The following is a 95537-nucleotide window of genomic DNA, read 5'->3' on the forward strand; positions in this document are numbered from 1 at the left end:
CGCTCATTCATCGAATGAGCGAAACCGCAAAAGTTCAAGCGCAAACCCAAAATCAATGGGGCAGAGACGGCGCATACAATTCAATCAGTCTCTCATGTACCACACATCTATATACGGATGGCCGGGGAACAGTCTGAGCATTTGGGTGATATGGTTCGCTGAGAATGTAGATTTCGAAACCAAAGGTGCGCTTGCGCGATCCTTGTCCTTTATCATGTCGATATCTGGCCTCGTTGGTATGGGAGCATTACTGACGCGTCTAGATGTTAACAAAGCTGTCGCCGTATCGCTGTTGGTCTTCGTGGCCTTATGGGCGCCTTTTGTCGTTTTCTCATACCAAATTCACCCTGAAGCGTTCGGGCTTTTTTTTTGCTACTGTCGCTCTGATTGCATGCGCCAGATATGAGCAGTCAAGTAGTCATCTGTCCTTATTGATTGGTTGGGCGATGGCGTTGCTTGCTTTTTTATCCAAGCAGCCTTTCCTGATATATCTGATCATTCCCCTGTATCTCGGCTTCTAAACCCTAATGGGGTCCGAGAGGAAAATACACGCATTCATACTGCATGCGGTTACGTTTACATGTGTTGGTCTGGCGACCGTTTTCTTGTCTGATCCATACATCATATTGGATTTTCAAGGTTTTTTTAGTAAACAGGTAGCAATTCATACTCATCATCTTCATATAAGCAGTTCTCTGTTATACTCATCCGGTCAATGGGCAAGAATACTGGTATTTTCGGATCCTTGGTTTCTTCTTGCGCTTGTCGCTTCTGTAGTGGTTTTTGTCAAATCTCGTTCGCAATTCCTAAAAGCTTGCGCCTTGGCAAACTTTGGGTTTCTTTTTGTTCTGATATTTATGCTTAAGTTCTTTTTTCTTAGGTCGTATCTGTATCCAGCATTGCCGACTAGTCTGGTGGTCATTGCCGCGCTTCCTACGCTTGTGCCCAGAAAAGTGAAGCTGCCAACTACCTTGGTCATGGTCTTTGGGTTAATTGGGCTCGCAGGATACAATAGCGTCACTACGCTCGGTTCTGTCGCGTCTTCGTCGTCATTTTCGCAAACTGCCGCTGTTGATACGATGAATGAAATCAGTTCACATGCAACTAGGGATATTACGGCGGTATATTCTGCGAATTTGCCTCTCAACAGCGCGCCGTTTGGGAAAGCATACAATAGTTTTCAGTTCACGCCTGACAATACGGTTGAGACAGTTGTATCTCTCACCCCTGATATAATCATTGTCGATAAGTTTTGGCCTTACAGCGATCCAAAATTATACGAGGCGGCTGCACGGCGACTTGGTCTTGTTAAATTTACTGTAACTGGGAAGCTCCAGAAAGCGCTCTGCGATTACCAGGGGTCGTCTAGTCTAGCGGACTGCATGTCGGCATCTTTTGGCGAGCATGGTTCCGCTCCGCTTCCAGTCTACGAAATCTATGTTGGTAAGCACGGTAGAAAGCTAATCAGCTCTGTAACGGCTGATATTTAGGAAAATGGATTGGCCTATTAAGACAGATCTTAGATTCCTTTATTGTTGGCGCAATTTCATGGGGGTATTTGTTTGACCGCATCAGATAGATGCTTGGCTTGATCACGGGGTTTGATCCCCCGCACAGACAGCTAACTTGTTGCTCCTAGCCCGCCGCAAAAGAGTAATGGGTATAATTGCAGGATGAACGGCCCCCGTTTCGGATGCGAAATATGAGCTTGACTTGGCGGCTTGGCATGACAGAAGGTCTGGGTCTGGGTCTGGGTCTGGGTCTGGGTCTGGGTCTGGGTCTGGGTCTGGGTCTGGGTCTGGGTCTGGGTCTGCGCGTTTGCATGGGAAGGCAATGTTAATATGAGAACTCACCAATCGGAGTACTGGGACCAATTCTACACAAACGTCGACACAAGTTCACCGATCTACCCATCTCAATTTGCTGCGTTCGCGCTCGGTGAAGCGTCTTTCGCAACGAAGGTTATAGAGTTTGGTTGCGGGAACGGACGAGATGCAGAGTTTTTTGCATCGCAGGGAAAAGACGTTCTTGCGTTTGACGCCTCAGAAGTGGCGATAAATCTTTGTCAATCCCGCAACTGCCGAGACAATATTTTGTTTAGAAAATTTGCGATAGGCGATCCGCTGGAGGAAGGGTTGTTTGGCTCCACTGAAACAAAAACTCTTTTGTATGCTCGGTTTTTTCTCCATGCTATTACCGATGAACAAGAGCGTCAGTTTGTGTCGCTTGCCTCTGATATACTGAAGGAAGGTTCGGTATTAGCATTAGAGTACCGATGCTCCGGTGATGAAGAAAATAACAAGATATTCGGCAATCACTACCGAAGATATATTCGACATGAAGACCTCTGTCAGTATATATCTGAAAATGGTTTTGAAATTTTGTATGAAATAATAGGTAAGGGTCTCGCTAAGTATAAATCGGAAGACGCTCTTGTCGGAAGATGTATTGCGGCAAAAAGGTAGTGCGGCAATGACGACAAGCACTGCAGAAAAGATATCAAAATTTTTCCGGGTTAATTACCAGAAATGTAGAAATAAATACCTGTTAAAGCGGTTCGAGATGATTATGGACCGGATTAATGCTACTGGCGAGGTGAATGGAGTTAGACTCTGTTTCCTAGATCTATTCCCGTCGCATCACCAGTTCTCTGGAGAGCTTATCAAGCAAGTGGCATTGAGGCGCCCAGTTTGTCTGCTCGTATCGGATCGTTCGCACCCGGCCTACCGCAAACGAAACCAGATGAAGAATGTGCACGTCTTCCTTCTGGACAAAAGATGGTTGTCGTTTTGCTTGAACTGGTTGCGTATACCGTATCTTGTCACACCGGCCTCCCACCTGCACCCAAGCTCTGTTCGGCCAGAACTCTTAACAGTACATTTGTATCACTCGCTCGTAAGTATGCATGCGGTTTATGGTGACGACGCATTCGACACATACACGCATTTTTTTGCGTGCGGCCCGCACCATGAGAGAGAGGTGAAGGCTATCAAATTGGCACGAGGCTTGCGTCCGGCTACTGTTTTTCAAATCGGCTATCCGAAACTCGATGAACTTGCATTTAATTTCGAGGGAAGAAAGAGCACCTCAGAGAACCGTAAAACGATACTCTTGGCGCCGTCGTGGCACCCTGAGAACCTTTTGAAGATGCATGGCGATACTATATGCCACGCGATCATGCAGCTTGGCTACAAACTTATAATCCGGCCGCATCCTCATCTTTTCGACAGGGACAAGGTTACGATGGCCAAGCTGCGAGCAATCGCGCGCTCTTCTAATGGCATGATGACAATTGAAAACCCTAACCGGGAGTTTAAGTCTTTTTGGATGGCCGATTTGATGGTTTCTGATTGGTCCGGCGTCGCTCTGGAGTACGCGTTTTGTACTGAACGTCCTGTCGTATTCATTGATGCACCTAGGAAGGTGAGTTCAGTCGACTTGCTTAAGCTCAACCTGCCTGCTGTCGAAGAAAGCTTGCGGTCCGAAGTGGGTGTTATTGTGGATGTTAATGGCCTTCAAGCGGGGATTAATCAAACTCTGTCGTTGCCCACACATCATTGGCAACAGCGCATCCAAGCGGTTCGCAATAAAAACATTTACAATTTCAAGAATAGTGCAAAAATTGGTACCGAGACGTTAATCAAAATCTCAGAAAGATCGGATATGCTCTCGGAATACGATATGCCAAGAGAACGAATTCTTGAATTTATTGATCATTATTTCAATTGATGGTATTGGTAAGATATTTATTGATGTGCACCGCGAATTTGGACCACGGAGAACTGGAATTTTCCGGGTTTTTGCACTGAGCCCCAAGATTGGACCGCCGGGAATTAGAATTTTCCGGCTCCTATGCCAATGGCGGGCTGATGACGCCATCGGGATTATGCAAGGCAATCGGCACGTTATATCCGATTGCCGAGTGAGGACGATCCTTATTATAGTGTCGACGCCAATTCTCCAACTTTTCGCGCGCATCTTCAAGCGTTAAGAACCAGTGTGCGTTCAGGCACTCGGCGCGAAGCTTACTGTTGAAGGCTTCGATGAACCCGTTATCCGTCGGCTTTCCGGGTCGGGAGAAGTCCAGTGTGACCTTGTTGGCATAGGCCCACAGATCGAGGTCACGCGAAACAAACTCACTTCCATTATCAACCCTTATTGTCTTCGGATAACCAGCACGACGACACACTTTCTCAAGTGTCTGAACGACATCCTCACCACGATAACTGAAGCGCGGATCGGTTGCCGGCGAGTAGCGTGAATGCGTATCGACAATAGTCAGAATCCGGAGTTTCTTTCCTGTTGCCAGCTGATCATGCACAAAGTCCATCGCCCAAACATCATTCGGCCCGATCGCTGGTTGACGATCCTCACGCAGCTTGGCCTTGACACGACGTTTCGGATGTTTATTCCTGAGCTGAAGTCCTAACTCATTGTATATTCGACGTGTTTTCTTCATGTTGATGGTCCAGCCTTCGCGACGAAGCAGGACGTGTACGCGACGGTAACCGTATCGCACACGGGTCTCACCAATCTCTTTGATCCGCTTCTCAACAGCGGCCTGCACGGTGCGGCGGGACTTGTAATTGATAGTCGATCTTTCGAAGCTTAGTGCTGCACAAGCCCGTCGGATGGATATTCCCCAATCAACAAGCATTCCCGCCACCAGCTCATGTTTCCGCGCAGGCCTTAAAGTTTTCGGCGGATCACATCCTGCAACATCTCCCGATCAAGCGTGAGGTCTGCAACAATCCTCTTCAGCCGCGTATTTTCCTCATCCAAGGCGCGCAGCCGCCGTATCTCATCAGGCAGCAGACCTGCATACTTTTTCTTCCAGTTGAAATAAGTTGCCTGGCTGATCCCGCTCTTGCGACAGATTTCCGCGACCGGAACGCCGTCATCTCCCTGCTTGAGAATAAACACCTTCTGAGCGTCCGAAAACTTCGATGCTTTCATGCCTTCCACTCCTTCTTCCAGCCAGGAAAATAGCGCGGAAAACTGTCATTATAAACGGTCCAGTTTTAAGGGAGCAGAGCAGTATCTCCTGTTCCGGGCATCTAGCCGAAGTCAGGCTGAAATTACGCTTATCCCCCTGTTCAAATTTCCGAACCAGCTGTTTTTGCTTTGCGCAAATATGTTCCTTGTCTTATGCCTTAAACACTGACTGAACTGTTAGTGCACAATCACCCCAAACGATAACGCTTTTCGGGTGTGATAGTGCGGTTTAGGTTCAGTGAAAGCATGCGGTGTGGAGCGCCGCGCACAACATCGGTGAGGAGCATTATACCGTGAGCAGCAATGAAACTTTCGCTTCGGGAACTTTTGTCGGGCGTGCATGGAGCCCGACGGCCAAAGGGCCGGTTCTGGTGACTTTGCGCGCAGGGCGCGTCATCGACATTACCACCAAAACTGCACCGACAATGCGCGACCTGCTTGAACTGGACGATGCGCTGGCTCATGTGCGTGCAACCGCCGGACAGGATATCGGTTCGCTGGAGACATTGTTTGCGGGCAAGCCCGGTGATGAAAACACCCTCCACCTTTTGGCGCCGAACGATCTGCAATCGATCAAGGCTTGCGGCGTCACCTTCGCCCGCTCCATGGTTGAGCGCGTGATCGAGGAACGTGCGGCTGGTAATCCCGAACTGGCGCTGAAAATCCGTGAGCGCGTCGGCGCAATCATCGGCGATAGCCTGCGCAACCTCAAGGCAGGCTCGGAAGAAGCGGCCCGCGTCAAGGCGGCGCTGATTGAAGAGGGCGTCTGGTCGCAATATCTTGAAGTGGGTATTGGTCCCGATGCTGAAGTCTTCACCAAGAGCCAGCCCATGTCGGCGGTCGGTCATGGTGCGGAAGTGGGCCTGCATCCGATTTCCACCTGGAACAACCCGGAGCCGGAAGTGGTACTTGCGGTCAACAGTCAGGGGCAGGTTAAGGGCGCGACGCTTGGCAACGACGTGAACCTGCGTGACGTTGAAGGCCGTTCGGCCCTGCTGCTCGGCAAGGCCAAGGATAACAATGCGTCCTGTTCGGTTGGCCCGTTCATTCGCCTGTTCGACGAAACCTATTCGATGGACGATGTGCGCTCGGCGGAACTGGCGCTGAAGGTCGAAGGACCGGATGGCTATGTTCTCAACGGTCGCAGCACCATGAAGGAAATCAGCCGTGATCCTTTGGATCTGGTTGCCCAGACCATCGGCAAGCACCATCAGTATCCCGATGGTTTCGTGCTGTTCATGGGAACGTTGTTTGCGCCGGTCGAAGACCGCGACACGCCGGGGCAGGGCTTTACACACAAGATCGGCGATGTGGTGACCATCTCCAATCCGCAGCTTGGTGCGCTGACCAACACCGTGCGCCTGTCGACGGAATGCAGCCCGTGGCGGTTCGGCTCGTCGCATCTGATGCGTAATCTCGCATCGCGTGGCCTGATCTGATTTTATCGATTTGCGCGGCGGGTAAGCCACCGCGCACGTTACCTGAATGCTCAATAAGGGCTGTCGACTTTGCCCATCTCGACATAGACGGTCTTGATCTGGCTGTAATGGGCAAGGGCTGCAACGCCGTTTTCGCGCCCGATACCGGACTGCTTGTAACCGCCGAACGGCACTTCCACGGGCGTCAGGTTATAGGCGTTGATCCAGCAGGTGCCTGCCTTGATCTGGCCGATCACGCGGTGACCGCGCGCGATATCGGCGGTGAAAACACCCGCCGCCAGACCGAATTCGGTATCGTTAGCCCGTGCGATGACTTCATCTTCATCCGAAAATTCCAGAACGCTCATGACCGGTCCGAAGATTTCTTCGCGCGCGATGGTCATGGTGTCGGTCACGTCGGTAAAGACGGTCGGTTCGATGAAGTAACCCTTATCGAAGCCCTGTAGCTTGGGAATGCCGCCGCCGCAGGCAAGCGTTGCGCCTTCGGCTTTGCCTTTTTCGATATAGGAGAGAACCTTGTCGCGCTGGGCGCTGTTGACGAGCGGCCCCATCTGGGTGGCTTCATCCAGCGGGTCGCCGATGCGAATCTTGCGCGTGCGCTCGACCAGCCGCTCGACAAAACGCTCGCGAACCTTCTTATGCACGAAGACGCGGGTGCCGTTGGAGCAGACCTGTCCGGTCGAGTAGAAATTGCCCAGCATCGCACCGCCGATGGCGCTTTCGAGATCGGCATCGTCGAACACGATCAGGGGCGACTTTCCGCCCAGTTCCATCGTGACGTGTTTCAGATGTTCGCCTGCCTGCGCCATGATGCGTTTGCCGGTCGGAACCGAGCCGGTCAGCGAGACCTTGGCCGTCTGGCGATGATTGACGAGCGCCGCGCCCACATCGCCGTAGCCCTGAACGACATTGAAGAGGCCATCGGGCAGCCCAGCTTCCTGATAGGCTTCCGCCAAAGCAAGGGCCGAAAGGGGCGTGTTTTCCGATGGTTTGAAGATGAAGGCGTTGCCCATGGCGAGTGCGGGAGCGGATTTCCACGCGGCGATCTGGATCGGATAGTTCCACGCGCCGATACCGACGCAAATGCCCAGCGCTTCGCGCCGCGTATAAGCGAAGGAACCGCCGAGTTCCACGAATTCACCGTTGAAGCCGGAAATGATGCCGCCGAAAAATTCCAGCGCATCGGCAGCCGAAGCCGCGTCCGCAACCAGCGTTTCTTGAAGCGCTTTGCCGGTATCGAGCGTTTCGAGCTTGGAGAGTTTCTTGTTCTTCTCGCGCAGAATTTCCGCCGTCCGTCGCAGGATGCGACCGCGTTCGACGGGCTTCAACGCCGCCCATGCTTCCTGCGCTTTCATCGCCGCCGCATAGGCGCTTTCGATCACGCTTGGCGTGGCGGAATAAAGCTTGGCGATCTGTTCGCCGGTCGCCGGATAAATCACGGGAAGCGGCTTGCCGTTTTTGTCTTCCACGTATGACCCGCCGATGAAGTGCGAGGCCTTGGGTTGTGCTTTCATGGTGTGTTCCTTCGAAAAGAAGGGAATAGGGCAGTAGGGGAATAAGGGAGTATGTTTTGGCTGCGAACAACATACTCCCTTATTCCCCTATTCCCTTACTCCCCTAACTAGCGGTCCGACACCTGCCAGCGCGGATTGATCCACGGTTCCTGATTGGAGCGTGCCAGCGGTGTGCGGCCAAGGATATGATCGGAGGCTTTTTCGCCGACCATGATCGATGGCCCGTTGAGATTGCCATTGGTGATGCGCGGGAAGATGGATGAATCCGCCACGCGCAAACCTTCAACGCCGATCACGCGGCATTCAGGATCGACCACCGCAAACGGATCGTCAACCGCTCCCATCTTGACCGTGCCGCACGGGTGGAATGCACTTTCGACATGCTCGCGGATGAAATTGTCGATTTCATCATCGGTCTGCACTTGCGCGCCGGGCTGGATTTCCGCGCCGCGATAGGGGTCGAAGGCCGCTTGCCCGAAAATCTCGCGTGTCAGTCGCACGCAGTGGCGGAAATCGGCCCAGTCATCTTCGTGCGACATATAATTGAATTGAATGACAGGCTTTTCACGCGGGTTGGCGGAACGCAACGTTACGCTGCCGCGCGACTTGGAGCGCATGGGCCCGACATGGGCTTGGAAACCGTGCGATTGCGCTGCGGCCTTGCCGTCATAGCGGATCGCCACCGGCAGGAAGTGATACTGAATATCGGGATATTCCACGCCCGCTTTGGAGCGCACGAAGGCGGCGGATTCAAAATGGTTGGTCGCGCCGTCACCGGTTTTGAAGAACAGCCATTCGGCACCGATCTTCGCTTTAGAGAACAGGTTCAGCTTGGAATAAAGCGTGATGGGTTGGGTGCATTCCTGCTGGATATAGACTTCCAGATGGTCTTGCAGGTTCTGCCCGACGCCGGGGCGGTCCGCTACTACCTCGATGCCGTGTTCTTTCAGATGCGCCGCCGGACCGATGCCGGACAACATCAAAAGCTTCGGCGAGTTGATGGAGGAAGCGGCGATGATCACCTCGCGCCGCGCGCGGATGGTCGAGAAACTGCGTCCCGCCTCGATCTCCACGCCAACGGCGCGCTTGCCTTCAAGCACGATCTTGCGCGCAAGCCCCTTGACCAGCTTGACATTGGGGCGCTTCAGCGCCGGTTTCAGATAGGCATTGGCCGCAGACCAGCGACGACCATTATAGATCGTCTGCTCCATGGGGCCGAAACCCTCCTGCTTCTGGCCGTTATAATCTTCCGTCACTTCAAAACCGGCCTGATGTCCCGCTTCGACAAAGGCGTGAAACAACGGATTGTCGCGCTTGCCGCGTTGGACATGCAACGGCCCGTCGGTTCCGCGCCAGCCCTCTTGCCCACCATGCGCATTTTCCATGCGCTTGAAATAGGGGAGCACATCGGCATAGGCCCAGCCCTGCGCGCCGCTTTCCGACCAGAAGTCGTAATCGCGGGCATGGCCGCGCACATAAACCATACCGTTGATCGAGGACGAACCGCCCAGCACCTTGCCGCGCGGCGTGACAAGGCTGCGCCCGCCAATATGCGGTTCCGGCTCGGTGGAAAAACCCCAGTCATAGGTTTCCATATTCATCGGAAAGGAGAGGGCGGCGGGCATCTGGATCAGAGGCCCGACATCCGGGACGCCATATTCAATAACGATTACCGAATAGCGCCCGTCTTCCGACAGGCGATAGGCCATGGCCGAACCGGCGGAGCCGGAGCCGATGATGACGAAATCCGCTTCCATGCTCATGTTCTCACCGAAAGCTGAACTGCAATATAATCTTCCACCAATGCAATGGCGGATTGGGCGTCGGGCGCGTCGGCGCCGAGCGCATGACGAATGTAAAGCCCGTCGATCATCGCGCCCGCACCTTCAGCAATGCGTTGCGCCCGCTCGCGGCCCGTGAGTTGCTCCAGCGCGAAGACCAGATTGGAGTGCAGGCGGCGCGCATAAATGCGCAAAAGCCGCCGCGTGTCTTCCGACTGCTGGGCGTGCACATAGAATGTCAACCAGGCGGCGATGGTTTCCTGCGTGAACTGCGCAGCGGAAAAATTGACGGCGATGATGGCTGCAATGCGTTCGCGCGGCGTTTCCGTCAGCTTCACAGCCTCATTCAGATCGCGGCCCAGTTCGCGCAGCAAATGGCGCATCGTGGCGAGGATGAGCTTGTCCTTACCGCCGAAATAATGATGCGCGAGCGCAGGCGAGACGCCCGCTTCATGGGCGATCTGCGCAACGGTCACATCCAGCGAACCGCGTTGTCCGATGGTGCGTATGGCGGCGTCGATCAGTTCACGCCGCCGCAGGGGTTCCATCCCGATCTTCGGCATCGTCTCAATCCTTGTCCGATTTTCAGACCTGTTGAGCTATTTTATCTTTGATTGACTCATCAATCAATAAAAACTGTGCCTTGGTTTGGATGGCGCGGACCGAGCGGGGAGAAGGCTTGCCGGGGCGCTACGCGCCGCCTACATTCATGGAATGAGCAGAGCGTTTACAAAAGAACAGGATGATGCGCCGACCGATCTCGGCGAGCGTCCGATCAGTCCGCATCGCAATCTTGTCACGCCGACCGGCCTGAAGATGATGGATGACGAGATTGCGCGTCTCCAGCGTGAACTTGCAGAAGCCAATGTCGCCGGTGAGCGCTCGGCCATCGCGCGCATATCGCGTGACCTGCGCTATTGGACGGTGCGGCGTGAAACGGCGGAATTGTCCGTGCCGGATACCGACAGCGATGTGGTGCGGTTCGGCATGACCGTGGAGCTGGAAAATCTGGACGATGGCAACAGCCGGACATGGACCATCGTGGGCGAAGATGAGGCCGATCCGTCAAGCGGAAAGATCTCGCATGTCGCGCCGGTCGCCATCATGCTGTTCGGTAAGCCTGCTGGCGATGTGCTGAAGATCAACGGCAAGGATTGGGAAATCGTGTCGATCAAGGCTTAAATTTAGTCTTCCACCACCACGCTGTGATCGCGGAAGAAGGCGGCAGCACCATTTTCGTCGATTTCACCGGATGCTATACCCATTGTAAAACTGTAGAGCAGACCGTCATCGGCGGTGAGCATATAACCGTTGATCGCCAGAAAGGTGACCGCGGTAACAATTGCCGTGCGCTTGTTGCCATCCACGAAAGCATGGTTGCGACCCAGTCCGAAGACATAGGCCGCAGCGATGTCGGCATGATCGGGATCGCCGTAGACAACTTTGTTCTGCGCCCGCCCCAGCTCGGATTCGAGCGCGTTTTCATCGCGCAGCCCCTGCGCGCCTCCATGCCGCTGCAACTGCTCGACATGGATGGCTTCAACAACGCGACGTGACAGAAAATGCCAGCTCATTCGGCGAGCTTCTGCAAGGCGACCTTATATTTGTCCATGACTCTGCGAGCCGCTTCCATCTGCTGCTCGAAACTGTCGTCTACGGGTTCCAGCGAAAGACCGCTCTGCGTCTCGACGAGTTGCAGCTTGTCGCCGGTTTTCAAATTTAGCCGTTCGAGCACTTCCTTGGGCAGGATCACGCCTTCGGAATTGCCGATCTTGCGCAAAGTGACGTTCATGACTTTTCTCCTATGTTATAACCGATGATATAACATAGTTGCGCCCTTGTCGAGAAGGAGCTCAGAGCCAGCCCTTGCGGCGGAAATAATAGAGCGGCAACAGGGCCGAGGCGACCATCAATCCGAGCGCCATCGGATAGCCCCAGGGCGATGTTAGTTCCGGCATGAAGGAAAAGTTCATGCCGTAGATGGACGCGACCAGCGTTGGCGGCATGAAGCCCACGGCGGCGACGGAGAATATCTTGATGATGGCATTCTGCTCGACCGAAATTAGTCCGACGATGGTGTCGAGCAGGAAGGTGACCTTGTTGGACAGAAAATCCACATAGGCAGTCAGCGATTGCATGTCGCGTTCCAGGGACTTGATCCAGGAGCGGGTTTCCTTTTTTCCCGTCGCCGGATTGCTGGTTGCTGAAAGATAGACCAGCATGCGGCTTATGCCTGCAAGACTTTCACGCATGCGCGACAGAAAGGTTCCCTGACCGCCGATCTGGGTCAATATGTGCCGGAAATCCTGCGTCGTCATTGGTCGCGCCTTCGGCTGGCGGCGATAGATGGAGTGCGAAGCGGCGTCAATCTTGCCCGCCACACCTTCCAGAATATCCGCCAGGCGATTGGTGGTGGCTTCGGTGATGCCGAGCATGATCGAAAGCCCGGTGCATTTGGCGGAAATCAGCCCGTTACCCGGCTTGGTGGAGCGCAGAATATAGGTGGTGAAGGATTTGGGGTCGGCATAGCGCACGGTAATCAGGCGCGAGCCGTGCAATATGAAGGTCACCGGCGCGAGTTCGCGATGATCGAGATCGACGGCATGGAGGATGGGCACGGTGAGATATTGTGCGCCGTTTTCCATGTAAAAGCGGCTCGATTCCTCGATCTCGGTCATGTCTTCGCGGGTGGGGATGGCAATGCCGGTCCACGCTTCGACAATATGATCTTCATTGACGCCGGGTGTGGAAAGATCGATCCAGATCACGCTGTCCGGTAATGGTGTGCCCGGTTCGACTTCCGTTTTCTCAAGGTGATCTCCGGAAAGGCTGTAGAGCGTGATCATGCTGGCACCTGCTGGCTGCGAATGAAAATACAATCTGCGCGAAAATTGTTAGAGCATTTTGAAGCCAAATGAAAATATTCGGGCGCACGCAAGTGCGGGATTAGCCCGGACTGTGACAAGATAATCGCGCCTGTTGACAGGTTTAGCGCGCTCCGCTAATTCATCAAGTCATCCGATGAATTTGGCAAGCTCTATGAAGACGGTTTCACGCAAAAGCCTGACGGAAGCGGCGACGCAATCCATTCGTTCCGAAATCACGTCGGGGCGCTGGGCTGTGGGCGAGCAACTGCCGAATGAAGCCCAGCTTTCGGCGCGGCTTGGTGTCAGTCGTGGCACGGTGCGCGAGGCCGTCCGGGCGCTTGTGGCACAGGGCATGCTGGAGACACGTCAGGGCTCGGGCACCTATGTTCGTTCTAGGGCCGACACGGCGCGCAGTCTGAACCGCATACGCCATACAAGCTTGCGCGACCGGCTTGAAATGCGTGCGGCGCTGGAAGTGGAGGCTGCGCGCCTGGCCGCGCAACGCATAACGCCGCAGACGATTGCGCATCTGGAATCTATGCTGGCTTCACGCGGTCTGCGCGAGGAGACCGACCGGGCGACGTTCGTTGAGCGCGATTTTGCATTCCATGAAGCCATCGCCGCAGCTTCCGGCAATGATGCGCTGATCGAAGTTTATGGCTTCTTTTCCGCATCGATCCGCGAATCGATAGAAGCCACGCTGGATGGCGAACTGCCGGAACCGGATTATGAGGCGCATCGCCAGATCGTTGAAGCGATCGCGACCGGCGACCCGGACAAGGCCAGCGCGACGGTTCGTCGTTTTATGGCCCCCCTGATTGAAGAACTGGAAAGGTTGCTCGCATCATGAGCCGCATCAATGCCGTGCCCCCCGCAGCACGGGAGGAGTACACCATGCCATCGCAGCCGGAACAGCTTGTTGATGCTGAAGCGGACAGCGTTCCGCCGCCCTCTGCGCCGCAAATGCCGAGCAAGGCTTCACGCATCCTGCTGGGGCTGAGCCTCGTGCTGATTGCCGCCAATTTGCGTCCGGTTTTTTCCAGTGTTTCGGTGCTTTTGCCGGAAATCATCGATGGAACCGGCATGTCGTCGCTGGCTGCCGGCGTGTTGACCACCTTGCCGGTCGTTTGCCTTGGCGCATTCGCGCCCTTCGCGCCGCGTCTCGCCCAGCGTTTTGGTGCCGAGCGCGTGCTGCTGGCCGTGCTGGTTGTGTTGACCATCGGCACCGGGCTGCGCGGTATCGGGTCTTTCTGGTCGCTCTATATGGGCGCAACACTTGCCGGGGCGGCGATTGCCATGGGCAATGTGCTGCTGCCGGGGGTGGTGAAGCGCGATTTTCCGAAGACCGCCGCGATCATGACCGGTCTTTACACCATGGCGCTTTGCGGTGGTGCAGCTTCGGCGGCGGGCTTCACGATCCCGATCAAGAACATGCTTGGCGGCTCGTGGAATCTCGCTCTGGCGTTCTGGGCCATTCCGGCGGCGCTGGTTCTGGTATTGTGGCTGCCGCAGGCGCTGCGCAGCAAGCACAATGTCGCGCATTCGGGCTTCCGCGTCGTGGGCCTTTGGAAAGACCCGCTTGCCTGGCAGGTGACGCTTTTCATGGGGCTGCAATCGTCGACGGCCTATATCGTGTTCGGCTGGCTGGCGCCGATCCTGCGCGAGCGGGGTATGAGCCCGGCTGCGGCGGGCGGTCTGGTGTCGTTTTCGATCATGGCGCAGGTCGTGACATGCCTGCTGATCCCGTCCATTGCGGTGCGTCAGAAAAGCCAGAGCTTTATCAACGTCTTTCTCTGCGCCTGTGCATCGCTGGCACTGATCGGCTTTCTCTATCTGCCGCAATGGAGCTTCTGGATACTGGCAATCATTCAGGGCATCGGGCAGGGCGGATTGATTGCCGCTGCAATGATGGTGATCGTGCTGCGCTCGCCGGATTCGCACACGGCGGCGCATCTGTCCGGCATGGCGCAATGCGTCGGCTACATTCTCGCGGCCATCGGCCCGCTGGTCGTCGGCATGATTCACAGCGCGACGGGAAGCTTTGCCGCAAGTGGCCTTTTCTTTGTGATTCTGTGGGTCGGGGCCAGTATCAATGGCTGGCTGTCAGGACGCGCCCGCCATGTGGGGGCGAGAACGATAAACAAAGAAGCATAAACAAAAACCCCGGCATTGCCGGGGTTTTTTCATTACAGAGTGTTCGTTCTCAGACGAACTGGCCGAGACCCGGGATCGAGCCGATCACCGCATCGACCGGCGCATCGCCAGCCTTTTCCTTGGCGAAGCGAATGGTTTCCTTGGCAACGCCGGAAATTTCACCCATGCCGAGACCAGCGCCCATGAGCTGCGAGCCGAGGCCCATCACGCCACCCATCAGGTTGGACAGAAAGCCGCCGCCCTTGACCTGCGCAACGGCTTCTTCCGCACCCGGAATAGCGGCCAGAAGCTGCTGAACCTGATCCGCCGGGCCTTCCTTCTGAAGGAATGCGAGGATCATGCCGACAGACTTTTCTGCCGTCGCGGCATCGATGCCGACATTCGAGGTGATGCGTGCGATCAGTTCTTCCATGGAAACTCTCCCAAAAATCTTACGTTTACGTAATATGCATTCTCGCTATCGCTTTGCAAGCTTGTCCGGATCAAAAATATAGGGAAATTTTTCAGCTGTTGTGACAGCAAAACCGGTTCTCTCTGTGGAGCATGGGCTTTATCGTTGTCGCATGACGATGCGGCAGTTATATCTGAAAAAACTGCGCTGTGGATGTGCCGGTCGAAATGAGGAGCAAATCGCCTGATGACTGCTGACGATGCAATTTTCCTTGGCGCAAGCCGCAAGCCCGACGATTCCTACCAGCAGCCGGAATATCTGGCGCTGAAATATGGCAACAGGCACGGTCTGGTCACCGGCGCGACGGGTACGGGTAAGACCGTGACCTTGCAGGTGTTGGCGGAAAGCTTTTCCGCCGCCGGGGTGCCGGTCTTCTGTGCCGATATCAAGGGCGATCTGTCGGGCATTGCCGCTATCGGCGTTGCAAATGACGGCCTGAACAAGCGGGCCGAGGAAATCAAGCTCAAGCCTTACGAGCTGCGCGCATCGCCGGTCATTTTCTGGGATATTTTCGGCGAGCAGGGACACCCGGTTCGCGCCACCATTTCCGAAATGGGGCCGCTGCTGCTGTCGCGCCTGATGAATCTCACGGAAGCGCAGGAAGGCGTGTTGAATATCGCTTTCCGCCTCTCGGACGAAGAAGGCCTTCTGCTGCTTGATCTGAAGGATTTGCAAGCCATCCTCAAGGAAATGGCGGAGCGTTCCGCCGAGCTTTCCGGCAAATATGGCAACGTCAACAAGGCGTCGGTCGGCGCGGTGCAGCGTTCGCTGCTGGTGCTTGAACAGCAGGGTGGGGCCAAATTCTTCGGCGAACCGGCTTTGACCATTGCCGACCTGATGCGCACGACGACGGACGGGCGCGGCGTGGTCAGCGTGCTTGCCGCCGACAAGCTGATGATGAGCCCGCGCCTTTATTCGACGTTTCTACTCTGGCTGATGTCGGAACTGTTTGAAGCGCTGCCGGAAGTGGGCGACCCGGACAAGCCAAGGCTGGTCTTTTTCTTCGACGAGGCGCATCTTCTGTTCGATGAAGCGCCGAAAGCGCTGGTCGACCGTGTCGAACAGGTCGTGCGTCTGATCCGTTCCAAGGGCGTCGGCGTCTATTTCGTGACGCAGAACCCGCTCGACGTGCCGGAAACGGTTCTGGCGCAGCTCGGCAACCGTGTGCAGCATGCGTTGCGCGCCTATACGCCGCGCGAGACCAATGCGGTGAAAACCGCCGCCGATACGTTCCGTCCCAATCCGGATTTCAAGACGTTCGACGCGATCACCAATCTGGCGACCGGTGAAGCGCTGGTCTCCACCTTGCAGGCCAAGGGCGTGCCGTCCATGGTGCAGCGCACCCTCATTCGCCCGCCTTCGTCGCGCATCGGCCCGCTGACGCCGGAAGAACGCGCCAGGATCATCGCCGCAAGCCCCGTCTCGGGTCAGTACGATACGGTTGTTGATCGCGATTCAGCATTCGAGATGCTGGCGCGCAAGGCGCAGAACGCGACGGTCGAGCAACAGAAAGCCAAGCAGGAGGAAGAAGGCGGCGGCGGAATACTTGGCGACCTCCTCGGCACGGCATTGGGCACGGGCAAGCGCTCAGGTCGTCAGACCGTTGCGGAAACAGCCATGAAGTCCGTTGTGCGTACGGTCGGCAATTCGCTGGGTCGCGCATTGGTGCGCGGCATTCTCGGCAGCTTTAAGAAGTAAGGCAGTAAGGCAGTAAGGCAGTAAGGCAGTAAGTGAATAGGGCAGTAAGTTTTCAGTCAAGCAAAACATATTGCCCTACTGCCTTACTGCCCTATTGCCCTAAACTTACATTACCAGGATCTGAGACTTCGGCGGCACACGATCATAAAGATCGATGATATCCTGGTTGAGGAAGCGCACGCAGCCCGACGAAACCGCCTTGCCGATGGACCACCATTCCGGATTGCCGTGCAGGCGATAGAGCGTGTCCTTGCCATCCTGGAAGATGTAGAGCGCACGCGCACCAAGCGGGTTCTTGAGGCCCGGAGCCATGCCGCCATTGGCAGCGCTGTACTGGACCAGTTCCGGCTGACGGGCGACCATTTCATCCGGTGGCGTCCAGCGCGGCCACTGGCGCTTGTACTGGATCACAGCGCGACCGGACCAGGCAAAGCCTTCTCGACCGATGCCGACGCCATAGCGCAGCGCCTGACCATTATCGAGCACGAGATAGCAGAAGCGGTTGGAGGTATCGATGACCAGAGTGCCCGGCATTTCACCGGTAGGGTCTTGTACGACCTGACGCAGATAGCGCTTGTCCATCTTCTGGATCGGGATCGCCGGAAGCTGGAAGCCGCCATCGTTGACGGAAGCATACATCTGCTCCCAGCCGCCAAAGGACGAATCCACATTGGCCTGCGGCGTTCTGTTGATCGGGTTGCCGGACGCATCGACATCGATGATAGGAACATTCTGTCCCAACTGGGCGCAACCGGCGAGACCGGCAGCCGCAGTGGCAGTCATTGCCGTCAGGAAAGAGCGGCGGGTGAGGGTCGTTTGCATAAGAAAACCAGACTAGTGACGGGAGGGTTATGAATACAACAATCAGGGTTAACGAAGTGCGACCAAACCAGATATGGTAGAGGCGCCGTGGGTGGAAGGCATGGGCTCGGGCAAGTGTTACCCGAAGCCTGAAGAATTAACTGACCGGAAAACGCCCTAGAATTGTGGCGCGGAGCCGGTGTGAATAGGGCCTAAAAGTGGCGAAAAGCCCCCCGTTGCACGCGTGTTGCGCTCACGACACAATTTTGCGGGCAATCAGCCTATTTGGAAGAAGCCCGGTAATTCAAATTTTAGTGAAATATTCTTTTTCGCCGCTTGGCGTGTCAGCCAAGAAGCTGGAGACTCGGCAAAATCAGCGCAGGCGCGAACGCTTTATACTCGTCCGGTTGGCCCGAGCGATTGATCCACACGCCGCGCATGCCGAACTTGACCGCGCCAGCCACATCCCAGCGATTGGACGACTGGAAGGAGATCGCGGACGGATAAAGCCGCCATTGCATGGTGATCAGCTCATAGGCCGAAGGAGATGTCTTGTATCTGCGCACGGCATCGACCGAAATGACATCATCGAGAAGAACGTCGAGGGCCGCCGATTTCACGGCGGCTTCCAGCATGGCAGGCGAGCCGTTGGAGAGGATCGCAAGCCTTGCGCCGCGATCCTTGAGATTTTTCAGCGCCGCGGGCACTTCCGGATAGCAGTCGAGTTTCCAATAGGCGTCGAGCAGGTCGTTGCGCAGCGATGGATCGACGGAAGGATAGCGCGCAAAGGCGAAATCCAGCGACTCTTCCGTCAGCTTCCAGAAGTCGCTGTAAGCGCCCATCAGGCTCAGCACCCATGAATATTCAAGCTGCTTGGCACGCCACAGTTCCGAAAAGGCGCGCCCGTCGGGTCCGGCCTTGTCCGCATGCCGCCGCACCGCCGAATGGACATCGAACAATGTGCCATAGGCGTCGAAGACATAGGAACTAATTGTACCGGACACGGTTACCCCTTTATCGATGCGGCGATGCGGAAATCCTGAATGGGGTTCATCCTACTGTGATTTCAATAATATTTCATTGCCGCTCACGCGGTTGGGGCCTATGTAGAGTCCGCACGCAATTTTTCGGGTAGGCAACCGCATTGCCCGCCGCGCGTTGAGAGATAAAGAGGAGAGTTTCCAATGGCTTTCGAACTGCCCGCCCTTCCATATGACTATGAAGCACTTGCGCCTTTCATGTCGCGCGAGACGCTTGAACTCCACCACGACAAGCACCATCAGGCTTATGTCACCAACGGCAACAAGCTGCTTGAAGGTTCCGGCCTCGAAGGCAAGAGCCTGGAAGACATCGTCAAGGAAAGCTACGGCAAGAATCAGGGCCTCTTCAACAATGCCGGCCAGCATTACAACCACATCCATTTCTGGAAGTGGATGAAGAAGGGCGGCGGCGGCAACAAGCTGCCAGGCAAGCTTGAAAAGGCAATCGAATCCGATCTCGGCGGCTTCGCCAAGTTCCGCGAAGATTTCATCGCTGCTGGCGTCGGCCAATTCGGTTCGGGCTGGGCATGGCTCTCGGTCAAGGACGGCAAGCTGGAAATCTCCAAGACGCCGAATGGCGAAAACCCGCTGGTTCATGGCGCAAAGCCAATCCTCGGCGTCGACGTGTGGGAACACTCCTACTATGTCGATTATCGCAACCTGCGTCCGAAATATCTCGAAGCTTTCGTCGACAGCCTGATCAACTGGGATTACGTGCTGGAAATGTACGAACAGGCATAATGCCAAGGCATTGATGTTATGAGAAAAGCCCCGTTTATGCGGGGCTTTTTTTGTTGCATTCGGAATGGCGAGGCTTTTTTCTTATTATTGAGCTGTCCAGTAAAATGCTCAAATTAAACATTACTAATTTTATCATGTTTTTCACGTTATCGTGAATGAATTGTATAAACCTCTGTAATGTGCGCGTTTTACTTTTCTTGATGGTGATATGTTGGGAACGATCGTTGCAATGGCAGAGATTGTATCGGATATTTTGCCAATAGATCGGTTTTGTTCAATGAAATGCGGAGGACTACATGCGCTTGTTTTTTCCTGCACTTGGTTCTGCGGCAGTGCTCGTCGCCAGTATCGGGTTGGCACAGGCCGATGCGATTGCTGATCGTCAGGCGATCATGAAGGATCTGGGCCGTTCGGTTGGCCAGATCGCGCCGGTGGTCAAAGGCGAAAAGCCGTTCGATGCAGCGGCGGTTCTGGCGGCGCTTGAGAAAATCGACGCCGACGCCAAAAAGCTCGATGTCGATACGCTGTTCCCGGCGGGGTCAGATCAGGGCGACACCGAAGCTTCGCCGAAAATCTGGGAAAACAAGGACGATTTCGTCAAGCATGTCGAAAAATTCCGCACCGATGCAGCCGCTGCTCTGGCTGCCAAGCCGCAGGATGTAGATGCGCTGAAAACGGCATTTCAGCAGGTCGCTGCCAATTGCGGTTCCTGCCATCAGGCCTATCGCGTCAAGAAAAACTGATCAGCTTTGCAAGACCGGCAGTTTCGTTTGATACCGAAACTGCCGCAATGGAATGGGTAGGATGGTCCGCAAACTGGCATATGCCGCGGGCGCTGTGCTTGTCATTGGCGCTGCCGCCTTCTGGATTCTGACCACGCCGCAAAAAGTGGATAGCACCGTTCTGGCTTCCATGAAGCCCGGCGATACGGTGCGGGGTGAACAGGTTTTCTGGGCGGGCGGTTGCGCGTCTTGCCATGCGGCGCCGGGCGCTGCAGGCGATGCGCGCAAGGTGCTTGCTGGCGGGTATGAGCTGGTCTCGGATTTCGGCACCTTCGTCGTGCCGAATATTTCGCCGTCCGAACAGGGCATCGGCACCTGGACCATTCAGGATTTCGCCAATGCCATGCTCAAAGGCGTCGGAAAGCAGGGCGAGCATCTCTACCCGTCCTTTCCCTACACATCCTACACCCGAATGGAGCCGCAGGATGTGGCCGACCTCTACGCGTTTATGAAGACATTGCCGCCATCGGATAATGTCGCAGCACCCCACAAGCTTGGATTTCCCTTCAATATTCGCCGCAGCCTCGGCATCTGGAAGCATCTTTACCTGTCGGATGCGCCCGCCGTGGATATTGCCGATGCATCCGACCTCGTGACGCGCGGACAATATCTGACCGAAGCGCTCGGTCATTGCGGCGAGTGCCACACCCCGCGCAATCTGATTGGCGGGCTGCAAACCAGCCAATGGCTGGCGGGCGCGCTATCGGCGGAAACCGGCAGCGACGGTAAGAAGAGCGTGGTTCCGAATATCACCACCGGCGAGGGCGGCATTGGCGACTGGAGCGAAAACGATATCGCCTATGCGCTGCAAAGCGGCTTCACGCCCGACTTCGATTCGCTTGGAGGATCGATGACGGACGTGGTGTCCAATATGGCGCATCTGACCGAGGCCGACCGCGCTGCAATCGCAGCCTATCTGAAAGCCATTCCCCCACACGCGAATGGCTATAAGACGCAATAACAGGTTCAGGCGGTTTTGATTTCTTCCAATTCGAGTTCTTCGATCATGGTTTGCCGCATGACGAATTTCTGGATTTTCCCGGTAACGGTCATGGGGAATTGATCGACAAAGCGGATATGCGCCGGGATTTTATAATGGGCGATCCGCTGCTGGCAGAAGCTGACCAGTTCCGCTTCGTTCAGGCGTCCGTCCTGACTGAGCTTGACCCAGGCACAGATAACCTCGCCAAACCGGCGGTCGGGAATACCGAAAATCTGCACATCGCTGATCGCCGGGTGGGTGAACAGGAATTCTTCGATCTCGCGGGGATAGATGTTCTCGCCGCCGCGAATGATCAGGTCCTTGATGCGCCCGACAATGTTGCAATAGCCCTCCGCATCGATGGTGGCGAGGTCGCCGGTATGCATCCAGCCCGCATCATCGACAGCGCCCGCCGAGCTTTGCGGATCGTTCCAGTAACCGCGCATGACGCTATAGCCTCGCGTCAGCAACTCGCCCTTTTCGCCGCGTGGAACAATCCGGCCATCAGCATCGACAATCTTGACTTCCAGATGCGGATGGATGCGGCCAACGGTTGAAACGCGCCTTTCCAGCGGGTCGTTGGTCGAGCTTTGAAAACTGACGGGGCTCGTTTCGGTCATGCCGTAAGCGATGGTGATTTCGCTCTGGTGCATTTCGCTGATCACCCGGCGCATGATTTCGACCGGGCAGGGCGATCCGGCCATGATGCCGGTGCGCAAGCTCTGAAGATCAAAGGTTGTGAACTCGGGATGATCCAGCATGGCGATGAACATGGTCGGCACACCATGCAGGCCGGTGCATTGTTCATCCTGCACCGTCTGCAATGTCAGAAGCGGATCGAAACTGTCATTCGGGATCACCATGCAGGCGGCATGGGTCATGCAGGCCAGATTGCCGAGCACCATGCCGAAGCAGTGGTAGAATGGTACGGGAATGCACAGCCGGTCCTGTTCGGTGAGGCGCATGGCCTCGCCGACGAAAAAGCCGTTATTGAGAATATTGTGGTGGGAGAGGGTCGCACCCTTGGGACTGCCCGTGGTGCCGCTCGTAAACTGGATATTGATCGGATCGTCGAATTGCAGCTCCTCCGACAGCCGGCGCAGTTCGTCGCGCGCGGCCTCATCGCCTGCGACGGCAACCGCATCGAAATTCATCATGCCAGCGGTCTGTTCTTCGCCAAGCCGGATCACACAGCGCAGGGCAGGCAGCCGTTCCGCCACGAGATGGCCAGGCCGCGCGCTATCGATTTCCGGCACGATGGAGCGCAATATATCCAGATAATTGCTGGTCTTGAGCGATGGCGCGAGGATCAGCGCCGAACATTCGACCTTGGCAAGCACATATTCCAATTCATGCGCCCGATAGGCCGGATTGATATTGACGAGGATCAGGCCCGCTTTCGCCGTGGCAAACTGGGTCAATATCCATTCCAGATTGTTTGGCGACCAGATGCCGACCCGTTCGCCGGGGCGCAGGCCAATGGCGAGGAGCCCTTCTGCAAGGGCGTCAACGCGAGCGTTCAATTCTGCATATGTCAGGCGGATATTCTGGTGACGGACGACCACTGCTGCCCGGTCGGGATATTGCCGGGCGATGCGGTCGAGATGATTGCCAATCGTATCGCCGATCAGAAGCCGGTCACTCGCGCCATGAACATAGCTCGCCTGCTGCATAGTCGATCCTCCCAAATCGATTTCACCTCCCCGATAGTGTTCTTCTCGTTCCCCTTATGCGGCCCCGCGCTTGTCGTCCGAAAATGATATTGCCATTTTATGGTGCTGCCAAAAATTGCAGTTTTTTGGGCGGAGTTTATCGCTTGATGCAGCGGGCAACTGTTGCCGGACCAGCATTGGTATATTTGCTCTGCATGGTATAGAGCCAGCCTTTGCACTCGGACAGGTTGGTGAAGCAGCGCATGCGATCAACTGGAACGATGCCGTCCATGCTGACCATGGGGGAATCGTCCACACCGCTGAACTGACCGAGAATAATGCCGCTGCCCTTTGGCGGCGCGCTGCAGCGCCGTCCCGCATATTCGCTCACATCTTTCCGCACTTGCGCATTCGCGCCCGTGGTGGCGGGCACAAGGGCTGGAAGCGCCAATGCCAAGCTCGCCAGAAAAGTCACGCATCCGGTTTTCATGATGCAATCTCCATGACGACATTCAATCTGCGATAGTATAGGGCGTTGATTGTCAAACGTGTAGCTGCTTTTCATTTGCTCCAGCGAGATAAACCCCCTGGAGCGTGATCGTGTATCAACCTTCGAAGCCTGTAACCTTGCCCACGACTTTCAGCGCGAAAGCCTGCGTATAGGCGACTTCTTCCAGCCGCGAAAAACGGCCCGAAGCGCCCGCATGGCCGGCATCCATATTGATGCGGAACAGCACCGGGTGGTCATCGGTTTTCAACTCGCGCAGCTTGGCAACCCATTTCGCCGGTTCCCAATAGGTGACGCGCGGGTCTGTCAGGCCTGCAACAGCCAGAATGGCCGGATAGGCTTGCGCCGTCACATTGTCATAAGGCGAATAGGCGGCGATGGTGCGATAATCCGCTTCCGAGGCAATCGGGTTACCCCATTCCGGCCATTCCGGCGGGGTGAGTGGCAGCGTATCGTCGAGCATGGTGTTCAGCACGTCGACAAACGGCACTTCCGCGATAATCCCGCCAAAGGCTTCCGGCGCGAGATTGGCGACCGCGCCCATCAACATGCCGCCAGCGGAGCCGCCATGGGCGACGATGCGGTCATGACTGGTGAAACCTTCGCTGACCAAATGCTTGGCGGCGGCGATGAAGTCGGTAAAAGTGTTCGTCTTCTTGTCGCGCTTGCCGTTTTCATACCAGGCAAAGCCCTTGTCCTTGCCGCCGCGAATATGCGCAATGGCGTAGACGAAGCCGCGATCCACCAGCGACAGGCGCGATGTGCTGAAGCTTGCCGGAATGGTGATGCCATAGGAGCCATAGCCGTAGAGCAGGCACGGAGCCGAACCGTCCAGCCTGGTATCCTTGTGATAAAGGATCGAGACCGGCACCAGCTCGCCATCGGCTGCGGGCGCAAGGATGCGGCGCGTCACATAATCGTCGATATCATGGCCGGACGGCACTTCCTGCGTCTTCAGAAGCGTCCGCTCGCGGGTGCGCATATTGTAATCGAAGAGCTGTTCCGGCGTCGTCATCGACGAATAGGAGAAGCGGATGACCTCGGTGTCGTATTCGGCGCTGCCATGCAGGCCGAGCGAATAGGCTTCCTCGTCAAAGGCAATGGCGTGTTCTTCGCCGCTCTTGCGATCCCGGATGACGATGCGCGGCAGGCCGTTGTCGCGTTCGATCCAGACGAGGTGATGCTTGTAGGCAGAGTGGGACAGGATCAGGCGGCCCGGCTTTTCCGCCACCACATCCACCCAGTTTTCCGGCTGCGGCGCGCTGGCTGGCGCTTTGCAGATCTTGAAATCCTTCGCGCCATCGGCATTGGTCAGAATGAAGAATTCATCGCCGCCCGGCGCAATGTCGTATTCCGTGCCGGTTTTGCGCGCCATGATCAGTTGCGGCTTGGCCGCCGGATCATTGGCGGGCAGCAGCCAGCATTCCGATGTTTCGTGGTCGTGAATATCGATGAAGATATAGTCGTCCAGCGCGGAGCCGCCGACGCCGAGGAAGAAGCCAGCGTCCTGTTCTTCAAAGATCAGCCGGTCTTCGGACTGGTCGGTGCCGATGCGGTGATAGAATACTTTCGATGGGCGATGGTTTTCATCAAGCCGTGTATAGAAAAAGCCTTTGCTTTCCGCATCCCACGTGCCGCCACCATTGGTATCGGTGACGATGTCCGAAAGTTCCGCCATGGTCGTGAGATCGCGAACCTTCAGCTTGTAGAATTCCGATCCCTTGTCGTCATAGCCCCAGATCAACAGATTGTGATTGGGGGCATGGTCTGCCGAAGCAAGACGGAAATAGGCCTTGCCTTCGCATTCCTTGTCGCCGTCGAGCAGGATTGTTTCGGCACCGCCGTCGCGCGGCGTGCGGATGAAATAGGGCTGCTCGCCGCCGGTGCGGTATGAAACGCCGTAAGCATAGGGGCCATCCTTCAACGGAACCGACGAATCATCTTCCTTGATGCGGCCGCGCATCTCCGCGAAAAGCTCTTTCTGCAGGGCTTCCGTGTTCTGCATCAGGCTTGCCTGATAGGCGTTCTCGGCATCGAGATGTTTGCGTATTTCCGGGGAAAGAACCGACGGGTCCTTGAAGACGTCCTGCCAGTTTTCCGCACGAAGCCAGGCGTAATCGTCGGTGCGGGTGATGCCGTGGCGGGTGTCGCTATGCGGATGTTTCGGGGCGTGCGGAGGCTGTGGCGGGCGAGCGTTATGAGGCATTCTGAAATCCGATGAACATTGTTTCAAATTGTTGCGGATCGCTTTAACGACCCTTTGGAAAGGCGGATATTGAGGCATATATAGTTTCGGGCACGGTCGAAAGCGAGTTGATTTCAATGAAATATATTTAAGCTATGCCTTTTTCGCGCCCGATTTTAGAGGCAGTGCTGCAATCAGCAAAATGTGTTTGTTTCGCGAGGCCAGATCATAGCTTAAAGCAAAAACGGTTGCTAAACTTGGTCATGCAAATTATGCGAGCCGTGCTGAAAAACTATATGCGGTTGCTTTATCGTCAATAAACGATGCGCGCCATGATTGTGCCAGTGAGATTGCCGGGGTGCTATTTCCATGAAAAGGCTTTGTTTTCGTTCTTTTTATTTGTGGCTTAAAGAATAATAGGCTATTATTAATGTAGTTTCGCACAACAATTCTATTGCAAAAGATCATGATAGTTGTTAAGTGCGGTCATAAAAGAGCTAGGTAGAGTTCTGAGATACGCAATCCCGACTTCAGATGTGTCATCGATGCCGAAAGTTGCGGAAAAACAAAAACATAAGAAGTAAAAAAAGGAAAACCGATGGAAAATCTGGATACGCACGACGAAAGCGCAGAACTGCTTCTGAGCCTGACCGCGGATGTTGTCGCTGCTTATGTTGGCAATAATTCGATTCGTGCGGGCGAGCTGCCGCTGTTGATTGCTGATGTTCATGCCGCTTTCAAGCGTCACGTGGAACGTGAAGAAGCGCCGGTTGTTGTTGAAAAGCCGAAGCCAGCCGTCAATCCGAAGAAGTCGGTTCATGACGACTACATCATCTGCCTCGAAGACGGCAAGAAGTTCAAGTCGCTCAAGCGTCACCTGATGACCCATTACAACATGACCCCGGAACAGTACCGCGAAAAGTGGGATCTCGATCCTAACTACCCGATGGTTGCTCCGAACTATGCTGCCGCTCGTTCGCGTCTGGCAAAGAAGATGGGCCTCGGCCGCAAGCCGAAGGGCGCTTAATCAGCGATCCTGACGGCGCATCGCGAAGACCGTGAAGCGGTTTTCGGATATTAATGTGCCTGAAGCAAAAATATGGAGCGTGCCCTGACCTGCCATGAGCAGGCCCGGGCGCGCTCTTTGTGTTTTAGCACTGTGCTTCTCGTATTTGAGCTTTCGATTTGGACGCGACAAAGATTGTTTTATATCGAGATGGGCTTTTGCTTGTGATTGCTATCAGGCGCGGTCGTTCGAATGCGTCGGCGTTGACTGTAAATCTTTCGCGGGCCGCGTATATGTGCAGCATCATCACGACCGGCTTTGCCTTCCAACCTGTCGAGCGCCTGTTTTAAGGCGATGTGGCGGTTGAGATCATAACTCCAGTGACCACTGGTGCCCTTGAGGCGTTCGCGTTCGATCAGTCGCGTGAGGCGGCGCGCTGCTTGCTGCTTTTCCACTTCCGATGCCTGCACCAGCCGGTCGATATCGATTCCCGCCACGATTTGCAGGGCCACGCGCTGCATGGCGCTCATCCGGTCTTGCTCTCGTTCGGTGAGAAAGATTCTGCGGGCCTGTTCCAGCGCTGTTTTCATAAGCCTTGTCCTCGTTTGTCGATACAAACAGGATCGTCGATTTCTGCATGGTGTGGATAATATTCCTAAAATCTGTGAAATCTGTTTGACGGGCGGAGGGACGGTCGGTTTACTCTCGGTGTCGCCGATCTTGCGGATGGCTGTTGAAAAACGCTCTCTAAAGCAAATAGTAGAGAAAACCAAGGGTATGGGCGGTCAGGTGGCTCAAGCCAAAACGCCAGAAGCGTCATCCTCCAACGCGGTGCCGGACACTCCAAACTTTATCCCGCAAACTTATCCTCCCTTGCAATTTTCTCATTATAAGAAGATATTCCTATTCAGATGAGGGAAGATGAATGTCTTTGGAACTAACGGATGTCATTCATACGCGGGCAGATGCTTTTGATGCTTTGCGGTTGATCGCGGCACGACATGGGAGGCCCCTTCTTCTCGACCCCGTTGAGGGATTGCCAGATCGAAAGCGGCAGGAATACAGCGTGCAATTGTGCGAAACGCTGATCGATCTCCTCGTGGCGTCGTTCGGTGTGGATGGCAAGGAACTGCGTGCGCCAACCCGGTGCAGGCGCAATGTGGCGCGGGTCAGGCAGATCGGCATGTATGTGGCGCATACGTCCTTCGGTCTGGCGATGCGGGAGGTGGCCACCGGCTTTGCGCGGGATCGCACAACGGTGATGCATGCCTGCCATCTCGTGGAAGATATGCGCGATGATGTCGATTTCGACGCCATCGTGACCGCCTTTGAGCGCATCGTGAATTCGGCTTTTTCAACCTGGAGGATGGCGGCATGACCACACAGTTTTCGACGTCCGAAATGCGCGTGATGCGGTTCCTCAAAACAGGTGCTTGCGAAATGCAGGATTCGGTTCGCGATTCGCATATGCTGCTGGTTGGCGAGCAGGGGACGATTGCGGTTGCCCGCGATGAAGTCGCCGCCATGTGCGGCAAAGGTTTGCTGCGGATGGACGGTCAGAAGCTGGCGCTCTCCGGTAATGGGCGTAGGCGCACGCAATCGACCAAAATCGCGCCGCCTGAGCCAGATTATGGCGGCGGGCGGGTGACGGCGCTGATTGAACTGGCATCGGGGGAGAAGGTCGAGGTCAATCTGGCGGAATCGCCGCTGGCCATGCTCTATCGCCGTAAAGGTCCTGACGGCAATGCCTTCATTTCGGAGGATGAGTTCCATGCAGGGGAGCGCTTGCGGGCGGATTTCACGCGGGGTTCGCTGATGCCGTCGATCACGTCGCGCTGGGATATCAGCGTTGGCGGGGGCGGGCGCGGTGGGGCAGGCGGCATGGCGGAACTGACCGACATCGCACTTGCCAGCCGGATGCGGGTGGAGCGGGCACTGGAGGCGGTCGGGCCGGAACTAAACCACGTGCTGGTCGATGTATGTTGTTTCCTGAAAGGGCTGGAGCGGGTGGAGCGCGAGCGTCAATGGCCGGTGCGTTCCGCCAAGGTCATGCTGAAAGCGGGCCTCGCCATGCTGCACCGACACTATAATCCGCCACGCGAAAGCGACCGTCGCCGGGGCGTGGTGCTGCATTGGGGGGCGGATGATTACCGCCCCGCCGCGCGACCCCAGATGCGTTGAGGCCGCACTCGACAGGCTCGGTCAGATAGCCTTGTCTTTCTTCGCGAGAGAGCCAGCGATAATCAGCTTTTGAATATCGCTGGTTCCCTCGTAAATGCGGCAGATGCGGGCATCGCGATAAATGCGTTCGACGGCGAAATCCTTGAGATAACCATAGCCGCCGTGCACCTGGATCGCTTCCGAGGCGACTTTTTCAGCAATCTCGGAGGCAAACAGTTTCGCCATGGCGGCTTCCGTCTTGCAGGGCTGGCCTGCATCGCGCAGCCTTGCGACATAATGCAGATAGCTGCGCGCCACTTCGATTTGCGTGTGCATTTCCGCCAGCCGGAAGCCGACCGCCTGATGTTCGATAATGGCTTTGCCGAATGTCTGCCGTTCCAGCGCATAGGCATGGGCATGGTCGAAGGCGGCCCGCGCAAGCCCGAGCGACTGCGCCGCGATGCCAAGGCGTCCGAGTTCCAGCGTACTCATCGCCAGAGCATAGCCGCCGCCAACTTCACCCAGCACGTGGTCGTCGGCCACGAAGACATCGTCAAGCTGAACCTGACAGGTTTCCGACGCGGCAAGGCCGAGCTTGTCTTCGATGCGCACACAGACATAGCCGGGGGCCGTCGGAGAGACCAGAAACGCCGTGATGCGGCGGCGCGGGTCATCGCTCTCGGTTGCTGCAAATATAATGGCGATATCGGCGGATTTGCCATTCGACATGAACTGTTTTGCGCCGGTGAGGCGAAAGCCGCCATCGACCCGGACCGCCTTGGTACGGATCGCGAAGGCATTGGACCCTGCTTCCGGTTCGGTCAGGCCAAAAGCGCCGTTGAAGCGACCTTCCGCCAGCGGACGCAGATAAAGTTCCTTCTGCCGGTCGCTCCCATGCACGCGCAAGGGAGTCGAAATAAGCCCGTTGTGCAGCGCCATCATCGCGCCGATGCTGCCATCGGCGGCGGCGATTTCCTCCAGCGCCAGAACATAGCTCAGATGGTCGGTTGCAACGCCGCCCCATTCCTCGGCAACCAGCATGCCGAGAAAGCCCAGCTCTCCCAGTTCCTGCATTTCGGTGCGCGGAAAATAATGGTGCTCACGGTCGCGCATGGCTGCGGTTGGGGCCAGTTTTTCACGGGCGAAGCTGCGCGCACTGTCACGGATCATCCGTTGTTCGTCGGTCAGCAGGCAATCATGCGTCATGGTTGGGTTCCTTCAGAAGCTGCTGCGGTTGCAATGTCAGGCCGTGCAACACGCCGTCGCGCACGAGGCTTTCGATATCGTCGGCAGTAAGTTCCAGTTTTTCCTGCAATATGTCGGTGGCATGCGCGCCCAGTGCGGGTGGCGGTGTCGGGGCGGGGCAATCCATGCCGGAAAACTTGGCCGGCTGGCGCAGAACGCGCACCGGGCCGCTGGCGGACGTGACTTCCGGCAGGAGACCACGCGCGCGCACCTGTTCGCTGGCGGTTGCATCGGAGACAGAAAGCACCGGCGAGCAGGGCACGTCATGGGCCTGCAAGGCGTCGATCACCTGTTCGACACCCATTGCCGTGCTCCATGCTTCGATGATGGCCTTCAGTTCGGCGTGGTTTTCGTTGCGCGCTGTCGCTGTCGAAAAGCGCTCGTCGGTCGCAAGCTGGGGTTCGCCCAAAGCTTCGGCCAGACCGGCAAATTGCTTCGAACTCAAAACGGCAATTGTCAGATAGCCGTCCGCTGCCGCAAAGACACCGAATGGCGCGCTCAACGGATGGCGATTCCCGACCCGCTTCGGCGATTTGCTGCCGTAAAGCTGCTGGGTCAGTGCCGCAGGCAGAAGATTGAACAGGCAATCATACATGGCCACATCGACAAACTGGCCCTTGCCGGTTCGTTCGCGAGCGAGAAGTGCGGCTAGCGCCGACCAGGACGCGAAAAGCCCGGCGGTCAGATCGGCAACGGATTCGCCGGTCATCATCGGCGGACCATCCGGTTCGCCGGAAATATCCATGAAGCCGGTTACCGCCTGCACGACGAGATCATATGCAGGCAGATTGCCCATCGGGCTTTGCTGGCCGAAGCCGGAAATCGCCACATGGATGAGGCGCGGATTGTCTTTGGCAAGCTCGGCATGCCCGAGCCCCAGCCGGTCCATCACGCCAGGACGAAAATTCTCTACGATGATATCGGCATTCTTCGCCAGTTGGCGGACAATATCCCGCCCGCGTTCCTTGCGCAGATCAATGGAGATGCTCTTCTTGTTGCGGTTCATCAGCAGGAACAGCCCACCGCCGTCGGCTGTGCCCGGCGTGATGTGGCGGTAATCGTCGCCTTCCGGACTTTCGATCTTGATGACTTCCGCGCCCAGATCGCCAAGTAAGGCGGTGCAGAACGGCCCAGCCAGAACGCGCGTGAAATCCAGAACGCGAATCCCGTCGAGGCACGGCGCCCTTTCGTTGAACATGTTCGTATCCCCTTATTGTTTAATTTAACGGGAGGCTAAACGCAGTTCAGTATCGGAAAAAGAATTGAAATCGAGCGGTCATTATAGGAAAATCCTCTAATGATATCGCTTCGTCAACTCCACTATTTCGTCACTTCCGCCGAGGCTGGCAGCGCAACGGGCGCTGCCGAAAAGCTCAATGTTTCGCAGCCCTCCATATCGGCGGCAATCCGCGATCTGGAACGTGATCTGGGGCAACCGCTTTTCGAGCGGCGGCAGGCTAGGGGGCTGGAGCTGACGCCTTTCGGCAGTCGCAAGCTGCAAGAGGCGCGGCTGCTTCTGGCTGGCGCGGAAGATTTTGCTCTATCGGGCAAGGGTGAGGGTGCGGCACGGTTGACGCTCGGTTATTTCAGCACGCTGGGGCCGGTCTGTGTTCCGGGCATATTGGGCCATTTGAAACAGGCGTTTCCCGATATGCGCGTGAAGCTGCGCGAGTTCGATCTGGAAGGCATGGCGCGGGCGCTGGAAAAAGGCATTGTCGATCTCGGCATTACCTATGATGTCGGTCTGCCGGAGACAGTCACATGGGAAACCATGCTGTCTTACGCACCGCATGCGGTCGTTCCGCCGGACAATCCATTGGCCGCGAAGCAGAGCGTGACGCTGGCGGAACTGGCGCGCTATCCGTTCATTCTTGTCGATCTGCCGCTCAGCCGCGAATTTCTGCTGGTGCCATTTTGGCAGCAGGGTCTGTCGCCGAATATCGTGCTGCGGACCACCTCGGTGGAGATGGTGCGCGGCATGGTGGCGAATGGTCTCGGCGTGTCGCTGCTTTTCACGCGGCCCGGCCACGATTTCAGCCATGATGGACGAAAAGTCGTGTGCCTGCCGATTGAGGATGAAACGCTGCGCCAGCGTCTGGTGCTGGCCTATCCGACCAGTGGTCCAACCACGCAAACGGGGAGGGAAGCGCTGCCCGCAATCCGCGACTGTTTTGCCGCACGGTCATTTCAGGCGGGGCCAGATACCCCCGATTGACAGTGACCGAACACCACCTTATCGCAAGGGAAAAGCCGGTGTGACCGGGCGGGGAAATTGGGGAGAATTTGCATGTCGTCGAATGTCCGGGATCGGCTGGAAACTATTCTGATGCGGCTTGAGGCCCGCCGCGATCATGAGCGTGTTTTCAGCAAGGTTTATGCGGAGCGGGCGCGGGCGGAAGCAGATGCCGCTGATGCACGGCTTGGAGCAGGGCTGGCCCTTGGTCCGCTGGATGGCCGCATTGTCTCGATCAAGGATCTCTTCGATGTCGCGGGCGAACCGACGCTGGCCGGGTCTGTGGTTCGGCGCACAGCCGCGCCTGCGGTCAAGGATGCGACCATCGTGCAGCGTCTTCGTGAGGCGGGCGCGGTGATCGTCGGCAAGACGCATATGACCGAATTTGCTTTCACGCCAGTCGGTCTCAACCCGCATTATGGGGAGCCGGGCAATGCCGTCGATCCGACGCGCATTCCGGGTGGGTCGTCGTCCGGCGCGGCGGTCTCGGCGGCGGAAGGCACCAGCGAAATCGCTATCGGGTCGGATACGGGTGGTTCGGTGCGCATTCCCGCGGCGCTGAACGGCATTGTCGGTTTCAAGCCGACGGCGCGGCGCATTCCGCTGGATGGCGCTTTTCCGCTGGCGCCTTCGCTTGATTCCATTGGGCCGCTCACCAGCACAGTTGCGGATGCCATTTTGACCGATGCCGTGATGGCGGGCGAAACACCGATTCTGCCGGATGCGGTGCCGCTTTCCAGCCTGCGGATCGCCGTGCCGAGGGGCTATTTGCTGGACGCCATGGAGCCGGATGTGGCTGCGCATTTTGAGGCGTCGCTGGCAGCGCTTGAAAAGGCAGGCGTAAAGCTTGTCGATATCATGCTGGACGATTTGATCCAGCGCTGGCGTGAGGCAAGCACGTCCGGATCGATCGTCGGCATTGAGGCAAGCCGCGTCCATGCCGGCACATGGCTGCGCGACCCCGACGCCAATGTCGATCTGCGCGTGAAGCGTCCGCTATCGGTGCGTCTGCACGTGCCGGACGAGACTTATCAAGCCATGGTGGCAACCCGAAATCAGCTGATCCGCGAGATGGATGAGCGGTTGAATGGCTTCGATGCATTCGCCACGCCCGCCACACCGATTGTCGCGCCGACGATTGCTTCGGTCAGTCACGACGAGGACGAATATGATCGTGTGGAAGGGCTGACGCTACGTGATACGCAGGTCGGCAATCAGTTCGATCTGTGCAGCATCACGCTGCCTATGCCGGACATGAAGCTGCCGACAGGCCTGATGCTGACCGCGCGCGGCGACACCGATAAAAACCTGCTTGCAGCCGCTCTGTCGGTGGAAAAGGTACTAGGCTGAAAGCTTTGCCGCTTCCGCTTCACGACGGATGCGGGCGACCATGGCGCGCAGACCGTTTGAGCGCTGCGGAGTGAGATGCTCATCAAGGCCAAGCGTTTTCAGCACACTTTCCGGCTCGATGGCGAGAATTTCCGAGGCGCGTTTGCCGGAATAGAGCGCCAGAACGATGGCGACGAGACCGCGCACGATATGCGCATCGGAATCGCCCAGAAACTCGATCACGGGATCTGCGCCGCTATGCGGCATGGTCTTGAGCCAGACCTGACTGACGCAGCCCTGAACCTTATGTTCTGCATCGCGCGCGTCATCTGGATAGGGCGACAGTTCCTTGCCGAGATCGATGACATAGCGATAGCGATCTTCCCAGTCGTCGAGAAATTCGAAGTCGGACATGATGCTATCGATTGTGGTCGTCATGATACTCGCCTGAAATGCCGTCTTTGCGGTGTTGTGCCGCTTATATAGTCATGAATGGCGGCAAGGTCACGGGAAAGATCACTGTTTTGCAGGGATCGCGCCCGTGGTCCGACGATCCAGTGCCCGCAAGGCTGCCGCACGAGAGGTCGGGATCGGGATATTGCTCAAACCGCTTGTTTGAGGAGCTGCTTGCTCGGACAGGATTTCGGAGACTGTCGTTTCGGGTTTTTCCGCGACGGCTACGGGTTGCGGGTCAGCAGGCGTTTCGCTTTTGTTGCCGAAACGCTGGCTCAGATAATCGAGCATCTGGCCGCTGCCCTTGAGCAAACCGCTGCCCGCACTTGAAATCATCGACGTGCCATTCTCGCAGAAACTCGGATTGTTCATGCAGAGTTTGCCGATCTCAATCGCCGTTTTGCCATTGGCCAAAAGCTGATCCACGGTACTCGGCTCGCCACGCGTCTCAGCGATGGCAGCGGGCTTTTCGGCACTTTTGTTTTCCTGTTCCGCTGGGAAAAAGCGCGGCATTACGATGAATGCCAGCGACAGCCAGATAGCGGATTTGATGAGGAAACGGATCATGGCCTTGTTGCTGTTGCTCGCCTTCAGCTAATCGAACGATGTCGCCAATGTCCGATGAAATCGAAAAGATTCCGTAACCGCGCGATTCGCAATTCTGTGATGTGCGCAGTGGTAGGCGGAAGATTGTGCAATCTTCGCGCTTTCGTACAAGCAATCGCTACCCTCTGTTTACCATAGGTCGAAAAGCACGGCTCCCGCGATGCTTATCTGCATTCATGGGCCTCGTTTTATCGTTTCCTTAAAGCCTCACCTGCAATCTGAAGATCGCCGGGAATGTTCTTTTCCGAATGTTTCGGGCGGATGAGTATGTGTATGAGTTTGAGTGAGTAGCGCACGTTGAACGCCATTCTTTTGAAAGCAGCTAAGACCGTTCGCACTGGTGTGCAGACGCTCGGCCGTTTTTACGAACGTTTTTGCCGCCGCTGGGTGAACACGCCCGACGCGACGGCTATGCGTGTTGTCGGTTCGGTCGTTGTTGTGCCGCTGCTGCTTGTTGCTGCCGTTCTGGCTTCCGGTCTCGCATCCGGGCCGACTGAATTTGCCATTCTCGCCGCCAGCTTCGCCGGTATGGCGATGATTTTCTGCGCTCTCTCACTGATGGGATTGAGCGCCGCTCTCCTCGGAACATTGAATTTTGTCGCCTATGGCGCGGGACTTGCCGCCATTGGCATGGTCTCCAGTAGCGATGCCGCTCTGTGGCTGATGGCGGCTGCCTTGCCGCTGGAAATCTGGCTTGTCAGCCGCAAGCCTGCTGCCGCAATTGCTGGCGCTGTTGCAGCACTTGCCATTGTCGGCGCTTTTGCGATGACAAACGGCGGCGTGATTGCCGGTGGTTCGCTGGCCTCCGTCACAGTGCTGGTTCTTTATGCGGCAAGCCTTGTCGCGCGCAGCGTGGGTCTGGCCGTCAAGCCACAGAACAATGAAACCGCCATGCCGCAGGTTGCTATTGCCGAGGGCGACGTGCAGTTCGTACTGGATGCAGAAGGCGTCATCGCATCGGTCGGCGACAAGACCGCAAAGCTTCTCGGCATGCAGCCAAAAATGCTGGAAACGACCGCTCTGGTCGACCGCGTCCATGTTGCCGACCGCGTGCAATATCTCTCGCTTCTGGCCGATCTGCGTTCGGGGATTGCATCGAAACGTGTCGATATCCGTCTGCGCTCCATCGAAGCTGGAAGCCCGGTTTTCCGTGCCTATCGTCTGGAAGGGCTGACTGCCGCTGGCGTAATCACGCTGGTCGGTCGGTCGCTGGAAGGCGAACAAAAGCTTCTGGATGAAATCGCAACCTTGAAGGCGGAGCTGGAATCGGAGCGCGTCGGCAAGGGCCGTCTGCTCGCCTCGGTCAGCCACGAACTGCGCACGCCGCTCAATTCCATCATCGGTTTCTCCGACATGCTGTCGCATGGGGTGGGTGGTCAGCTGGCCAATGAAAAGCAGCGCGAATATGCCGGTCTGATACACCAGTCGGGGCATTATCTGCTGGAACTGGTGAATGCGGTTCTCGACAATTCGCGGCTGGAAACCGGCACTTACGGGATTGCGCCGCAGAACTTTGCCTTCCGCGACGTGGCCGAAATGTGCACCTCGGTCATGCTGCCGCAGGCGGAAAAGAAGGGCGTTGCCTTCTGCCATCGCGTCGGCAACGGCGTTGGCGAACTGATGGCCGACCGTCGCGCGGTGCAGCAGATCCTGCTCAATCTGGCGGCCAATGCCGTGAAGTTCACCGAGACCGGCGGTTGCGTCACCATTGACGCCGCCCGTGTGGTGGCTGACGGTCGCGCCATGCTGGAAATCAGCGTTTCGGACACCGGCATCGGTATCGAGCCGGAAGATTTGCAGCGCATCGGCATGCCTTTTGTGCGCGCCGACAACAGCTATACGCGCGCTCAGGAAGGAAGTGGCCTTGGACTATCCGTGGTCAAGGGCCTCGTGGAATTGCATCAGGGATCGATGAACCTCAAGAGCTGTCCCGGCGAAGGCACGGTTGTGACCGTCCGTCTTCCGGTGACAGGTCCGCAATATCTCGCGGGAGATGACGAACAACAGGAACTTGGCACGGTGATCGATATGCACCGTCACCAGGGAGAAAGGCGCAATGACTGGCAGAACGACGAAGACCGGGAGCAGAACCCAGAGCGGATCGCAGAACCGCTCCACACGCAGACCCGCAAAACAGCGTAGTCTGGGGACACGGCTCCTCCAATTCTTCTTCAACTCGGCCTCGGCACTGGCGATCGTTGCCGGTGACTTTGTCGTGCGCAATCCGGTTCTGACCGGCGGAGCGACGGCCTTTCTCGTGGTAATGAGTTTCGTGTCGGCCAATGCGCTCTGGTATCAGCCGGAGGCGCATAATGCCGTGTTCTTCCGTACGAGACCTGATTTCGTTTTCAAGCCGACGCCACGCGCCGTTCTGCCCGGCACCGCCGCCGCCAGTCAGCAGGAAACAAAGCCAGTAGAAACGGCAACGGCTGACCCGCAGGCAACGGGCAAGACGACCACGCAGGGCGTGAGCGATGCCGACCTTTCGGCAGATCGCATGCCGGTCACGGCCACCGACGATATGCTGCCTGCGCTCGCGCCGAATGCCGATCTGGAGATTGCCCGTCTGCAACAGCGTCTTTCCATGCTTGGCGTCTATAAAGGCCCGGTGGATGGCTTTACCGGCCCGCAGACCCGCGAGGCTGTGGATCGCTGGCGCGCCTTGCAGCAGAAGCTGGGCGTGCAGCAGGCCAGCGTTCCGGCGCAGGTCGAGAGCCCGGCGCCTGCGCAACAGGATGAGGTCGCCAAGGCCATCGAAGTCGTGGCTGTACCGACGCCGCGTCCGCAATTAACCGCACAACCGGCTGTGTTGAAAAGCGAGACGCCGGCCAAGCCGAAGCCTGATCTTGCCGCCTATCAAAAGCCAGTTCAGAAGAGCGAACCGGCTGGCGCACCGGCAGGTCCGGCGGAGAAAATTTCCTCGCAGGATATCATCCGCGTGCAGGCCGGGCTGAAGGCTTTCGGCAATGATATGGTGCCGGTCAATGGCCAGCCGGGCAAAGCGACGGAATCAGCCATTCGCGAGTTCCAGAAGCTGTTCGGCATGCGCCAGACAGGCGAAATCGATTCCACGCTCATCGCCAAGATGCGTGAAATCGGGCTCATCAGCTAGAAGCATTTCCAGCAAAAGTGCGAATCGGTTTTGCGTCGGATAATGCGAAAGAAAAAAGTAGTTACGCGGCCATGCGACTGACATCGGATTTCTGGGTTTCCGCATTGATCCGCCGGGTGCAGGGTGAGGGTGGCTTTGCCTATCTCGCCCGGCGCGGTTCGACGGAAGCAGGCGCGATCTTCATCAAGGTCAGTTCGCGTTTCGGCACATGCGATCTTTATTCGCCCGCGCCGCAGACGTCCTATGAAGAAGATAATGACGGCGAGCGCAAGTTTCTGCGCATTCTCCACGATGCCGACGACATAGCGGCAGGCGACAGGATGCAGCGGGAAATCCGTTTTGATCCGGACCTGTGGCTGGTCGAACTGGAAGATGTGACCGACGCGTCTCTGTTCTTCACTATCGCGCAGGACGGCGAGACGTTCTGAACTTTACTTGGCGAACCTGCTATCCGCAGCCGGTCCATCGCTGTTGGCGGCCTCGGCCAGCGGTTCATCATCATGAGCCATTTCACGCAATTTACTGCGCAGCATGGCCGACATATCCTCGGCTTTCCAGCGGCGCACCAGCGCCATGGCTTTTTCCCGATCGATGGAACGGTAGATTTGCACGAATTCGCGCAGCCCGTCGCGATCGGTGTCGATGGTTCCCAGAACAGCGGTCATCACCAGAAAGCATTCGGCGGCGGGGAGGCCAAGCGCCTTCAAAGCAATCGGCAGATGCGACTCCGGCCATCTGCCGATGACGGCGTCAGCACGCTCGAACGACAGGTCGAGCGCATCGGCAAGCGCGTTGCGGAAAAACTGGCTGTCGATCAAAAGCGCCGTTTCGATCAGGCGGTCAGAGCCGATCAAGGTTCCCGCATTGAAGAAGGGCTGTTGCAGCGTGCGCGCGAGACGTTCCGAGCTGCCGCCGCTCATCAGCGGCGCTTTCGCTGCCGACAGATCGGGTATTTGCGGCTTTTCAAGCGGCTCGGCTTCGATATTCGCGAGATTGTCCTGCAGCGTCAGCGTGCGGTCGATCACCGGATCGGCGAAGCTGCGCAACACGCCTTGCAGCAGAATATCGCCGGACTGACGGCGGGCAATGGCGCGGGCATGGGCAAGCCCGTTCTGGCCGATGAGATCGATCAGGTCGCCCGGACGCAATAGCGGCGAACGCAGGAGAATGGGGGCCGAGATTTCCACCGGCTCGGCGGCAAGCGCGAGAATGATGCGGCGCGGGGCTTCTTCCAACTGGGCAAGGGCATTGGCTGCGTGACGCTTGCCGCGCGTGGTCGCGCACTGCAAAAGCGGCGTGACCAGATCTTCCAGCTGTTGCATGTCCTGACGACCGGGGCGCGTGATACCGGCGAAAGCAGAAATAGCGGCCGCCAGAAGGTCGTCCGCTTTGCTCCCCGCTTTTGAATTCGACGGGCTCCGGTTGCCTGAAATTTCCTCCAGGGCGCGGAACTGATCATTTGTCACGCAGAATACTCCGGTAGGCATACACTCGCTGCCATCAAAGGTCCCCGCAATGGTCAGCACACCGGATAATAGGCATGAAGCCTTAGCAACTCATTAACCGTGCCGCAGAAGATCTGGATGCCTTTAGCTGCCCTCGAAGGGCGCGCACTGGGCGTCATCGAAGAAGCGTTGCACCTCTTTCTTCCAGGTCGCGTCGGGCATGAAAACACGCAACACGGCGGCGCCTTCGCCAATGTTCTGCTCGACGCCTAGCGATTGGGCATCAATCTGCGACCCGTCCGCCTTGAGGCTCGCCATGCCGACGGGATCTGCGATGATGAGATCGAGCTTGCGCTCGTTGGAGACGTTATCGTTGATGCTGTAGAGATTGTCGCCATTCGGCGCATAGACGGACAAGGACCAGTAGGGGACAATGCCCGCCGTGGTCATATGAACCGGCCCGTCAGCCAGATCGAAACGGCAGGTCGCTTCCTTGACCAGCGGGTCGCTGTCGCCGACCGGGCCTTTGTTCTCGTCGAGAGCGAAGAAACGATAGGGGGTGGTGGCGCTTTCGATGCGCGCCCAGGCATTCGTGTCGGAATAGACCGGGACCAGCAACAGCACACAGATATGGACGATGGCTGCGCCGACGAGGCCGAGCAGGATGAGACGGATGATCCTACCCATGGCAGTCGTCCCCCGTGCGCACGAGTACAGGCATGACGAGATCGGACAGACCCGACGAGCTTGCGGCGGGCGTGTCGTAAAGCGTCATGACGAGAACAAGGCCTCCACGGCCTTCCACCGGCAGCCAGTTGCCGGGGCGGGCCTCGGGCCCAATGGTGATGGAAACACTGCCATCGCTTTCATAGAGGACTTCTCTTGAATGAAGCGCTGCTTGCAGGCCGTCACGCGGCTTGATCGGACTGAGGTTGGGCGTTGCCGGATAGATCGTCCAGAAACGGGCTGGCGGCGTGGCTCCGGTCAGGCGATAGGTGCAGCCGCGCTGCAAGTCGCGTCCGCTGCTGTCGCGGCGCGCAAAAAAGGGCAGACCCTCTGCGGTGCCGAGCGCCAGATAGGCCTTACGGGCAGCGCGGGCGCGCGAGTAGGGATCAGCATTCGCCGTCCCATCATCGGGAAATGCCGTCCAGGCACCAACCTGCAATTCTCCAAAACCGTTGAAACGGTCGAGGATGAAATGGACGCTGAATATGCCCCCGCCGAGCGCAAGCGCCAGTACAAAAGCAGCTTTGAGAATAGTTTTAAGCATATATCCTCAAAGCACCGAAATCTTGGTCCGCTCGGCAATTTTCGGCAGAGGCGGTGCGGCCATGAAACGGTCGTGCAATTCCTTGAGAACCTTGGTTGCCATCGGAGAAAGCACCCGTGGCGGCGCTGCCATGGTTTCTTCCGGCTTGGCGTTGGCCACCTGCGGTGCAGGGTTTTTCTGCGGGGCGGGGAAAGGCGGCGTGACGCCGGGTATCGGCTTCAGTTCGACGTTTTGATGCGCATAGGACATCATGCGCTGCCATGCCATGGCAGGCAGAATGCCGCCGGTCAAATCCTTCATCGGCGTGAAATTGTCATTGCCGAACCAGACAGCCGCTGTGAAATTGCCGGTGAAGCCGACAAACCAGGCATCGCGATAGTTCTGCGTCGTGCCGGTCTTGCCGCCCACGCGGGTCATGGGCAGTGCGGCGCGACGGCCCGTCCCGCGCTCGGGCACCTGAACCAGCATCGAGTTCATCTCGAAAGCGGCCTTTTCAGACAGGGCGCGGTGCGGCTTGGGCGCATCGCGGGTGAAATCCCACAATACACGACCGTCCGAAGAAACGATCTGCGTGAAGGCGTGACGATTGCCCGCCATGCCGCCATTCGGAAACACATTGAAGCCGGTGGCCTGATCCATCACCGTCATTTCGGATGTGCCAAGCACCATCGTCTTGTGCGAGGAGATCGGCGATTCCACCCCCATTGCCTTGGTCAAGGCGACAATCGGTGCCGTGGTCAGGTAATCCTTCGCGAGGCGCACCGGCACGCTGTTCAGCGAGCGCACGAGTGCCGTCGTCAGGTCGACCCGACCCGCGAAGCTGCGGCCATAATTGCGCGGCGACCAGTTGCCCCAGCTGACGGGCGCATCGGAGACGATGGTTTTGGGCGTCAGGCCCTTTTCCATCGCTGCCGCATAGACATAAGGCTTGAAGGACGAGCCCGCCTGACGCAGCGCCCTGGTCGCGCGGTTGAACTGGCTTTCGCCATAGTCGCGCCCGCCGACAAGCGCCCGCACCGAGCCGTCATTGGCGAGAACGACGGTTGCAGCCTCCGCAACATTATAGTCCTTGCCATATTGGCGCAGGTGATATTCGAGCGATTCCTCCGCTGCCCGCTGGATATTGCTGTCCAGCGTGGTGCGTACGATCAGCGTGTGCTGCGGCATCTGGCCTGCCACGCGCTTGACCTCATCGAAGGCCCAGTCGAGGAAATAGTCCGGGCTTTCGTTCTTGGCGCGGTCGATGACGCTTGCCGGATGACGGCGGGCGACGGCGACCTGACCTTCGCTCAGGAAACCGCTTTCCACCATATTGGATAAGACAACATTGGCGCGTGCACGCGCGGCAGGCAGATTGACATGCGGCGCGAATTTGGCCGGTGCCTTGAACAGACCCGCCAGCATGGCCGCTTCCGCAAGCGAGACGTCCTTGATGTTCTTGCCGAAATAGAATTCGGACGCGGCTGCAATACCGAATGTGCCGCCGCCCATATAGGCGCGGTCGAGATAGAGCTGAAGGATTTCCTTCTTGCTCAGATTGCTTTCCAGCCAGAGCGCCAGAAAGGCTTCCTTGATCTTGCGTTCCAGCGTTCGTTCGTTGGAGAGAAACAGGTTCTTGGCAAGCTGCTGGGTAATAGTCGAACCGCCCTGCACAACGCCATTAGCGCGCATATTCTGGCTGAGCGCACGGCTGAGGCCCCAGAAATCGATGCCATAATGGTCGAAGAAGCGCCGGTCTTCGGTGCCCAGCACCGCCTTGATGACATGATCCGGCAATTCGTCGATGGGCACGGCCTGACGGTGCAGAATGCCGCGCTGGCCGATTTCATTGCCGTAACGATCAAGGAAAGTGACGGCATAATCGTCCTGCGCGCGCCAGTCTTTCTTGGTTTCCTCAAAAGCGGGCAGCGCCAGCATCAAAAGCACGACAGAACCCGCGACGCCGAGCGTAAAACCCTCATCGAGAACCTCGACGACAAAGCGCCGGAAACCGCGCACACGAAAGCGGCGCGAAAAGATGGTGGTGTTTTCCCACCATTCGCCGAGACGGAAATGCAGATTGTACAGGCCTGAATCAATCCAGGCGTCGAGTCCAATCAGGCGCGAAACCCGGAAGGGTTTCCGCTGCTTTTTTCCGGAATCTTTGTCTGCCGTATGACGCATAAACTCTGACTTCGGCACTAGAGAATTGGGAAACGCACTGAACTTGCTCTTTTATTATAGCAAACTAATAGGCCAGGAGCCTAGTGGGTGGAAGTTGACGATTGGTTGCCAAAGGTTGGACGTGCAAATTTTTAATGGCAATCGTGAAAAACCATTAGAAACATAATGTTGCCCGCTATTTTATAATTCGGCGCTTTGAGCTGAGGGTGAAGCGGATGTTCCGGGTAGATGTTATTTTTAAGTATATGCTTAAATATGGAATCTGCAGCCCATATCGTAAAACAGGAAAATATTCGTTAAATAGGAAAAAAGTCCTTGACTGCGTAACGGTGCTTTGGTAGTCATTCGGTACGGTCGAAGAAGTGTAACCGCAGCCACTGATTGCGGGAATAACCTGTCGAACCAAACATGTTCATAACCCCGAAGGCGCCCGCGCTTCCGGGGTTTTTTTATAAGCACAGGTGCCGCAGTTGGACATCACAACAAGACAAGCGCGGGGCGAGAAGCGTATCCGGCATGCCTATGCATTGCAGATGGCTCACGGCATCGACAGTGCCGAAATGGCGGAGGTGCTGGGTTATTCGCTGGATAATTATCTGATGCGGTTGCGCCGGTTGCAGCTGGTCGGCCCATCCGGTGCGACGCTGAAACCGCAGGTAAAAGCCGATCCGGCATTGGAGCGGTTGCAGACCGAATTGAAACGGCTGCTCGAAGCAGAAGAGTTGCCGGACAAGGGGAAGGCGGAAGCCTTGATGGCGCTGGCAAGGGCTGTGAAGACGGTGAGCGAACTTTCTGCCGAAGCGGCCACCCCGGCGCGTTCGGAAGAAAATTCCACGGTCAGCGTCAACGAGGCGCGACAGGCTCTGATCCGCATAGACAGGAGAATTGAGGAACTTGCAAAAAGGCGCGCAAGGGAAATCCTGGGGCGCGGGCTTGACGCGAATGCAGGTGATGGCGGCGGGGGAGGAGTGGTTTCTCCGGGCGCGTGACGCGCAATTGCCGCCCGCCGGAGACTGGCGCGTCTGGCTCATTCTTGGCGGACGCGGTTCCGGCAAGACGCGGGCAGGCGCGGAATGGGTTTCCGGCATGGCGCTGGGTCTGCCGCCTTTCACGCAAAAGCCAAGTGGGCATATCGCGCTGGTCGGTGAAACTTTCAACGATGCGCGGGAGGTGATGGTCGATGGGCCATCGGGGATTTTGTCGGTGTCGCGGCTCTGCCGCCCTCGCTATGAGGCAACGCGCCGCCGTCTGATCTGGGACAATGGTGCGACGGCGACGTTGTTTTCGTCGGAAGACCCGGACAGCTTGCGCGGGCCGCAATTTGCCGCCGCCTGGTGTGACGAACTGGCGAAATGGAAGCATCCGCAGGAAACCTGGGACATGCTGCAATTCGGTCTGCGGCTGGGGACGTCTCCACGGCAGGTGGTTACGACGACGCCGCGCGCGGTGCCGTTGCTGAAAACACTGATGGCGGACGAAGGTGTTTCGATGACGCATATGCGCACCGATGAAAACGCCGCCAATCTGGCCGATGGTTTCATCGCCACCATCAACCGGCGTTATGCGGGCACGCGTCTTGGGCGACAGGAACTCGACGGCGAACTGATCGAGGAGCGTCCGGGTGCGCTGTGGTCGCGCGATCTGATCGAGCGCGGTTTCGAGGAAAGCGCGCCACCCTTGGTTCGTATTGTTGTCGCCGTTGACCCACCGGCCTCGTCGGGCAAGGCGTCGGATGCCTGCGGCATTGTCGCGGCGGGTATCGATGCGGAGGGGATCGGGCATGTGCTGGTCGATGACAGCATGTCGATGGCCAAACCGCATCAATGGGCGCGCAAGGCTATCGCGCTTTATCACCGTCTGGAGGCCGACACGATTGTCGCCGAGGTCAATCAGGGCGGCGAGATGGTGGCTGCGGTGCTGGCGGCGGAAGACCCTTCGGTGCCGGTGCTGAAACGCCATGCGACACGGGGCAAGTGGCTGCGGGCGGAACCCGTCGCGGCCTTGTACGAGCAGGGTCGGGTGCGTCATGCGGGTCGGTTTTCCGCTCTGGAAGACGAGATGTGCGATTTCGCGCCGGAAGGGCTTTCCAGCGGTCGCTCGCCGGATCGTCTTGACGCGATGGTTTGGGCGTTGGGCGAACTGATGCTGGGCACGGATATGAAGCCCCGCATCCGGCGCTTTGGCTAAATTTTAGAAAACTGGAGAGGCCACTTTATGGCTTGGAACTGGGCTTGGAAAAGGCCGGGGCGCGAAACTGCGTCGCGTCTGCCCGCACCCGTGAATGCGGGGCGTGAGCTGAAAATGACAAACGGTTTCGTGGCGCTGCATGTCGAACGCAATGCGTCGTGGATTGCTAGGGATTATACGACGCTTGCCCGCGAGGGCTTCATGCGCAATCCGGTGGCGCATCGCTGTGTGCGCCTGATTGCCGATGCGGCCAGCAGCGTGCCATGGCTGCTCTATGAAGGCGTGATGGAGCATGACACGCATCCGCTTCTCGACCTGATCGCATCGCCGCAATCGGGCATGGATGGCGCGAGCTTTCTGGAAAGGCTCTACGGCCACCTGCTGATTTCCGGCAATGCCTATGTGGAGCGGGTCGATCTGCCGAGCGGGCGGATTGAATTGCATCTGCTGAAGCCGGAACGTGTCAGCGTCGAAACGGATGCCAATGGCTGGCCGCAAGCGCTGGTCTACCGTTCCGGCTCCACGATACGGCGCATTGCGCTTGGCACGGAAACGGCTGCGGGTCTGCACCTCAAACTGTTTCATCCGCTCGATGACATCTATGGTTTCGCACCGCTTGAAGCGGCCTTGATGGCGCTCGACACGCATAATGCTGCGGGCGCGTGGAACAAGGCGTTGCTCGACAATTCGGCGCGTCCATCGGGCGCGTTGGTCTATGCGCCGAAAGATGGCGGCAATCTGACCGAGGAACAGTTCGAACGGCTGAGGGCCGAACTGGAAGAGGGCTATACCGGCGCGTCCGGTGCCGGGCGTCCGCTGCTTCTGGAAGGCGGGCTCGACTGGAAGGCGATGGGTTATAGCCCGCAGGATATGGATTTCATCGAAGCCAAGAATGGCGCGGCACGCGACATTGCGCTGGCATTCGGTGTGCCGCCGATGCTGCTCGGCATTCCCGGCGACAATACCTATGCCAATTATGCCGAGGCCAACCGCGCTTTCTATCGCCTCACCGTGCTGCCCTTGATCGGGCGCATGGCCAAGGCGCTCAGCCATTGGCTGGGGCCGCTTTTCGGCGAGAATTTGCGCCTCGACTACGATGCCGACCACATTGAGGGGCTTTCGTCTGAACGCGAGGCGTTGTGGCGGCGCGTTTCCGATGCGCCTTTCCTCACTGATGACGAGAAGCGCGAAGCTGTTGGCTATCAGCCTCACACAAAATGCAGGAGGTCGTCATGAGCAATCTGAACGACACGGTTTTTGCATCTGATGCCGCATGGCTTTGGTTCGCCAAGGTGGCGGGTGCGGTTGCCGGATCGGCGGTGTCGCTTGCCTATATGCTGCCGCATGGCAGGCGCGAGGCGGCGGTGCGTTTTGCCGTCGGCATCATTTGCGGCATGGTTTTTGGTGGCGCGGCGGGTGTAAAAATCGCCGAAGCGCTGGCGCTTGATGCCGCACTCGGGCGGGCGGAACTGATGCTGATGGGATCGGCATCCGCCAGCCTTGCCGCCTGGTCGGCGCTTGGCGTGTTCAAGCGTTTTAGCGAGCGGCTGAAACACGCCGCCCTGCCGGGCATTCTCCCCGCCGAAAGGAGCACCGATGGCGAAGCCTGATCTGAAGCTCGAAACCAAACGCGCTTCGCTGGCGCTTGAAGATGTCGAGATTGACGGCAGCTTTTCCGGCTATGCCAGCATTTTTGGTCTGCCGGATCTCGGCGCCGATGTGATCGAGCGCGGCGCTTTCAGCCGTGCACTACGAGAACGCGGCACATCGGGCATCCGCATGTTGTGGCAGCATGATGCGGCGGAGCCGATCGGCGTCTGGACGCAGATCAGGGAGGATGCGCGCGGGCTCTACGTCGAAGGCAGGCTTGCCAAGGGCGTGGCGCGGGCCCGCGAGGCGCTGGATCTCTTGCGCTCGGGCGGCATTGACGGGCTGTCCATCGGCTTTCGCACGGTGAAGGCGCGGAAAGATGCGCGCACCGGTCTGCGCCATATTCTGGAAGCCGATCTTTGGGAAATCTCGGTGGTGACCTTTCCGATGCTGCCGCAGGCGCGCATCGGTCAGGTCAAATCGGATTTACCGACCATCAGGGAATTCGAACGCTGGCTCACGCGGGATGCGGGGCTGAGCCGTGCGAGCGCACGAACGGTCATAGCCAGGGGCTATGCGGCGCTCGGCGAAAACCGGATAGCGCGGGACGCCATCCGGCATGAGGAAGCTGGTCTTGCGCAGCGTATGCGCGATGCCGCGAAAACAATCTCCAATTAAACAGGAACTCCATGGAAAAAATTCATGCCATCCCGCTTGAAACCAAAAGCGTGGAAACGAAATCGCTTGTCTCGCATCAGAATGGCGATGTCGGCGAGGCTTTCGAGGAATTCATGACCGCGTTTTCGGCCTTCCGCGATGCCAATGACGAAAGGCTAAAGAACGTTGAGAAACAAGCGGGCGTGGACGTGCTTCTGACCGAAAAGGTCGAGCGCATCAATCGCGCACTGGATGAGCAGAAGCATGCGCTCGATAGTTACGTGTCGAAACAGTCGCGTCCGCAGCTGGGCGGCGCTTCGGTTATTGGCAATGTCGAACACAAGCAGGCCTTTGATGGCTATGTGCGTCGCGGTGACGAGCAGACGCTGCGCGGCATCGAGCAGAAGGCGCATTCCTATGCTTCGGGTCCGGATGGCGGCTATCTGGTGCCTGCCGAGCTTGAAACTGAAATCGGTCGCAGGCTGGCCGTGCTGTCACCGATCCGCGGCATTTCCGGCGTGCGTCAGGTCTCCGGCGCTGTACTGAAAAAGCCGTTCTCCATCACCGGTCCGGCAACGGGCTGGGTCGGCGAAACAGATGCCCGTCCGCAGACGGCATCCGCCAAGCTTGCCGAATTGCAGTTCCCGACCATGGAAATCTACGCCATGCCAGCGGCAACCGCAGCGCTTCTCGACGATGCGGCGGTCAATGTCGAGCAGTGGATTGCCGAGGAGGTGGAAACCGCCTTCGCCGAGCAGGAAGGCGCTGCCTTCGTCAACGGCGATGGTGTCAACAAGCCGCGGGGTTTCCTGAATTATGACAGTGTCGCTGAAAGCGCCTGGGAATGGGGCAAGCTTGGCCATATCGCCACCGGCGTCGATGGCGCGCTGCCTGCGACTGACCCGTCCGACAAGCTGATCGAGCTTATCTATGCGCTGAAAGCCGGTTATCGCCAGAACGCCAATTTCGTCATGAACCGCAAGACGCAGAGCGTGTTGCGCAAGCTGAAGGACAAGGACGGCAATTATCTCTGGCAGCCGCCATCCGCCATTGGCGACAAGGCGTCGCTGATGGGCTTCGGTCTGGTCGAGGCCGAGCACATGCCCGACATTGCAGCCGATGTTCCGGCGATTGCCTTTGGTGATTTTGGACGCGGCTATCTGGTTGTCGACCGAATCGGTGTGCGCGTGCTGCGCGATCCATATTCCGCAAAACCCTATGTCCTGTTCTACACCACCAAGCGAGTCGGTGGTGGCGTTCAGGATTTCGACGCGATCAAGCTGCTGACCTTCGCAGCTTAGGCATAAGACCGACTGGTATTTTTCTCAGGTCTTTTGAAGCCCCACTGCCGGTTTTGGCAGGTGGTTTTGCGCTCGCGAGAGGTGAAACTTGTAGAGGGCGTTGAGTGTAACTGACTGATTTGAAAGTTATCGTTTAGGGGAAATTCCATGACAATGTTTCTTGTCACGCCGCCGGCAGTCGAGCCGGTGACGATCGAAGACGCACGCACATTTTTGCGTATCTCGACACAAAGCGAAGACACCATTCTGGAGCGCCTGATCAAGACGGCGCGGGAACTGGTGGAAGCCGAAACCGGCCTCGCGTTGATCGACCAGACCTGGCGGCTGCGCGTGGATCGCTGGCCGCGTTCGGGCCGTCTGGCGCTGTTCAAATATCCGGTTTCAGCCGTGACCGAAGTGGTTGCCTACCGCGCAGACGGCACGGCAATCAGCTTCGCGCCGGAGGAGTTCGAGCTGCAGTTGGGACGCCGTCCGCAACGCCTCTATATGGCGCCTTATCCCGACGCCCCGACCTTTTGCGGTATCGAGGTGGATTTCGTGGCGGGCTTTGGCGCCACTGCCGATACGGTGCCCGAGGTTTTGAAACAGGCGATCCTCAGCCTCGTCGCCCATCTTTATGAATCGCGCGCAGGCGTCGATGCTGGTTCCGCGGCGGTGTCCTTCCCACCGATGGTCAACCAGATGGTCGATGGCTGGCGACGGATTTCTCTATGAACAATGTGCTCTTCATCGATCCGGGCCAGCTCACCGCGGAGCTGGCTCTGGAAATGTTGCAGCCGGTGGCCGACGGTATGGGCGGTTATGCTGAAGCATGGGTGGAAATCGCGACGGTCTGGGGACGCATCGAACCCGTTTCGGTCGCGCAGCGCGATTTCGGCACACGACCGCAGCCGCAGGTGACGCACCGCATCCTGCTGCGGTTTCGCGACGATATTTCAACCGCCATGCGGCTGCGCAAGGGTGCGCGCCTGTTCCGGCTCAGCGCGGTGCATGACCCGGACGAGACCGGGCGTTACCTCGTCTGCCTGGCGGTCGAGGAGGGACGATGAACATTGCGATGAAGCTGACGGCGGAGGGTCTGGTGCGGGCGCTGCGCTGGAAGGCTTTGGCCGTCAGCGACGATCTGATTTTCGACAGACAGGCGCTTGCGCAGAGTGCTGGCGCTAAAATGGTAACTTCCAGCGGGGACCCGGATGGAACTTGGAGCGGCAGCATTACAGAGGGCGCTCTTTGACGCCCTGAAAGACGACGACGGACTGAAAGAAACACTCGGCGGCGAACGGATTTACGACCATGTGCCGCCGAAAACACCATTCCCCTATGTGACGCTTGGCGAGACATCCAGCCGCGACTGGAGCACGGCCAGCGAAAAGGGCGACGAGCATTTCGTCAACATACAGATTTGGGCGAAGGAAAGCGGGCGCAAGCGCGTGCTGGACATCGCCGCGAAGATTGCGAGCCGCCTTGATGAGGGGCCGCCGGTTACGGTGGATGGGCATCATCTCGTCAATCTCATGCTGACCGAAGTGATCGCCCGCACCACGGACGGTCTCGGCAGCTATCTCGGCACCATGCGCTATCGCGCGGTGACCGAGCCTTTGATTCTAATCCAGGAGAAATGAATGGCGGCTCAAAGAGGCAAGGATATCTTGCTCAAGACGGCGCGTGGTGATGGCAGTTTTGAAACCTGCGCGGGTCTGCGCACCAAGCGCATTGCCTTCAATGCGGAAACCGTCGATGTGACCGACGCGGATTCCGCCGGACGCTGGCGTCAGCTTCTGGCGGGCAGTGGTGTGCAGCGCGTTTCGGTCAGCGGGTCGGGCATTTTCAAGGATGCCGGATCGGACGCTCTGGTGCGCGATCTGTTTTTTGACGGTGAAATAGTTGACTGGCAGATCGTACTGCCGGATTTTGGCACCGTCACCGGGCCGTTTCAGATTACGGCACTGGAATATGGCGGCGATCACGACGCCGAAATGACCTTCGAGATTGCGCTGGAATCAGCGGGCTATATGACCTTCGGTGCCGTCCTATGATGGCCAACCGCCATCGCGGCGAGGTTGCCGCAAAGCTCGATGGTCGCGACTGGATTCTCTGTCTCACTTTGGGCGCGCTTGCCGAGCTGGAAACAGCTTTCGAAGCGGATAATCTTTCGGAACTGATTGCGCGGTTTTCGACAGGGCGGCTGTCGGCCCGCGATATGTTGCGTATTCTCTGTGCGGGCCTGCGCGGCGGCGGTCATGCCGTCAGCGAAGAAGATGTCGCCGATATGCGGGCCGAAGGCGGTGCCGCCGGTTTCGCGAGCGTGGTCGCCGCACTCCTGACCGCCACATTCGGCACATCTGCAAAGCCGGAAAGCGATTCTCCGCCAAACCCTTGAGAGCCGCAGTTGAATCGGAATCTTCGCCGAAGCCTTTCCCGTGGGATGAGGTGATGCGGGCGGGTTTCGGTTTGCTGCGGCTTTCCTCACAGGCTTTCTGGTCCATGACCCCGCGTGAACTTTCGGCGGCACTCGGACCGCTTACAGCGCAGCGCGACGCGCCCACGCGCCATGCGCTCGATGCGCTGATGCGCGCTTTTCCCGACAGGTGATTTAATTGACAGACGAAACCGTAACCGTATCCGTCGATGCGGATACAAGCGCGTTCGACCGCGCCTTGACCGATCTCGAAAAGCGCTCGTCGAGTTTCGGCAGAAGCCTGACTTCGGCGTTGAAAGGCGCGATCACCTCCGGTCAGGGGTTGGAGGATGTGTTGCGCAGCCTCGCGACCAGTCTGGCCGGTTCGGCCCTGTCGGCAGGCTTGCAGCCGCTGCAAGGTCTTGCTTCATCGGCGATTGGCGGGCTGACGAGCGGCATCAGTTCGATCATGCCGTTCGCCAAGGGTGGGGTCGTATCCAGCCCGACCTATTTCGGCATGGGGTCCGGTTCGCTCGGCCTCACTGGTGAGGCAGGCGCGGAAGCGATCCTGCCGCTGGCACGCGGGGCGGATGGCCGTCTTGGCGTTGCGACGGGCGGCGGCGGCAGCCCGGTGCAGGTCGTGTTCAATATGACATCGCCCGATGCATCGTCGTTCAGAAAATCCGAGGCGCAGCTTTCGACCATGCTGGCGGGTGCGGTGCGCCGCGGCGCAAGGAGATTGTGAGCATGACGGACGCCTTTCATGATGTGCGCTTTCCGCTCGGCGTTTCCTTCGGGGCAACCGGCGGGCCGGAATGGCGCAACGAGATTGTCACGCTCACCTCGGGACTGGAAAAGCGCAATGCGCGCTGGGCGCATTCCCGCCGTCATTTCGATGTCGGCACGGGTCTGCGTTCGCTTGATGATCTCAAAACTGTGCTGGGTTTTTTCGAGGCGCGGCGCGGGTCGCTTTATGCGTTCCGGTTTCGCGATCCTTTCGATTATTCATCCGCGCCGGGCAATATTCCGCCGACCTATCTCGATCAGAAGCTGGGCAGTGGCGATGGCGCGACAACGCACTTCCAGCTCATCAAGAGTTACGAGAGCTATGACCGCCCGGTGACGCGTCCTGTGGCCGGTTCGGTGACGGTCGGGGTCAATGGCGCGCGCATGGATGAAGGCGAGGCGTTCATGGTCGATCTTGCGACCGGGCAGATCACGTTCACACCAAGCTATGTGCCGGGCGTCGGCGCTGTGGTGACGGCTGGGTTCCTGTTCGATGTGGTCGTGCGTTTCGACACGGATCGCCTGGCAGCCAGCATCGCCTCGTTTCGCGCTGGTGAAATTCCATCCATTCCGATCATTGAGGTGAAGTCATGATCCCGGTTCCGGCAGCGCTTGAATCACATTTGCAAGGCGAGGTGACCACCCATTGCTTCGCATGGATTATTCGGCGTCAGGACGCTGTGGTTCTGGGTTTCACCGATCATGACCGGACACTCACGGTCAATGGTGTCGCCTGCGAACCGCAGACCGGGCTGAACAGTTCCGAGGCCTCGACCACGCTTGGCCTTTCCATCGCGGGCGGCGAGGTTGAAGGCGCGCTGTCGTCCGCGAAGATTAGTGACACGGATATCGAAAACGGACGCTATGACGGTGCGGCGATAGAAGTCTATCTGGTGAACTGGTCCGCGCCCGACCAGTTCATGCTGTTGCGCCGCTGGACGGCGGCGAAGATCAGCCGTTCGGGCGCAAGCTTCGTCATGGAATTGAAAGGCGTTGCGGCCCTGTTCGACGCGGTGCGCGGCAGGCGGATCATGCGCTTGTGCGATGCCAGTCTGGGTGACGGGCGCTGCGGGGTGAATCTCGGCGACCCCCGTTATTTTGCGGATGGCGTGGTGGTGACCGCCAATGGTGCTGAAGTGACAGCGACCGGTCTTGCCGGTTTCGCAACGGGCTGGTTCGCGAATGGCTATCTCACCTGGATGAACGGCAGCAATGTCGGCGCGAAAATACGCGTGCTGGATCACAGCGGAACCACCTTGCGCCTCAGCGAGCCGCCGGTTCTTCCGATTGCGGCAGGCAATAGTTTCCGCGTAGTCGCTGGCTGCGACAAGAGCTTTGTCACCTGCAAGGCCAAGTTTTCCAATGGCGTCAATTTTCGTGGCTTCCCGCATCTGCCGGGCAACGATGCCGCCTATAGCTATGTCAGCGGCGAGCAGGAATATGACGGGAGCGCGTTGGTCCAATGACGATTGCCGAACGGGTTCTGATTGAGGCCGAACGGTGGCTCAGCACGCCCTATCGGCATGGCGCTTCGACGCTTGGCGTGAGCTGCGACTGTCTCGGTCTGGTGCGCGGCATCTGGCGGGCGCTCTATGGCTGCGAGCCAGAAGATGCCGGTGCCTATGCGCCCGATTGGGGCGAGGTGACAGCGGGCGACCGGCTGCTTGATGCCGCGTCCCGGCACATGGCGCGGCGCGAGACCGGCGAGGCGCTGCCGGGCGATCTGATCGTCTTTCGCTGGCGGGCCGATGTAGCGGCGAAACATCTTGGCATCATGGGCCGCGAGAACCGGTTTATCCATGCCTATGAGGGCCACGGCGTTATGGCGTCGGCGCTGGTGCCGCAATGGCGCAGACGGATTGCGGGCATTTTCATTTTCCCCGAAAGGACAGACTGACCCATGGCGACAATCGTTCTGCAAGCCGCTGGTGCTGCCATTGGTGGCATATTCGGTCCGGTTGGCGCTGCAATCGGCGCGGGCCTTGGCGCCATGGCGGGCTATAGCATCGACACGGCGCTGATCAATTCCACCAGCCACAGCGAAGGCGCAAGGCTTTCCAGCGGTCGCGTTGTCACGGCAGAGGAAGGCGCCAGCCTGCCTTTCATCTATGGCACGGCCCGCGTTTCCGGCACGCTGATCTGGGCGACCCGATTTGAGGAAAGCGCAACCACCGAACGGCAGGGCGGCAAGGGCGGACCGAAGGTCACGAGTTACAGCTATTTCGGCAATGCCGCTTATGCGGTGGCCGAAGGTGAGATCGCGTTCATTCGTCGGGTCTGGGCCGATGGGCAGGAACTCGATCTCACCGACATCGAAATGCGTGTCTATCGCGGTGACGCTGCGCAGCAGCCCGATCCGCTGATCGAGGCCAAGCAGGGCACCGGCAACGCGCCCGCCTATCGCGGCACGGCCTATGTGGTTTTCGAGCGGATCCCGCTCGACAGTTTTGGCAACCGGCTGCCGCAATTCGAGTTCGAAGTGGTGCGGCCGGTGGGCAAGGTCGCGCGCGATCTGCGCGCCGTGGCGCTCATTCCCGGCTCGACTGAATTCGGGCTGATGCCCGATCCCGTTACCGACGAGCCGGTGCCGGGAACCACGCGGGCGCTGAACCGCAACGCCATCCGGGCGCGCAGCGATTGGACGGCGGCGCTGGATGAATTGCAGGCGCTTTGCCCCGGCCTGCGGCATGTGGCGATTGTGGTGCCATGGTTTGGCGACGATCTCAGGGCAGGGTTTTGCCATATCCGCCCCGGCGTGACCGAACTTTCGGTGCGCAAGCCGAGCCATGTCTGGAAGGTGGAAAATGTTGCGCGCTCTGCCGCGCATCTCATCTCGATGAATGGCAGCGGGTCGGCCTATGGCGGTACGCCATCGGACGAAAGCGTTATCGCGGCGATCCGTGATGCCAAGGCGCGGGGTCTGGGCGTGACGCTCTACCCGTTCATCATGATGGATATTCCGGCGGGCAACACGCTGCCATCGCCCTATGATGGCGTCGGGCAGCCGGTCTATCCGTGGCGCGGGCGCATCACGTGTCATCCCGCCATTGGTCTGCTGGGCACGCCCGACAAGACGCCAGCGGCGGCAGAACAGGTCACGGCCTTTGTCGAAGGCGAATGGGGCTATCGTCGCTTCCTGCGCCATTGCGCCGCTCTGGCGGTGCAGGCGGGCGGTGTCGACGCTTTCCTGATTGGCTCGGAACTGCGCGGCCTCACCAGCATTCGCGATGCACGCGACAGCTTTCCCTTCGTCACGAGCCTTTGTTCGCTGGCAGCCGAGATGCGCCAGCGACTGGGCAGCGCCTGCCAAATCACCTATGGCGCGGACTGGACCGAATATTTCGGTTATCAAGCGCAGGACGGGACCGGTGATCTGTTCTTCAACCTCGATCCGCTCTGGTCGCATCCTGCCATCAATGCCATTGGCATCGACAATTACATGCCGCTCGCCGATTGGCGCGACGATGATCTCGATGGCGGCAATCCGGACGGTTTCGACGGACCTTACGATTTTGCCGGGCTGACGAGCCAGATCGAGGCGGGCGAGGGCTATGACTGGTATTATGCCAGCGACAGCAATCGCGGCGCGCGGCAGCGCACACCCATCACCGACGGGCTGGCGGGAAAGCCATGGGTCTATCGCTACAAGGATATCCGCGCCTGGTGGAGCAATCCGCATTTCAACCGCATCGACGGGGCTGAAGCGACGATCCCGACCGGCTGGGTGCCGCAATCCAAACCGATCTGGTTTACGGAACTGGGCTGCCCGGCGGTGGACAAGGGGCCGAACCAACCGAATGTTTTTCCCGACCCGAAATCGTCGGAAAATGCGACGCCGTATTTCTCAAACGGTGCACGTTCCGATGCCGCCATGGAGCGGTTTTTGCGCGCCCATTACCAGCACTGGCCAACGGCGAATGCCGTGTCGCCTGTCTATGGCGGGCCGATGCTGGATATGGATCGCATCTATCTCTGGGCGTGGGACACGCGACCTTTTCCGGAATTTCCGCTCAGCAGCAGCATCTGGGGCGATACCGCAAACTGGCGTCTCGGCCATTGGCTGAACGGGCGTCTGAGCGGTGTCGCGCTGGATGAGCTGATTGCGGCGATCCTTGCCGATTTTGGTCTGCCACAGGCTGAATGTTCGCAGGCCGATGGCTATCTCGCCGGTTTCGTCATCGCGGAAGCATCGACAGCGCGCGGCGTGCTGGAGCCGCTGCTGAATGTCTTCGGCGTGCATGGTTTCGAGCAGGCGGGCCAGTTCGTTTTCAGAAGCATAGCGCGGGCGTCGTCTTCGGTCGCGATCAGTGACATGCTGGTGCAACCGGATGACGGCAACGCGCTCACCGCCGAACTGGAAGATGCGGGCACATTGCCGGCGACGGTCGAGTTTTATTGCAGCGACCCGCTGAGGAATTTTCAGGTTGTCGGCGCGGCAGTACGACGGGACGAGGGGCAGGGCAGCGAGAGCATCAGCCTATCCGGCTCGATGGAGCAGGGACAGGCGACGGCACTGGCTGAAAGCTGGATGGCGCGCCGTTTTGCCGAGCGGCGGACGGCATCCTTTTCGCTGCCATGGTCTGCGGCGGCGCTTCACGTCGGCGACCGGCTGCGCCTCGATATGCTGGGCGGCGCGCGTGACTATGTCGTAACCGGCCTTGATGACGGTTCGGTGCGTTCCGTCAGGACGACGGCGCTTGCTCCAAACATCATCTTTGCGGACCGGGGCGAGACGCCGCAAGCTGTTTCGGGCGGGCCCGCTATCGACATGAAACCGGTGTTTCATCTCGTTGATCTGCCGCTCTGGCCTGGAGCGGAGGAACCCGCAGGCCAGTTTCGTATCGCAGCCCATGCCAAGCCATGGCGAGGTGTCGCGGTCTATGCATCGCCAACGGCTGAAGGTTTTGCCGAGCGGGCGAAGATTACCGAACGGGCGGTCATGGGCGAACTGGTCGCGCCGCTTGCCGGTGGTCCGAGCGGGCGTTTGCAGGAGGGGCATTCGGTTGAGGTCACGCTCTATGCGGGTGAGTTGCAATCGCGTCCGCTGGCGCAGATTTTGAACGGAGCGAATACCGCACTGTTGCAAACGCTTAATGGGGATTGGGAAATATTCCAGTTTCTCGATGCGGACGAAATCGGGGCCAATCGCTGGCGTTTGTCGCGATTGTTGCGCGGGCAGCTTGGTACGGAAGCGGCGGCTCTGGCCGACAAGCCGGTCGAGACGCCGTTTATCTTTCTGGATATGGCTGTGAGCGGGGTGGGGCTATCTGCGTCCGAACTGGGGCTTGAACTCAACTGACGTGTCGGAACGGCGGGCAAGACTTTCTCCGATGCCTATTTCGAAACGTTCCGGCAGACTGGCGGTCTGCGCGGGCTGACGCCGCTTAGCCCGGTTCATTTGAAGTATGACCGTGCGGCCAATGGCGATCTCGCTTTTGGCTGGACGCGGCGCGGGCGGATCGACGCCGACAGCTGGCTTGGCGAAGACATTCCGCTCGGCGAGGACCGCGAACTTTACGCGGTTGAGGTCTGACAAAATGGCGCTGTTGTGCGGCGCGAACAAGTGGCAACAGCGTCCTGGACCTATGCCAAGGCGATTCGCACCGCAGACGTCGGTGCCGGTGCGTTCGAGCTCCGCGTTGCGATGGTCAGCACGAAAATCGGTGCCGGTGATACGGCTATACTCAATCTGGCGGCTGGCCTATAATTTCTGGAGAAACGAGATGACGGACGACAAATCCTGGTATCTTTCCCGCACAGTCTGGGCGGGTCTGGTCTCGATCATTCTGGGGCTGGCGGGCGCTTTCGGGATCGCGGATGGCACGATAGATCACGGCGCGCTAACGGATGTTTTACTGCAACTGGCAGCTGCAATCGCTGGAATTGTTACGATATTCGGCCGTATCAGGGCAACATCGCGCATTTCATAATTTCACAAAGCGTGATAGCTAAGGGAAAATATTCTTTAAGGTCTATAGCGGGAACAGGCTGTTCATGCATCGTTCAGCTGTCGCGCGCTATACAAGGCGGCATGATGAAAAAGAACTCTGCACTCAAAGTTTTCGCGCTTCTCGCGGTGAGTTTTGGCTTGTTGCCCGTCGGCGGCATTGCCGATGCTGGCGCTATGCCGATTGCTGCGCCGCAGACCTCCAATCTTCTGATCGCCGCTGCCAGCGACTGCGCCGCCGTGGGCGAACAGGTTGCGGCCAAACAGGGCGGACAGCTCGCCAAGGCCACCCCTTCCACCCAGAACGGTGCGCCGGTTTGCGTTGTCGTCGTGCTGGTCCCCGGTCGCGACGGTGAACGTCCGCGTCGGGTCGAAGTGGCTGTGCCCAATCGATAAAATTCCCGGCATGGGTTTTAGAGCATTTCCAGCAAAAGTGCGAAGCGGTTTTGCGCAGGATAATGCGTAAAACAAATAGATAGTGCGGCTCCACGATTCTGTTTTAAAGGAGCCGCTCTAGAAACCGGTTTGCGTCGCATGAGCAAAGTGGCTTTTGCGTTGCATCTGATCCGTTGAAGGGAGACAGCCCGCTTGCGTATCCTGATTGTTGAGGACGACAAGGACCTGAACCGGCAACTTTCCGATGCGATGGTTGCCGCCGGTTATGTGGTCGATAGCGCCTATGACGGCGAAGAGGGCCATTTTCTGGGCGATACGGAACCCTATGATGCGGTGATTCTCGATATCGGACTGCCGCGTATCGACGGCATCAGCGTCGTGGAACGCTGGCGTCGCAACGGCCGTGCCATGCCTGTGCTCATGCTGACCGCCCGTGATCGCTGGAGCGACAAGGTTGCCGGTATCGATGCCGGTGCGGATGATTATGTCGCCAAGCCATTTCATATCGAGGAAGTTCTGGCGCGGCTTCGTGCGCTCATTCGTCGTGCTGCCGGTCATGCCTCGTCGGAAATCGTCTGCGGTCCCTTGCATCTCGACACCAAGACCTCCAAGGCCAGTGTTGACGGCGTGTCGCTGAAGCTGACCTCGCATGAATACCGGCTTTTGTCCTATCTCATGCATCATATGGACGAAGTGGTTTCCCGCACGGAATTGGTGGAGCATCTCTACGATCAGGATTTCGATCGCGATTCCAATACGATTGAAGTTTTCGTCGGACGCCTGCGCAAGAAGATGGGTGTCGATCTGATCGAGACCGTGCGCGGTATGGGTTATCGTATGCGCTCCGATGCCGGAGCTGAACCGAAGGGGAACGACAACTGAAGCGTTTTCGCGTCATCCCATCGCTTCGCTCTCTCGCCGTTCGCGTCGTCACATTGTCGACGCTGTGGGTGATTGCCGCGCTAGTGGTGGTCGCGACGCTTATCGGATCACTTTACAGCGACGCAGCCCGCAGCAATTTTGAACGGCTTCTGACCGCGCATCTGTTCAGCCTCGTCGGCGCTGTCAGCGTATCGACGGAAGGCGTGCTTCAAGGACGTCCCGAACTGGGTGAACTGCGCTATTCAAGCCCGCTTTCCGGCTGGTACTGGTCGGTGGACCCGCTCGCACCCAATGTGAGCGGCAAGCTGGAATCGCCCTCGCTGATTGGGCGCATTGTCCCGGAAATGCCGATCACGCAGGCACCTTTCGACAGTTCCTTCATGCGCAGCTATTCCTTGCCGGGTCTCAATGGCGAAGAGCTTTTCATCGTCGAAACGGAAGTCGTGCTGGATAATGCGGGCAGAGTGGCCCGCTTCCGCGTGATGGGCAATCTCAGCGAAGTCATGAACGAGATTTCCGATTTCAGGACGAAGCTTGCCGCCTATCTTGCGGTGTTCGGTATCGGCAGCATCCTCATCAATGCAGCCATCATCCTGTTCGGCCTGCGCCCGCTGGACAAGGTGCGTCAGGCGCTCACCGATATTCGCGAGGGGCGTTCATCCAAGCTCGACGCTTCGCTGCCGATGGAAATTGCGCCGCTTGCCCGCGAAATGAATGCATTGATCGAAAACAACCGCCGAATCGTCGAGCGGTCGAGAACGCAGGTCGGCAACCTTGCTCATTCGCTCAAGACGCCGCTGTCCGTGTTGGTCAATGAAGGCCGCGCCATCGGCGGCGATCAGGGCCGCGTCGTGCAGGAGCAGAGCGAGGCCATGCAGGTGCAGATCCAGCATTATCTGCAACGTGCGCGCATAGCGGCGCAACGGGACAGTGTGGTGTTCCGCACCTCTGTCGCGCCGGTGATGGAGCGCATGCAACGGGTGACCGCCAAGCTTAACCCTGCACTGCATGTCAGCTTGCGCAATGATCTCCCGCACGCGATCTTCGCCGGTGAAAAGGAAGACCTTGAGGAAATCATCGGCAATCTTCTTGAAAATGCCGGAAAATGGGCAAGCCGCCGGGTGAATATCACCGTTGGGGCAGCAATGGGCGGGCAACGGCAGTTTGAAATCGTGATCGAGGATGACGGGCCGGGACTTGAGGACGACAAGATGGAGGCCGCATTGAAACGCGGCAGCCGCGTGGACGAAACCAAGCCGGGCACAGGTCTGGGGCTTGCCATCGTGCAGGATACGGTTCGCGAATATGGCGGCCAGTTGCATCTCGACCGCAGCCCGCTCGGGGGCCTGCGTGTTCGCAGTGTGTTACCGCTTGCCGAAGATTAAGGTTGTCTTTTAGGCTGAAACGGCGTCTTTGCTTTTTAGTATTTCCGTATACAAAACAGGCTCACATTTTTGCGGGAAATGCTCTAAGAAATTGAAATTACAAGATCGCATGATGCGATAATATGCAAGCTCATTGGTTCATGAGGGCCGGTTTGTTATGATGATGGAATTGAGGTTTTCTTCTCCGGTTCTGGTCGTTCCGACCATGGTGGCGCTGTCGCTGGCCTTGGCGGCATGTGGCACATCGGGTGGTGGCAGAGGGCTGACATCGCTTGGCGGATCGTCGTCATCTGCAAAGCCGGAATCGAGCCTGCTCGCATCGCTGGGCAACGGCCTGCTTGGCAATGCGGCAAACCAGCTGAGCGCGGGCGACCGCAAAAAAGCGCTGGAAGCCGAATATCGTGCGCTTGAATATTCGCCAGCCGGCAAAGCCGTTTCCTGGAGCGGCGGTTCGAACTCCGGTGATGTCACTGCGGCACAGCCTTATCAGGTCGGCTCGCAGAATTGCCGCCAATATTCGCACACCTTCGATATTGGCGGATCGCAGCAGACCGTGCGCGGCACTGCTTGCCGCAACACAGACGGCAGCTGGACGCCGCTGACCTGACCACTCACGGGCGGCCTTTGCGGCGAATTGCCCTAGGCGGCCTGTTGTGGCAGGTAGAGGTTGGTTTTTCCCATGCCTACGCTTAAGTCGTAGCCATGGGATTTTGGTTGATTGCAGCATTATTGACGTTAGCAGCCACTTTGGCTGTCTTGTTGCCGCTCACGGGGCGCAAGCAGGATTTTTTGCCTGCTGAAAAGAACGACCTGGAAGTTTATCGCGATCAACTGCGCGAGGTCGAATCCGATGCCGCGCGCGGCATGATCGACCCGCAAAGCGCCGAACAGGCGCGAATTGAAATTTCCCGCCGCATTTTGAGTGCTGAAAAGGTCAGTCAGGACGCTGTGAGCGCAGCGAAGGCCACAAAGTCGGGCCGCGTTCTGGCCTTGGTTGCCGTGTTGGCGGTCCCATTGATCGCCTGGGGCGTCTATCCGCTTTTTGGCAAGCCGGACGTGCCGTCCATGCCGCTTGCGGACCGTCTCTCCGATAATCCTGATCGCGGTTCCGTTGATGAGTTGATCGCGCGGGCTGAAGCGCATCTGGCGAAAAACCCTGATGGTGCACGCGGCTGGGATGTGCTGGCGCCGATCTATATGCGTCTTGGCCGTCCAGCGGATGCGGTGAATGCTTATCGTTCTTCCTTGCGCATTGACGGCGAAAATTTCCAGCGCTTGCTGGGTCTGGCCGAAGGGCTTGCCGCAGTTTCCGGCGGCACGATCACCGCCGAGGCAGAAACATTTCTGAACAAGGCTGTCGCGCTCGATCCGAACGATCCGCGTCCGCAATTTTATCTGGCGCAAGGCGAGATGCAGGACGGTCGCCCCGATGCTGCCGCCGCCCGTCTCAAGACCCTTCTGGACAAGGCGCCAGTTGATGCTCCCTGGCGTGGTCAGGTCGAGCAGGCCATTGCGCGGCTAAGCAATCCTTCGGCCAACCAGCCGACAGAGCAAAAAGGCCCGTCATCCGACGATATCGAAGCGGCTTCGTCCCTGTCGGCAGAAGACCGTCAGACGATGATCGAGGGCATGGTTCAACGTCTTGATGAAAGTCTTCGCCAGAATAGCGGGGATGTCGAAGGCTGGAAGCGTCTCGTGCGCTCCTATATGATCCTGCATCGCCGCGATGCGGCGCTTGATGCGCTGAACCGGGGCATGACCGCCCTTGCGGAAGAACAGCGAACCGAACTTCGCAGTTTTGCATCCGGCTTGGGTCTAGAGGCACAGAAATGAGCGCGACCGCAGAAGAAAACGCACGCAAGCCGAAACCTGCTGGCAGTCTTGCCCGGACAATCGGCCAGAGAAAACGTAAGCGCCTGATGTTGATCGGCGGTGCGCTGGCGGTTCTGGCCGTGGCGGTCGGCTTGATGCTGATGGCTTTCAATCAGGACATCCGGTTCTTCCGCACGCCCGCTGATCTGACGGAACAGGAATTGACGTCCGGTTCTCGTTTTCGTCTGGGTGGTCTGGTCGAGGAAGGCTCGGTCAGCCGGGAAGGCAGCGAGCTTCGCTTCACCGTCACCGATACGATCAAGACCGTGAAAGTGGTGTTCGAAGGCATTCCGCCTGACCTGTTCCGTGAAGGGCAGGGTGTGGTGGCCGAAGGACGTTTCGGACAAGACGGCGTGTTCCGCGCCGATAATGTGCTTGCCAAGCATGACGAGAACTATGTTCCCAAGGATCTTGCCGATAGCCTTAAGGCCAAAGGCGTGTGGGAAGGCAAATAATTATGCCGGGAGACTGCCTATGAGTGTCGAGATCGGCCATTTTGCTCTGGTGCTGGCGCTAGCTCTGTCGATCGTTCAGTCGGTCGTGCCGGTGATCGGTGCCCGCCGACGCGACACGCAGCTCATGTCGGTGGCTGTGCCAACGGCGCTTGCGGTCTTCGCGCTTGTCGTTTTGTCCTCAGCGGTGCTGGTCCATGCCTATGTCGTGTCTGATTTCTCGGTCCTGAACGTTGTCGAAAACTCGCATTCGCAAAAGCCGCTCCTCTATAAGATCACCGGCGTCTGGGGAAATCATGAAGGCTCCATGCTGTTGTGGGTGTTCATCCTGACGCTTTTCAGCGCGCTGGTCGCGGCATTTTCCGGCAATCTGCCTGAAACATTGCGCGCCAATGTGCTGGCCGTGCAGGGCTGGATCGCGGTGGCTTTTCTGGCCTTCATCATCTTCACGTCGAACCCGTTCACGCGCATCCTTCCGGCGCCGATGGAAGGCGGCGATCTCAATCCGATCTTGCAGGATATCGGCCTCGCCATTCATCCGCCGCTACTTTATCTCGGCTATGTCGGTTTTTCTGTCTGCTTCTCCTTTGCTGTTGCCGCCCTTCTGGAAGGTCGTCTTGATGCAGCCTGGGCGCGCTGGGTGCGGCCGTGGACGCTGGTGGCTTGGGTGTTCCTAACCGGCGGCATCGCAATGGGTTCCTACTGGGCCTATTACGAGCTTGGCTGGGGCGGCTGGTGGTTTTGGGACCCGGTCGAAAACGCATCCTTCATGCCATGGCTGGTCGGCACCGCCTTGCTGCATTCCGCGCTGGTCATGGAAAAGCGTTCGGCGCTGAAAATCTGGACAGTCCTTCTGGCGATCCTGACCTTTTCGCTATCGCTGCTCGGAACCTTCCTCGTGCGTTCCGGCGTGCTGACCTCCGTGCATAGTTTCGCGACCGATCCGGGGCGCGGGCTTTTCATTCTGGCCATTCTCGCCATTTTCATCGGCGGTTCCCTGTCGCTTTTCGCGCTTCGCGTCCAGAGCCTCACGGCTGGCGGCATTTTCCATCCGATTTCGCGGGAAGGAGCGCTGGTCTTCAACAACCTTTTCCTGACGACTGCTGCGGCAACCGTTTTGATCGGGACGCTTTATCCGCTGCTGCTGGAAGTCATGACCGGCGAGAAGATTTCCGTCGGCGCGCCATTCTTCAACATGACCTTCGGTCCGCTGATGATCCCACTTCTGTTTGCGGTGCCGTTCGGGCCGCTTCTCGCCTGGAAACGCGGCGACCTTTACGGCGTTGCCCAGCGACTGATGACGGCTTTCGCCCTGGCGCTGGTTGTGGCCGGTATCGTGCTTTGGACCACATCGGCCAAATCGCTGCTGGCGGCTTGCGGCGTCGGTCTCGCCGCCTGGCTGATTTTCGGCAGCCTTACCGATCTGGTGCAGAAAGCCGGTATCGGCAAGGTTTCGGCAACGAAGGCTTGGGCGCGTTTCAAGGGACTGCCGCGCTCCGTTTTCGGAACGGCGCTGGCGCATATCGGTCTTGGCGTGACACTGCTCGGTATCGTCAGCGTGACGACCTTTGGCACTGAAAACGTGCTCATCATGCGTGCGGGCGATATGGTCAAGGTTCAGGACTACACGTTGCGTTTTGACGGGTTGCGGCCTTTGACGGGTCCGAATTTTACGGAAAATCGCGGTACGTTCACTTTGCTCGATTCCAGTGCGCGCGATCTTGGCCGGATAGAGCCATCCAAGCGCTTTTTCCCGGCACGCCAGATGCCGACGACCGAATCGGGCATTCGCACGCTCTGGTTCAGTCAGGTCTATGTGGCGCTGGGCGATGAGCCGGGCGACGGTTCGGTGGTCGTTCGTATCTGGTGGAAACCGCAGGTCACGCTCATTTGGTATGGCGCATTGGTTATGATGCTGGGCGGCCTGTTTTCGCTGGCCGACCGCCGCTTGCGCGTCGGCGCACCTGCCTCCAAGCGAAAGACCTCGTCGCAGGAAGCGGAGGCCGCAGCATGAAGATGCGCAACCTCTTTGCCACGTGTGCCCTTGCCGTTGCTCTGGCCATTCAGGGAACGGCGGCACTGGCCGTCAATCCGGATGAAGTTCTGCCCGACCCGGCGCTTGAAAAGCGCGCCCGCACCATATCCGGCGAGTTGCGCTGCATGGTGTGCCAGAACGAGTCCATCGATGATTCGAATGCCGAGCTTGCCCGCGATCTGCGCCTTCTCGTCCGTGACCGCCTGAAAGCAGGTGATACGGACGATCAGGTGATGGATTTTGTGGTTGCCCGTTATGGTGAGTTCGTGCTGTTGAAGCCGCGCCTGTCGGCCCGCACGGTTCTGCTCTGGGGATTTCCGGTCATGGTGCTTCTGATCGGCGCGGTGGCGCTCGTCTTCGCGTTTCGGGGGCGACGCAGGCTTGGCGAAGCGGCGCAGCCGCTTTCTGAGAGCGAAAAAGCTGAGCTTTCCCGACTTCTGAATAATAAATAATCCTCTATATTTATGAGCAAGTTTCTACCTTGCGCGCGCTCAACCTTACGAAACTTTCATGTTGCGGAAATTGAGCGGTAAGGTAGCTGTAGCTATCCTGCGCTCTATAAAGGATCTTCAGGGCCTCGTTTCCCGATGACGAGAACACGGGCCGATTACTGCTCGCAAGGAGAAATAGATGTCCAGAGCTAAGACTTCCCATTACCGCAAGAGCGTTGCAGCCGTTGCAGTTTGCGCTGCCCTTGCAGGCGCGTTTGTCGCGACTGGCCCGCTTGGCGCACTCAACGATGCCCGCGCGGAAGCCGTTCAGGTGACGCCGCCGCAACAGACTGTCGGCTTCGCGGATCTGGTGGCAAAGGTCCGTCCTGCCGTCGTCAGCGTCACCGTGAAGAAGAACGTTCAGGAAGCCGATAGCCGTGGCGGTCAGAATTTTGGTGCGCGCGGTTTCGACCAGCTGCCGGATGACCATCCGCTGAAGCGCTTCTTCCGTGATTTCGGCATGGAACCGCCGAGTGGCGATGCGCGTCCCGATGGTCGCCGTGGCCCCGGCAAGCGTCCGGGCCGTCCGGGTCATGAGCGCCCCTATGCACAGGGTTCCGGCTTCTTCATTTCTGAAGATGGCTATGTTGTCACCAACAATCACGTCGTTTCCGACGGTGACGCCTATACGGTCGTCATGGATGACGGCACCGAGCTCGACGCCAAGCTGATCGGCACCGACCCGCGCACCGACCTTGCCGTGCTGAAGGTTGACGATGCCAAGCGCAAGTTCACCTATGTCGCTTTCGGCGATGACAATCAGGTGCGCGTCGGCGATTGGGTTGTCGCTGTCGGCAATCCGTTCGGTCTCGGCGGCACGGTGACCTCGGGTATCGTTTCGGCCCGTGGCCGTGACATCGGCGCTGGTCCTTACGACGACTTCATCCAGATCGACGCGGCTGTGAACAAGGGCAACTCGGGTGGCCCGGCTTTCAACCTGTCCGGTCAGGTCGTCGGCATCAACACCGCCATCTTCTCGCCTTCGGGCGGCAGCGTCGGCATCGCCTTCGCAATCCCGTCGGGCACTGCAAAGCAGGTTGTCGATCAGCTCATCAAGAAGGGCTCGGTTGAACGCGGCTGGATTGGCGTGCAGATCCAGCCGGTGACGAAGGATATCGCTGCTTCGCTTGGTCTGGCCGAGGAAAAGGGCGCAATCGTCGCTGCACCGCAGAAGGATGGTCCCGCAGCCAAGGCTGGCATTCAGGCCGGTGACGTGATCACCGCCGTAAATGGGGAAACGGTACAGGATCCGCGTGATCTGGCCCGCAAGGTTGCCGGTATCAATCCGGGCGAAAAGGCAGCCCTCAGCGTCTGGCGCAAGAACAAGGCTGAAGAAATCAGCATCACCATCGAGGCGATGCCTAAGGATTTGAAGCAGGCTGGCGGTACGACGGATGAAGACAAGGGCGGCCAGCAGAGCGAAACGCTCGACAGCTACGGCCTGACCGTGACGCCTTCCGAAGATGGTGACGGCGTGGTGGTTACCGATGTCGATCCCGATAGCGATGCCGCCGACCGTGGCGTTCGCTCCGGCGATGTCATCGTCAGCGTCAACAACCAGACGGTGAAGAGCGCCAAAGACATCAACAACGCCATCAGCGAAGCCTCCAAGTCGGGTCGCAAGGCTGTGCTGCTGCAATTGCAGAGCAACGATCAGAGCCGCTTCGTGGCCTTGCCGATCGATCAGGGTTGATGACCGGTATCCGTAGCGACTTCTGAACAATCGATGCCAGGCGGGTAACTGCCTGGCATCGTCTTAGAGCGCGTTTCGATCTGATTGCATCAGATCTGCGCTCTAAGTTTTTGTTTACGCACCTCTTATCCGAAAACTGTCTTACACTTTTCGGGATGTGCTTTATCTCCGAATGTAATTTATAAGTGGCGCCATGAAAATTCTCGTTATTGAAGATGACCGCGAAGCTGCTCGTTATCTGGAGAAAGCTTTCAGCGAAGCCGGACATTCGGCAGATATTGCCGGTGACGGCGAGACCGGTTATGCGCTGGCGGAAAACGGCACTTATGACGTGCTGGTCGTGGACCGTATGCTGCCGAAGCGCGATGGACTGTCTGTCGTGGCGGGCCTGCGGGCCAAGGGCATGGAAACGCCGGTGCTAATTCTATCTGCGCTCGGCGAAGTCGATGACCGCGTAACGGGCCTGCGTGCTGGCGGTGATGACTATCTAACCAAGCCCTATGCATTTTCCGAGCTTCTGGCGCGCGTAGAAGTATTGCAGCGCCGTTCCAGCCCGCGTGAGGCGGACACGATCTATCGCGTCGGCGATCTCGAACTTGACCGGCTTGCGCATACGGCGCGCCGTCAGGATGTCGATATCACACTGCAACCGCGTGAATTCCGCCTTCTCGAATATCTCATGCGTCATGCCGGGCAGGTGGTGACCCGCACCATGCTGCTCGAAAACGTCTGGGATTATCATTTCGATCCCCAGACCAATGTGATCGACGTGCATATTTCGCGTCTGCGCTCCAAGATCGAAAAGGGCTTTGACGGCCCGCTGCTGCATACGGTGCGTGGCGCCGGTTACATGCTAAAGGCCGGGCGTGCCAAACAGACCGCCGCCAAGGTGGACTGATGGGTCGGTTTTCCGCGCTTATGCGCACCACGGCGGTGCGCCTGTCGGCTCTTTATCTGCTTCTCTTCGTGGTCGGGGCCGTCGCATTGGTCTTTTACATGACCAATCTGTCGGCTTCGATCCTCACCGCCCAGACGCAACAGGCGCTGGGCGAAGAGGTGGCCAGCATCGGCAAGAGCTATGCGCGCGGCGGTATTCCGCAGCTTGTGCGCAGCATCGATTATCGCTCGCGCCAGCCGGGCGCTTATCTCTATCTGGTCGCCGACCCAACGGGGCGCATTCTGGCGGGCAATGTCGAAAGCGTGGAACCCGGCGTGCTGGACACGGACGGCATTGTTGAGCGCGCCTTTGTCTACAAGCGCTATGGCGAACAGGGGGCAGAAAGCGATCATCGCGCCGTTGCCGTGGTAATTGCGCTGCCAAATGGCATGCGCCTGATGGTCGGGCGCGATCTTGGCGAGCCGGAGCGCTTCCGCGACATCATTCGCAGTTCACTCATGCTGGCGCTTGGCATTATGGGCGCGGGCGCGCTTTTGATCTGGCTCGTGGTCGGACGCCGCGCCTTGAAGCGCATCGATGACGTATCCAAAGCCTCGCAGCGTATCATGGATGGCGACCTGACCGGGCGTCTGCCGGTCAACGGCTCGGGCGATGAATTCGACCGGTTGTCGGGCAATCTCAATGTCATGCTCGGGCGCATATTGGAGTTGAATGAAGGGCTGAAGCAGGTTTCCGATAATATTGCTCACGATCTCAAGACGCCGCTGACCCGGCTGCGCAATCGCGCCGAGGAAGCACTGGCGGGCAAAAAGGCGGGGCCGGAATATCGGGAAGCTCTGGAAGATATCATTGGCGAATCGGATCAGTTGATCCGCACCTTCAACGCGATCCTGATGATTTCGCGTCTTGAGGCTGGTTATTCGACGGAAAACCTCGAAGACCTGCCGGTCGCGCCCATCGTGCGTGATGTGGCGGAGATGTACGAGCCGGTGGCGGAAGACGCGAATGGGAAGCTGACGCTTGGCGCTCTGGACGAGGTGGTGCTGCATATCAACCGCGAACTGGTGGGCCAGACAGTTTCGAACCTCGTGGACAATGCGATCAAATATGCCAGTTGCGAGGAACGCGAGGCAAATGTCTCGCTCGCCATGGAGCGCGATGCTAACTGGGTGCGGATCATCGTGGCCGATAATGGACCGGGCATCCCCGAGGAAAAACGCGAACAGGCGACAGAACGTTTCGTGCGTCTGGAGGAAAGCCGCACGCAACCGGGTTCCGGCCTCGGTTTGAGTCTTGCCAAGGCGGTCATGAAGTTGCACGGTGGCGCGCTTCGTCTTGAAAGCAACGAACCGGGACTGCGTGCTGTTCTGGAATTTCCGTTGCCGCAGGGCGAGGTGAAATAAGCATAATTCGATGAGGGGATCATGGCGGCTGACGATACAAAGGCACTGTTTTTCGAGAGAGACCTTTGTGCGCTGGTGCCGCTTGATCCTGATCGGGCGCGATCTTTCCTCGCCGATCTGATTGAACGGTCCCGCGAGGACGAACTGCCGAAAGTCGCCGCTCTGCTGGAAACGCAGAAAGCTTCGGCCTTCCTGTCAGCGGTACTCGATCTGTCGCCCTTCATTCGCGAAGCGCTGAACCGGCATCCATCTATTTTGACCCGGATCGTTTCTGCCTCGCCTGAAACTGCATTGCAGGACATTCTTGCGACGGTTTCCGTGTGCGGCATGGAGGAGGGCGCGAGCGAAGCTTCGCTTATGGCCGATCTGCGCCGCTTCAAACGCGAAGCGCATGTGCTGATCGCGCTTTGCGATCTGGCGCATATTTTCGACACCGAAGCCACCACCGGCTGGCTGACCGATCTGGCCGAGGCCTGCACCGGTGCTGCCGTGCGCTTTTTGCTGCGCGATGCGGATGCTGCGGGCAAGATCAAGCTGCCCGACAGGAACAAGCCCGACAAGGATTGCGGCTGGATCGTGCTGGGCATGGGCAAGTTCGGCGCCCGCGAGCTGAACTATTCCTCCGATATTGATCTGATTGTCTTCATCGACGAAACCAAACCGGCCATCGGCGATCCTTATGAATGCGTGGACACGTTTTCGCGTCTGACACGGCGTCTTGTCCGCATCCTTCAGGATCGCACGGCGGATGGCTATGTCTTCCGAGTTGATCTTCGCTTGCGTCCAGATCCGGGTTCGACGCCGCTTGCCATTCCCGTTGGCGCGGCGCTGCATTATTACGAAGGGCGCGGGCAGAACTGGGAGCGCGCCGCCATGATCAAGGCGCGGCCCGTCGCCGGTGATCGCGCGTCCGGTCGTCAGGTGTTGGCTGAACTCTCCCCTTATGTCTGGCGCAAATATCTCGATTATGCGGCGATTGCCGACGTTCATTCGATCAAGCGGCAAATCCACGCCCATAAGGGCCATGGCGACATTGCCGTTCGCGGACACAATGTGAAGCTCGGTCGCGGTGGTATCCGCGAGATCGAGTTTTTCGTCCAGACCCAGCAATTGATTGCTGGCGGGCGCTTCCCCGAATTGCGCGGCAATCAGACTGTGCCGATGCTCGGTCAACTGGCGGAGCGCGGCTGGATCACGGAAAAAGCGCGTGATGCGCTGGCCAAGGAATATTATTTCCTGCGCGATGTGGAACACCGCATCCAGATGATTGCCGACGAGCAGACCCATATTCTTCCTGAAGACGACGAAGGCTTTGCCCGTGTCGCCCATATGATGGGCTATGCTGATCCGTCAGAGTTTTCCGATGTTTTCCTCGAAGCGCTCAAGATCGTTGAAAAGCACTATGCGGCCCTGTTCGAACAGGCGCCGGAACTGGGCACCTCGACCGGCAATCTCGTCTTCACCGGCGATGTGGATGATCCGGGTACGCTGGAGACGCTCGCCGCCATGGGCTATGAGCGCCCGAGCGACATCTGCCGTGTCATCCGTACCTGGCATTTCGGACGCTATCGCGCCACGCAGTCAGCGGAAGCGCGCGAGCGCCTGACCGAACTGACGCCAGCGCTCCTCAAAGCCTTCGCCGAGACTAAGCGCGCCGACGAGTCGTTGTTGCGGTTCGACAGTTTCCTGCAAGGTCTGCCTGCGGGCATCCAGCTTTTCAGCCTGCTGCAATCCAATCCGCGCCTGCTCAATCTGCTTGTGATGATCATGAGCGCCGCGCCACGGCTGGCCGAAATCATCACCCGCAATCCGCATGTTTTCGACGGACTGCTCGACCCGGCAATCTTTTCAGAAATGCCGACCCGCTCCTATCTTGAAGAACGGCTGCGCGTCTTTCTCGGTGCTGCGACCGACTATGAGGAAGTGCTGGACCGGCTGCGCATCTTCGCCGCCGAACACCGTTTCCTGATCGGCATTCGCCTGCTGACAAGCGCGATTGACGGCGTGCGCGCCGGGCGCGCTTTTTCCGATCTGGCCGAGCTGATGATCGGCAAAGCATTCGAGGCCGTGGAGGCCGAATTGCAGCGTCGCCACGGCAAGGTCAAAGGCGCGAAATCCGCACTGCTCGCCATGGGCAAGCTTGGCAGTCGTGAACTGACGGCGGGTTCCGATGTTGATTTGATCTTGCTCTACGATCATGACACGGATGCTGATGAATCGGACGGTGAAAAGCCGCTCGCCCCGTCGCAATATTATATCCGCCTGACGCAACGCCTGATCGCCGCGCTGTCTGCGCCGACAGCGGAGGGCGTGCTCTATGAAGTCGACATGCGGTTGCGCCCTTCGGGCAACAAGGGACCTGTTGCAACGCATATTGAATCCTTCGGCAAGTATCAACGCACTGAAGCCTGGACCTGGGAGCATATGGCGCTCACGCGCGCGCGCCCGATCCACGGCGACGAGGATTTTATTGCGCATATCACGGCGGAAATCGACGAGGTGCTATCAACGCCGCGTGACGTGAAGAAGATTGCCAAGGATGTGCGCGAAATGCGCGACCTGATCTATCAGGAAAAACCACCGCGCGACGATTGGGATTTCAAGCTGAAACCGGGCGGCATTGTCGATCTGGAATTCATCGCCCAGTTTGCGGCGCTGGTCGGCAAGGTGACGAAGAAGCCGCGTCCGCTTGGAACGGAGGAAGTTCTGGCGTCGCTCGACCCGGCCTATGCGGAACCAGCCCTTGCCGACAGTCTGGTTGAAGCACACCGGCTTTACACCAATCTGAGCCAGACCATTCGCCTGTGTCTCGGCGGCGATGCCCCGCGCGACGAGTTCATTCCGGGCATGATCGATCTTCTGTGCCGCGCCGCCGATATGCCCGACATCAAGCGTGTCGAACATCATCTGACCGAACTAGCGAAGGAAGTGCGTGCGAGCTTTGAGAAGCTCGTTAGCGTCTAAATTTACGCCGCGTGGATCGCGGTGCTGTGCCCGCTGATCTGAACCGCCTTGCGGTCGGGTATGCTGACCGCAACCACCGTGCCGACACCCTCTGTCGAGCGGATGCGCAGCCAGCCGCCATGCAGTTCCGCCAGCGAGCGGGTGATGGCGAGCCCGAGGCCGGAGCCGCTATGGCTCTTGGTGAACTGGTTTTCCACCTGTTCAAACGGCTGGCCGATCTTCTTCAATGCCGATTTCGGAATGCCGACGCCCGTGTCCTGAATGGTCATGAACAATGCCGATCCGGCCTTGCGGGCGCGCACTGTGATGTGCCCGTTATGGGACGTGAACTTGACCGCGTTGGACAGAAGATTGATCAGCACCTGCTTGACCGCGCGGCGGTCGGCATAAAGCTGCATCGCATCTTCGATGCGGGTCTCGACCGTGATGTTCTTCTCATCAGCCTGCAATGAAATCATGCGCACCGTCTCATTGATGAGCGGGCAAAGATCGATCTGCTCGCGGTCGAGCGAGAAATGACCGGCTTCGATCTTCGACATATCGAGAATGTCGTTGATGACATTCAGCAGGAAGTTACCGCTGGTGTGAATATCGTTGATATATTCCTCGTAGCGGTCGGAGCCGAGGGGCCCGAAGGTGCCCGCCTGGATCATCTCCGAAAAGCCGATGATCGCATTGAGTGGCGTGCGCAGCTCATGGGACATATTGGCGAGGAATTCCGACTTGGCGCGGTTGGCGGCTTCGGCGCGTTCCTTTTCCTGACCGTATTTGCGGGCCAGTTCCGACAATTCGCGCACACGGTCGCGCTCGCCTTTGCGGGCAATGGACAGATCGTGGATCGTTGCCATGAGGCGACGTTCGCTGTCCACCAAACGTTCCTGATGCAGCTTGAGCTGGGTAATGTCGGTGCCGATGGAAACGAGGCCGCCATCCTGCGTGCGGCGTTCGTTGACCTGTAGCCAGCGGCCATCGCTGAGCTGGCGTTCAAAGGTCTGACCGCCTGCGCGATTGTGTTCGTTGGCCATGCGGCGTTCGAAGGTGAACGGGCGCGTATGGGCGTCGACTTCATTGCGCGGCACGCCTGGCTTCAGCGTCCAGACTGGCAGACCCGCATATTCGCTGAACTTGGAATTCGCCATCACCAGACGGTTGTTGGAATCCCAGAGAATGAAGGCTTCCGAAATATTCTCGATGGCTTCGCGGATACGCATATCCGCTTCCGCTGTCGCTTCCGCAAAGCGGTGCTGTTCGCTGACGTCGAAGGCGATGCCGACCAGATGCAGGTCGCCCTCGGCGGCAATATCGGCACGCACACGCATCCACACCCACGACCCGTCCGCATGGCGCATGCGGAACACGCGGTCGACATGTGAGAAGTCTCCAGCGGCGGCTTGCTCAGCAAGAGAATAAAGGTCGCCGTCTTCAGGATTGATGATCGCAGCGACATCGCCAAAGGGCAGAACCGCGTCCTGCGCTTCATAGCCCAGCATTTCATACATGGAATGCGACCAGTAGATGCGCCCGCGCGCCATGTCCCAATCCCAGAGGCCGCAGCGTCCGCGCGCCATGGCCAGATCAATCCGGCGCTGGATCTGGTTGGACAGATCGTCGGCTTCGCGAGCGCGCGCTGCCTGACTGAAATAGGCGTAGAGAATGGCGAACATGACGCCGGTGGTGCCTGCAAAGAGCGTGACGTTGAGCGACACGGCGCGACGCCATTCGGCAAAGATCGTATTCTCGGCTTCAGTCGCAATGATGGAGTAGGGCGCGGTCAGCGGCTTGGACAAGGCGCCATAGGCGGCTTCGCCCTGCAACATCACTTTCAATACGCCTGCGCGCTCGGCAAAGAGGAACATTGGTTGCGCTTCCGTCAGGATCGTATCGATCGGCTTCCCGGTCAAATCGGAGAGCGGACCGGATGCTGCGACCACCAACGACTGACCGTCCAGGACGGCAACCGTCATGCCGGGCGAGGAGAGGCCGCGCGAGCGAAACTCGGCAATCGTGTCCTGAAGGTCTTTGGCGGAAATCTGCGCGCCTGCCGTGGTGCCGTTCGCCACGCGCTCGATCATTTGCGCGAGATTGGCGGTCGCCGCCGACAGCGAAGCCTTGTGCTGCTGTTCGATATCGTCATGCCAGGCCAGCATGGAGAACACGCGGGCGACACCCAAAATGACGAGGAAGATGATGATCAGCGCGGGAACGAGGCGGCGCAGAATGGGTTCCATCGAGATAAACTTGCCATAGGCCGGACCCGCGAGAAGACGGACATGGCCAGAGACCTTGCCTTTCCTTCTCTTCCGACCGGATTCGCAATGCGTCCCCGCCGGCGCGCCATACGCGTCGGTGCTCGCCATCTGATGGTCCCTCGTGAAATGCCTGCGAGTGAAGTGATTCGGAATACGCCACCTCCGAATGCATTCAATGAATCAAAAGTGATTCGCGCTGTCCAGCGATTTCGTTAACGAGACGTAAAAAAGCCGGTTTGCTACTGCTGATTTTCTTATGAATCTCAAGCTCTTAACTGGAATCAGTTCGTCAGCTGACGCGCTTAAATCCATGAAAAGACTCATGAAAAACATGCTCGCTCCGAAAGCTTGTCAGACAAGCACTGGCGGGCATAGCTGTTCACCCTGCCAGCCGCGACGAGGCGGCGGGCAGGGGCGAATCATGCTGTTTCGATTGTCGCCAGCGAATCAGGCGAGAGTGCGGTCCACGATGTCGCGCAGGTCGGTGGAAAGCTTCGCCGTACCCGATATGCGGGCAAGAGCGGCACGGGCGTGTTCGCGCCGCGTTTCTTCGAGCGACCGCCACGAACGCATCGAGGTCAAAAGCCGCGCCGAGAGCTGCGGGTTTTCGGGATCGATGGCGAGGATCGTGTCGGCGAAGAACGCATAGGCCGCGCCGTCCTTGCGGTTGAAACCGGTCGGATTCGACGCCGAGAACGAGCCGATCAGCGAGCGCACCCGATTGGGATTGTCGAGCGAGAACAGGCGATGGACGGCAAGCTTGCGCACCGTTTTCAGCGCATGGTCGCCGGGTCGGGTTGCCTGAACATTGAACCATTTGTCCATGACAAGGCCGTCGCCGCCGAAACGCTGTTCAAAGCCGGACAGGGCTTCCTGTGCTTCATCCGTATCGCCGAAGCGATGGACGAGAATGGTAAGTGCCGCGAAGCGGTCGGTCATGTTGTCGGCTCTCGCATATTGCAGGGCGGCACGACGCTGGTTCTGCTCATGGCGACTCAGATAATCGAGCAGCGCATTGCGCAAGGAACGCTTGCCTGCGGCTTCCGCATCGGGCGTGAACGCGCCGGTCTGCTTGAGACCGTCGTAAAGTTTCGCGAAATCGGTCGCATAGGCCGATGCAATCGCGGCGATCAAATGGTCACGGCTGGCAAGGATAGCGTCGGGATCGACATTGTCACCCATTTCACGCGCCACGTCGCTTTCGCTTGGAAGCGTCAGGCAGAGTGCGCGGAACGCCGGGTCGAGCGTTTCGTCGGACGCGACGCGACCGACCAGTTCAACCACCTTGGCATTCAGCTCCGGCTGATAACCGCCGCGAACGCGCTTTGCGCCGTCGAGCAGGGCGCGGGTGAGAATGCTGGTCATGGCCTGCCAGCGCGCAACCGGATCGCTGTCGTTCAGCGCCAGAAATGTCAGGTCTTCCTCGGAGAGTGGTGAAGTGAGATTGACCGGCGCGGAAAAGCCGCGCAGCAGCGAGGGAACCGGGCGCGCCTTGATGCCTTGGAAAACAATGGTTTCAGACGCATGGTGCAGATGGATGACATGGTCATGCACGTCGCCACCTTCCACGGAAGTGGGCTCCATATCCTTGCCGTCTGGCCCAATAAGGCCGAACGCGATTGGGATATGCATCGGCTTTTTCACCGGCTGGCCGGGTGTCGCTGCCAGCGCTTGTTTCAAACGGATGGTGAAGGTTTCAGCCGCCGCATCATAATCGAAATCCGCTTCCACGCGCGGGGTGCCTGCCTGATCGTACCAGAGCGCGAATTGCGCAAAGTCTTGTCCGGAAACGTCGGCGAAAACCTTGATGAAATCTTCGATGGTGGCGGCATCGCCGTCATGGCGCTCGAAATAGAGGTCCATGCCCTTGCGGAACAGGTCCGGCCCGATGATCGTGCGGATCATGCGCACGACTTCCGAGCCTTTTTCATAGACCGTCGCCGTATAGAAATTATTGATCTCGCGGTATTCGCGCGGGCGCACCGGATGGGCGAGGGGGCCGCCATCTTCCGGGAACTGCTGCGCCTTCAGGATCTTCACCTCGGCGATGCGCTTTACGGGGCGGGAGCGCTGGTCGGCAGAGAATTCGTGATCGCGATAGACGGTCAGCCCTTCCTTGAGGCAGAGCTGGAACCAGTCGCGGCAGGTGATGCGATTGCCGGTCCAGTTGTGGAAATACTCATGCGCGATGACGGCCTCAATACCGGCATAATCCACATCGGTTGCGGTTTCCGGGTCGGCCAGCACATATTTGTCGTTGAAGACATTGAGGCCCTTGTTTTCCATCGCGCCCATATTGAAATCCGACACGGCGACAATGTTGAAAACATCGAGATCATATTCGCGCCCGAACTTTTCCTCGTCCCATTGCATGGAGCGCTTCAGCGCATCCATGGCGTAAAGCGCGCGCTTCTCCTTGCCATGCTCGACATAGATGGCGAGATCAACCGGACGTCCCGAAGCGGTGGTGAAATGATCCTTCACGACGCCGAGCGAGCCGGCAACGAGAGCGAAGAGATAGGACGGTTTCGGATGCGGATCGTGCCACACTGCAAAGTGCCGGTCGGCATTGCCTGCCGTCGCGCTGTTTTCAACGGGGTTGCCATTGGCGAGCAGGATCGGCGCGGCTGCGCGGTCGGCTTCGATGCGCACCGTATAGACGGAAAGCACGTCGGGCCGGTCATAATAATAGGTGATGCGGCGAAAGCCTTCCGCTTCGCATTGCGTGCAATAGACGCTGCTGGAGCGATAAAGCCCTGACAGCTGGCGGTTGGTCGACGGGTTGACGGCGGTGACGATTTCCAGCGTGAAACGCTCGCCTTCCGGCAAATCGCTGATGGTCAGGATATCTGGCGTCGCGGCATAGCTGTTATCAGCAAGCGGCGTGCCGTTGATGGCGATGCTGACGAGCTTCAGTTCGTCGCCGTCGAGGACCAGCGGTGTGCCGGGCGCGGTGCCCGGGCGGCGCTCGATGGTCAACTCGGCGCGGACAATGGTGTTTTCCGGCTCCAGCGTGAAGTCGAGTTTAGTTTCCGGTATCGCGTAAGGCGTCGGGCGGTAATCTTCGAGACGAAATGTCTGGCCGGTTTCTGTACGCATTGCGGAACTCTTTCTGTGGACTTCAGAGCATTTCCAGCAAAAGTGCGAAGCGGTTTTGCGTTCGGAAATGCGTAAACACAAATGGATAGAGCGGTTCCGACGATTCCGTCTAAACAGGAAGCGCTCTCATGCTGGATTCGTACCCGGCTTTTGCGCAAACGACAAGAAAAGCGCTTGCGTCAATTTAGTTTCGCGATCACGCCAAGTCCGGGTGGCGGTTCTCTGCAAACAAGCTTAAGAAATCAATGTGGTCATAATATTCAGGCCACGCTTTTTACGCGGTACGCTTGGGGAATTGCATCGTGAACGCTCGTGCGAGTGCACCTGTTGAGGCGGCAGGGTTGAACTCGAATCCGATGCTCGGCATCGGCCTCAAGATTGCTTCCGTTGCCGTTTTCGTCGGCATGTCCACCATGCTCAAGGCCGCTGACGGCGTGCCGCTTGGGCAGCTGATTTTCTTCCGATCCTTTTTTGCGGTGATTGCCGTTCTGCTCTATCTGCAATGGCGGGGGCAGCTTTCCGGCGCGTTTCGGACGCAGCACGGTTTCAGTCATTTCTGGCGTGGGCTGGTCGGCGTCTGTTCCATGACGATGAGTTTCTTTGCGCTGATGAAACTACCGCTGCCCGAAGCAATCGCCATCAATTATGCCTCGCCGCTGATCACGGTGATTCTCGGCGCGGTCATCCTGCATGAAGTCGTGCGGTTCTATCGCTGGAGCGCGGTTCTGGTTGGCCTGTTCGGCGTGCTGGTGATTATCTGGCCGCGAATGACGCTGTTTTCGCAAGGCAATGTCGGGCAGGACGAGGCGATTGGAGCGCTATCCGCATTGGGCGCAGCTTTCACCTCCGCCATCGCCATGCTGCTGGTGCGGCGTCTGGTGCAGACAGAACGCACGGCAACAATCGTGATCTATTTTTCGCTATCGGCAAGCGTCATTGCGCTGGCCAGCCTGCCCTTCGGCTGGGTCGTGCCGAGCTGGACACAGCTGGCGCTGCTTGTCGGTGCGGGATTTGCGGGCGGTATCGCGCAGATTTTGCTCACCGAATGCTACCGTCATGCGCCGATGTCTACCATCGCGCCCTTTGAATATACGTCGATGCTGCTTGGCCTGTTGATCGGCTTCCTGCTCTTCGGTGATGTGCCGACCATGGAAATGCTGGTCGGCAGCGTCATTGTGATGGCAGCGGGCGGGTTCATCATCTATCGCGAACACAAGCTCGCGCTCGAACCGCATAAGGTCAACGCGCCGCAAGGCCAGTAAAGATCAGTTCGTCGTTTCCTGTGGCCCTTCGGAACGCGGGTCGAGCTGCATGGTTTCCGGCGTGGACTGGCCGTCCGGTGTGTGGAACTTGTATTCGGTTTTCTGCTCGCTGATCGCGGGGCGCTGAAGCCTGCGAATGCGCCAGAAGGCGTGCAGGCCATAAACGCCAAAGGCGATGGCCATGGTTACGAAGAAGCCGGAAGGGCCGATGGCATCCATCAGCGGGCCGGAAAGTGCGGGTCCGATCACACTGCCCACACCATAGATGATCAGCAGTCCACCGGAGATTTTGACGAATTCGCTGGCGTCGGCATAGTCATTCGCGTGCGCGACATTAAGGCTGTAGATCGGATAGATCACCGAGCCGAACAGGAACATCATCGCATAGATTGCATAAGGCGCGGTCGGGTGGAACAGCACCATGACCAGCGACAATGCGAAGCCGATAAGCCCGGCCAGAACCATGACATAGCGCCGGTCCACGAAGTCAGAAGCGCGACCGAGCGGATATTGGAAAATGGCACCGCCGATCATTGCGGAGGCCAGCATGGTCGCAATGCCGAAGGTCGAAAGACCGTTCATCTCGCCATAGATCGCGGCAAGAAAGTTCCACGTACCGGCGACGATACCGGCGATCAGCGAGCCGATGGCTGCGGCGGGTGAGCGGCGGTAAAGCCCCTTGATGTCGAGCGACACTTGCGTCAGCGGGTTCGGCGATTGGGCACTGGACAAGGCCGTTGGCAGCAGGGCGCTGGCATAGATGATCGCGCAGACGATGAACAGCGTCTGCGTCATCGCATCGCCGAAGGGCAGGATATACTGTCCGCACATAAGCCCGAGCATAGTGATGATCATATAGATCGAGAAAATGCGCCCGCGCGATTCATTGGTCACGCGCTCGTTCAGCCAGCTTTCGATAATCATGTAGCTGCCTGCGAGCGAGAAGCCCGCGACACCACGAAAGATCATCCAGGCCGCCGGGCTGACCACAAGCGCATGAAACAACAGCGCCATCGACAGCAAGGTCAACAAAGCGGAAAACACGCGCACATGGCCGACGCGGCGCACCAGATGCGGCACGACGATGCAGCCGATGGTGAAGGCCAGCGAATAGCTTGTTCCCATCCAGCCAATGGTGGTTGTGGACCAGCCTTCCATTCCGCCGCGTAGCGGCAGAAGAATACCCGCGAGGCCACCGGCAAGCAGCATCAGGAACGTGCTTGCAAGCAGGGCGGCGATGGGCAGGAGCTGGCCAGCCATGAAATACTCCGAAACGAAGAGTCTGGATTTTAAAACTACTTGTCGCCGTCAGGCGCTTTGGCAAGCGGCGAAATAGAACAAGTTTGCGGCATGGTGGTGACAAGCATTGCTCTCGTGCGAGAGGCGATGACACCGAAAGGCCGAAATATCAATTGCGTAATTCGTCTAGTTTCAACTTCACGGACAGAAAATCACGCCAGGCAAAACGCTTCTGTGCCGGTGTGCGCAGAAGATAGGCCGGGTGCAATGTCGGCAGCACAGGAATTTCCATGCCGGATGGCGTGCGGTGGATTTTCCAGTTGCCGCGAAGCCGCAATATGCCTTCGGTTGCTCCGGTCAGCGCCTTGCCAGCCGGACCGCCGAGTGCGACCAGTATTTTCGGCGCGGCAAGCTCGATCTGCCGTTCGATGAACGGGCGGCAAAGCTCGGTTTCCAGCGGCGTCGGCGTGCGATTGCCCGGCGGGCGCCAGGGGATCGTATTGGCGATATAAACGCTCTCGCGCTTCAGACCGATGGATTCGATCATCCGGTTGAGAAGCTGGCCCGATTTGCCGACGAAAGGCAGCCCTTCCATATCCTCATCCCGTCCCGGCGCTTCGCCGATGAACATGATGTCGGAGGAAGGATCGCCATCGGCAAAGCAAAGGTTCTTCGCGGTGAATTTCAAATTGCAGCCGTCAAAGGCCGCAAGCTTCTCGCGCAGTTCGTCCAATGTCGCGGCTTGTGCCGCGGCCTCCCGGGCCAGAGCGATCTGGGCCGTATCGGGCACGTCGGCTGCGGCCTGAACAGGCCTGCTTTCCGGCGAAGGCGTTGCGGCGGCCGAGGGTTGCTGCCAGTTTTGCGAACGGCTTTGCTGGTTGGGCTGCTGCTGTGGCGGGCGAGGGCGCTCTGTGGCCTGCATGTCCGGTCGTGGCGCGGCAGGCGCACGCTGCGGTTCGGCAAAGCGGTCAATCGGCGTTTCCGAGAGCGGCATGTCAACGCCCGCTTCCGCATAGAAGCGGAGCAAGCCTTCCATATCCAGTATCTCGCGGCCATCAGTCATTTTGTACCTCAATAGATGAGGTGGCGAATTTTGACCGCGAATGCAAGAGCGCGCCGCGCTTTTCGCCATCAAACCGCCGACTAACACTACAGTTGCATTCTTCGTGATGCCGGTCTGCAACGAGCAATTTCCTGTGCTCCGGTGCTCACGTACCCAATAGTACGCTCCGCTCCGGTGCTCGAAAATCACTCGTTTCGCCACGGCCTGACGAATTTGCAACTGTAGTGCTAACCACCGGAAGCTTGCCGGAGAGGTGAAAACCAGCCCGGTCGCGACAAAAAATCCGGCGCTCTGATTTTAAACAATCGAAATTGACGTTTACGTTAAAGTAAATATGATTAAACGCAGTCAGACGCTGATTTTGGACAATTGGACGCATTTGCGACAGGGACTAACTCTGTAAGAGGTTAAGGCGAATGACGGGAACAGGTAAATCCAATCGGATGCCAATCATTACTGGCCAATGCGCTGGTTGATGGGTATTCGCAAGGGGATTATGCGTAAAAACAATTGGATGCATCATCTCGCTGTCGTAATGAGACGATGATGGCATACCGAACGGAGGGATGAATGTCCGAAGCCCCAGAACATGCGAACCAGGAGCTTCCCGAACGCGAGAGCATGGAATTTGACGTTGTGATCGTCGGCGCGGGTCCTGCGGGCCTTGCGGCGGCCATCCGTCTGAAGCAGGTCAATCCAGAGCTTTCTGTCGTGGTCCTTGAAAAGGGCGGGGAAGTCGGTGCGCATATCCTGTCTGGCGCGGTTGTCGATCCGGTGGGCATCGACCAGTTGCTGCCGGACTGGCGGGACGACGAGGGGCACCCTTTCAAGACGCCGGTGACGGACGATCATTTCCTGCTGCTCGGCCCTGCCGGTTCGGTGCGTTTGCCGAATTTCGCCATGCCGCCATTGATGAACAATCACGGCAATTACATCGTGTCGCTCGGCAATGTCTGCCGCTGGCTCGGTACGAAGGCGGAAGAACTTGGCGTCGAAATCTATCCGGGCTTTGCCGCAACCGAAGTGCTTTACAATGACGAAGGCGCGGTCATCGGTGTCGCCACTGGCGACATGGGCGTCGAGCGCGACGGCACGCATGGGCCGAACTATACGCGCGGCATGGCGCTGCTCGGCAAATATACGCTGATTGGTGAAGGCGCGCGCGGGTCGCTGGCCAAGCAGCTGATCTCGAAGTTCAGGCTTGATGAAGGCCGCGAGCCGGGCAAATACGGTATCGGCCTCAAGGAATTGTGGCAGGTCGATCCGTCCAAGCATAAGCCGGGTGTGGTGCAGCATTCGTTCGGCTGGCCGCTCGACATGAAGACCGGCGGCGGTTCGTTCCTCTATCATCTCGAAGACAATATGGTTGCGGTCGGCTTTGTGCTGCACCTCAACTACAAGAACCCGTATCTGTCGCCGTTTGAAGAATTCCAGCGTTTCAAGACGCATCCGGCGATCAAGGATGTTTTCGAAGGCGGCAAGCGCCTGTCCTATGGCGCCCGCGCGATTACCGAAGGCGGCTTCCAGTCGGTGCCGAAACTGTCCTTCCCGGGCGGCGCGCTGATCGGTTGCTCGGCAGGTTTCGTAAACGTGCCGCGCATCAAGGGCAGCCACAATGCGGTTCTGTCCGGCATTCTCGCCGCCGACAAGCTGGCGGAAGCCATTGCAGCCGGTCGCGCCAATGACGAACCGGTCGAGATCGAAAACAGCTGGCGTTCGAGCCTGATCGGCAAGGACCTGAAAAAGGTCCGCAACGTCAAGCCGCTGTGGTCGAAGTTTGGCACGGTGGTGGGCGTCGCTCTCGGCGGTCTCGATATGTGGACGAACCAGCTGTTCGGCTTCTCGTTCTTTGGCACGCTGAAGCATGGCAAGAACGACGCGCAGTCGCTCGAACCGGCGGCAAAGCACAAGAAGATCGACTATCCGAAGCCGGATGGTGTTTTAACCTTCGACCGTCTGTCGTCGGTGTTCCTGTCGAACACCAATCATGACGAGAATGAACCAATCCATCTGCAAGTCCGCGATATGCAGTTGCAGACGACGTCGGAACACGATGTTTTTGCAGGCCCATCGACGCGTTATTGCCCGGCAGGCGTTTATGAATGGGTGGACAAGGACGGCAACTCGGCTGCGGACCCAAGCGCCAAGGATGTTCGTTTCGTCATCAACGCGCAGAACTGCGTGCACTGCAAGACTTGCGACATCAAGGATCCGAACCAGAACATCAACTGGGTGCCGCCACAAGGCGGCGAAGGACCGGTCTATTTAAACATGTAATGCGAAAAAGGCGGTCTCGGACCGCCTTTTTTATTGCAGATGAATGACAGCTATGTCGTTTCGGGCAGAAAGATCGTGGCTTCCATGAAAGTCACGGCATTTCCCCGCAGAATAACGCGATCCTCGTTCAATTCGCAGTCGAGCCACCCTCCGCGTGCCGACGCCTGATAGGCCATGAGCTTGTCGCGTCCCAACCGTGAGGCCCAATAGGGCACAAGCGTGGCATGGATCGACCCTGTAACCGGGTCTTCTGGAATGCCTGCGCCCGGAACAAAATAGCGGGACACGAAGTCCGGCTTTGCATCGTCCGTTTCTTGCCCGGTCACAACAAGACCGACCGGGCCGAGAAGGGCAATTGCGGCGAGGTCCGGCACAAAACTCCGCACGGCATCGGCGCTGCCGAGATCGACAAAGAAGTTTTCAAAATTCCGAAAAATGTGGGCAGGCGGCTCGGCGAAGATATCGGCAATTTCGCGGGGCAAAGCGTCAATGGTTTCCGGCGACAGGCGGGGAATGTCTAGCCTGTAAATATCCGTTTCCCTCGACACACGCAGTTCTCCCACTCTGCTGTGGAAGACCAGCAGGGGGTCCGCCTTGGCCGTGGTGAACAAGACATGGGCTGTCGCAAGGGTAGCGTGACCACAGAAATCAACCTCATGCGCCGGGGCAAACCAGCGCAAATCCCATGCTCCATCGGGGCGAGGCTTGACGAAGGCGGTTTCGGCGAGGTTGTTCTCCTGCGCAATTGCCAGCATCAGTGCATCCGGTAGCCAATCGTCAAGGACGACAACGGCAGCGGGATTTCCGCCGAAAAGGCGATCGGTAAACGCATCGACCTGATACATCTGCATGAGGAGTTCCTTCTATTGCAGCATGACGGACTGCGTTTCCGGTTCGTCTTCGTCCGGGCGCACCGGGGCTGGGACCGAAAAGTCCAGCCGAACGGGCAGGTGATCCGACCCGGCATCTTCGCGGGCTGCAGCCCTGGGCGCAACAATATCCGGGCTTGTGAAAATCTGATCGATAGGCAGGCCGAGATAAGGCGCCAGCGACACCGGCAGGAAGGACGGGAACCAGCTTCCGCCAATGCCTGTCATATGTGCGGTCTTCGACGCGGCTTCGACCCGGCGAACGGCGTTGCTCCACGGCACGGCATTCAGATCACCCGCGATGATCGTCGGCCCAGCCAACTCCCTTAAGCCCGGCTCTATGAAGCCAAGCTGATAGGGCTGCCAGCGCGGCCATGGCCATGAAAAATGCAGCGAAGCTACGTTGACATGCGTGCCGCCGAGATCGACGGGGGCGATAGCGAGCACGCCATCACCGATGCAAACAGGTTGTGCGCCTTCAACGAAAGGACGGCGGGACAGTATACCCACGCCCCAAGTTCGGGGATCCTTACGGCAATGCAGGCGATAGGGATAAGTCCCTTGGAGAATATCGAGCCACTTCGTCCACTGCTCGCTGGCTTCCTGATAGGTGATGATGTCCGGCTTTTCGCGAGCGATCATTTGCAAGATGCGCTTTGGCTCCGGATTGTCCTCCCGCAGATTGATCTGAACGAGGCTATAGCGCGGCCCTGTTGCTTCGGCTGAGGTTGCGCCTGCCGTACCGCTGAGAAAATCACGCGCCATGCCGAGCGTGGTGCTGAGCGCCATGATGGCGAACAGCAGCAACATCGCACCTTCGCGCCGCATCTTGGTGAACAGCAGCGGCAGAGCCAGCACGATCATCAGAACCGCGAGATGTGCCCGAAAATGCGAAAACGAATCGAGCGCCGGATGGACCGCACCGAGAAATCCCAGCACGAGCGGGATGGATACCGCTACAGCGGCAAGCAGCAACAGGAAGGGGATATTCTCACGGCTCTTCGACATGAGATGCCTTTAGGGATGGATTACGGCGTGATGATGGAAGGAGGGCAGTAGGGGAATAAGGGAATAAGGGAATAGGGGAGTACGGGAGTATGTTGGTGCTGAGGCCGCATTCCCAAAGACCTACTCACCTATTCCCTTACTCCCCTACTGCCCTAACCTCACTGGAACGCCGTCTCGTAGAAGCTTCGAAGCTTGCGCGAATGCAGCCTTTCATCCGGCATGGCGGCGATCTTTTCCACCGCGCGGATACCGATGCGCAGATGCTGCGCCACCTGTCGCTTGTAGAACTCGGTCGCCATGCCCGGCAGCTTCAACTCGCCGTGCAGTGGCTTGTCCGAAACGCAGAGCAGGGTGCCGTAGGGTACGCGGAAGCGGAAGCCGTTGGCGGCGATGGTGGCCGATTCCATGTCGAGCGCAACGGCGCGTGCCTGCGAAAGACGCTGCACCGGGCCGCGCTGATCGCGCAGTTCCCAGTTGCGATTGTCGATGGTGGCAACGGTGCCGGTACGCATGATGCGCTTGAGATCATAGCCTTCGAGGCCGGTGATTTCTTCGACCGCTTCTTCCAGCGCGACCTGAATTTCCGCCAGCGCGGGCAGGGGAACCCAGACCGGCAGGTCGTCGTCGAGAACGTGATCCTCACGCATATAAGCGTGGGCCAGCACGTAATCGCCAAGCTGCTGGCTGTTGCGCAGGCCTGCGCAATGGCCGAGCATCAGCCATGCATGCGGACGCAGCACGGCAATATGGTCGGTGATTGTCTTGGCGTTGGAAGGTCCAACGCCGATATTCACCATGGTGATGCCGGAATGGTCGGAGCGCTGCAGGTGATAGGCTGGCATCTGCGGCAGGCGTCCCAATGGGGTGCCGCTGCTCGGCGCGGCTTCGCCCGCACGGGTAATGAGATTGCCCGGTTCCACGAACTGTTCGTAACCGCCGCCGCCCTGCGCCATCAAATCGCGGGCATAGGCGCAGAACTCATCCATGTAGAACTGGTAGTTAGTGAAGAGTACGAAGTTCTGGAAATGCGCCGGGCTGGTCGCCGTGTAGTGCGCCAGCCGGTGCAGCGAATAATCAATGCGCTGTGCCGTGAAGGGCGCAAGCGGCATCGGTTCGCCCGGCGCGGGTTCAAAGTCTGCATTGACGATCTTGTCGTCGGTGGCCGCCAGATCCGGCACGTCGAACAGATCGCGCAGCGGATGCTGGAAGGCGCTCGCGACCGAGGCCTCCACATAGGTGCCTTCCATGAAGGCAAAATGGATCGGGATCGGTGTGGACGATTCGCGCACCGTGACCGTCACGCCGTGATTGCGCATCAGCAGGCGGATTTGCTCGGTCAGATAATGGTCGAACAGGTCGGGACGGGTAATGGTGGCGGAATAATCGCCCGGCGTCGAAACATGGCCAAAAGCCAGACGCGAATCCACATGCGCGAAGCTCGACGTGGAAAGGCAAATCTCGGGGTAGAAGGCGCGGTATCGCTGGGCACGTATTTCCCCGCGCGCCACTTTCTCGAAAGCATTGCGCAGAAAACCCGTATTGCGCTCGTAAAGCTTTTGCAGCGCGGCAACCGCCGCGCTCGCATCGGTAAACACCTCCGGCTCGACCGGCGACGGCGTTTTGATTTCATTGAGAAATGATTGTTCGATTCGCTGTGTCATGGCTTAGTATAGCAGAGTCCATGACCATAAAATGAAGCAGATTATGCGGTACGTTGCAGGCTGACATAAAGCACCAGGCCGACGCCACTCATCTTGGTGTGCTCGCCGATTTGCATATAGGCGAAGGTTGCTGCCGGGCCGGTGAAAATCGCTGTGAATAGGAATACGCGCAGCGCGATTGCGGCACTGGAACGAATGGTTCTGGTCATGGCTGTTTCCCCGTCTTGACCTGCATGGAAGCCAGCGGGCCGAAGATCGTCTGGTCACGATAGCTATCGTGTTTCCTGTCTGCGAAGACGCCGGCGACAACCGCCAATCCGGCAATGAGCAGACAAACGATCGTCAGGCGCCTGAGCAACATGAAAGCCCCCAAAAGGTTCAAATCCGTCCTTGTTGTTGCCCAGTTTAGCGAGCGCGCCTGAACCGCAGCTGATACGGTCGTTCATGTGCGGTTCAAAAATATTGATGTTCCGTTAAATGCGCCGGATTGGTCTTGTGCCTGTCGAAATGGGTCTTATGTTTCCCATCATTGGAACGCGGGACGCTTCCCGCACAAATCTGCTGCACACACTCGAACGAGTTGGAGAAAGCCCATGGTTGAACAGATAAAGCCCATCGAGCTGTACTATTGGCCAACGCCGAATGGCGTCAAAATCAGCATCATGCTGGAGGAACTGGGCGTTCCTTACGAGGTCAAATATGTCAATATCGGCAAGGGCGACCAGTTCAAACCGGACTTCTTGAAGATTGCCCCAAACAACCGCATGCCAGCTATCATCGATCCTGAAGGTCCGGGCGGCGAACCGATCTCGGTTTTCGAATCCGGCGCTATTCTCCAATATCTTGGACGTAAGTTCGGTAAGTTTTACTCGACCGACGAACGCAAGCGCGTGGCCGTCGACGAATGGCTGATGTGGCAGATGGGCGGGCTGGGGCCGATGTCCGGGCAGGCGGGGCACTTCCGTCTCTATGCGCCGGAAAAGGTGCAGTATGGCATCGACCGCTATACCAATGAGGTCAACCGTCTTTATGGCGTGCTGAACCGTCAGCTCGAAGGCAAGGATTATATCACCGGCGAATATTCCATCGCGGATATGGCCAGTATCGGCTGGGTGAATGCTTTCAAGAACTACGAGCAGAACCTCGATGATTTCCCGAACGTGAAGCGCTGGCATGAAACCATGAACGCGCGTCCGGCCGTCGCGCGCGGTCTGCTTGTCGGTAAGGAAGAGCGCGAAAAATCCAATCTCGCTAACGACAAGGAAGCGCAGAAGATTCTCTTCGGCCAGAAAGCGCGCTAAACGCGGAATAAAAGGAAAGGGCGGCTATTCAGGCCGCCCTTTTCGTTTGGTGACTGTTGCCGCCGCGATTATTGGCGCGTCAGGCTTTCGCTCTTGCAGATCAGGCCGCCGAGTACGCATCCCGACAGCGATAGTGTGTTGCCCTTCACCGATGCCTTGCCCGTATAGGTCTTGCCTTCGTCGAGCTTGTTGACTTCGCCCTTATAGCTGCCACCCGTGCCGGACATGGTGCCGATAGACTTGCCCTTGTATTCGCCGGTCATGACCGTGCCGCAGAATTTGTTGCCGCCGCAGGACGCATAGCTGATGATGGTGCCGTTCGGGCGCTTCCAACTGCCCACAATGCCTTCCTCCGCAAGAGCGGGCGCGGCGAAACTGGCTGCAAGTGTCATTCCAAGAATCAGAGTGCGGATCATTCATTCCTCCCAAATGTGCGCCAGTCCCGCTCCATCGGGATATGGCGCAAACCGCTTCATTCATTTGCCGTGGTCGCCGTAACCGGGGCCTTTGCCTGATCGCAAAGCCTCGGATTGCGCCGGTTTTGCAAGACGACAGTGTTCTCCCCCAATCGCCATGACTTACGCAAACGTAAACGTAAACGAGATTTCGCAAGAGCGGAAGTGGAATTTTCACTCTCGCGGGAGCGTTGGTGAAGGGATTCTCTGCGCATGTGTAAACGTCGAGATGCACCAATCCGACGGACAGCGTTTGTCCTATGGTTATCATCCGGTTTCCATGCACCGAGCGGATTTGAATTGAATTTTTGGAAAAACCCAGCAATCCGCGAGGCTTGGATGTTTAACAAAATCCCAAGTTTACACCTTGTTGGGATTTTGTTGGTCAGACGTTAAGCATCTGGTTTAACGCGCATTTCAGCCCTGAGCTCTATTCTCGACATCATGAACGGAACGACAGAGACGGCGTTTTCAAAGCGGTAGCAACCGCCACGAAAGAAAGACCGGACGGTTCTCGGGATTTAACAGGGACAAAGAAAAATGGCACAGTTTCAGAGCTTTACGCAGCAGCAAAAGATCGCCTCGCAGGACCGCATTCTTCTGGAAATGGGCATGAAGTTTGCAATCGGTCGTGATTGCGAGATCGACGTGGTCGCAGCCCATAAGTGGCTCAACATCGCTGCCATTCGCGGCAACGAGAAGGCCGCCCGGATGCGCAATCAGGTGGCCGCCACAATGAGCAAGACTGAACTGGCCGCAGCCCTTCGCGATGCACGCGAATGGATGACCACGCACTGATACTGCGAAAGTCATGACCGGAAACAAAAGCCGCCTTCGAAGGCGGCTTTTTTGCATCAGCTCATGCCGAGATAGCGGCCCGGCTTGTGATTGATCGCGATGATGAGGTTCATCGCCACTGCGCCCAGCAGGGACAGCGCCATGTTCTGCCACGGGATGAAGAACAGTGATGCCAGCATGATCACCAGATCAAGGCCGAGCTGAAACCAGCCCGCCCGAATTTTATAAGCGTCCTGGAGATAGAGTGCCAGAATATTGACGCCGCCGACGCCGGAGCGGTGGCGGAAAAGTGCCAACACACCCATTCCCATCAAGGTGCCGCCCATCAGCGCTGCAAACAGCGGATTGACCGTGCTGAAATCGACGCTCTGCGGTATCAGCCATGCAAAACCGGATAACATGCCGACCGCAACGAAGGTGCGGATCGTGAATGGCCATCCCATGCGCCGGATGGCAAAATAATAGAACGGCAGGTTGATCAGGAAATAGAGCAGGCCGAAATTTGTGCCCGTCGCATATTGAATGAGAAGGGCGATACCGGCGGTGCTGCCGGTCATCAAAGTTGCATGACTGTAAAGATTGATACCGAGCGCGATAAACGACGTGCCAATGAGCATGGCCATCGCGTCTTCGTAGAGGCGATGACGGTCGTGGCTCATGGTATTGGGCACACCGGCAAGCGGAGCGGCGCTATCTGCGATATTGGCCACGTTCGGACTCCAGCAGCGAGAGCCGGGAAACCGGCTCAAAAGTCAAAAGCCGGATTGGGTCCGGCGCTCGTTTAACAGATGATTGCGCTGTGCCGATAGGGTCATTGTTGCGATGATCGTACACGAGCGTCAAGTCTTGGGAGACGCATGGAATATAGCAGTGCCAGAGCGCCTTGGCATCATTTGCAATATTGCTATTTTACGCCTGCCTTTATCGGCTCGCTACTTTTTATGGTCGGTTTGCTTTTGTTTTGTTTCGCGACGAATGCTGTCGAGAAAAGCGTCCACTTCGCGGGGCTCGCGTAAATGGCGCTTTATCAGGTGATTTGGGGCCTCTTCCATGAATTTCACGGCGCGAATCCGCCCATTTTTGCGATAATCGACCACCCATTTGATGAAATCCCAGTCAAAACGCTCCGGGCAGTCTAAGCCCATATCCGGTCGGGTGCGGCCATGATATTTCACGATGCGCCAGATGATCCGCCAGAGGCGACGAGCAGTTGAAATATCGAGAAAGATGAGCATGTCGGCCCGCGAGGCGCGATAGGCCATGGTATGGCTGTGATTGCCCTCAAAGACCCAGGCCTCACCGTCCGCCGCTTCCTTTGTCAGACGCGCGATTTCATCCAGCGAACGCATCACCCAGCCGGGCTGCCAGTAGATGGTGTCGATGTGGATGACCGGCAGGTCCAGCATCTGGCCCAGTTCCCGCGCCAGCGTTGATTTTCCTGAACCGGCGCCACCGATAATCATGATACGCTGTCGCATCGTCCACCGTCCTTAATGCAGTTTCTGCTTAAATAGAAAGGGGTCAATTTGATGACGTTACTATGTCGTTACTATGAAGGTGATAACCATAACGGGCCGAAAATGACCGTTAGAAAATTTGTATTGCCAGAGCCTGTAATATTAAGCAAACGATTGACAGTCAATTTTGCCAGGAGCAATGTTGGCGCGGAAAAGGAATGAACAGGAGCAACAGGTTGGGTCTGCGTTCTTCTTAATTCCGGCATATGCTGAGGAATATAGAATCCCTGCATATGCAATAGAGATTGGTCGGGAAGCATCAATCCGGTGTCTCGCGATCCAAGGGGCCGTATTCGATAGGGAGTGACGCAATGTCCATTCGAACCATCACAGCTTTGGCAGGCACCGCCATCATTATGGGTGCAGCGGCTTTTACCTTCTCGTCGCCTGCAAGCGCGTTGACGATGAAGGAATGTAGCACCAAGTATCAGGCCGCCAAAGACGCCGGAACGCTCGGCAATCTGAAGTGGAACGACTTCCGCAAAGCGCAGTGCGGCGACGACGATACCGCAGCTGCTCCGGCGGCACCTGCCGCAGCAGCGCCAGCCGCCAAGGCTGCAAAAACGGCAGCTCCTGCCGCTGATGACAGCGCCAAGGGCCTGACGATGAAGCAGTGCAGCGCCAAATATCAGGCTGCCAAGGACGCAGGCACAGATGGTGGCGTGAAGTGGAACGATTTCCGTAAGGCCGAATGCGGCGCTGGTGCCGATCCGGTTGCGCTCAGCACGGATGGCAATAGCGAACCTGCTGCACCAACCGTCGCGGCTCCAAAGGGCGTGAAGTTCCCAACTGCCGTTTCTGCGAAATATTCGAATGAATCGGCTGGCAAGGCGCGCATGCACACCTGCCTTGAGCAGTATCACGCATTGAAGGATGCCAATGCACTTGGCGGCCTGAAGTGGGTGCAGAAGGGCGGCGGCTATTACAGCCTTTGCAATGCACGCCTCAAGGGCAATTCCTGATCTAAGCAGTCTCCCGAAGTGGGAACCAGTTTCGGGAGACATGCGTAAAAACAAAAGCTTAAAATGTGTCGCGTGAATATGACTGAACGCGACACACTTTAAGAAAAAGGGGCCGTGAGGCCCTTTATTTTTGTCGTGAAAACCAGCCGGTCAGCGCAACACCGAGCCAGCCAAGAATCATCAGGCTTCCGCCTGTCGGCGCGGCAAGGGGAAACAGCCGATTGCCGGTGATATCGCGCATGAAAAGATCACCGCAGAAGAGTGCAAGGCCTACGACCAGAAGTGCGCCGCCGATCATGGCTGCGCGGCTTGCAGGTGCCAATAGGGCTAGCACGAGCAGGGCTGGCGCGTGCCCCAGAAGCAAAGGCGCTATGCTGCCTAAGTGGTTTTCCCCGCCATGGGCAGCACCTGCATAGGCAGCAATTGCCAGCGCGCCGCAAAGACCACCGAGCGTGCTGAAAAGAACGTTATAGGGTCTGCCATTCAATAAACTGGACATGATGGCTCGCTGTTCAAACGGTTTCGGTGCTTTTGACGGACTGGCGGGCATCTTCCAATGCGCCGGGCAGGGCGGCTTCGAAGACATCCAGCTGCTCTTCGATTCCCACGCTCACGCGAATGCAGCGGTCGAGAACCGGTGCGCCGGGCTTGCGCACGAAAACATCGCGCGCGATCAGTCCATTCATAATGGCGGAGGCGAAGGCTGCATCGCGTCCACAGTCAATAGCCACGAAATTGGTTGCCGAAGGGATGGCGCTCAAGCCATTGGCCGCGGCAATGGCAGCGATACGGTCGCGACCGGCATGGATTTTGCCGACAACGTCCTTGAGATAGGTCTGATCTTTCAGCGCTGCGATAGCTGCCGCCTGCGCGACACGGTTTACGGCGAAATGGTCGCGGATTTTGTCGAATGAGCGGATCGCTTCAGTGCTGCCGATAACATAACCGCAGCGAATGCCCGCCAAACCGTAAGCCTTGGAGAAGGTGTGCATGCGCAGAATATTTGGGCGATCTGTTTCGAAAGGTGGGAAGGCCGAATCTGGTCCGGTCTCGCAATAGGCTTCATCCAGAATGAGCATCGTCGTTTCCGGAACGCCATCGATGAATGACTGAATATCGGAGCCCTCGTGCCATGTCCCCATCGGGTTATCCGGGTTGGCCACATAGACGATGGCTGCATTCTCGCGCTTTGCAGCAGCGAGCAGGCCATCCAGATCCGATTTATCGTTGCGATAAGGCACCGTCACTAACGCGCCGCCATAACCTGCGACGTGATAATTGAAGGTCGGATAGCCGCCGAGTGAGTTGATGACCTTATCACCCTCTTGAACATACTGGCGAACGACCAGACCAAGTAGGGCGTCGACGCCAGCACCGGGCATGATATTCTCGGCTTTCAAGCCATGATGCGCGGCGATGGCATGGCGCAGTTCGTAATTTTCCGGGTCACCATATTTCCAGACCTCTGCAGCTTCGCGCTGCATCGCTTCGATCACCGAAGGTGCTGGGCCGAAACTACTCTCATTGGCACCAATGCGGGCCTTGAACGGTCTGCCACGCTGCAATTCCAGCGTTTCGGGGCCGACAAACGGCACGGTTGAAGGCAGCTTTTCCACAAGAGGCGTGAGGCGGGGTGATCCCATGGCGATATCCAGTCAGCTTTCCGTCAGGCAATGAAGGCGGCTCGGTCGGGCGAGATGGCCCGCAGCTGCTGCCGCATGGCCGTTCGTCCTCCCGATAATCAGGCATAGCAAGACCTGCCCGTCGGTTCCACCAGAATGGTGAGAAAGGCGTGTTTAGCGGTTCATTTGCTGGTTATGAAAATAGGTGATCAGGGTTGGCGGCATTCGTGATGTGGTCAACGCATCACTTTCATTTAGCTGAGAAAGCGCTGACGATCCCGGATTTTCAATCGGGTACTGTTGATGCGCGGTTTATTGCGATCAGCTGTGCGGCGTGTTCCGTCGTGTCGTTTTGACGAAGGCGATCGATAAAGGTTCGAGGTGCCATAGTAGGAAGGCAAGGGCCGCTTTTTCGGCCTGTGTTTTCAATCACTGGCCGGCAAAAGTATCAAGAACCCAATTTAGTCGACGCGGTGTGTGTTACCCGCGCTTGGGGTGCTTACCGCAAGGCAAAGACCGCAGAAGAATGCGTGGTCATAAGGACTGAGGAATTCGCACCGCTCCATTAAGGGGGTGGGTTTCGGCTTCCGAACAACAATGGCGGATGAAAATGGAGGCCGATGCGGAAAGTTCCGTGTCCAGTGCTGTCGCGAGAAGACGAACAGCATGCTTTAGAACGTTATATTACAAGTCTACGAAGGACTGCGCGGGTGTGGCAATAATTCGATCGCTTTTTCTTTACCAACGAATCGCGCCTCTTGGCGTAATCGAAATCAGGTGTGTCCCGATTTTTCTCCGTCAGCGTTCAGGAAGTTGGCCGGAAATCCCTAGTGAATCTCCAGCACTTTCACACAGGAATCGAGATCATGCGTAGCTAGATGCGCATATCGCATGGTCATTTGCAGTGTCTGATGACCGAGCCACATCTGCACACGGCGGATATCGATCCCACCGCGAACGAGGCGCGAAGCACAGGTATGGCGCAGAATATGCGGTACGACCTGATCGTCAGTGCCCAGGCCGACTTCCATCTTGGCTTCGTTCCAGATCTGGCGGAACCGAACCTGATTGAGCATCGAGAATGGGCCTTTGAGGCGCTCATGTGCGATCTTCGTTGCCTTTGCAGCACGGCGGGTGAGGGGAACGGTACGGCTTCTGTTGGATTTGGTGAGCCAGAAGGTGACGCGATGGTCCTGCAAATCGTTCCAGGTCAAACCGATGGCTTCGCCAAGACGGCAGCCCGAATCAACCAGAAATACGGCAAGACGGAAACTGTCTTCGCAGCGCGATTTAATTGCGGCGAACAGGCGCTTTTCTTCCTCATATTCGAGGAAACGGATGCGTCCGACCCGTTCTTTCTGTCGGACAAACTCCGGCAGACTATAGATATCCCCCATTTTATGCGCCTTTCGCAGCAGCTTGCTCAGCGCAGCCATCTTTCTGTTGATGGTTGCATTGCTGTTGCCGCGCTCACGGAGCGTGCCAATAAGGGAATCAAGCATTTCCTGATCGAAACCTGAAAAGCGTTCGCCCTTCAGAATTTCGTCAATCTCGCCGAGAAACGACCTTACATTATACTTGTGCGAGCCGTCATCCCACAGAATGTTTATATATTTTCCCGTCAACTCAGCGATGGAGAATTTCTCCACGAGGCGATGGTTTTGGCTTCTGTCGGATGCGTAGTTCAGATTGTAGTCGATGATTGGCGCGTATTTGTCACCAGAACCGACTTTGGTTTCCCCAATAGTTATCATTTTGCGCCCCCCGGCATTCTCCGGGCTGCACAACTAATGGAATAATTTAAGAAGCACAAGATAAGTAGGCTAATTTTATGCAGAGACATGGTGCGATCCTTGTTTAAGGCCCCCCGTTTGTCCCCATCTTTCTGTTTCTCGGTAATTCCCCTCATCGCCACCGGCCGAAATCCCCATTTCGAGGCGGGTGGTTTCACAACTCTGTGAACAACGATTCTACGATTGCAGACGCCAGCGGTTTCCCGCTGGCGCCTTTGGTTTCAAGCTCGATCTGATTAGAACGAACGCTGGAAACGGACCATGCCGCCGAAAGCGCTGTCGTTGTCTACGAGATCACGGTATTCGCCGCCGAACTTGGTGTACGAAATTTCCGGCGTGATCGTGAAGCCAGGAACGAGCTGGTAAGCTACGTTAGCCGTAACTGCAGTCTTGCCCCAGTCGTCGTGTGCGCC

At 58.0% G+C, this 95537-nt stretch carries 93 protein-coding genes and 2 pseudogenes; 57 read left to right on the plus strand and 38 right to left on the minus strand.

What is annotated here, in order from left to right; genetic code table 11:
- Positions 1 to 605 precede the first annotated feature (605 nt).
- The 4 genes from HWD97_RS16950 (at position 606) to HWD97_RS16965 (ending at position 3729) form a co-directional block, all read left to right on the plus strand.
- Positions 606 to 1490 (plus strand): hypothetical protein, encoded by an 885-nt coding sequence (locus HWD97_RS16950; protein ID WP_371835278.1) that lies wholly within the window; start codon positions 606 to 608, stop codon positions 1488 to 1490.
- A 212-nt stretch (positions 1491 to 1702) separates the two neighbouring features.
- Positions 1703 to 1840 (plus strand): hypothetical protein, encoded by a 138-nt coding sequence (locus tag HWD97_RS16955; protein ID WP_371835279.1) that lies wholly within the window; start codon positions 1703 to 1705, stop codon positions 1838 to 1840.
- Position 1841: 1 nt separating this feature from the next.
- Positions 1842 to 2465 carry a class I SAM-dependent methyltransferase gene (locus tag HWD97_RS16960; protein WP_371835280.1) on the plus strand — a complete coding sequence of 208 codons (624 nt, stop codon included), beginning with the start codon at positions 1842 to 1844 and terminating at the stop codon, positions 2463 to 2465.
- Entirely contained in the window at positions 2434 to 3729 is a 1296-nt protein-coding gene (locus HWD97_RS16965) for a CDP-glycerol glycerophosphotransferase family protein (RefSeq protein WP_371835281.1), read from the plus strand. The genes HWD97_RS16960 and HWD97_RS16965 overlap by 32 nt, the downstream gene beginning before the upstream one ends.
- Before the next feature lie 121 nt (positions 3730 to 3850).
- Here HWD97_RS16965 and HWD97_RS16970 read toward each other — a convergent pair.
- A protein-coding gene (locus tag HWD97_RS16970; RefSeq protein WP_371835282.1) for an IS3 family transposase occupies positions 3851 to 4956 on the minus strand; the annotation gives its coding sequence in 2 pieces (ribosomal slippage) (positions 3851 to 4695 and positions 4695 to 4956; 1107 coding nt in all).
- Between the two features lie 332 nt (positions 4957 to 5288).
- On the opposite strand from HWD97_RS16970, the gene HWD97_RS16975 reads away from it, so the two are divergent.
- The gene (locus tag HWD97_RS16975; protein ID WP_371835283.1) at positions 5289 to 6434 is read left to right on the plus strand and encodes a fumarylacetoacetate hydrolase family protein; all 1146 of its coding nucleotides are present in this window, start codon (positions 5289 to 5291) and stop codon (positions 6432 to 6434) included.
- Between the two features lie 50 nt (positions 6435 to 6484).
- Here HWD97_RS16975 and betB read toward each other — a convergent pair whose 3' ends face one another.
- From betB to betI, 3 genes are all read right to left on the minus strand, one after another.
- Positions 6485 to 7948 (minus strand): betaine-aldehyde dehydrogenase, encoded by a 1464-nt coding sequence (gene betB / locus HWD97_RS16980; protein ID WP_339439886.1) that lies wholly within the window; start codon positions 7946 to 7948, stop codon positions 6485 to 6487.
- 107 nt (positions 7949 to 8055) lie between these two features.
- A complete protein-coding gene (gene betA / locus HWD97_RS16985) occupies positions 8056 to 9705 on the minus strand; it encodes a choline dehydrogenase (RefSeq protein ID WP_339440994.1) in 1650 nt (549 codons plus the stop codon).
- A gap of 2 nt (positions 9706 to 9707) precedes the next feature.
- On the minus strand, positions 9708 to 10292 hold the full coding sequence (gene betI / locus HWD97_RS16990; RefSeq protein WP_371835284.1) for a transcriptional regulator BetI: 585 nt from the start codon (positions 10290 to 10292) through the stop codon (positions 9708 to 9710).
- A gap of 151 nt (positions 10293 to 10443) precedes the next feature.
- Here betI and HWD97_RS16995 point away from each other — a divergent pair, with 151 nt between their 5' ends.
- Entirely contained in the window at positions 10444 to 10911 is a 468-nt protein-coding gene (locus tag HWD97_RS16995) for a GreA/GreB family elongation factor (RefSeq protein ID WP_371835285.1), read from the plus strand.
- Positions 10912 to 10913: 2 nt separating this feature from the next.
- Here HWD97_RS16995 and HWD97_RS17000 read toward each other — a convergent pair whose 3' ends face one another.
- The 3 genes from HWD97_RS17000 to HWD97_RS17010 all read right to left on the minus strand — a co-directional run bounded on the left by HWD97_RS17000 (position 10914) and on the right by HWD97_RS17010 (position 12575).
- Positions 10914 to 11303 (minus strand): type II toxin-antitoxin system death-on-curing family toxin, encoded by a 390-nt coding sequence (locus HWD97_RS17000; RefSeq protein ID WP_140024904.1) that lies wholly within the window; start codon positions 11301 to 11303, stop codon positions 10914 to 10916.
- Positions 11300 to 11521: an AbrB/MazE/SpoVT family DNA-binding domain-containing protein gene (locus HWD97_RS17005; RefSeq protein ID WP_109368573.1), complete on the minus strand. Its 222-nt coding sequence runs from the start codon at positions 11519 to 11521 to the stop codon at positions 11300 to 11302. The genes HWD97_RS17000 and HWD97_RS17005 overlap by 4 nt, the downstream gene beginning before the upstream one ends.
- 61 nt (positions 11522 to 11582) lie before the next feature.
- On the minus strand, positions 11583 to 12575 hold the full coding sequence (locus tag HWD97_RS17010) for a magnesium transporter CorA family protein (protein ID WP_109370193.1): 993 nt from the start codon (positions 12573 to 12575) through the stop codon (positions 11583 to 11585).
- A 193-nt stretch (positions 12576 to 12768) separates the two neighbouring features.
- On the opposite strand from HWD97_RS17010, the gene HWD97_RS17015 reads away from it, so the two are divergent.
- Both HWD97_RS17015 and HWD97_RS17020 read left to right on the plus strand, forming a co-directional pair.
- Complete coding sequence (locus tag HWD97_RS17015) at positions 12769 to 13446, plus strand: FadR/GntR family transcriptional regulator (protein WP_371835286.1); 678 nt, start codon at positions 12769 to 12771, stop codon at positions 13444 to 13446.
- Between the two features lie 44 nt (positions 13447 to 13490).
- Positions 13491 to 14750: a CynX/NimT family MFS transporter gene (locus HWD97_RS17020; RefSeq protein ID WP_371835323.1), complete on the plus strand. Its 1260-nt coding sequence runs from the start codon at positions 13491 to 13493 to the stop codon at positions 14748 to 14750.
- Between the two features lie 49 nt (positions 14751 to 14799).
- Here HWD97_RS17020 and HWD97_RS17025 read toward each other — a convergent pair whose 3' ends face one another.
- Positions 14800 to 15162 carry a hypothetical protein gene (locus tag HWD97_RS17025; RefSeq protein ID WP_109368576.1) on the minus strand — a complete coding sequence of 121 codons (363 nt, stop codon included), beginning with the start codon at positions 15160 to 15162 and terminating at the stop codon, positions 14800 to 14802.
- A gap of 225 nt (positions 15163 to 15387) precedes the next feature.
- Here HWD97_RS17025 and HWD97_RS17030 point away from each other — a divergent pair, with 225 nt between their 5' ends.
- The gene (locus HWD97_RS17030) at positions 15388 to 16899 is read left to right on the plus strand and encodes a helicase HerA-like C-terminal domain-containing protein (protein WP_371835287.1); all 1512 of its coding nucleotides are present in this window, start codon (positions 15388 to 15390) and stop codon (positions 16897 to 16899) included.
- A 105-nt stretch (positions 16900 to 17004) separates the two neighbouring features.
- Here the strand turns inward: HWD97_RS17030 and HWD97_RS17035 are convergent, their stop codons facing one another.
- Together HWD97_RS17035 and HWD97_RS17040 are read right to left on the minus strand one after the other, a co-directional pair.
- Positions 17005 to 17721: a L,D-transpeptidase gene (locus HWD97_RS17035; RefSeq protein ID WP_109368578.1), complete on the minus strand. Its 717-nt coding sequence runs from the start codon at positions 17719 to 17721 to the stop codon at positions 17005 to 17007.
- Between the two features lie 323 nt (positions 17722 to 18044).
- A complete protein-coding gene (locus tag HWD97_RS17040) occupies positions 18045 to 18704 on the minus strand; it encodes a haloacid dehalogenase type II (RefSeq protein ID WP_371835288.1) in 660 nt (219 codons plus the stop codon).
- Between the two features lie 180 nt (positions 18705 to 18884).
- On the opposite strand from HWD97_RS17040, the gene HWD97_RS17045 reads away from it, so the two are divergent.
- From HWD97_RS17045 to HWD97_RS17055, 3 genes are all read left to right on the plus strand, one after another.
- Entirely contained in the window at positions 18885 to 19481 is a 597-nt protein-coding gene (locus HWD97_RS17045; protein ID WP_121535459.1) for a superoxide dismutase, read from the plus strand.
- A gap of 296 nt (positions 19482 to 19777) precedes the next feature.
- The gene (locus HWD97_RS17050; RefSeq protein ID WP_109368580.1) at positions 19778 to 20224 is read left to right on the plus strand and encodes a cytochrome c; all 447 of its coding nucleotides are present in this window, start codon (positions 19778 to 19780) and stop codon (positions 20222 to 20224) included.
- 61 nt (positions 20225 to 20285) lie between these two features.
- Positions 20286 to 21224, plus strand: coding sequence for a cytochrome c (locus HWD97_RS17055; protein ID WP_339439881.1), 939 nt, complete (start codon positions 20286 to 20288; stop codon positions 21222 to 21224).
- Positions 21225 to 21229: 5 nt separating this feature from the next.
- Here the strand turns inward: HWD97_RS17055 and HWD97_RS17060 are convergent, their stop codons facing one another.
- The 3 genes from HWD97_RS17060 to HWD97_RS17070 form a co-directional block, all read right to left on the minus strand.
- Entirely contained in the window at positions 21230 to 22918 is a 1689-nt protein-coding gene (locus tag HWD97_RS17060; protein WP_371835289.1) for an AMP-binding protein, read from the minus strand.
- Between the two features lie 136 nt (positions 22919 to 23054).
- Positions 23055 to 23387: a metallophosphoesterase gene (locus HWD97_RS17065; RefSeq protein ID WP_109368583.1), complete on the minus strand. Its 333-nt coding sequence runs from the start codon at positions 23385 to 23387 to the stop codon at positions 23055 to 23057.
- Positions 23388 to 23502: 115 nt separating this feature from the next.
- Positions 23503 to 25611, minus strand: coding sequence for a S9 family peptidase (locus tag HWD97_RS17070; protein WP_371835290.1), 2109 nt, complete (start codon positions 25609 to 25611; stop codon positions 23503 to 23505).
- Positions 25612 to 26188: 577 nt separating this feature from the next.
- Between HWD97_RS17070 and HWD97_RS17075 the strand changes: the two genes are divergently transcribed.
- Positions 26189 to 26617 carry a MucR family transcriptional regulator gene (locus tag HWD97_RS17075; protein ID WP_109368585.1) on the plus strand — a complete coding sequence of 143 codons (429 nt, stop codon included), beginning with the start codon at positions 26189 to 26191 and terminating at the stop codon, positions 26615 to 26617.
- Positions 26618 to 26904: 287 nt separating this feature from the next.
- Here the strand turns inward: HWD97_RS17075 and HWD97_RS17080 are convergent.
- Positions 26905 to 27186, minus strand: a pseudogene (locus HWD97_RS17080) (cytoplasmic protein); the annotation flags it as partial.
- Positions 27187 to 27322: 136 nt separating this feature from the next.
- Between HWD97_RS17080 and HWD97_RS17085 the strand changes: the two are divergent.
- Genes HWD97_RS17085 through HWD97_RS17095 form a run of 3 tightly spaced genes read left to right on the plus strand, consistent with a single transcriptional unit; the run spans position 27323 to position 28777 of the window.
- Complete coding sequence (locus HWD97_RS17085; protein WP_371835291.1) at positions 27323 to 27511, plus strand: hypothetical protein; 189 nt, start codon at positions 27323 to 27325, stop codon at positions 27509 to 27511.
- Positions 27512 to 27527: 16 nt separating this feature from the next.
- A complete protein-coding gene (locus tag HWD97_RS17090; RefSeq protein WP_121536280.1) occupies positions 27528 to 27974 on the plus strand; it encodes a helix-turn-helix domain-containing protein in 447 nt (148 codons plus the stop codon).
- Complete coding sequence (locus tag HWD97_RS17095) at positions 27971 to 28777, plus strand: DUF6456 domain-containing protein (protein ID WP_371835292.1); 807 nt, start codon at positions 27971 to 27973, stop codon at positions 28775 to 28777. Before HWD97_RS17090 ends, HWD97_RS17095 begins: the two co-directional genes overlap by 4 nt.
- A 21-nt stretch (positions 28778 to 28798) precedes the next feature.
- Here the strand turns inward: HWD97_RS17095 and HWD97_RS17100 are convergent, their stop codons facing one another.
- Together HWD97_RS17100 and HWD97_RS17105 are read right to left on the minus strand one after the other, a co-directional pair.
- Positions 28799 to 29962, minus strand: coding sequence for an acyl-CoA dehydrogenase family protein (locus tag HWD97_RS17100; protein ID WP_371835293.1), 1164 nt, complete (start codon positions 29960 to 29962; stop codon positions 28799 to 28801).
- Positions 29952 to 31199, minus strand: a complete 1248-nt coding sequence (locus HWD97_RS17105) for a CaiB/BaiF CoA transferase family protein (protein WP_371835294.1) — start codon at positions 31197 to 31199, stop codon at positions 29952 to 29954. Before HWD97_RS17105 ends, HWD97_RS17100 begins: the two co-directional genes overlap by 11 nt.
- Before the next feature lie 99 nt (positions 31200 to 31298).
- Here HWD97_RS17105 and HWD97_RS17110 point away from each other — a divergent pair, with 99 nt between their 5' ends.
- Together HWD97_RS17110 and HWD97_RS17115 are read left to right on the plus strand one after the other, a co-directional pair.
- Positions 31299 to 32216 carry a LysR family transcriptional regulator gene (locus tag HWD97_RS17110; protein ID WP_121535483.1) on the plus strand — a complete coding sequence of 306 codons (918 nt, stop codon included), beginning with the start codon at positions 31299 to 31301 and terminating at the stop codon, positions 32214 to 32216.
- A 72-nt stretch (positions 32217 to 32288) separates the two neighbouring features.
- Positions 32289 to 33584 (plus strand): amidase, encoded by a 1296-nt coding sequence (locus HWD97_RS17115; RefSeq protein ID WP_371835295.1) that lies wholly within the window; start codon positions 32289 to 32291, stop codon positions 33582 to 33584.
- On the opposite strand, the gene HWD97_RS17120 is transcribed toward HWD97_RS17115, so the two are convergent.
- On the minus strand, positions 33576 to 34001 hold the full coding sequence (locus tag HWD97_RS17120) for a SufE family protein (protein ID WP_078340179.1): 426 nt from the start codon (positions 33999 to 34001) through the stop codon (positions 33576 to 33578). The two genes, HWD97_RS17115 and HWD97_RS17120, sit on opposite strands and share 9 nt — an antisense overlap.
- Positions 34002 to 34079: 78 nt before the next feature.
- A complete protein-coding gene (locus tag HWD97_RS17125) occupies positions 34080 to 34583 on the minus strand; it encodes a hypothetical protein (protein ID WP_371835296.1) in 504 nt (167 codons plus the stop codon).
- A 336-nt stretch (positions 34584 to 34919) separates the two neighbouring features.
- Between HWD97_RS17125 and HWD97_RS17130 the strand changes: the two genes are divergently transcribed.
- The 3 genes from HWD97_RS17130 to HWD97_RS17140 all read left to right on the plus strand — a co-directional run bounded on the left by HWD97_RS17130 (position 34920) and on the right by HWD97_RS17140 (position 38162).
- Positions 34920 to 36764 carry a HAMP domain-containing sensor histidine kinase gene (locus HWD97_RS17130; protein ID WP_121535492.1) on the plus strand — a complete coding sequence of 615 codons (1845 nt, stop codon included), beginning with the start codon at positions 34920 to 34922 and terminating at the stop codon, positions 36762 to 36764.
- Complete coding sequence (locus HWD97_RS17135; protein WP_371835297.1) at positions 36679 to 37734, plus strand: peptidoglycan-binding protein; 1056 nt, start codon at positions 36679 to 36681, stop codon at positions 37732 to 37734. Before HWD97_RS17130 ends, HWD97_RS17135 begins: the two co-directional genes overlap by 86 nt.
- Before the next feature lie 71 nt (positions 37735 to 37805).
- Positions 37806 to 38162 carry a DUF1491 family protein gene (locus HWD97_RS17140; RefSeq protein ID WP_121535498.1) on the plus strand — a complete coding sequence of 119 codons (357 nt, stop codon included), beginning with the start codon at positions 37806 to 37808 and terminating at the stop codon, positions 38160 to 38162.
- 3 nt (positions 38163 to 38165) lie between these two features.
- On the opposite strand, the gene HWD97_RS17145 is transcribed toward HWD97_RS17140, so the two are convergent.
- From HWD97_RS17145 to HWD97_RS17160, 4 genes are all read right to left on the minus strand, one after another.
- Entirely contained in the window at positions 38166 to 39200 is a 1035-nt protein-coding gene (locus tag HWD97_RS17145; protein ID WP_121535501.1) for a DUF2336 domain-containing protein, read from the minus strand.
- Between the two features lie 123 nt (positions 39201 to 39323).
- Positions 39324 to 39866: a hypothetical protein gene (locus tag HWD97_RS17150; RefSeq protein WP_371835298.1), complete on the minus strand. Its 543-nt coding sequence runs from the start codon at positions 39864 to 39866 to the stop codon at positions 39324 to 39326.
- On the minus strand, positions 39859 to 40449 hold the full coding sequence (locus tag HWD97_RS17155; RefSeq protein WP_371835299.1) for a DUF1214 domain-containing protein: 591 nt from the start codon (positions 40447 to 40449) through the stop codon (positions 39859 to 39861). Before HWD97_RS17155 ends, HWD97_RS17150 begins: the two co-directional genes overlap by 8 nt.
- 6 nt (positions 40450 to 40455) lie before the next feature.
- Positions 40456 to 42612: a transglycosylase domain-containing protein gene (locus HWD97_RS17160; protein ID WP_371835300.1), complete on the minus strand. Its 2157-nt coding sequence runs from the start codon at positions 42610 to 42612 to the stop codon at positions 40456 to 40458.
- A gap of 533 nt (positions 42613 to 43145) precedes the next feature.
- Between HWD97_RS17160 and HWD97_RS17165 the strand changes: the two genes are divergently transcribed.
- The 31 genes and pseudogenes from HWD97_RS17165 (at position 43146) to HWD97_RS17315 (ending at position 71949) form a co-directional block, all read left to right on the plus strand.
- A complete protein-coding gene (locus HWD97_RS17165) occupies positions 43146 to 43601 on the plus strand; it encodes a hypothetical protein (protein WP_371835324.1) in 456 nt (151 codons plus the stop codon).
- The gene (locus HWD97_RS17170; RefSeq protein ID WP_371835325.1) at positions 43564 to 44799 is read left to right on the plus strand and encodes a DNA-packaging protein; all 1236 of its coding nucleotides are present in this window, start codon (positions 43564 to 43566) and stop codon (positions 44797 to 44799) included. The genes HWD97_RS17165 and HWD97_RS17170 overlap by 38 nt, the downstream gene beginning before the upstream one ends.
- A gap of 27 nt (positions 44800 to 44826) precedes the next feature.
- On the plus strand, positions 44827 to 46035 hold the full coding sequence (locus HWD97_RS17175) for a phage portal protein (RefSeq protein ID WP_371835301.1): 1209 nt from the start codon (positions 44827 to 44829) through the stop codon (positions 46033 to 46035).
- The gene (locus tag HWD97_RS17180; RefSeq protein ID WP_138785734.1) at positions 46032 to 46409 is read left to right on the plus strand and encodes a DUF6107 family protein; all 378 of its coding nucleotides are present in this window, start codon (positions 46032 to 46034) and stop codon (positions 46407 to 46409) included. Before HWD97_RS17175 ends, HWD97_RS17180 begins: the two co-directional genes overlap by 4 nt.
- On the plus strand, positions 46396 to 47067 hold the full coding sequence (locus tag HWD97_RS17185; RefSeq protein ID WP_371835302.1) for an HK97 family phage prohead protease: 672 nt from the start codon (positions 46396 to 46398) through the stop codon (positions 47065 to 47067). Before HWD97_RS17180 ends, HWD97_RS17185 begins: the two co-directional genes overlap by 14 nt.
- Before the next feature lie 11 nt (positions 47068 to 47078).
- A complete protein-coding gene (locus HWD97_RS17190) occupies positions 47079 to 48347 on the plus strand; it encodes a phage major capsid protein (RefSeq protein ID WP_371835303.1) in 1269 nt (422 codons plus the stop codon).
- Positions 48348 to 48494: 147 nt separating this feature from the next.
- Entirely contained in the window at positions 48495 to 49061 is a 567-nt protein-coding gene (locus tag HWD97_RS17195; protein WP_371835304.1) for a head-tail connector protein, read from the plus strand.
- Positions 49058 to 49396, plus strand: a complete 339-nt coding sequence (locus tag HWD97_RS17200; protein ID WP_371835305.1) for a phage head closure protein — start codon at positions 49058 to 49060, stop codon at positions 49394 to 49396. The genes HWD97_RS17195 and HWD97_RS17200 overlap by 4 nt, the downstream gene beginning before the upstream one ends.
- Positions 49393 to 49581, plus strand: a complete 189-nt coding sequence (locus HWD97_RS17205) for a hypothetical protein (RefSeq protein ID WP_140024878.1) — start codon at positions 49393 to 49395, stop codon at positions 49579 to 49581. Before HWD97_RS17200 ends, HWD97_RS17205 begins: the two co-directional genes overlap by 4 nt.
- Positions 49541 to 49969, plus strand: coding sequence for a DUF3168 domain-containing protein (locus tag HWD97_RS17210; RefSeq protein ID WP_371835306.1), 429 nt, complete (start codon positions 49541 to 49543; stop codon positions 49967 to 49969). The genes HWD97_RS17205 and HWD97_RS17210 overlap by 41 nt, the downstream gene beginning before the upstream one ends.
- Positions 49970 to 50383 (plus strand): phage major tail protein, TP901-1 family, encoded by a 414-nt coding sequence (locus HWD97_RS17215; protein WP_140024876.1) that lies wholly within the window; start codon positions 49970 to 49972, stop codon positions 50381 to 50383. It abuts the gene before it with no gap.
- Entirely contained in the window at positions 50380 to 50727 is a 348-nt protein-coding gene (locus tag HWD97_RS17220; protein ID WP_235891993.1) for a gene transfer agent family protein, read from the plus strand. The genes HWD97_RS17215 and HWD97_RS17220 overlap by 4 nt, the downstream gene beginning before the upstream one ends.
- Positions 50724 to 50939 (plus strand): rcc01693 family protein, encoded by a 216-nt coding sequence (locus HWD97_RS17225; RefSeq protein ID WP_371835307.1) that lies wholly within the window; start codon positions 50724 to 50726, stop codon positions 50937 to 50939. Before HWD97_RS17220 ends, HWD97_RS17225 begins: the two co-directional genes overlap by 4 nt.
- A gap of 5 nt (positions 50940 to 50944) precedes the next feature.
- Positions 50945 to 51490 (plus strand): phage tail tape measure protein, encoded by a 546-nt coding sequence (locus tag HWD97_RS17230; protein ID WP_140024875.1) that lies wholly within the window; start codon positions 50945 to 50947, stop codon positions 51488 to 51490.
- 2 nt (positions 51491 to 51492) lie between these two features.
- Positions 51493 to 52125, plus strand: coding sequence for a TIGR02217 family protein (locus HWD97_RS17235; RefSeq protein ID WP_371835308.1), 633 nt, complete (start codon positions 51493 to 51495; stop codon positions 52123 to 52125).
- Entirely contained in the window at positions 52122 to 52997 is an 876-nt protein-coding gene (locus tag HWD97_RS17240; RefSeq protein WP_371835309.1) for a DUF2163 domain-containing protein, read from the plus strand. Before HWD97_RS17235 ends, HWD97_RS17240 begins: the two co-directional genes overlap by 4 nt.
- Complete coding sequence (locus tag HWD97_RS17245) at positions 52994 to 53428, plus strand: NlpC/P60 family protein (RefSeq protein WP_371835310.1); 435 nt, start codon at positions 52994 to 52996, stop codon at positions 53426 to 53428. The genes HWD97_RS17240 and HWD97_RS17245 overlap by 4 nt, the downstream gene beginning before the upstream one ends.
- A gap of 3 nt (positions 53429 to 53431) precedes the next feature.
- Positions 53432 to 57238: pseudogene (locus HWD97_RS17250) on the plus strand (glycoside hydrolase/phage tail family protein).
- 16 nt (positions 57239 to 57254) lie between these two features.
- Positions 57255 to 57461, plus strand: a complete 207-nt coding sequence (locus tag HWD97_RS17255; protein WP_140024870.1) for a hypothetical protein — start codon at positions 57255 to 57257, stop codon at positions 57459 to 57461.
- Positions 57462 to 57565: 104 nt separating this feature from the next.
- Complete coding sequence (locus HWD97_RS17260; protein WP_109368603.1) at positions 57566 to 57874, plus strand: hypothetical protein; 309 nt, start codon at positions 57566 to 57568, stop codon at positions 57872 to 57874.
- Positions 57875 to 58066: 192 nt separating this feature from the next.
- Positions 58067 to 58756 (plus strand): response regulator transcription factor, encoded by a 690-nt coding sequence (locus HWD97_RS17265; protein ID WP_171318965.1) that lies wholly within the window; start codon positions 58067 to 58069, stop codon positions 58754 to 58756.
- A gap of 53 nt (positions 58757 to 58809) precedes the next feature.
- On the plus strand, positions 58810 to 60141 hold the full coding sequence (locus HWD97_RS17270) for an ATP-binding protein (protein ID WP_235891991.1): 1332 nt from the start codon (positions 58810 to 58812) through the stop codon (positions 60139 to 60141).
- Positions 60142 to 60298: 157 nt separating this feature from the next.
- A complete protein-coding gene (locus tag HWD97_RS17275) occupies positions 60299 to 60748 on the plus strand; it encodes a hypothetical protein (protein WP_121535510.1) in 450 nt (149 codons plus the stop codon).
- Between the two features lie 95 nt (positions 60749 to 60843).
- Positions 60844 to 61974 (plus strand): c-type cytochrome biogenesis protein CcmI, encoded by a 1131-nt coding sequence (gene ccmI / locus HWD97_RS17280; RefSeq protein WP_371835311.1) that lies wholly within the window; start codon positions 60844 to 60846, stop codon positions 61972 to 61974.
- On the plus strand, positions 61971 to 62468 hold the full coding sequence (gene ccmE / locus HWD97_RS17285) for a cytochrome c maturation protein CcmE (RefSeq protein WP_109368608.1): 498 nt from the start codon (positions 61971 to 61973) through the stop codon (positions 62466 to 62468). The genes ccmI and ccmE overlap by 4 nt, the downstream gene beginning before the upstream one ends.
- 19 nt (positions 62469 to 62487) lie before the next feature.
- The gene (locus tag HWD97_RS17290) at positions 62488 to 64479 is read left to right on the plus strand and encodes a heme lyase CcmF/NrfE family subunit (protein WP_371835312.1); all 1992 of its coding nucleotides are present in this window, start codon (positions 62488 to 62490) and stop codon (positions 64477 to 64479) included.
- Positions 64476 to 64952, plus strand: coding sequence for a cytochrome c-type biogenesis protein (locus tag HWD97_RS17295; protein ID WP_124915580.1), 477 nt, complete (start codon positions 64476 to 64478; stop codon positions 64950 to 64952). The genes HWD97_RS17290 and HWD97_RS17295 overlap by 4 nt, the downstream gene beginning before the upstream one ends.
- 178 nt (positions 64953 to 65130) lie before the next feature.
- Positions 65131 to 66684 (plus strand): Do family serine endopeptidase, encoded by a 1554-nt coding sequence (locus HWD97_RS17300; RefSeq protein WP_171318959.1) that lies wholly within the window; start codon positions 65131 to 65133, stop codon positions 66682 to 66684.
- 193 nt (positions 66685 to 66877) lie between these two features.
- Complete coding sequence (locus HWD97_RS17305; protein WP_109368612.1) at positions 66878 to 67582, plus strand: response regulator transcription factor; 705 nt, start codon at positions 66878 to 66880, stop codon at positions 67580 to 67582.
- Positions 67579 to 68985: a HAMP domain-containing sensor histidine kinase gene (locus tag HWD97_RS17310; protein WP_171318999.1), complete on the plus strand. Its 1407-nt coding sequence runs from the start codon at positions 67579 to 67581 to the stop codon at positions 68983 to 68985. Before HWD97_RS17305 ends, HWD97_RS17310 begins: the two co-directional genes overlap by 4 nt.
- A gap of 21 nt (positions 68986 to 69006) precedes the next feature.
- Positions 69007 to 71949: a bifunctional [glutamine synthetase] adenylyltransferase/[glutamine synthetase]-adenylyl-L-tyrosine phosphorylase gene (locus tag HWD97_RS17315; RefSeq protein ID WP_371835313.1), complete on the plus strand. Its 2943-nt coding sequence runs from the start codon at positions 69007 to 69009 to the stop codon at positions 71947 to 71949.
- 2 nt (positions 71950 to 71951) lie between these two features.
- Here the strand turns inward: HWD97_RS17315 and HWD97_RS17320 are convergent, their stop codons facing one another.
- Complete coding sequence (locus tag HWD97_RS17320) at positions 71952 to 74306, minus strand: PAS domain-containing sensor histidine kinase (RefSeq protein WP_371835314.1); 2355 nt, start codon at positions 74304 to 74306, stop codon at positions 71952 to 71954.
- A gap of 339 nt (positions 74307 to 74645) precedes the next feature.
- The gene (gene pepN / locus HWD97_RS17325; RefSeq protein ID WP_371835315.1) at positions 74646 to 77297 is read right to left on the minus strand and encodes an aminopeptidase N; all 2652 of its coding nucleotides are present in this window, start codon (positions 77295 to 77297) and stop codon (positions 74646 to 74648) included.
- A gap of 356 nt (positions 77298 to 77653) precedes the next feature.
- Between pepN and HWD97_RS17330 the strand changes: the two genes are divergently transcribed.
- The gene (locus HWD97_RS17330; protein ID WP_210261577.1) at positions 77654 to 78559 is read left to right on the plus strand and encodes a DMT family transporter; all 906 of its coding nucleotides are present in this window, start codon (positions 77654 to 77656) and stop codon (positions 78557 to 78559) included.
- 3 nt (positions 78560 to 78562) lie between these two features.
- Here the strand turns inward: HWD97_RS17330 and HWD97_RS17335 are convergent, their stop codons facing one another.
- Together HWD97_RS17335 and HWD97_RS17340 are read right to left on the minus strand one after the other, a co-directional pair.
- Entirely contained in the window at positions 78563 to 79819 is a 1257-nt protein-coding gene (locus HWD97_RS17335) for an MFS transporter (RefSeq protein WP_109368618.1), read from the minus strand.
- Between the two features lie 148 nt (positions 79820 to 79967).
- Positions 79968 to 80861: a uracil-DNA glycosylase family protein gene (locus HWD97_RS17340; protein WP_109368619.1), complete on the minus strand. Its 894-nt coding sequence runs from the start codon at positions 80859 to 80861 to the stop codon at positions 79968 to 79970.
- A 570-nt stretch (positions 80862 to 81431) separates the two neighbouring features.
- On the opposite strand from HWD97_RS17340, the gene HWD97_RS17345 reads away from it, so the two are divergent.
- Positions 81432 to 83138, plus strand: a complete 1707-nt coding sequence (locus HWD97_RS17345) for an electron transfer flavoprotein-ubiquinone oxidoreductase (protein ID WP_371835316.1) — start codon at positions 81432 to 81434, stop codon at positions 83136 to 83138.
- A gap of 50 nt (positions 83139 to 83188) precedes the next feature.
- Here the strand turns inward: HWD97_RS17345 and HWD97_RS17350 are convergent, their stop codons facing one another.
- From HWD97_RS17350 to HWD97_RS17370, 5 genes are all read right to left on the minus strand, one after another.
- Positions 83189 to 83989: a PhzF family phenazine biosynthesis protein gene (locus HWD97_RS17350; protein WP_371835317.1), complete on the minus strand. Its 801-nt coding sequence runs from the start codon at positions 83987 to 83989 to the stop codon at positions 83189 to 83191.
- Positions 83990 to 84001: 12 nt separating this feature from the next.
- A complete protein-coding gene (locus HWD97_RS17355; RefSeq protein WP_371835318.1) occupies positions 84002 to 85015 on the minus strand; it encodes an endonuclease/exonuclease/phosphatase family protein in 1014 nt (337 codons plus the stop codon).
- A 158-nt stretch (positions 85016 to 85173) separates the two neighbouring features.
- Positions 85174 to 86676, minus strand: a complete 1503-nt coding sequence (locus HWD97_RS17360) for an AMP nucleosidase (RefSeq protein WP_109368623.1) — start codon at positions 86674 to 86676, stop codon at positions 85174 to 85176.
- 41 nt (positions 86677 to 86717) lie between these two features.
- Positions 86718 to 86885, minus strand: coding sequence for a hypothetical protein (locus HWD97_RS17365; protein WP_171318949.1), 168 nt, complete (start codon positions 86883 to 86885; stop codon positions 86718 to 86720).
- Entirely contained in the window at positions 86882 to 87037 is a 156-nt protein-coding gene (locus HWD97_RS17370; protein ID WP_371835319.1) for a hypothetical protein, read from the minus strand. Before HWD97_RS17370 ends, HWD97_RS17365 begins: the two co-directional genes overlap by 4 nt.
- Before the next feature lie 232 nt (positions 87038 to 87269).
- Between HWD97_RS17370 and HWD97_RS17375 the strand changes: the two genes are divergently transcribed.
- Positions 87270 to 87977, plus strand: a complete 708-nt coding sequence (locus HWD97_RS17375) for a glutathione S-transferase N-terminal domain-containing protein (protein WP_371835320.1) — start codon at positions 87270 to 87272, stop codon at positions 87975 to 87977.
- Between the two features lie 68 nt (positions 87978 to 88045).
- Here the strand turns inward: HWD97_RS17375 and HWD97_RS17380 are convergent, their stop codons facing one another.
- Positions 88046 to 88393, minus strand: coding sequence for a DUF2147 domain-containing protein (locus HWD97_RS17380; RefSeq protein ID WP_109368625.1), 348 nt, complete (start codon positions 88391 to 88393; stop codon positions 88046 to 88048).
- A gap of 579 nt (positions 88394 to 88972) precedes the next feature.
- On the opposite strand from HWD97_RS17380, the gene HWD97_RS17385 reads away from it, so the two are divergent.
- Positions 88973 to 89230, plus strand: a complete 258-nt coding sequence (locus HWD97_RS17385; RefSeq protein WP_109368626.1) for a hypothetical protein — start codon at positions 88973 to 88975, stop codon at positions 89228 to 89230.
- 56 nt (positions 89231 to 89286) lie between these two features.
- Here the strand turns inward: HWD97_RS17385 and HWD97_RS17390 are convergent, their stop codons facing one another.
- Together HWD97_RS17390 and HWD97_RS17395 are read right to left on the minus strand one after the other, a co-directional pair.
- Positions 89287 to 89940: a YitT family protein gene (locus tag HWD97_RS17390; RefSeq protein ID WP_109368627.1), complete on the minus strand. Its 654-nt coding sequence runs from the start codon at positions 89938 to 89940 to the stop codon at positions 89287 to 89289.
- 222 nt (positions 89941 to 90162) lie between these two features.
- Positions 90163 to 90636, minus strand: a complete 474-nt coding sequence (locus HWD97_RS17395; protein WP_371835321.1) for a DNA topology modulation protein FlaR — start codon at positions 90634 to 90636, stop codon at positions 90163 to 90165.
- A 422-nt stretch (positions 90637 to 91058) separates the two neighbouring features.
- On the opposite strand from HWD97_RS17395, the gene HWD97_RS17400 reads away from it, so the two are divergent.
- Positions 91059 to 91709: an antifreeze protein gene (locus tag HWD97_RS17400; protein ID WP_140024856.1), complete on the plus strand. Its 651-nt coding sequence runs from the start codon at positions 91059 to 91061 to the stop codon at positions 91707 to 91709.
- A gap of 124 nt (positions 91710 to 91833) precedes the next feature.
- Here HWD97_RS17400 and HWD97_RS17405 read toward each other — a convergent pair whose 3' ends face one another.
- The 4 genes from HWD97_RS17405 to HWD97_RS17420 all read right to left on the minus strand — a co-directional run.
- The gene (locus HWD97_RS17405; RefSeq protein WP_109368630.1) at positions 91834 to 92208 is read right to left on the minus strand and encodes a DUF423 domain-containing protein; all 375 of its coding nucleotides are present in this window, start codon (positions 92206 to 92208) and stop codon (positions 91834 to 91836) included.
- Positions 92209 to 92221: 13 nt separating this feature from the next.
- Positions 92222 to 93352 carry a pyridoxal phosphate-dependent aminotransferase gene (locus HWD97_RS17410; protein WP_371835322.1) on the minus strand — a complete coding sequence of 377 codons (1131 nt, stop codon included), beginning with the start codon at positions 93350 to 93352 and terminating at the stop codon, positions 92222 to 92224.
- 806 nt (positions 93353 to 94158) lie between these two features.
- The gene (locus HWD97_RS17415) at positions 94159 to 95085 is read right to left on the minus strand and encodes a site-specific integrase (protein WP_109368632.1); all 927 of its coding nucleotides are present in this window, start codon (positions 95083 to 95085) and stop codon (positions 94159 to 94161) included.
- Positions 95086 to 95360: 275 nt separating this feature from the next.
- On the minus strand, positions 95361 to 95537 hold a 177-nt coding region (locus tag HWD97_RS17420; RefSeq protein WP_371835326.1), incomplete at its 5' end, for a porin.

This window comes from Ochrobactrum sp. C6C9 (assembly GCF_022627935.1).
Taxonomy (GTDB): Bacteria; Pseudomonadota; Alphaproteobacteria; order Rhizobiales; family Rhizobiaceae; genus Brucella; species Brucella teleogrylli.

Coding starts and splice junctions, on each gene's coding strand:
- HWD97_RS16955 (WP_371835279.1), top strand. CDS start 1,703: ATGAGCTTGACTTGGCGGCTTGGCATGACAGAAGGTCTGGGTCTGGGT.
- HWD97_RS16960 (WP_371835280.1), top strand. CDS start 1,842: ATGAGAACTCACCAATCGGAGTACTGGGACCAATTCTACACAAACGTC.
- betB (WP_339439886.1), bottom strand. CDS start 7,948: ATGAAAGCACAACCCAAGGCCTCGCACTTCATCGGCGGGTCATACGTG.
- betA (WP_339440994.1), bottom strand. CDS start 9,705: ATGGAAGCGGATTTCGTCATCATCGGCTCCGGCTCCGCCGGTTCGGCC.
- betI (WP_371835284.1), bottom strand. CDS start 10,292: ATGCCGAAGATCGGGATGGAACCCCTGCGGCGGCGTGAACTGATCGAC.
- HWD97_RS16995 (WP_371835285.1), top strand. CDS start 10,444: ATGAGCAGAGCGTTTACAAAAGAACAGGATGATGCGCCGACCGATCTC.
- HWD97_RS17000 (WP_140024904.1), bottom strand. CDS start 11,303: ATGAGCTGGCATTTTCTGTCACGTCGCGTTGTTGAAGCCATCCATGTC.
- HWD97_RS17005 (WP_109368573.1), bottom strand. CDS start 11,521: ATGAACGTCACTTTGCGCAAGATCGGCAATTCCGAAGGCGTGATCCTG.
- HWD97_RS17010 (WP_109370193.1), bottom strand. CDS start 12,575: ATGATCACGCTCTACAGCCTTTCCGGAGATCACCTTGAGAAAACGGAA.
- HWD97_RS17015 (WP_371835286.1), top strand. CDS start 12,769: ATGAAGACGGTTTCACGCAAAAGCCTGACGGAAGCGGCGACGCAATCC.
- HWD97_RS17020 (WP_371835323.1), top strand. CDS start 13,491: ATGCCATCGCAGCCGGAACAGCTTGTTGATGCTGAAGCGGACAGCGTT.
- HWD97_RS17025 (WP_109368576.1), bottom strand. CDS start 15,162: ATGGAAGAACTGATCGCACGCATCACCTCGAATGTCGGCATCGATGCC.
- HWD97_RS17030 (WP_371835287.1), top strand. CDS start 15,388: ATGACTGCTGACGATGCAATTTTCCTTGGCGCAAGCCGCAAGCCCGAC.
- HWD97_RS17035 (WP_109368578.1), bottom strand. CDS start 17,721: ATGCAAACGACCCTCACCCGCCGCTCTTTCCTGACGGCAATGACTGCC.
- HWD97_RS17045 (WP_121535459.1), top strand. CDS start 18,885: ATGGCTTTCGAACTGCCCGCCCTTCCATATGACTATGAAGCACTTGCG.
- HWD97_RS17050 (WP_109368580.1), top strand. CDS start 19,778: ATGCGCTTGTTTTTTCCTGCACTTGGTTCTGCGGCAGTGCTCGTCGCC.
- HWD97_RS17055 (WP_339439881.1), top strand. CDS start 20,286: ATGGTCCGCAAACTGGCATATGCCGCGGGCGCTGTGCTTGTCATTGGC.
- HWD97_RS17060 (WP_371835289.1), bottom strand. CDS start 22,918: ATGCAGCAGGCGAGCTATGTTCATGGCGCGAGTGACCGGCTTCTGATC.
- HWD97_RS17065 (WP_109368583.1), bottom strand. CDS start 23,387: ATGAAAACCGGATGCGTGACTTTTCTGGCGAGCTTGGCATTGGCGCTT.
- HWD97_RS17070 (WP_371835290.1), bottom strand. CDS start 25,611: ATGCCTCATAACGCTCGCCCGCCACAGCCTCCGCACGCCCCGAAACAT.
- HWD97_RS17075 (WP_109368585.1), top strand. CDS start 26,189: ATGGAAAATCTGGATACGCACGACGAAAGCGCAGAACTGCTTCTGAGC.
- HWD97_RS17085 (WP_371835291.1), top strand. CDS start 27,323: ATGGCTGTTGAAAAACGCTCTCTAAAGCAAATAGTAGAGAAAACCAAG.
- HWD97_RS17095 (WP_371835292.1), top strand. CDS start 27,971: ATGACCACACAGTTTTCGACGTCCGAAATGCGCGTGATGCGGTTCCTC.
- HWD97_RS17100 (WP_371835293.1), bottom strand. CDS start 29,962: ATGACGCATGATTGCCTGCTGACCGACGAACAACGGATGATCCGTGAC.
- HWD97_RS17105 (WP_371835294.1), bottom strand. CDS start 31,199: ATGTTCAACGAAAGGGCGCCGTGCCTCGACGGGATTCGCGTTCTGGAT.
- HWD97_RS17110 (WP_121535483.1), top strand. CDS start 31,299: ATGATATCGCTTCGTCAACTCCACTATTTCGTCACTTCCGCCGAGGCT.
- HWD97_RS17115 (WP_371835295.1), top strand. CDS start 32,289: ATGTCGTCGAATGTCCGGGATCGGCTGGAAACTATTCTGATGCGGCTT.
- HWD97_RS17120 (WP_078340179.1), bottom strand. CDS start 34,001: ATGACGACCACAATCGATAGCATCATGTCCGACTTCGAATTTCTCGAC.
- HWD97_RS17125 (WP_371835296.1), bottom strand. CDS start 34,583: ATGATCCGTTTCCTCATCAAATCCGCTATCTGGCTGTCGCTGGCATTC.
- HWD97_RS17135 (WP_371835297.1), top strand. CDS start 36,679: ATGACTGGCAGAACGACGAAGACCGGGAGCAGAACCCAGAGCGGATCG.
- HWD97_RS17140 (WP_121535498.1), top strand. CDS start 37,806: ATGCGACTGACATCGGATTTCTGGGTTTCCGCATTGATCCGCCGGGTG.
- HWD97_RS17150 (WP_371835298.1), bottom strand. CDS start 39,866: ATGGGTAGGATCATCCGTCTCATCCTGCTCGGCCTCGTCGGCGCAGCC.
- HWD97_RS17155 (WP_371835299.1), bottom strand. CDS start 40,449: ATGCTTAAAACTATTCTCAAAGCTGCTTTTGTACTGGCGCTTGCGCTC.
- HWD97_RS17160 (WP_371835300.1), bottom strand. CDS start 42,612: ATGCGTCATACGGCAGACAAAGATTCCGGAAAAAAGCAGCGGAAACCC.
- HWD97_RS17165 (WP_371835324.1), top strand. CDS start 43,146: ATGGCTCACGGCATCGACAGTGCCGAAATGGCGGAGGTGCTGGGTTAT.
- HWD97_RS17170 (WP_371835325.1), top strand. CDS start 43,564: ATGGCGGCGGGGGAGGAGTGGTTTCTCCGGGCGCGTGACGCGCAATTG.
- HWD97_RS17175 (WP_371835301.1), top strand. CDS start 44,827: ATGGCTTGGAACTGGGCTTGGAAAAGGCCGGGGCGCGAAACTGCGTCG.
- HWD97_RS17180 (WP_138785734.1), top strand. CDS start 46,032: ATGAGCAATCTGAACGACACGGTTTTTGCATCTGATGCCGCATGGCTT.
- HWD97_RS17185 (WP_371835302.1), top strand. CDS start 46,396: ATGGCGAAGCCTGATCTGAAGCTCGAAACCAAACGCGCTTCGCTGGCG.
- HWD97_RS17190 (WP_371835303.1), top strand. CDS start 47,079: ATGGAAAAAATTCATGCCATCCCGCTTGAAACCAAAAGCGTGGAAACG.
- HWD97_RS17195 (WP_371835304.1), top strand. CDS start 48,495: ATGACAATGTTTCTTGTCACGCCGCCGGCAGTCGAGCCGGTGACGATC.
- HWD97_RS17200 (WP_371835305.1), top strand. CDS start 49,058: ATGAACAATGTGCTCTTCATCGATCCGGGCCAGCTCACCGCGGAGCTG.
- HWD97_RS17205 (WP_140024878.1), top strand. CDS start 49,393: ATGAACATTGCGATGAAGCTGACGGCGGAGGGTCTGGTGCGGGCGCTG.
- HWD97_RS17210 (WP_371835306.1), top strand. CDS start 49,541: ATGGAACTTGGAGCGGCAGCATTACAGAGGGCGCTCTTTGACGCCCTG.
- HWD97_RS17215 (WP_140024876.1), top strand. CDS start 49,970: ATGGCGGCTCAAAGAGGCAAGGATATCTTGCTCAAGACGGCGCGTGGT.
- HWD97_RS17220 (WP_235891993.1), top strand. CDS start 50,380: ATGATGGCCAACCGCCATCGCGGCGAGGTTGCCGCAAAGCTCGATGGT.
- HWD97_RS17235 (WP_371835308.1), top strand. CDS start 51,493: ATGACGGACGCCTTTCATGATGTGCGCTTTCCGCTCGGCGTTTCCTTC.
- HWD97_RS17240 (WP_371835309.1), top strand. CDS start 52,122: ATGATCCCGGTTCCGGCAGCGCTTGAATCACATTTGCAAGGCGAGGTG.
- HWD97_RS17245 (WP_371835310.1), top strand. CDS start 52,994: ATGACGATTGCCGAACGGGTTCTGATTGAGGCCGAACGGTGGCTCAGC.
- HWD97_RS17255 (WP_140024870.1), top strand. CDS start 57,255: ATGACGGACGACAAATCCTGGTATCTTTCCCGCACAGTCTGGGCGGGT.
- HWD97_RS17260 (WP_109368603.1), top strand. CDS start 57,566: ATGAAAAAGAACTCTGCACTCAAAGTTTTCGCGCTTCTCGCGGTGAGT.
- HWD97_RS17275 (WP_121535510.1), top strand. CDS start 60,299: ATGATGATGGAATTGAGGTTTTCTTCTCCGGTTCTGGTCGTTCCGACC.
- ccmI (WP_371835311.1), top strand. CDS start 60,844: ATGGGATTTTGGTTGATTGCAGCATTATTGACGTTAGCAGCCACTTTG.
- ccmE (WP_109368608.1), top strand. CDS start 61,971: ATGAGCGCGACCGCAGAAGAAAACGCACGCAAGCCGAAACCTGCTGGC.
- HWD97_RS17290 (WP_371835312.1), top strand. CDS start 62,488: ATGAGTGTCGAGATCGGCCATTTTGCTCTGGTGCTGGCGCTAGCTCTG.
- HWD97_RS17295 (WP_124915580.1), top strand. CDS start 64,476: ATGAAGATGCGCAACCTCTTTGCCACGTGTGCCCTTGCCGTTGCTCTG.
- HWD97_RS17300 (WP_171318959.1), top strand. CDS start 65,131: ATGTCCAGAGCTAAGACTTCCCATTACCGCAAGAGCGTTGCAGCCGTT.
- HWD97_RS17305 (WP_109368612.1), top strand. CDS start 66,878: ATGAAAATTCTCGTTATTGAAGATGACCGCGAAGCTGCTCGTTATCTG.
- HWD97_RS17315 (WP_371835313.1), top strand. CDS start 69,007: ATGGCGGCTGACGATACAAAGGCACTGTTTTTCGAGAGAGACCTTTGT.
- HWD97_RS17320 (WP_371835314.1), bottom strand. CDS start 74,306: ATGGCGAGCACCGACGCGTATGGCGCGCCGGCGGGGACGCATTGCGAA.
- pepN (WP_371835315.1), bottom strand. CDS start 77,297: ATGCGTACAGAAACCGGCCAGACATTTCGTCTCGAAGATTACCGCCCG.
- HWD97_RS17330 (WP_210261577.1), top strand. CDS start 77,654: ATGCTCGGCATCGGCCTCAAGATTGCTTCCGTTGCCGTTTTCGTCGGC.
- HWD97_RS17335 (WP_109368618.1), bottom strand. CDS start 79,819: ATGGCTGGCCAGCTCCTGCCCATCGCCGCCCTGCTTGCAAGCACGTTC.
- HWD97_RS17340 (WP_109368619.1), bottom strand. CDS start 80,861: ATGACTGATGGCCGCGAGATACTGGATATGGAAGGCTTGCTCCGCTTC.
- HWD97_RS17345 (WP_371835316.1), top strand. CDS start 81,432: ATGTCCGAAGCCCCAGAACATGCGAACCAGGAGCTTCCCGAACGCGAG.
- HWD97_RS17350 (WP_371835317.1), bottom strand. CDS start 83,989: ATGCAGATGTATCAGGTCGATGCGTTTACCGATCGCCTTTTCGGCGGA.
- HWD97_RS17355 (WP_371835318.1), bottom strand. CDS start 85,015: ATGTCGAAGAGCCGTGAGAATATCCCCTTCCTGTTGCTGCTTGCCGCT.
- HWD97_RS17360 (WP_109368623.1), bottom strand. CDS start 86,676: ATGACACAGCGAATCGAACAATCATTTCTCAATGAAATCAAAACGCCG.
- HWD97_RS17365 (WP_171318949.1), bottom strand. CDS start 86,885: ATGACCAGAACCATTCGTTCCAGTGCCGCAATCGCGCTGCGCGTATTC.
- HWD97_RS17370 (WP_371835319.1), bottom strand. CDS start 87,037: ATGTTGCTCAGGCGCCTGACGATCGTTTGTCTGCTCATTGCCGGATTG.
- HWD97_RS17375 (WP_371835320.1), top strand. CDS start 87,270: ATGGTTGAACAGATAAAGCCCATCGAGCTGTACTATTGGCCAACGCCG.
- HWD97_RS17380 (WP_109368625.1), bottom strand. CDS start 88,393: ATGATCCGCACTCTGATTCTTGGAATGACACTTGCAGCCAGTTTCGCC.
- HWD97_RS17385 (WP_109368626.1), top strand. CDS start 88,973: ATGGCACAGTTTCAGAGCTTTACGCAGCAGCAAAAGATCGCCTCGCAG.
- HWD97_RS17395 (WP_371835321.1), bottom strand. CDS start 90,636: ATGCTGGACCTGCCGGTCATCCACATCGACACCATCTACTGGCAGCCC.
- HWD97_RS17400 (WP_140024856.1), top strand. CDS start 91,059: ATGTCCATTCGAACCATCACAGCTTTGGCAGGCACCGCCATCATTATG.
- HWD97_RS17405 (WP_109368630.1), bottom strand. CDS start 92,208: ATGTCCAGTTTATTGAATGGCAGACCCTATAACGTTCTTTTCAGCACG.
- HWD97_RS17410 (WP_371835322.1), bottom strand. CDS start 93,352: ATGGGATCACCCCGCCTCACGCCTCTTGTGGAAAAGCTGCCTTCAACC.
- HWD97_RS17415 (WP_109368632.1), bottom strand. CDS start 95,085: ATGATAACTATTGGGGAAACCAAAGTCGGTTCTGGTGACAAATACGCG.